This window comes from Brevundimonas sp. Root1279 (genome assembly GCF_001425945.1).
GTDB lineage: Bacteria > Pseudomonadota > Alphaproteobacteria > Caulobacterales > Caulobacteraceae > Brevundimonas.
This window is the reverse complement of sequence record NZ_LMEB01000009.1, coordinates 1-108,975: the sequence shown is the minus strand read 5'-3', so window position 1 is coordinate 108,975 and position 108,975 is coordinate 1. Positions and strand designations below refer to the sequence as shown.

117 protein-coding genes and 2 tRNA genes (1 of these 119 only partly in view) are annotated in these 108,975 nt (G+C 69.3%); 55 read left to right on the top strand and 64 right to left on the bottom strand.

Annotated elements, in window-relative coordinates:
* Positions 1–274 carry the beginning of a hypothetical protein gene (locus ASC65_RS13920; RefSeq protein ID WP_056454517.1) on the bottom strand. The gene continues 410 nt to the left of window position 1, outside the view, so 274 of the gene's 684 nt are visible here — the first part of the coding sequence; it begins with the start codon at positions 272–274; its stop codon lies off the left edge, out of view.
* Between the two features lie 38 nt (positions 275–312).
* Positions 313–783 carry a hypothetical protein gene (locus tag ASC65_RS13915; RefSeq protein WP_056454514.1) on the bottom strand — a complete coding sequence of 157 codons (471 nt, stop codon included), beginning with the start codon at positions 781–783 and terminating at the stop codon, positions 313–315.
* A gap of 117 nt (positions 784–900) precedes the next feature.
* Between ASC65_RS13915 and ASC65_RS13910 the strand changes: the two genes are divergently transcribed.
* Both ASC65_RS13910 and ASC65_RS13905 read left to right on the top strand, forming a co-directional pair.
* On the top strand, positions 901–1,170 hold the full coding sequence (locus tag ASC65_RS13910; RefSeq protein WP_056454511.1) for a hypothetical protein: 270 nt from the start codon (positions 901–903) through the stop codon (positions 1,168–1,170).
* Between the two features lie 68 nt (positions 1,171–1,238).
* On the top strand, positions 1,239–2,516 hold the full coding sequence (locus ASC65_RS13905; protein ID WP_056454508.1) for an amidohydrolase family protein: 1,278 nt from the start codon (positions 1,239–1,241) through the stop codon (positions 2,514–2,516).
* On the opposite strand, the gene ASC65_RS13900 is transcribed toward ASC65_RS13905, so the two are convergent.
* Positions 2,494–2,964, bottom strand: a complete 471-nt coding sequence (locus tag ASC65_RS13900) for a nuclear transport factor 2 family protein (protein WP_056454505.1) — start codon at positions 2,962–2,964, stop codon at positions 2,494–2,496. The genes ASC65_RS13905 and ASC65_RS13900 overlap by 23 nt on opposite strands.
* 49 nt (positions 2,965–3,013) lie before the next feature.
* Entirely contained in the window at positions 3,014–3,427 is a 414-nt protein-coding gene (locus tag ASC65_RS13895) for a hypothetical protein (protein WP_056454502.1), read from the bottom strand.
* Between the two features lie 95 nt (positions 3,428–3,522).
* On the opposite strand from ASC65_RS13895, the gene queA reads away from it, so the two are divergent.
* The 3 genes from queA (at position 3,523) to tgt (ending at position 6,422) form a co-directional block, all read left to right on the top strand.
* A complete protein-coding gene (gene queA / locus ASC65_RS13890) occupies positions 3,523–4,614 on the top strand; it encodes a tRNA preQ1(34) S-adenosylmethionine ribosyltransferase-isomerase QueA (RefSeq protein WP_056455240.1) in 1,092 nt (363 codons plus the stop codon).
* Entirely contained in the window at positions 4,611–5,078 is a 468-nt protein-coding gene (locus tag ASC65_RS13885) for a hypothetical protein (protein WP_056454499.1), read from the top strand. Before queA ends, ASC65_RS13885 begins: the two co-directional genes overlap by 4 nt.
* A gap of 231 nt (positions 5,079–5,309) precedes the next feature.
* Complete coding sequence (gene tgt, locus ASC65_RS13880) at positions 5,310–6,422, top strand: tRNA guanosine(34) transglycosylase Tgt (protein ID WP_056454496.1); 1,113 nt, start codon at positions 5,310–5,312, stop codon at positions 6,420–6,422.
* A 122-nt stretch (positions 6,423–6,544) separates the two neighbouring features.
* On the opposite strand, the gene ASC65_RS13875 is transcribed toward tgt, so the two are convergent.
* Complete coding sequence (locus ASC65_RS13875) at positions 6,545–7,090, bottom strand: hypothetical protein (protein ID WP_056454493.1); 546 nt, start codon at positions 7,088–7,090, stop codon at positions 6,545–6,547.
* Positions 7,091–7,203: 113 nt separating this feature from the next.
* On the opposite strand from ASC65_RS13875, the gene ASC65_RS17740 reads away from it, so the two are divergent.
* Complete coding sequence (locus tag ASC65_RS17740; RefSeq protein ID WP_268750066.1) at positions 7,204–7,326, top strand: hypothetical protein; 123 nt, start codon at positions 7,204–7,206, stop codon at positions 7,324–7,326.
* Between the two features lie 8 nt (positions 7,327–7,334).
* Here ASC65_RS17740 and ASC65_RS13870 read toward each other — a convergent pair whose 3' ends face one another.
* From ASC65_RS13870 to ASC65_RS13860, 3 genes are all read right to left on the bottom strand, one after another.
* Complete coding sequence (locus tag ASC65_RS13870) at positions 7,335–7,622, bottom strand: hypothetical protein (RefSeq protein ID WP_156459674.1); 288 nt, start codon at positions 7,620–7,622, stop codon at positions 7,335–7,337.
* A 131-nt stretch (positions 7,623–7,753) separates the two neighbouring features.
* Positions 7,754–7,830, bottom strand: a tRNA-Lys gene (locus ASC65_RS13865).
* An 82-nt stretch (positions 7,831–7,912) separates the two neighbouring features.
* The gene (locus ASC65_RS13860; RefSeq protein WP_056454487.1) at positions 7,913–9,649 is read right to left on the bottom strand and encodes an ATP-binding protein; all 1,737 of its coding nucleotides are present in this window, start codon (positions 9,647–9,649) and stop codon (positions 7,913–7,915) included.
* 137 nt (positions 9,650–9,786) lie between these two features.
* On the opposite strand from ASC65_RS13860, the gene ASC65_RS13855 reads away from it, so the two are divergent.
* The 3 genes from ASC65_RS13855 to ASC65_RS13845 all read left to right on the top strand — a co-directional run bounded on the left by ASC65_RS13855 (position 9,787) and on the right by ASC65_RS13845 (position 16,159).
* The gene (locus ASC65_RS13855) at positions 9,787–10,044 is read left to right on the top strand and encodes a hypothetical protein (RefSeq protein WP_056454484.1); all 258 of its coding nucleotides are present in this window, start codon (positions 9,787–9,789) and stop codon (positions 10,042–10,044) included.
* Between the two features lie 95 nt (positions 10,045–10,139).
* A complete protein-coding gene (locus ASC65_RS13850) occupies positions 10,140–11,930 on the top strand; it encodes an autotransporter assembly complex protein TamA (protein ID WP_056454481.1) in 1,791 nt (596 codons plus the stop codon).
* Positions 11,927–16,159, top strand: a complete 4,233-nt coding sequence (locus tag ASC65_RS13845; protein WP_056454478.1) for a translocation/assembly module TamB domain-containing protein — start codon at positions 11,927–11,929, stop codon at positions 16,157–16,159. The genes ASC65_RS13850 and ASC65_RS13845 overlap by 4 nt, the downstream gene beginning before the upstream one ends.
* A gap of 11 nt (positions 16,160–16,170) precedes the next feature.
* Here ASC65_RS13845 and ASC65_RS13840 read toward each other — a convergent pair whose 3' ends face one another.
* On the bottom strand, positions 16,171–16,698 hold the full coding sequence (locus ASC65_RS13840; protein ID WP_056454475.1) for a hypothetical protein: 528 nt from the start codon (positions 16,696–16,698) through the stop codon (positions 16,171–16,173).
* Between the two features lie 106 nt (positions 16,699–16,804).
* Here ASC65_RS13840 and ASC65_RS13835 point away from each other — a divergent pair, with 106 nt between their 5' ends.
* The 7 genes from ASC65_RS13835 to ASC65_RS13805 are packed head-to-tail and all read left to right on the top strand — an operon-like array spanning position 16,805 to position 24,532.
* Positions 16,805–18,058, top strand: coding sequence for a hydrolase (locus ASC65_RS13835; RefSeq protein ID WP_056454472.1), 1,254 nt, complete (start codon positions 16,805–16,807; stop codon positions 18,056–18,058).
* A gap of 3 nt (positions 18,059–18,061) precedes the next feature.
* Positions 18,062–19,069 carry an arginine N-succinyltransferase gene (locus tag ASC65_RS13830; RefSeq protein ID WP_056454469.1) on the top strand — a complete coding sequence of 336 codons (1,008 nt, stop codon included), beginning with the start codon at positions 18,062–18,064 and terminating at the stop codon, positions 19,067–19,069.
* Positions 19,070–19,086: 17 nt separating this feature from the next.
* Positions 19,087–20,508 carry a succinylglutamate-semialdehyde dehydrogenase gene (gene astD, locus ASC65_RS13825; protein ID WP_056454466.1) on the top strand — a complete coding sequence of 474 codons (1,422 nt, stop codon included), beginning with the start codon at positions 19,087–19,089 and terminating at the stop codon, positions 20,506–20,508.
* Complete coding sequence (locus tag ASC65_RS13820) at positions 20,505–21,323, top strand: hypothetical protein (protein WP_056454463.1); 819 nt, start codon at positions 20,505–20,507, stop codon at positions 21,321–21,323. The genes astD and ASC65_RS13820 overlap by 4 nt, the downstream gene beginning before the upstream one ends.
* Before the next feature lie 17 nt (positions 21,324–21,340).
* A complete protein-coding gene (astB, locus tag ASC65_RS13815) occupies positions 21,341–22,675 on the top strand; it encodes an N-succinylarginine dihydrolase (protein WP_056455238.1) in 1,335 nt (444 codons plus the stop codon).
* Position 22,676: 1 nt separating this feature from the next.
* Positions 22,677–23,204 (top strand): GNAT family N-acetyltransferase, encoded by a 528-nt coding sequence (locus ASC65_RS13810; RefSeq protein ID WP_056454461.1) that lies wholly within the window; start codon positions 22,677–22,679, stop codon positions 23,202–23,204.
* A gap of 50 nt (positions 23,205–23,254) precedes the next feature.
* Complete coding sequence (locus tag ASC65_RS13805) at positions 23,255–24,532, top strand: MFS transporter (RefSeq protein WP_056454458.1); 1,278 nt, start codon at positions 23,255–23,257, stop codon at positions 24,530–24,532.
* A gap of 44 nt (positions 24,533–24,576) precedes the next feature.
* Here ASC65_RS13805 and ASC65_RS13800 read toward each other — a convergent pair whose 3' ends face one another.
* Positions 24,577–25,458 carry a LytTR family DNA-binding domain-containing protein gene (locus ASC65_RS13800; RefSeq protein ID WP_156459673.1) on the bottom strand — a complete coding sequence of 294 codons (882 nt, stop codon included), beginning with the start codon at positions 25,456–25,458 and terminating at the stop codon, positions 24,577–24,579.
* A 74-nt stretch (positions 25,459–25,532) separates the two neighbouring features.
* On the opposite strand from ASC65_RS13800, the gene ASC65_RS13795 reads away from it, so the two are divergent.
* Entirely contained in the window at positions 25,533–26,846 is a 1,314-nt protein-coding gene (locus ASC65_RS13795) for an acyltransferase family protein (RefSeq protein ID WP_056454452.1), read from the top strand.
* A gap of 60 nt (positions 26,847–26,906) precedes the next feature.
* On the opposite strand, the gene phhA is transcribed toward ASC65_RS13795, so the two are convergent.
* Together phhA and hspQ are read right to left on the bottom strand one after the other, a co-directional pair.
* Positions 26,907–27,782 carry a phenylalanine 4-monooxygenase gene (gene phhA, locus ASC65_RS13790; protein WP_056454449.1) on the bottom strand — a complete coding sequence of 292 codons (876 nt, stop codon included), beginning with the start codon at positions 27,780–27,782 and terminating at the stop codon, positions 26,907–26,909.
* Between the two features lie 107 nt (positions 27,783–27,889).
* Positions 27,890–28,192, bottom strand: coding sequence for a heat shock protein HspQ (gene hspQ / locus ASC65_RS13785; RefSeq protein WP_235561504.1), 303 nt, complete (start codon positions 28,190–28,192; stop codon positions 27,890–27,892).
* A 157-nt stretch (positions 28,193–28,349) separates the two neighbouring features.
* On the opposite strand from hspQ, the gene ASC65_RS13780 reads away from it, so the two are divergent.
* A complete protein-coding gene (locus ASC65_RS13780; protein ID WP_056454443.1) occupies positions 28,350–29,465 on the top strand; it encodes a Ppx/GppA phosphatase family protein in 1,116 nt (371 codons plus the stop codon).
* Between the two features lie 16 nt (positions 29,466–29,481).
* On the opposite strand, the gene ASC65_RS13775 is transcribed toward ASC65_RS13780, so the two are convergent.
* From ASC65_RS13775 to gyrA, 6 genes are all read right to left on the bottom strand, one after another.
* Complete coding sequence (locus tag ASC65_RS13775; RefSeq protein WP_056454440.1) at positions 29,482–29,874, bottom strand: hypothetical protein; 393 nt, start codon at positions 29,872–29,874, stop codon at positions 29,482–29,484.
* Between the two features lie 66 nt (positions 29,875–29,940).
* Positions 29,941–30,843: a peptidylprolyl isomerase gene (locus ASC65_RS13770; RefSeq protein ID WP_235561503.1), complete on the bottom strand. Its 903-nt coding sequence runs from the start codon at positions 30,841–30,843 to the stop codon at positions 29,941–29,943.
* Positions 30,844–30,868: 25 nt separating this feature from the next.
* The gene (locus ASC65_RS13765; protein ID WP_235561502.1) at positions 30,869–31,729 is read right to left on the bottom strand and encodes a peptidylprolyl isomerase; all 861 of its coding nucleotides are present in this window, start codon (positions 31,727–31,729) and stop codon (positions 30,869–30,871) included.
* Positions 31,730–31,736: 7 nt separating this feature from the next.
* Entirely contained in the window at positions 31,737–32,219 is a 483-nt protein-coding gene (gene coaD, locus ASC65_RS13760) for a pantetheine-phosphate adenylyltransferase (RefSeq protein WP_056454437.1), read from the bottom strand.
* A 51-nt stretch (positions 32,220–32,270) separates the two neighbouring features.
* Positions 32,271–33,074: an aminotransferase class IV gene (locus ASC65_RS13755; RefSeq protein WP_056454434.1), complete on the bottom strand. Its 804-nt coding sequence runs from the start codon at positions 33,072–33,074 to the stop codon at positions 32,271–32,273.
* A 2-nt stretch (positions 33,075–33,076) separates the two neighbouring features.
* Entirely contained in the window at positions 33,077–35,851 is a 2,775-nt protein-coding gene (gene gyrA / locus ASC65_RS13750) for a DNA gyrase subunit A (RefSeq protein WP_056454433.1), read from the bottom strand.
* 124 nt (positions 35,852–35,975) lie between these two features.
* On the opposite strand from gyrA, the gene ASC65_RS13745 reads away from it, so the two are divergent.
* From ASC65_RS13745 to ASC65_RS13735, 3 genes are all read left to right on the top strand, one after another.
* The gene (locus tag ASC65_RS13745) at positions 35,976–36,545 is read left to right on the top strand and encodes a superoxide dismutase family protein (protein ID WP_056454430.1); all 570 of its coding nucleotides are present in this window, start codon (positions 35,976–35,978) and stop codon (positions 36,543–36,545) included.
* 46 nt (positions 36,546–36,591) lie between these two features.
* A complete protein-coding gene (locus ASC65_RS13740) occupies positions 36,592–37,638 on the top strand; it encodes a 2OG-Fe(II) oxygenase (RefSeq protein ID WP_056454428.1) in 1,047 nt (348 codons plus the stop codon).
* Positions 37,639–37,873: 235 nt separating this feature from the next.
* Positions 37,874–38,833, top strand: coding sequence for a tetratricopeptide repeat protein (locus tag ASC65_RS13735; RefSeq protein ID WP_056454426.1), 960 nt, complete (start codon positions 37,874–37,876; stop codon positions 38,831–38,833).
* 133 nt (positions 38,834–38,966) lie between these two features.
* Here the strand turns inward: ASC65_RS13735 and ASC65_RS13730 are convergent, their stop codons facing one another.
* Complete coding sequence (locus ASC65_RS13730; protein ID WP_056454423.1) at positions 38,967–40,817, bottom strand: ABC transporter transmembrane domain-containing protein; 1,851 nt, start codon at positions 40,815–40,817, stop codon at positions 38,967–38,969.
* A gap of 136 nt (positions 40,818–40,953) precedes the next feature.
* Here ASC65_RS13730 and rpmE point away from each other — a divergent pair, with 136 nt between their 5' ends.
* Both rpmE and ASC65_RS13720 read left to right on the top strand, forming a co-directional pair.
* Entirely contained in the window at positions 40,954–41,178 is a 225-nt protein-coding gene (rpmE, locus tag ASC65_RS13725; protein WP_056454419.1) for a 50S ribosomal protein L31, read from the top strand.
* A gap of 168 nt (positions 41,179–41,346) precedes the next feature.
* Entirely contained in the window at positions 41,347–42,906 is a 1,560-nt protein-coding gene (locus ASC65_RS13720) for a L,D-transpeptidase family protein (RefSeq protein WP_056454416.1), read from the top strand.
* A gap of 4 nt (positions 42,907–42,910) precedes the next feature.
* Here ASC65_RS13720 and ASC65_RS13715 read toward each other — a convergent pair whose 3' ends face one another.
* From ASC65_RS13715 to ASC65_RS13705, 3 genes are all read right to left on the bottom strand, one after another.
* A complete protein-coding gene (locus tag ASC65_RS13715; RefSeq protein ID WP_056454413.1) occupies positions 42,911–43,282 on the bottom strand; it encodes a hypothetical protein in 372 nt (123 codons plus the stop codon).
* Positions 43,279–43,794: a protease adaptor protein RcdA gene (gene rcdA / locus ASC65_RS13710; RefSeq protein ID WP_056454405.1), complete on the bottom strand. Its 516-nt coding sequence runs from the start codon at positions 43,792–43,794 to the stop codon at positions 43,279–43,281. The genes ASC65_RS13715 and rcdA overlap by 4 nt, the downstream gene beginning before the upstream one ends.
* A gap of 101 nt (positions 43,795–43,895) precedes the next feature.
* Positions 43,896–44,099 carry a DUF1192 domain-containing protein gene (locus ASC65_RS13705; RefSeq protein ID WP_056454402.1) on the bottom strand — a complete coding sequence of 68 codons (204 nt, stop codon included), beginning with the start codon at positions 44,097–44,099 and terminating at the stop codon, positions 43,896–43,898.
* A gap of 82 nt (positions 44,100–44,181) precedes the next feature.
* Between ASC65_RS13705 and ASC65_RS13700 the strand changes: the two genes are divergently transcribed.
* Positions 44,182–45,153: an NAD(P)H-quinone oxidoreductase gene (locus ASC65_RS13700; protein WP_056454400.1), complete on the top strand. Its 972-nt coding sequence runs from the start codon at positions 44,182–44,184 to the stop codon at positions 45,151–45,153.
* Here ASC65_RS13700 and ASC65_RS13695 read toward each other — a convergent pair whose 3' ends face one another.
* Together ASC65_RS13695 and ASC65_RS13690 are read right to left on the bottom strand one after the other, a co-directional pair.
* Entirely contained in the window at positions 45,154–45,507 is a 354-nt protein-coding gene (locus ASC65_RS13695) for a DUF1428 domain-containing protein (protein WP_056454397.1), read from the bottom strand.
* 65 nt (positions 45,508–45,572) lie between these two features.
* Positions 45,573–46,172 (bottom strand): beta/gamma crystallin-related protein, encoded by a 600-nt coding sequence (locus tag ASC65_RS13690; RefSeq protein ID WP_056454394.1) that lies wholly within the window; start codon positions 46,170–46,172, stop codon positions 45,573–45,575.
* Between the two features lie 210 nt (positions 46,173–46,382).
* On the opposite strand from ASC65_RS13690, the gene ASC65_RS13685 reads away from it, so the two are divergent.
* Positions 46,383–47,054: a DUF1013 domain-containing protein gene (locus tag ASC65_RS13685; protein WP_056454391.1), complete on the top strand. Its 672-nt coding sequence runs from the start codon at positions 46,383–46,385 to the stop codon at positions 47,052–47,054.
* Between the two features lie 59 nt (positions 47,055–47,113).
* Here the strand turns inward: ASC65_RS13685 and ASC65_RS13680 are convergent, their stop codons facing one another.
* Positions 47,114–47,287 carry a YdcH family protein gene (locus tag ASC65_RS13680; protein WP_056454388.1) on the bottom strand — a complete coding sequence of 58 codons (174 nt, stop codon included), beginning with the start codon at positions 47,285–47,287 and terminating at the stop codon, positions 47,114–47,116.
* A gap of 128 nt (positions 47,288–47,415) precedes the next feature.
* On the opposite strand from ASC65_RS13680, the gene ASC65_RS13675 reads away from it, so the two are divergent.
* From ASC65_RS13675 to ASC65_RS13660, 4 genes are read left to right on the top strand one after another with little or no spacing between them, the layout of a single operon-like run.
* On the top strand, positions 47,416–48,015 hold the full coding sequence (locus ASC65_RS13675; protein ID WP_156459700.1) for a UbiX family flavin prenyltransferase: 600 nt from the start codon (positions 47,416–47,418) through the stop codon (positions 48,013–48,015).
* Positions 48,012–48,479, top strand: coding sequence for a TIGR02444 family protein (locus ASC65_RS13670; RefSeq protein ID WP_056454382.1), 468 nt, complete (start codon positions 48,012–48,014; stop codon positions 48,477–48,479). The genes ASC65_RS13675 and ASC65_RS13670 overlap by 4 nt, the downstream gene beginning before the upstream one ends.
* Before the next feature lie 40 nt (positions 48,480–48,519).
* Positions 48,520–48,744, top strand: coding sequence for a YdcH family protein (locus ASC65_RS13665; protein ID WP_056454379.1), 225 nt, complete (start codon positions 48,520–48,522; stop codon positions 48,742–48,744).
* 49 nt (positions 48,745–48,793) lie between these two features.
* A complete protein-coding gene (locus ASC65_RS13660) occupies positions 48,794–49,756 on the top strand; it encodes an MBL fold metallo-hydrolase (protein ID WP_082526063.1) in 963 nt (320 codons plus the stop codon).
* Here ASC65_RS13660 and ASC65_RS13655 read toward each other — a convergent pair.
* Positions 49,753–50,316 carry a GGDEF domain-containing protein gene (locus ASC65_RS13655; RefSeq protein ID WP_056454377.1) on the bottom strand — a complete coding sequence of 188 codons (564 nt, stop codon included), beginning with the start codon at positions 50,314–50,316 and terminating at the stop codon, positions 49,753–49,755. The two genes, ASC65_RS13660 and ASC65_RS13655, sit on opposite strands and share 4 nt — an antisense overlap.
* A gap of 127 nt (positions 50,317–50,443) precedes the next feature.
* Here ASC65_RS13655 and purE point away from each other — a divergent pair, with 127 nt between their 5' ends.
* Positions 50,444–50,935 carry a 5-(carboxyamino)imidazole ribonucleotide mutase gene (purE, locus tag ASC65_RS13650; RefSeq protein ID WP_056454374.1) on the top strand — a complete coding sequence of 164 codons (492 nt, stop codon included), beginning with the start codon at positions 50,444–50,446 and terminating at the stop codon, positions 50,933–50,935.
* Complete coding sequence (locus tag ASC65_RS13645; protein WP_056454371.1) at positions 50,936–52,015, top strand: 5-(carboxyamino)imidazole ribonucleotide synthase; 1,080 nt, start codon at positions 50,936–50,938, stop codon at positions 52,013–52,015.
* 283 nt (positions 52,016–52,298) lie between these two features.
* Here ASC65_RS13645 and ASC65_RS13640 read toward each other — a convergent pair whose 3' ends face one another.
* A complete protein-coding gene (locus tag ASC65_RS13640; protein ID WP_056455230.1) occupies positions 52,299–52,970 on the bottom strand; it encodes a COQ9 family protein in 672 nt (223 codons plus the stop codon).
* Between the two features lie 188 nt (positions 52,971–53,158).
* Here ASC65_RS13640 and rpsU point away from each other — a divergent pair, with 188 nt between their 5' ends.
* The 3 genes from rpsU to ASC65_RS13625 all read left to right on the top strand — a co-directional run bounded on the left by rpsU (position 53,159) and on the right by ASC65_RS13625 (position 53,968).
* Positions 53,159–53,407: a 30S ribosomal protein S21 gene (rpsU, locus tag ASC65_RS13635; protein WP_156459699.1), complete on the top strand. Its 249-nt coding sequence runs from the start codon at positions 53,159–53,161 to the stop codon at positions 53,405–53,407.
* A gap of 139 nt (positions 53,408–53,546) precedes the next feature.
* Positions 53,547–53,753, top strand: a complete 207-nt coding sequence (locus ASC65_RS13630; RefSeq protein ID WP_056454366.1) for a hypothetical protein — start codon at positions 53,547–53,549, stop codon at positions 53,751–53,753.
* The gene (locus ASC65_RS13625; RefSeq protein WP_056454364.1) at positions 53,753–53,968 is read left to right on the top strand and encodes a hypothetical protein; all 216 of its coding nucleotides are present in this window, start codon (positions 53,753–53,755) and stop codon (positions 53,966–53,968) included. The genes ASC65_RS13630 and ASC65_RS13625 overlap by 1 nt, the downstream gene beginning before the upstream one ends.
* An 18-nt stretch (positions 53,969–53,986) precedes the next feature.
* Here the strand turns inward: ASC65_RS13625 and ASC65_RS13620 are convergent, their stop codons facing one another.
* Complete coding sequence (locus ASC65_RS13620; RefSeq protein WP_056454361.1) at positions 53,987–55,369, bottom strand: ABC transporter permease; 1,383 nt, start codon at positions 55,367–55,369, stop codon at positions 53,987–53,989.
* Positions 55,366–56,328: an ABC transporter ATP-binding protein gene (locus tag ASC65_RS13615; protein WP_056454356.1), complete on the bottom strand. Its 963-nt coding sequence runs from the start codon at positions 56,326–56,328 to the stop codon at positions 55,366–55,368. Before ASC65_RS13615 ends, ASC65_RS13620 begins: the two co-directional genes overlap by 4 nt.
* 138 nt (positions 56,329–56,466) lie before the next feature.
* Here ASC65_RS13615 and ASC65_RS13610 point away from each other — a divergent pair, with 138 nt between their 5' ends.
* The 8 genes from ASC65_RS13610 to ASC65_RS13575 all read left to right on the top strand — a co-directional run bounded on the left by ASC65_RS13610 (position 56,467) and on the right by ASC65_RS13575 (position 66,349).
* Complete coding sequence (locus tag ASC65_RS13610) at positions 56,467–57,882, top strand: ATP-binding protein (RefSeq protein WP_056454354.1); 1,416 nt, start codon at positions 56,467–56,469, stop codon at positions 57,880–57,882.
* Between the two features lie 137 nt (positions 57,883–58,019).
* A complete protein-coding gene (gene pstC / locus ASC65_RS13605; protein WP_056454352.1) occupies positions 58,020–59,435 on the top strand; it encodes a phosphate ABC transporter permease subunit PstC in 1,416 nt (471 codons plus the stop codon).
* Positions 59,428–60,732, top strand: coding sequence for a phosphate ABC transporter permease PstA (pstA, locus tag ASC65_RS13600; RefSeq protein ID WP_056454349.1), 1,305 nt, complete (start codon positions 59,428–59,430; stop codon positions 60,730–60,732). Before pstC ends, pstA begins: the two co-directional genes overlap by 8 nt.
* A gap of 4 nt (positions 60,733–60,736) precedes the next feature.
* Positions 60,737–61,606 carry a phosphate ABC transporter ATP-binding protein PstB gene (pstB, locus tag ASC65_RS13595; RefSeq protein ID WP_056454346.1) on the top strand — a complete coding sequence of 290 codons (870 nt, stop codon included), beginning with the start codon at positions 60,737–60,739 and terminating at the stop codon, positions 61,604–61,606.
* An 8-nt stretch (positions 61,607–61,614) separates the two neighbouring features.
* On the top strand, positions 61,615–62,379 hold the full coding sequence (phoU, locus tag ASC65_RS13590; RefSeq protein ID WP_082526062.1) for a phosphate signaling complex protein PhoU: 765 nt from the start codon (positions 61,615–61,617) through the stop codon (positions 62,377–62,379).
* Positions 62,380–62,396: 17 nt separating this feature from the next.
* Positions 62,397–63,086, top strand: coding sequence for a phosphate regulon transcriptional regulator PhoB (gene phoB / locus ASC65_RS13585; RefSeq protein WP_056454343.1), 690 nt, complete (start codon positions 62,397–62,399; stop codon positions 63,084–63,086).
* 1,005 nt (positions 63,087–64,091) lie between these two features.
* Positions 64,092–65,933 (top strand): gamma-glutamyltransferase family protein, encoded by a 1,842-nt coding sequence (locus ASC65_RS13580; RefSeq protein ID WP_056454340.1) that lies wholly within the window; start codon positions 64,092–64,094, stop codon positions 65,931–65,933.
* On the top strand, positions 65,933–66,349 hold the full coding sequence (locus ASC65_RS13575) for a hypothetical protein (protein ID WP_056454336.1): 417 nt from the start codon (positions 65,933–65,935) through the stop codon (positions 66,347–66,349). Before ASC65_RS13580 ends, ASC65_RS13575 begins: the two co-directional genes overlap by 1 nt.
* Here the strand turns inward: ASC65_RS13575 and ASC65_RS13570 are convergent.
* A complete protein-coding gene (locus ASC65_RS13570) occupies positions 66,346–67,323 on the bottom strand; it encodes a hypothetical protein (RefSeq protein WP_056454334.1) in 978 nt (325 codons plus the stop codon). The two genes, ASC65_RS13575 and ASC65_RS13570, sit on opposite strands and share 4 nt — an antisense overlap.
* Before the next feature lie 54 nt (positions 67,324–67,377).
* Positions 67,378–68,310, bottom strand: coding sequence for an Hsp33 family molecular chaperone (locus ASC65_RS13565; protein WP_056454331.1), 933 nt, complete (start codon positions 68,308–68,310; stop codon positions 67,378–67,380).
* Between the two features lie 191 nt (positions 68,311–68,501).
* Between ASC65_RS13565 and ASC65_RS13560 the strand changes: the two genes are divergently transcribed.
* From ASC65_RS13560 to ASC65_RS13540, 5 genes are all read left to right on the top strand, one after another.
* Positions 68,502–69,908: an SDR family oxidoreductase gene (locus ASC65_RS13560; RefSeq protein WP_056454328.1), complete on the top strand. Its 1,407-nt coding sequence runs from the start codon at positions 68,502–68,504 to the stop codon at positions 69,906–69,908.
* 52 nt (positions 69,909–69,960) lie between these two features.
* Positions 69,961–71,853: a phosphoglycerate dehydrogenase gene (serA, locus tag ASC65_RS13555; RefSeq protein WP_056454325.1), complete on the top strand. Its 1,893-nt coding sequence runs from the start codon at positions 69,961–69,963 to the stop codon at positions 71,851–71,853.
* A gap of 88 nt (positions 71,854–71,941) precedes the next feature.
* Positions 71,942–73,759 carry an autotransporter domain-containing esterase gene (locus tag ASC65_RS13550; RefSeq protein WP_056454322.1) on the top strand — a complete coding sequence of 606 codons (1,818 nt, stop codon included), beginning with the start codon at positions 71,942–71,944 and terminating at the stop codon, positions 73,757–73,759.
* Between the two features lie 359 nt (positions 73,760–74,118).
* Entirely contained in the window at positions 74,119–74,661 is a 543-nt protein-coding gene (locus ASC65_RS13545; protein WP_235561501.1) for a M23 family metallopeptidase, read from the top strand.
* 66 nt (positions 74,662–74,727) lie between these two features.
* Positions 74,728–76,437, top strand: coding sequence for an ATP-binding protein (locus tag ASC65_RS13540; protein ID WP_235561500.1), 1,710 nt, complete (start codon positions 74,728–74,730; stop codon positions 76,435–76,437).
* A 5-nt stretch (positions 76,438–76,442) separates the two neighbouring features.
* Here the strand turns inward: ASC65_RS13540 and ASC65_RS13535 are convergent, their stop codons facing one another.
* On the bottom strand, positions 76,443–76,652 hold the full coding sequence (locus ASC65_RS13535) for a hypothetical protein (protein ID WP_056454316.1): 210 nt from the start codon (positions 76,650–76,652) through the stop codon (positions 76,443–76,445).
* A 14-nt stretch (positions 76,653–76,666) separates the two neighbouring features.
* Positions 76,667–77,944: an isocitrate lyase gene (aceA, locus tag ASC65_RS13530; RefSeq protein WP_056455228.1), complete on the bottom strand. Its 1,278-nt coding sequence runs from the start codon at positions 77,942–77,944 to the stop codon at positions 76,667–76,669.
* 155 nt (positions 77,945–78,099) lie between these two features.
* Here aceA and ASC65_RS13525 point away from each other — a divergent pair, with 155 nt between their 5' ends.
* Complete coding sequence (locus tag ASC65_RS13525; RefSeq protein WP_056454313.1) at positions 78,100–79,530, top strand: helix-turn-helix domain-containing protein; 1,431 nt, start codon at positions 78,100–78,102, stop codon at positions 79,528–79,530.
* On the opposite strand, the gene ASC65_RS13520 is transcribed toward ASC65_RS13525, so the two are convergent.
* The 3 genes from ASC65_RS13520 to ASC65_RS13510 form a co-directional block, all read right to left on the bottom strand.
* Positions 79,514–80,320 carry a DUF6065 family protein gene (locus ASC65_RS13520; protein WP_235561499.1) on the bottom strand — a complete coding sequence of 269 codons (807 nt, stop codon included), beginning with the start codon at positions 80,318–80,320 and terminating at the stop codon, positions 79,514–79,516. The genes ASC65_RS13525 and ASC65_RS13520 overlap by 17 nt on opposite strands.
* Before the next feature lie 203 nt (positions 80,321–80,523).
* Positions 80,524–80,799 carry a DUF4242 domain-containing protein gene (locus tag ASC65_RS13515; protein WP_056455224.1) on the bottom strand — a complete coding sequence of 92 codons (276 nt, stop codon included), beginning with the start codon at positions 80,797–80,799 and terminating at the stop codon, positions 80,524–80,526.
* Between the two features lie 67 nt (positions 80,800–80,866).
* On the bottom strand, positions 80,867–81,850 hold the full coding sequence (locus ASC65_RS13510) for a helix-turn-helix transcriptional regulator (RefSeq protein WP_056454310.1): 984 nt from the start codon (positions 81,848–81,850) through the stop codon (positions 80,867–80,869).
* Between the two features lie 155 nt (positions 81,851–82,005).
* Here ASC65_RS13510 and ASC65_RS13505 point away from each other — a divergent pair, with 155 nt between their 5' ends.
* From ASC65_RS13505 to ASC65_RS13495, 3 genes are all read left to right on the top strand, one after another.
* On the top strand, positions 82,006–82,587 hold the full coding sequence (locus ASC65_RS13505; protein WP_156459672.1) for an HdeD family acid-resistance protein: 582 nt from the start codon (positions 82,006–82,008) through the stop codon (positions 82,585–82,587).
* Positions 82,588–82,663: 76 nt separating this feature from the next.
* On the top strand, positions 82,664–82,894 hold the full coding sequence (locus ASC65_RS13500) for a hypothetical protein (protein WP_056454307.1): 231 nt from the start codon (positions 82,664–82,666) through the stop codon (positions 82,892–82,894).
* A gap of 66 nt (positions 82,895–82,960) precedes the next feature.
* On the top strand, positions 82,961–84,448 hold the full coding sequence (locus ASC65_RS13495) for a sulfotransferase family protein (protein ID WP_056454304.1): 1,488 nt from the start codon (positions 82,961–82,963) through the stop codon (positions 84,446–84,448).
* Here ASC65_RS13495 and ASC65_RS13490 read toward each other — a convergent pair.
* Genes ASC65_RS13490 through ASC65_RS13480 form a run of 3 tightly spaced genes read right to left on the bottom strand, consistent with a single transcriptional unit; the run spans position 84,445 to position 87,627 of the window.
* Positions 84,445–84,846, bottom strand: a complete 402-nt coding sequence (locus ASC65_RS13490) for a DUF1801 domain-containing protein (protein ID WP_056454301.1) — start codon at positions 84,844–84,846, stop codon at positions 84,445–84,447. The two genes, ASC65_RS13495 and ASC65_RS13490, sit on opposite strands and share 4 nt — an antisense overlap.
* A 25-nt stretch (positions 84,847–84,871) precedes the next feature.
* Positions 84,872–85,663 (bottom strand): hypothetical protein, encoded by a 792-nt coding sequence (locus tag ASC65_RS13485; RefSeq protein WP_056454298.1) that lies wholly within the window; start codon positions 85,661–85,663, stop codon positions 84,872–84,874.
* 23 nt (positions 85,664–85,686) lie between these two features.
* Positions 85,687–87,627: a winged helix-turn-helix domain-containing protein gene (locus ASC65_RS13480; protein WP_056454295.1), complete on the bottom strand. Its 1,941-nt coding sequence runs from the start codon at positions 87,625–87,627 to the stop codon at positions 85,687–85,689.
* Between the two features lie 237 nt (positions 87,628–87,864).
* Here ASC65_RS13480 and ASC65_RS13475 point away from each other — a divergent pair, with 237 nt between their 5' ends.
* A complete protein-coding gene (locus tag ASC65_RS13475) occupies positions 87,865–88,257 on the top strand; it encodes a UrcA family protein (RefSeq protein ID WP_056454292.1) in 393 nt (130 codons plus the stop codon).
* A 35-nt stretch (positions 88,258–88,292) separates the two neighbouring features.
* Here the strand turns inward: ASC65_RS13475 and ASC65_RS13470 are convergent, their stop codons facing one another.
* The 12 genes from ASC65_RS13470 to ASC65_RS13415 form a co-directional block, all read right to left on the bottom strand.
* Positions 88,293–88,577, bottom strand: coding sequence for a hypothetical protein (locus ASC65_RS13470; protein ID WP_156459671.1), 285 nt, complete (start codon positions 88,575–88,577; stop codon positions 88,293–88,295).
* A 38-nt stretch (positions 88,578–88,615) separates the two neighbouring features.
* Positions 88,616–90,031 carry an NAD(P)(+) transhydrogenase (Re/Si-specific) subunit beta gene (locus ASC65_RS13465; protein ID WP_056454284.1) on the bottom strand — a complete coding sequence of 472 codons (1,416 nt, stop codon included), beginning with the start codon at positions 90,029–90,031 and terminating at the stop codon, positions 88,616–88,618.
* 25 nt (positions 90,032–90,056) lie between these two features.
* The gene (locus ASC65_RS13460; RefSeq protein WP_056454279.1) at positions 90,057–90,446 is read right to left on the bottom strand and encodes a hypothetical protein; all 390 of its coding nucleotides are present in this window, start codon (positions 90,444–90,446) and stop codon (positions 90,057–90,059) included.
* A gap of 2 nt (positions 90,447–90,448) precedes the next feature.
* Positions 90,449–90,736: a hypothetical protein gene (locus tag ASC65_RS13455; RefSeq protein ID WP_056454276.1), complete on the bottom strand. Its 288-nt coding sequence runs from the start codon at positions 90,734–90,736 to the stop codon at positions 90,449–90,451.
* Complete coding sequence (locus tag ASC65_RS13450; RefSeq protein WP_056454273.1) at positions 90,733–91,038, bottom strand: hypothetical protein; 306 nt, start codon at positions 91,036–91,038, stop codon at positions 90,733–90,735. Before ASC65_RS13450 ends, ASC65_RS13455 begins: the two co-directional genes overlap by 4 nt.
* Positions 91,035–91,337 carry a hypothetical protein gene (locus ASC65_RS13445; RefSeq protein ID WP_056454263.1) on the bottom strand — a complete coding sequence of 101 codons (303 nt, stop codon included), beginning with the start codon at positions 91,335–91,337 and terminating at the stop codon, positions 91,035–91,037. The genes ASC65_RS13450 and ASC65_RS13445 overlap by 4 nt, the downstream gene beginning before the upstream one ends.
* Entirely contained in the window at positions 91,334–91,642 is a 309-nt protein-coding gene (locus tag ASC65_RS13440) for an NAD(P) transhydrogenase subunit alpha (protein ID WP_056454261.1), read from the bottom strand. The genes ASC65_RS13445 and ASC65_RS13440 overlap by 4 nt, the downstream gene beginning before the upstream one ends.
* Positions 91,643–91,651: 9 nt before the next feature.
* Complete coding sequence (locus ASC65_RS13435) at positions 91,652–92,005, bottom strand: hypothetical protein (protein ID WP_056454259.1); 354 nt, start codon at positions 92,003–92,005, stop codon at positions 91,652–91,654.
* Entirely contained in the window at positions 92,005–93,138 is a 1,134-nt protein-coding gene (locus ASC65_RS13430) for a Re/Si-specific NAD(P)(+) transhydrogenase subunit alpha (RefSeq protein WP_056454255.1), read from the bottom strand. Before ASC65_RS13430 ends, ASC65_RS13435 begins: the two co-directional genes overlap by 1 nt.
* A 98-nt stretch (positions 93,139–93,236) precedes the next feature.
* Positions 93,237–93,485: an aa3-type cytochrome c oxidase subunit IV gene (locus ASC65_RS13425; protein ID WP_056454252.1), complete on the bottom strand. Its 249-nt coding sequence runs from the start codon at positions 93,483–93,485 to the stop codon at positions 93,237–93,239.
* A 70-nt stretch (positions 93,486–93,555) separates the two neighbouring features.
* Positions 93,556–94,905 carry a serine hydrolase domain-containing protein gene (locus ASC65_RS17625; RefSeq protein WP_056454250.1) on the bottom strand — a complete coding sequence of 450 codons (1,350 nt, stop codon included), beginning with the start codon at positions 94,903–94,905 and terminating at the stop codon, positions 93,556–93,558.
* Positions 94,906–94,960: 55 nt separating this feature from the next.
* Positions 94,961–96,763, bottom strand: coding sequence for a M3 family oligoendopeptidase (locus tag ASC65_RS13415; RefSeq protein WP_056454247.1), 1,803 nt, complete (start codon positions 96,761–96,763; stop codon positions 94,961–94,963).
* Between the two features lie 96 nt (positions 96,764–96,859).
* Between ASC65_RS13415 and ASC65_RS13410 the strand changes: the two genes are divergently transcribed.
* Entirely contained in the window at positions 96,860–97,336 is a 477-nt protein-coding gene (locus tag ASC65_RS13410; protein ID WP_056454244.1) for a DUF1203 domain-containing protein, read from the top strand.
* Here the strand turns inward: ASC65_RS13410 and ASC65_RS13405 are convergent.
* The 12 genes from ASC65_RS13405 to ASC65_RS13355 all read right to left on the bottom strand — a co-directional run bounded on the left by ASC65_RS13405 (position 97,333) and on the right by ASC65_RS13355 (position 106,324).
* Positions 97,333–97,767, bottom strand: a complete 435-nt coding sequence (locus tag ASC65_RS13405; protein ID WP_056454241.1) for an NUDIX hydrolase — start codon at positions 97,765–97,767, stop codon at positions 97,333–97,335. The two genes, ASC65_RS13410 and ASC65_RS13405, sit on opposite strands and share 4 nt — an antisense overlap.
* Positions 97,767–98,768, bottom strand: a complete 1,002-nt coding sequence (locus ASC65_RS13400) for an inorganic phosphate transporter (protein WP_056454239.1) — start codon at positions 98,766–98,768, stop codon at positions 97,767–97,769. Before ASC65_RS13400 ends, ASC65_RS13405 begins: the two co-directional genes overlap by 1 nt.
* An 11-nt stretch (positions 98,769–98,779) precedes the next feature.
* Positions 98,780–99,424, bottom strand: coding sequence for a DUF47 domain-containing protein (locus tag ASC65_RS13395; RefSeq protein WP_056454234.1), 645 nt, complete (start codon positions 99,422–99,424; stop codon positions 98,780–98,782).
* Positions 99,425–99,527: 103 nt separating this feature from the next.
* Entirely contained in the window at positions 99,528–100,028 is a 501-nt protein-coding gene (locus ASC65_RS13390) for a DUF2059 domain-containing protein (protein ID WP_056454231.1), read from the bottom strand.
* Positions 100,029–100,139: 111 nt separating this feature from the next.
* Positions 100,140–100,829 (bottom strand): 50S ribosomal protein L1, encoded by a 690-nt coding sequence (gene rplA, locus ASC65_RS13385; RefSeq protein WP_056454228.1) that lies wholly within the window; start codon positions 100,827–100,829, stop codon positions 100,140–100,142.
* Between the two features lie 3 nt (positions 100,830–100,832).
* Positions 100,833–101,264: a 50S ribosomal protein L11 gene (rplK, locus tag ASC65_RS13380; RefSeq protein ID WP_056454225.1), complete on the bottom strand. Its 432-nt coding sequence runs from the start codon at positions 101,262–101,264 to the stop codon at positions 100,833–100,835.
* Between the two features lie 260 nt (positions 101,265–101,524).
* Positions 101,525–102,100 carry a transcription termination/antitermination protein NusG gene (gene nusG, locus ASC65_RS13375; RefSeq protein ID WP_056454222.1) on the bottom strand — a complete coding sequence of 192 codons (576 nt, stop codon included), beginning with the start codon at positions 102,098–102,100 and terminating at the stop codon, positions 101,525–101,527.
* A gap of 13 nt (positions 102,101–102,113) precedes the next feature.
* Positions 102,114–102,398, bottom strand: a complete 285-nt coding sequence (gene secE, locus ASC65_RS13370; protein WP_056454220.1) for a preprotein translocase subunit SecE — start codon at positions 102,396–102,398, stop codon at positions 102,114–102,116.
* Between the two features lie 70 nt (positions 102,399–102,468).
* Positions 102,469–102,544: transfer RNA gene (locus ASC65_RS13365), tRNA-Trp, on the bottom strand.
* Positions 102,545–102,645: 101 nt separating this feature from the next.
* Positions 102,646–103,980: a hemolysin family protein gene (locus ASC65_RS13360; protein WP_200939847.1), complete on the bottom strand. Its 1,335-nt coding sequence runs from the start codon at positions 103,978–103,980 to the stop codon at positions 102,646–102,648.
* A gap of 94 nt (positions 103,981–104,074) precedes the next feature.
* Positions 104,075–104,203 (bottom strand): hypothetical protein, encoded by a 129-nt coding sequence (locus ASC65_RS17735; RefSeq protein WP_268750065.1) that lies wholly within the window; start codon positions 104,201–104,203, stop codon positions 104,075–104,077.
* A gap of 90 nt (positions 104,204–104,293) precedes the next feature.
* Complete coding sequence (locus tag ASC65_RS13355; protein ID WP_156459670.1) at positions 104,294–106,324, bottom strand: DUF3857 domain-containing transglutaminase family protein; 2,031 nt, start codon at positions 106,322–106,324, stop codon at positions 104,294–104,296.
* Positions 106,325–106,498: 174 nt separating this feature from the next.
* Between ASC65_RS13355 and ASC65_RS13350 the strand changes: the two genes are divergently transcribed.
* A complete protein-coding gene (locus tag ASC65_RS13350) occupies positions 106,499–107,797 on the top strand; it encodes a flavin monoamine oxidase family protein (RefSeq protein WP_200939846.1) in 1,299 nt (432 codons plus the stop codon).
* A gap of 56 nt (positions 107,798–107,853) precedes the next feature.
* Entirely contained in the window at positions 107,854–108,420 is a 567-nt protein-coding gene (locus ASC65_RS13345) for a YdcF family protein (protein WP_056454214.1), read from the top strand.
* 417 nt (positions 108,421–108,837) lie between these two features.
* Here ASC65_RS13345 and ASC65_RS17220 read toward each other — a convergent pair.
* Positions 108,838–108,975, bottom strand: a 138-nt coding sequence (locus ASC65_RS17220) for a hypothetical protein (protein ID WP_156459669.1), incomplete at its 5' end; no start/stop codon positions are given.

Sequence of the window (108,975 nt, the reverse complement as noted above, 5' to 3'; positions counted from 1 at the left end):
TCTTCAGGGCCTGGACGTCGTCGACCCGCCGGTAGGCCCACAGCCGCCAACGCGTGATCTGGCTCGACCAGGCCACCCAACTGCAAAGGAGGGCGAGCACGAACGCCAGGATCAAGGCGCCCAGCACGATCCAACCATCGTCCGCCTGGGTCTCCATCAGAGCACCGATCGCGCCGAAGCCGGCCAGCGGCAGGCCGAAACCCAGCAGCGCCGTGCCGTTGACCCACACCATCCCGACAAGGATGGCCCGTTCTATGCTGATCTTCCCGCCCATCGGCCAAGCCTAACGACGTACCCGGCGGAACCCAAGACTTAACGGCGCCGCTTCACCGTCCCCGCCACCACCGCCGCACCGCTCGCGACCACCAGCGCATCCTCGATCAGCCCGCTCCTGGTCTGGCCGATCTCCCGCATCGCCCGCTTGCGGCCCGCCAGGGTGAGGTAGGCCAGCGGCACAGCGACCGTCACCGCCAGCAGGCCCCCGAAGCGCTCCCGCCCCTTCGGCGCCAGAGCGGCGCCCGCGATGCCGGCGCTCATGACCCGGGCGAGCAGGCCCAGCGGGACGGTCCGGTCCGGGGCCGACTTCATCTTGTCGCCGAACAACTCGCCGACGCCCATCACGAGGGCCCCGGCCGTGAACAGCGGATGGGTCAGCAGGCGCAGCCGGCCGGGCGTCTTGCGGTGGGCAAGGTGGGCGGTCGCCAGAGCCGCCATGGGGGTCATCGAACGGGCGCTGGCGACGGCGCCGATGAGGGCGGACGCAAGGAGATCGGGTACACGCATCGCTTCCCAACACCTGCCCGGCGAACGGGTTCATCGCTTCCCGGCGGGCCCGACGCGACGCCGGTGCAACCTCGCCCCCCGACATCGGTTGTCAGGGCTCCCGCCCGGAGCCGCCGCATGACCGATCAACCCACCTTCACCATCGACCAGGCCATTGCGGCGCAACGCAGCCTCCGCGAGGCCCTCGGGCTCGGCGAGGAGCGGTTCGAAGTCTCCGAATTCGTCGAGATGGTCAGCGACGAGATCGAGCAGATGCGCGACGCCGGCAAGACCGACGCGGACATCGTCGCCATCGTCGCCGAGGCCACCGGCCACCGCATGGACGTCGCCGACATCGAGCGCCACTACGTCGCGCCGGAAGACCGCCACGGCGGCGACGAGGACTAGCCGCCTTCCCGCTTGCGCCTCGCCCGGCTTGGCCGCACCCTCGCCGCCCCGTCGCCCCGCGAGGCCCCATGCGCACGATCGTCGCCTGCCTGAGCCTGTTGCTCGCCACGCCGGCCCTGGCCCAGACCCCTACGCTCATCCGCCCGGCCGCCGTGTTCGACGGCGTCGACGGCCGGCTGCACCCAGGCTGGTCGGTGCTGGTCGAGGGCGAGCGCATCGTCGCCGTCGGGCCGTCGGTGGTCGCGCCTGCCGACGCGCGCATCGTCGACCTGCCCGGCGCCACCCTGCTGCCCGGCTTCATCGAGGGCCACTCCCACCTGTTCCTGCACCCCTACAACGAAGCCAAGTGGGACGATCAGGTGCTGCACGAGCCGCTCGCCCTGCGCACCGCCCGGGCCGTGGTGGCGGCGGAGGACACCCTCAACGCCGGCTTCACGACGACCCGTGACCTCGGTACCGAGGGGGCGGGCTACGCCGACGTCGGCCTGCGCCAGGCCATCGACGAGGGCATCGTTCCCGGCCCCCGCATCCTCGCCGCCACCCGCGCCATCGTGGCCACCGGCGCCTACGGCCCCAAGGGCTTCGAGCCGGGCGCCGACACGCCGCTGGGCGCCGAAGAGGCCGACGGCGACGACCTGATCCGCGTGGTGCGCAGCCAGATCGGCGGGGGCGCCGACGTCATCAAGCTCTACGCCGACAGCCCCTGGCGGCCCGGCGAGCCCAGCCGTCCGACCTTCTCCGAGGCCGAGATGCGCCTCGCCGTCGAGACCGCCCACGCCGCCGGCCGCCCGGTGGCCATCCACGCCGCCACCGCCGAGGGCATGCGCCGCGCCGCCTCGGCCGGGGCCGACACCATCGAGCACGGCGACGGCGGCACGCCCGAGATCTACCGGCTGATGGCCGGGCGCGGCGTGGTCCTGTGCCCCACCCTCGCCGCCACCTGGTCCAACGCCCGCTACGCCGGCTGGGACGGGTCCGCCGCCAGCGCCCCGCCCCGCGTCCGCGCCCACCGCGAGGCCTTCGCCGCCGCACGCGCCGCTGGAGTGAAGATGTGCATGGGCGGCGACGTCGGGGTCTACGCCCACGGCACCAACGCCCTCGAGATGGAGCTGATGGTCGACTACGGCATGCCGGCGGCCGACGTCCTCATGGCCGCCACCTCCGGCAACGCCGAGGCCTTGGACCTACCCGACCGCGGCCGCGTCCAGCCGGGCCTGCTGGCCGACCTCGTCGCCGTCCAGGGCGACCCGACCGCCGACATCCACGCCACACGCAATGTGGTCTGGGTCATGAAGGGCGGCGAGGTGGTGAAGGATCCCGAGCCTAGAACCGCGAGTGCGGATTGACGGAATCTTCCGGCGGACCGGCCACCACGTCCCAGTGCTCGACGATGCGGCAGTTCTCGACGCGGAAGATGTCGGCCAGGGCGTAGGCGGGCGCGCCGGGCGCGGGCGTCATGCGGGCGTGGATGAAGACCAGGTCATCCGAGGCCGCCGAGCGCAGCACCTCCCAGCGCGCCGTCGGAACATCGCGGATGATGCCCCCCAGGAACTCGACCACGGCCGCGCGCGTGCCGCCGGGAATGTCCGGCTTGTGCTCGACGAAGGCGGGCGAAGTGTAGCGCTCGAAGGCGACCTCGGGCTGCCGCTCGACGAGGCCGAGCGTGTAGAAGTCCAGCACCAGCTGACGATTGGCGGCGGGTGAGCTGTCGCAGTCCGCGGCTTGTCCTGCGAAGGCGGGTCCGGTGGCGACCACAGCGAGGCAGGCGATCAGGGAAAGGGCGAGCTTGCGCATGGGTTCACAATCCATCGGTTTGCGAACCCTGTCCATGGCCGGAGCCGGATCAGCCCTCGGCTTCGGCCTGCGCTTCCGCCCGGGCGCCGGGGATCGCGATGCAGCGCTGGCGCGTGCCGCCGCCGGCTGCGGCTTCGACCCGCGGGGCGATCGAGCTCACCGTCGTTCCATCCGCCCCGTAGGTGGCCAGGAACTGGCAGCCGGTCTGCAGGTCGGTGAGCACATAAACGCCCGGCTGGTCCGTCGGGGCCTTGCTCAGATTGGCCGTCACCACCCCGCGCAGGGCGCCCACGGGGTCGTCGACCGCCTGCTGGATCTGGTCTGTCCGGGCGTTGATCTCGTCCGCCGTGGCGCGGGCCTGGGCGGCGGTGTCCTCGATCTCCTGCAGGGCCGAGGTGTCGACCTCGCAGGCGGCGACGGACAGGGCGAGGGCGGAGACGGCGATGAGGCTGAGCAGTTTCATACGCCTTGTATGCCTGATCGGCCGAGGCGGGTCAGGCTGACACAAGGTCGCCCCGCCTTGACCCCGCCCCTCCCCCGTGGCCTTTGCGCGGCCTGATGAAGACCGCCGACTTCGACTTCGACCTTCCGGAAGAGCGCATCGCCCTGCGTCCCGCGGAGCCGCGCGATTCCGCGCGCCTGCTGGTCGTCCACAACGGGGAGCTCGAGGATCGGATCATCCGCGACCTGCCCGGCTTCCTGCGCCCCGGCGACGCCCTTGTGTTCAACGACACCCGGGTGATCCCCGCCCGCCTGTCCGGCGTGCGCCAGCGCCCCGGCCCCGAAGGCGAGACCCTGACCGTCGAGGTCGAGGCCACCCTGCATCACCGCGACGGGCCCGAAGTCTGGTCGGCCTTCATGAAGCCCGGCAAGCGCATCAAGGAGGGCGACCGCATCCGCTTCGGCCAATTGGTCGACGGCGCCTGCGAGCTCGGCCGCCTCGACGCCACCGTCATGAGCAAGGGCGAGGACGGGCTGGTCGCGCTGAAGTTCGACCTGACCGGGCTGGCGCTGGACGACGCCATCCGCGACGTCGGGGTCATGCCCCTGCCGCCCTATATCGCCGCCAAGCGGGCTGAGGACGACCGCGACCGCTCCGACTATCAGACCATGTTCGCCCAGTGGGACGGCTCGGTCGCCGCCCCCACGGCGGGCCTGCACTTCACCCCAGCCCTGCTCGAGGCCATCCGCGCCAGGGGCGTCTCGACCCACGCCGTGACCCTGCACGTCGGGGCCGGCACCTTCCTGCCGGTCAAGGCCGACGACACCGCCGACCACAAGATGCACTCCGAATGGGGCGAGGTCCCCGCCGAGACGGCCCGGGCGCTGAACGCCGTGCGCGCCGCCGGCGGCCGCATCGTCTGCGTCGGCACCACCTCCCTGCGCCTGCTCGAGAGCGCCGCCGACGAGGAGCGGGTCATCCACCCCTTCCACGGCGACACGGCCATCTTCATCACCCCCGGCTACCGCTTCCGCGCCGCCGACGTTCTGATGACCAATTTCCACCTGCCCAAGTCGACCCTGTTCATGCTGGTCTCGGCCTTCGCCGGGCTGGAGACGATGAAGGCCGCCTACGCCCACGCCATCGCCGACGGCTACCGGTTCTATTCCTACGGCGACGGCAGCCTGCTGTTCCGGAGCGCCCCGTGACCGAGGCCGAGGACGTCCTGGACGCGACCTTCGACATCCTCGCCTCTGCGGCGACGGAGCTGCAGGATCCCTGGTGGGTGTTCGGCGGCGCGGCCATGGTCCTGGCCGGGCTGGAGGAGTTGCACACCCCCGACGTCGACGTCATGGCCAGCCCGCGCGACGCGCGCCGCCTGATCGCGGCCCTGGGCGGTCAGCCGGTCGAGGACCCCAGCGAGGGCATGTTCCGCTCGCAGGTGTTCGGCCAGATCCTGACCACCCCCATCCCCATCGACGTCATGGCCGAGATGGAGGTGCGTTCGGGCGCCGAATGGTCGCCGGTGAGCTTCCAGACCCGCGTCCCCGTCGCCACCGAGGCGGGCGTCATCCACATTCCGTCCGTCGCCGAGCAGATCGAGATCTGCCGCCAGTTCGGCCGCCCCAAGGATCTGCAGCGCGCCGAACGCCTGGAGACGCTGCTACGCTGACGCGCATCACCTCCCGCTACCAAGCTGAAATCTCTCGGGTTCGCAGAAAGTCAGCGTCCTTGATATGGCGCCGCCCGGGCCCACCTTATGATGCCCCGACGCCCCGCCCCCGGACCGGGTTTCAGACGATTCAGACGATTCAGACTCTGATTTTGTGACATCGGCCGCCGCCGCCATTGGCCGGTTTCAGACTATTCAGACTATTCAGACCCCGTTTTTCCCGAGCCGCCCTTGCCCTTCCCCTTCGACATCTCCGCCACCGACGGCCGCGCGCGCACCGGCGTCCTGAAGACGACTCGCGGTGAAATCCGCACCCCCGCCTTCATGCCGGTGGGCACCGCCGCGACGGTGAAGGCCCTGACCGTCGACCAGGTGAAGCAGACCGGCGCCGACATCCTCCTGGGCAACACCTACCACCTGATGCTGCGCCCTGGGCCCGAGCGGATGGAGCGGCTGGGCGGCCTGCATAAGTTCATGCGCTGGGACAAGCCGATCCTGACCGACTCGGGCGGCTTCCAGGTCATGTCCCTGTCGGGCATCTCCAAGCTGACCGAGGAGGCGGTGACCTTCTCCAGCCACGTCGACGGCTCCAAGCACGTCCTGACGCCGGAACGCTCGATCGAGATCCAGGCCGACCGCCTGGGCTCGGACATCGTCATGCAGCTGGACGAATGCGTCGCCTGGCCCGCGGAGGAGCCCCGCGCCCGCTCGGGCATGGAGTTGTCGGCGCGCTGGGCGAAGCGCTCCAAGGACGCCTTCGGCACGCGCGACACCCAGGCCCTGTTCGGCATCCAGCAGGGCTCGACCTTCCAGAATCTGCGCCAGGAGTCGTCCGAGCGCCTGCAGGAAATCGGCTTCGACGGCCACGCCATCGGCGGCCTGGCCGTCGGCGAGGGCCACCAGGCCATGTGCGAGGTGCTCGACTACGCCCCCGAGATGCTGCCCGCCGACCGCCCGCGCTACCTGATGGGCGTCGGCAAGCCGGTCGACCTGGTCGAGGCGGTGTATCGCGGCGTCGACATGTTCGACTGCGTCCTGCCCACCCGCGCCGGCCGCCACGGCCAGGCCTGGACCTGGGACGGCCCGATCAACCTCAAGAACGCCCGCTTCGCCGAGGATCAGGACCCGCTGGACCTCGAAGTCCCCTGCCCGGCTTCCCAAGACTATTCAAAGGCCTACCTGCACCACCTGATCCGAACCGACGAGATCCTCGGCAAGATCCTGCTCAGCTGGCACAACATCGCCTTCTTCCAGGCCCTGACCGCCGCGATGCGCTCAGCCATCGCCGAGGGCCGCTTCGAACAGTTCCGGAAGGACTTCCACGGGCGGCACGTCTCGAAGTGAGGGTCGAGGGTCGAGGGTTGAGGTGATTGAGCGGCTCATCGAGCGGCGATCCTGCCAAGCGGCTCGCGCCAAGCTTGGACGACATAGCCCCTCGACCCTCGACCCTCGACCCTCCCCCCTTTTTACCCTCTCCGCGGCTCAAACCAGCGCGGCGCCGCCGGCGGGGCGCAGTTGCGGCTCATGCCCACGCCCTTGAGGAACGACCGGCGCATGCGGCCGGCCTGAATGGCCGACTGGACGTGGCGGCTGTGCTGATCGGCGCCCGACAGGCGGCGGACCCAGCTGCGGCCGGGGATGAAGTCGGTGGTGGTGTCGCGGATCGCCGTAAGCGCCGCCTTGGCCGCCGCGTCGGCCGCCCGCTCGCTGAGATAGGAGCCGTCCGGCGCCGGCGGCTCGTCCAGGTCTGGGCCCAGGGCCTCGTCCAGCCGGGTCAGCTCGGCCCCGATGGTCGAGCAGTGGTTCAGGTTGCGCAGGTCATAGGGGTTGCTCTCGGCCTGCAGCAGCACGGTCGGGATCATCTCCCGGCGCAGGTTCAGATCCTCCAGCGGCGCCGTCGCCGCCCCCTCGAACCCCGCCCCGAACTGTCGCACCCCGTCCACGGCGCTGGCCCCCGCGTTGCAGGCGGACAGCAGGAGGCAGGCGGAGACGGTCAGGAGGGATGCGCGCATGCCCTCCCTTAACCACGGTCAAGCCAGTTACGAAACGCTCGTCCACAAGCTTGGCCGCAGCATCATGACAATTGGGGTCGCGGGTGTGTCCCGGGCGCCCGATACCGGCCGCCATGATCCAGCAGTTCAAGACCTGGCTCCTGCAGCGCCGGTGCGACCACCAGTTCAAGTACAGCCGCTCGAAGCCAGGCACGCTCGTCTGCAAGAAGTGCCGCTTCCGACGCGGCAAGCCCTAGGGTCCAGGCTAGCTGGCCGAGCCGTCCCGGAGCCGGTGCAGATTGCCCTCGCGGGTCTTGCGGCCCTGCCCGTACAGCTTCTCGCCGCCGTCGAGCCGGTTCAGGTGGTTTGACCCCTGCTGCACATCGTCCGCGCCCAGAGCGTCGCCCTCATCATCAATGTAGTCGGCGCCGTCGGCGTAGCTGGGGGATTCGGAAGGCGCTGACGCCGTTTGCCCGCGCTCTCGCTCAGGCGCGCCCGGGCCGTTGACCTTCTTGGCCGTGGCCTTGGACGTGTCGGTGTTCTGCTGCGGCATCGCGGCCTCCATCGGTGTCCCTCGACAACCGGACGGCGCGGGCGTGGTTCCGCCAGGAGGCGGTGGGTACGTCCCCTAGGGGCCGCCCCTAGCGTCGAGCGCTGGTCCGCAAATCTGGAAGAAGGCGGTGGTGGTACGTCCTCTCGGGCTCGAACCGAGGACCCTCTGATTAAAAGTCAGATGCTCTAACCAACTGAGCTAAGGACGCACACCGCATCGGCGCCGGAGCGCCGCGAGGGCCGCCTTCTCTTGCAAAGCGGGGCCGCGGTCAAGCGTCACCTGATCAAAGTTCACGCGACGGCCGTCTCGACGTCCACTTTTCGCTCGGCGGCGCAGGCCTCAGCGAGGGTCTTGGCCAGCATGATCGGGTCGATCGGCTTGGTCAGGAAGGCATGCACGCCGGCCGATTCCCACGCCGCGCGATGAGTATCCAGGGCATTGGCGGTCAGGGCGATCACGGGCGTCGCAGCGTTCAACGACACGGCGCGGATCCGTCGCGTCGCCTCCAGCCCGTCCATCACCGGCATCTGCATGTCCATCAGGATGGCGTCAAAGCGCTCCAGTTCCGCGGCCTCCAGCGCCTCGGCGCCGTTCTCGACCAAGGTCAGCCGGCAGCCGTGGGGCTCCAGCAGGAGAGTGAGGATACGTCGGTTCACCTCGTGATCGTCCGCCGCCAGTATAGAGCGCCCGGCCAGCACGCCCTCAGCCTCGGCCGGACGTTCCGGCTCGGCGAGAGCGCCCTCCGCCTCCGACATCGGCAGGACCAGGGTGAAGGTCGAACCCTGCCCCACCGTGCTGGCGGCGGTCAGGCTTCCGCCCATGATCTCGGCGAGCTTGCGGCTGATCGACAGGCCCAGGCCCGTGCCGCCGTGGCGGCGGGTGGTGCCGACGTCGGCCTGTTCGAAGCTGTTGAACACCTGCGCCAGCCGCTCGGCGGGAATGCCGCAGCCGGTGTCGGAGACCGCCAGGGTCAGACGCGCCCCGTCCCAGCCCACCGCCACGATGATCTCGCCGGCGTTGGTGAACTTCACGGCGTTGGAGAGCAGGTTGAACAGGATCTGCTGGAAGCGGAGCGGATCGGTGCGGACGGCGTGTGGGACCTCGTCCGCGATTCGCACGGTCAGCCGGACGCCGTTGGCCTCGGCCCGTGGCTCCCAGAGACGCCGCAGTGCGGCGAGGCGCTCGCGCACCACCATCTCGGCGCTCTCAAGCTCCATCTTGCCGGCCTCGATCTTGGAGAAGTCGAGCACATCGTTGAGCAGGCCCATCAGCACGTCGCCCGCGTCGATCAGCATCGACACATGTTCGCGCTGGCGGTCGTCCAGCCGGGTCCGGCGCAACAGGTTGGCGGCCGAGATGACGGCGTTCATCGGCGTGCGAATCTCGTGGCTGATCACCGCCAGGAAGTCCGACTTGGCGGCGCTGGCCACCTCGGCCTTCTGTCGCGCGGCCTGTTCGGCGTCGCGGGCGGACTTCAAGGCGCCCGTCGTCATCGAACTCTGGCGCACGGCCACGACCAGGTGGCTCATGTACAGGATGCAGCCGATGGCGATCAGCATCTCGTGCCACTGCCCTCCGGCGATGGCGCCGAAGGTCGGCAAGCCGAGGAAATAGGTGGCGTGGGTTGCGACGGCCGAGATCAGCACCGGCCGGGCGTGGTGCATGTGCAGGCTGACGTGCAGCAGACCGCCGGCGCACTGGACCATGGCGAAGATCCGACCGATCTCGCCGCCGGCGAACCACATATAGGCGGTGATTCCTGCGTAGACGGCGACGCCCAGCACCGTCGTGGCGCAGGTCAGGGCGACATAGGCCCGATCCGGCTCCCACTGCGGGTTGTACCGAAACCGCCGGAAAATCCACCAGTCGAGCGCCTGGGTGGCCGCCACCGCGACGAACCACGCCACCGGCCAGATTCCGGGCGCGATGAAACAGGCGGTCCCGCCGATAAAAGCGGCCAGGGCGATCCGCGTGGGCAATTCCCGGAAGCGGACGTGGGCCACTGTCGCATAGGCCGATGCCGTCATTGCAACTCTCCTTTCTCCACCATCGCGCGAATTGGAAAAGGATTGGTTGCCGCCGTGATGACCGGAGCCGTAATCGTCGCTATGGAACGCTGGAAACGGCCGCGCGTTGGAAGGCCGATCCGGGGAAGACACCACAGATGAAACGCCTTTTCGCCCTTATCGCCCTGACGAGCGCCGTGGCCCTGGCCGGCTGCGAGGACCCGCGTCCGGCTGAACCGGAGGTGGCGGACATGCCGATCGAAGAGCCGGTCGCGCCGAGCATCGATCAGGCCGAGCAGCCCGTCGTCGCGCCGAGCGCCACCGACGCGCCGCCGCCGTCCAACGACACCCTCCCCGCCGAGAAGCGCACTTCGGAAGAATCGGTCAAACCGGAGAGCGAGACCCTGTTCTACTGATCGGGCCGCGAGGCCCGCGCCCCACATGGGCCGCCGCCGGCGGCCGCCGCCCCGTTTGACTTGAAGGGCGTCCGCCCGCTGACGAAGGTTCGAGTTTGACGCCGAGGCCCGTCCTGTTCCTCTTCAGCGTGGCGGGTGTCGTCCTCGTCGCCACGACGGCTACGGCTGACCCCCGAGCGCAAATTCGGGGCGACCTGCCTGCCGACCTGCGCGCTCAGCTGGAACAGGCCATCGGCGAGGTCGACGCGCCGCCGTCCAATCGTTTTGAAGCCCGCGGCCGCGCCCGCGGCGCGATGCAGGCTGCGGAGGCCCTGCTCCGCTCCGAAGGCTACTACCAGCCGATCCTGGAAGACGTCGTCGAGGGCGAGGAGAACCCGGTCGCGATCGTCCAGGTGACGCCGGGCCCGCGGTTCCTGCTGACCCCCGCCCACGTCCACTGGGTCGCCCCGGAGCCGAATCCGACGATCGCGGCCGAGGTCATCGGCGACATGCGCCTGACCCCGGGAGAGCCTGGCCGCGCCGTGGACGTCATCGCCGCCGAAGGCACCCTGGTCGCCGGCCTGGTCCGCCGGGGCCACGCCGACGCCCGCGCCGAGCCGCGCCGGGTCGTCGTGGACCACGCCGCCCACACCGTCGATCCGACCTTCAACATCGCCGCCGGCCCGCTGGTGAAGCTGGACGGCATCCGTCTGGAGACGCGTGGTCCGACCAACCCCGACTGGGTCGCCGGACTGGCCCCGTGGGACGAAGGGGACGTCTACGACCCCGAGTATGTCGCCGAACTGGAACGGCGCATGCTCGACACCGGCGTTTACGAAGGCGTCGGGGTGGCCCTCGCCCCGGCGGACCAGACCAACGCCGACGGCAACCGGCCCATCATCGTCACCCTCGCAGACCGGCCGCGCCGCATCCTCGAGGCGGGCGCCACCTTCTCGACCACCGACGGCTCCGGGGTCGACTTGCGCTGGACCTGGCACAACCGCTTCGGGCGGGCCGACACCCTGGTCTGGGAAGCCAAGCTGACCGACATCGACAGCCGTCTGGGGGCCGACCTCAAGCTGCCGCACTGGCGCCGCCCCGGTCAGACGCTGAACCTGTCGGCCGCCCTCGTGCACGAAGACACCGACGCCTATCGCCGGACCGCCGCCGCCCTGGCCGCCGATCTGCAACAGCGCATCGGCAAAACCTCCTGGTGGAGCTACGGCGTCGGGCTGGACGCGGGCCAGTACGACGAGACCCGCTTTGACCCGAGCACCGGCGCAGCCGTCACCGCCACGCGCGATCTGGTCATTCTGACCGGGCGCGGCTCGACCTTCATCGATCGGTCGAACGACCCGCTCGATCCGACCACGGGCTGGCGCCTGAGCGGATCGGTCCAGCCCACGGCCGTGACCGGCGATGACAACGTCCTGTTCCTCCGCGCCGAGGGCCAGGTCACCGCCTATCTCCCGCTGCAGCAAGGGGCCAAGACCGTGCTGGCCGGCCGGGCCCGCCTGGGCTCCATTCTGGGCGGCGAAGAACTGACCGTACCGGCCGACCGGCTGTTCTACTCCGGCGGCGGCGGTTCGGTGCGCGGCTACGAATACCAGGGCATCAACCCCCGCCTGCCCGACAACACGCCGCGCGGCGGCCTGAGCCTGTTCGAGGCCTCGGTCGAGGTGCGGCGCGATCTGTTCCGGAACTTCCAGGGCGCCCTGTTCGTCGACGCCGGGGCCGTCGGCTTCAACGAGACGCCGAACTTCAGCAACGTCCGCTACGGGGCCGGTTTCGGCGTCCGTTACAAACTGCCCTTCGGCCCGATCCGCGCCGACATCGCCTTCCCGCTCGACAAGCGCGAAGGTGACGACGACTTCCAGATCTACGTCAGCATCGGACAGGCGTTTTGACCGACACGCCGCCCCCCGTCGAAGCGCCGGAGCCCCCGGAAACGCCTGCGGTCAAGGCGAAGAAGAAGCGCACGCGCCTGCAGGCCCTCGCCTTCTTCGGCGGCATGGCCCTGGCGATCCTTGCCATCCTGCTGACCGTCACTGTGGTCGGCGGTCGGATGTATCTGCTGTCCGACTCCGGCCGGTCGCTGATCACCAGCTTCGTCGCCGGCAAGAAGATCGGCCGTTACGGTCGGATCAACGTCTATGGCGTGAAGGGCGACCTGTTCGACGACTTCACCATCGAGCGGGTCACAGTCACCGATGCGGAAGGCGTCTGGATGGACGCTCGCAATGTGCGCGTCGACTGGAACTGGTGGCCCCTGATCGGCCGGCGCTTCCACGCCTCGGATGTCGAGGCCGAGGTTATCCGCCTGATCCGCCGCCCGCTGATCGAGCCCTCGACTGAGCCGCCCGGCCCGCAGCCGCTGTCCATCGACATCGACCGCTTCGCGGCCAACGTCGAGCTGATGGAGGGTTTCAGCAAGGAGCACGGCCGCTGGAAGCTGGCCGGGAACGCCAGCATCCCCCGCCGCGGCGACAAGCAGGTCACCATCAACGCCGACAGCAACAGCCGTCCCGGCGACTACCTGCGCCTGACCGGCACGCTCGGCGACGACATCGCCGACCTGCGCCTGAACCTGCGCGCCAACGAATCTCAGGGCGGCCCGATCGCCGGTTCGCTCGGCTATTCGCCCGACAAGCCGTTCATGGCCTCGGCCGTGGTCAACGGCCAGGTGGTCGACGCCATCGTCCGCACCGGCGACTTCACCCCCCTGCGGGTCAAGGGCACGGTCAGCCGCGAGCAGACCCGCATCGGCGGCTACGTCGACTTCTCCGGATCCGATCTGTTGGAGCCCTTCGCCGAGCGTATCGGCCGCACCGCACGCTTCGGCCTGGCTACGGTCCCCGACAGCAACAAAGACGGCCTGCAAGGCGTCGGCTGGCGGCTATTCTCCGAGAACCTCAACTCGGGCGCCAACGGCCTGATCCGGGTCAGCGACCGCAGCGTGCCGCACGGCATCCGCGTCGATCTCCGCACCCCGTCCCTCACCCGCCTGGTCGGTCGCCCGATGGGCAAGGCCGCCGCCTATGCCGGGGTCTTCAAGGGCGACGCCCAGAACTGGACCCTGCGCGGCTCCATCGACGTCCTCGGCGCGGAGGCGATGAGCTACAACGCCCAGCGCCTGCGCGGTCCGGTCAACATTGACGCCAAGGCCGGGCGCTACGGCGTCGACGGCGATTTCCGCGTCGCCGGCGGCTCCACGGCAGGCATGATCGGCGGCCTGCTCGGGCCCCAGCCGCGCGTGCAGTTCGAGGCCGCTCGCCTGGTCGACGGCTCGGTCTTGCTGGAGAAGGTCGACCTGACCGGCCAGGGCTTGAAGGTGACCGGCTCGGGCGGGCGCAACCTGCTGGGCGGCCTCGGCTTCCGGGGCCGGGCCGAGATCACCGACGCCTCCAAAGTGCGCAAGGGCGCCCGCGGAGCCTTCGGCGGCCCGGTCGCCGCCTCGATGGCGCGCGCGGGCGCCCCCTGGCGGTTCACCTTCGACGGTCGCGGCCGCAACCTCGCTCTGGGCATAGGCGAGCTTGACCGCCTGCTCGGCCGCGCCCCGCGCCTGCAGTTCACCGGCTCCTTCGCCGACAACCGCATCGGCATCGAGGAAGGCCGCCTGACAGGCGATCACGGCAACGTCGCCGCTCGCGGGGCCATCGACCTGGGCGGCCAGATGCGCCTGGCCATGAACTGGAACGCCCGGGGTCCCTTCGGCGTCGGACCGGTCGAGATCGACGGGGCCATGACCGGAAACGGAACCGTCGGCGGCAGTCTCGCCCGCCCGACCGCCGACCTGCACGCCGCCTTCGGCAAGGTCGCCGCCGGCCAGCTGGTGCTCACCGACGCCCGCATGGACCTCAGCTTCCGGCGCGGCGCCGACTCCTCAGACGGCCGCATCGCCGTCGTCGCCGGCTCCAATTTCGGCCCGGCCAGGGCCAGCGGCGCCTTCTTCCTCGGCGGAGACCGCATTCGCCTGACCGACGTCGACCTCGACGCCGGCGGCATCACCGCCCAAGGCGCCATCGCCCTGTCCAACCGCATCCCCTCCAGCGCCGACCTGACCTTCACGGCCCGCCCGGGCGCCTTCCTGGCCTCCGGCGAGGCCCAGGGCCGGATCCGCCTGACCGAAGGCGGCGGCGATGAGTCCGCCATCCTCGACGTTTCCGGCAAGAACGTCCGCTTCGCCGGCTCGACCTGGGTGATCAAGACCCTCGACCTCAACGGCCGAGGGACGCTTGACCGCCTGCCGTTCACGCTTAAGGCCGACGTCGGCGGCGCCACGCCGGTCAGCTTCGACGGCTCCGGCGTCTTCTCTCGCCAGGAGAACGCCCAGACGGTCGTGCTCGAGGGCTCGGGCAAGCTCCGCGACATCGCCTTCCAGACCCGCAACCCGGCGGTGATCGCCCTGGCCGGCGACGGCCGCGTGGTGCGTGTCGACCTGGGCGTCGGCGGCGGCGTCCTGACCGGCGAGCTGCGCCAGGATTCCCGCGCCGCCATCATCGAGGCCAACCTGACCAGCGTCGACCTAGGCTCCCTCGCGCCTGACCTGCGCGGCCGCGCCACCGGCCGCCTGTCCCTCCGCGGCGCCGGGGAGGATCTCTCCGGCTCGGCCAACATCCAGCTCGAGGACGTGCGGAGCGTCGACGCGCCCCAGGGCCTCGAGATCGACGGCATCATCAACGCCCAACTGGTCGGCGACAGCCTGCGCATCCAGGCCAATGTCGAGGACGAGGGCGCCGTCCGCGGGGTCGCCGACGTGATCCTTCCCGTCGAGGCGTCGGCCGCCCCGCTGCGCCTGGCGATCGACCGCACCAAGCCGATGTCCGGCGACATCGACATCAACGGCCAGATCCAGCCCATCTGGGACCTGTTCCTCGGCGGCGAGCGCTCGCTGGCCGGTCACGTCGTCCTGCAAGCGGATCTCGCCGGCTCCATCGCCGCGCCGCGCATCAACGGCCGCCTCGACATCCGCGACGGGGCCTTCCGCGACAACGCCACCGGCCTCAGGCTGCAGGACATCACCCTGACCAGCCGCTTCGACGACACCACCGCCCTGATCGAGACCTTCACCGCCAACGACGGCGGCGGCGGCACGGTGACCGGCGACGGCCGCATCGGCCTGCGCGAAGGCTCCGGCTCCAGCGTCGAGCTGGCCCTAACCCGCTTCCAGATCATCGACAACGACATCGCCCGCGCCCGCGCCTCGGGTCCGCTGACCGTGGTCCGGGCGGCCGACGGCAAGATCACCCTGCAGGGCCGTATCGACATCGACGAGGCCCGGATCGAAGCCAATCCGCCCGGCTCCACCGGCATCGTCCGCATGGACGTGGTCGAGATCAATCGACCCGGCGGGGACATCCCCGAAGAAGAGCAGAACCGACCCCGCGGCCTGCAGATCGGCGTCGACATCGCCATCCGCTCGCCCGGCGGCGACATCCGCGTCATCGGCCGCGGCCTCAATGTCGAGATGGGCGTCAACGCCCGGGTCACCGGCACGATCAACCGGCCGGTCCTGACGGGCACGGCCCGCGTCATCCGCGGCGACTACGAGTTCGCCGGCCGTCGCTTCGTTTTCGACGAACAGGGCACCGTCACCCTTTCGACCAATCCGGAGCAGATCCGGCTGAACCTGTCGGCGACGCGCGAGGACCCGGCCTTGACCGCCACCATCCGCGTCACCGGCACCGCCGCGCGGCCCGAGATCATCCTGTCGTCCGTGCCCGAACTGCCGCAGGACGAGATCCTGTCCCAGGTCCTGTTCGGCCGCTCGGCCTCGCAGCTGTCGCCCTTCGAGGCGGCCCAGCTGGCGGCCGGCGTCGCCTCCCTCGCGGGCGGCGGCGGCTTCGACGTCATCGGAAATCTGCGGGAGCTGGCCGGACTCGACCGGCTGTCGTTCAGCGGCGAGGCCTCGAGCCTGACCGTCGCGGGCGGCCGTTACATCACCGACAACGTCTATCTGGAGATCATCGGCGGCGGCGAAGAAGGCGGCGCGGTGAACGTCGAGTGGCGCGTCCGCCGCAACGTGACCGTCAGCTCCCGGGTCGGCGGCACGGGCGACACCACCCTGTCCATCCGCTGGCGCCGTCAGTCGCGGCAGCCGGGCGTCGATCGCGAGGACCGACGCCCGAACCGGTAGTCCTGCTCGGATCAGTAGGCTTGAGCGGCGCGGAATTTCGACAGGGCGCTGGCCCCGCGGACGCCGCTGACGTGCAAGATCAACTGAATGACCAGCACGACGTAGTTCAGGGCCTGCATCCAAGGTGCATTCATCGGGGTCTCAGGCACCTCCATCTGCCCGGCCATGACCTGGCCCAGGAGCCCGCTGCCCAGGCCGTAGACGACAAAGACGATGAACAGGATGGGGATGACGATGTTGGGCTTGAACCACTGGACCAGGCCCAGGATCAGTTGAGCCACGATCATCACGACGGCCATTCCGATGATCATGCTCGTCATGGCGCCGGCCATGCCGGCCACAGCCGGATCGCCGCCGGCCTGCTGGGCCATCGCGTCGCTGACTGCGGCCATGCCGCCGTTCATCAGCACGGCGACTCCGACCAGACCCAGGACGACGCCCAGGAAGATCGCGATTGCGCTGGCCCGCGCCGCGTTGACGGCTTCCGCCTCCGTGGCGATCGGCGCCATGGGGTTGAAAGCCTTGATCCAGTTGCTCATTGCCGGTCCCTCCTATGTGGCGACGCAACCGTAACCTGCGCCGTGAGTCCGCGCCATGGCCGCCTCGCCTTCACCTTTCCGAGCGACCCGGCTAGGGTCGCGCCGCATGCGGATTCTCCCTCCCGACCAGGCCGTCCTCGACCACGTCGCGGCGCGCGAGGCGGCCATCATCGGCCGCGCGGTGGAGTGGGCGAACCTCAATTCCGGCAGCCGCAACGCCGCCGGGCTTGAGGCCGTGCTGGCCCGGCTGGTGGCTGAGGCCAAGACCCTGCCGGGCGTCGCTGTCGAACGCATCCCGACCCAGGGCTCGACCGCCGTCGGCGACGACGGTTCGGTCCGCGCCGAGGCCCATGCGGACGCCCTGAAGATCTCGGCCCGTCCCGACGCCCCGCTGCAGGTCGTGCTGACCGGCCACTACGACACCGTCTTCCCGGCCGAGAGCGGCTTCCAGACCGTGACCACCCGCGCTGACGGCGCCCTGAACGGCCCCGGCATCGCCGACATGAAGGGCGGCATCTCCGTCCTTCTGGCGGCGCTGGATGCCTTCGAGACCCACCCGGATCGCGAGCGCGTCGGCTGGACGGTCCTGCTGTCCCCCGACGAGGAGATCGGCTCGCCCGCCTCCGCCCCCCTGCTCGCCGAGTTGGGCGCGCGCGGCCACGTCGGCATGACCTATGAGCCCGCCCTGGCCGATGGGACCCTCGCCGGCGAGCGCAAGGGCAGCGGCAATTTCCACCTGATCGTCACCGGCAAGGCTGCCCATGCCGGGCGCGCCTTCCACGAAGGGGCCAACGCCGTCGCCGGCGCCGCCATCATCGCCGCCCGCCTGCATGGCCTGAACGGCCAGCGCGAGGGCGTCACCGTCAATGTCGCAAAGATCTCCGGCGGCGGGCCGCTGAACGTCGTGGCCGACAACGCCGTGGTCCGCTTCAACGTCCGCGTCCCCGACGCCCAGGCCTCAACCTGGATCTCGGACGAGATCGGCCGCATCGCCGCCGAACCGCCCTTCCCCGGCCTGACCCTGGACCTGCACGGCGGCATGACCCGCGCGCCCAAGCCGATGGACGCCAGCCAGACCGCCCTATTCGAGGCCGTCCGCGAGACCGGCGCCCTGCTCGGTCAGGCCATCGCCTGGAAGCCGTCGGGCGGGGTCTGCGAGGGCAACAACCTGCACGCGGCCGGCCTGCCCAACATCGACACCCTCGGCGTCCTGGGCGGCGACATCCATTCGGACCAGGAGTTCGCCTGGCCCGCCAGCTTCGTCGAGCGCGCCCAGCTCAGCGCCCTGATCCTGTGCAAGATCGCCTCGGGCGAGATCGACGCCCTCAAGCTTAAGTCCCTGCGTCTGGAGACGATGTAACCCATGCTCGTCGTCCGCCCCGCCGCCCCCGTCGACCTCGACCACTTGCTGGAGCTCGCCATCCTCAGCGGCCCGGGATTCACCAGCCTGCCCGAAGACCCGGACCAGCTGGCCGAGCGCCTCGACCTCAGCCGCGACAGTTTCGCGGGCGCCGTCGAGCCGCAGGAGCGCTGGTACACCTTGATGCTGGAGGAGTCGGAGACCGGCGACGTCGACGGCGTCGGCTCGGTCAAGGCGGCGGTCGGCCTGCACCGGCCTTTCTTCTCGTTCCGGGTGGTCAACAACGCCCAGTCGTCGCCCTCGCTCGGCATCAAGCTCGAGCAGAAGACGCTGGTTCTGGTCAACGAATGCACCGGCTGGACCGAAGTCGGCTCCCTGTTCCTCAAGGCCGACCGGCGCAAGGGCGGCGCGGGCCGCCTGCTCAGCCAGTCGCGCTACATGCTGATCGGCGCCGAGCCCGAGCTGTTCGCCGACAACGTCCTGGCCGAGCTGCGCGGCGTGTTCACGCCCGACGGCGCCTGTCCGTTCTGGGATCACGTGGCGAGCAAATTCTTCCCGATGGAGTTCGACGAGGCCGATCGACTGACCGGCTCGACGGACAAGCAGTTCATCCTCGACCTCTCGCCCCGCCATCCGATCTACATCGAGCTGCTGCCCGAGCCCGCCCGCGCGGTGATCGGCAAGGTGCACCCGCAGGGCGTGCCGGCCATGGCCCTGCTGGAGAGCGAGGGCTTCCGCCCGAACGGCCTGGTCGACATCTTCGACGCCGGTCCGACCGTCGCCTGCGGCCGCGACAACATCCGCACCGTGCGCGACGCCCGCCGCCTGACCGTGGCCATCGCCGACGAGGTCGAGGCCGAACTGCCGGCCCTGATCTCCACCGACAGCGTCGGCTCCTTCCGCGCCGTCCGCCAACGCACCCATATCGAGGGCGATGTGGCGACCGTGACGCAAGAGACGGCCGATGCGCTCAAGATCCGCGCCGGCGAGACCGTGCGCGTAAAGACCTGAACCCCCATCTGGCTGCCATGACCCGCTTCACCTCCACCGACCCCGCCACCGGCGAAACCGTCTGGGACGGCGACGCCGCCTCGCCCGCCCAGGTCCAGGCCGCCGTCGACAAGGCCCGCGCCGCCTTCCCCGGCTGGGCCGACCGCCCCCGGCAGGACCGCGTCGATGCGGTGAAGCGCTATCAGGCCATCCTCAAGGACCGCGCGCCGCAGATCGCCGAGGCCATCAGCCGCGAGACCGGCAAGGCGCTGTGGGAGACCCAGACCGAACTCGCCTCCATGCAGGGCAAGGTCGACATCTCGATCCGCGCCTATGACGAGCGCACCGGCGAGCGTACGGCCCAGATGGCCTTCGGCTCGGCGACCCTGCGCCACCGCCCGCACGGTGTGGCTGCGGTGCTCGGCCCGTTCAACTTCCCCGGCCACCTGCCCAACGGCCACATCGTCCCGGCCCTGCTGGCCGGCGACACGGTTGTGTTCAAGCCCTCGGAAGAGACGCCCCTGGCCGGCGAGCTGATGGCCGAGGCCTTCGAGGCCGCCGATCTGCCGGCGGGCGTGGTCAATGTCGTCCAGGGCGGACGCGACACGGGCGCGGCCCTGCTCGACGCCGGCATCGACGCCCTGATGTTCACCGGCTCGGGGGCCGCCGGCGCCCACTTCCGGCGCAAATTCGCGGATGACCCGCATGTGATCCTGGCGCTGGAGCTGGGCGGCAACAATCCGCTGGTGGTGTGGGACGCCGCCGACGCCGAGGCCGTGGCCGGCATCGTGGTCCAGTCCGCCTTCATCACCACGGGCCAGCGCTGCTCCTGCGCCCGCCGCCTGATCCTGCCGGAGGGCCCGCAGGGCGACGCCATCGTCGAGGCCGTAGCCGCCCTCAGCGATCGCCTGGTCTTCGCCCCGTGGAACTCCAGCCCTGAGCCCTACGCCGGACCTCTGATCTCCCAGAAGGCGGCCGAGGCCGCGCTGAAGGCTCTGCAGGAGCGCATCGACCTGGGCGCCAGAGTGATCCGCGCCTCCGGCCCGGTCGACAACCTGCCCGGCGCCTTCGTCAAGCCGGCCATCGTCGACGTCACCGGCATCGCCGTGCCCGACGAGGAGATGTTCGCCCCCTTCCTGTCGGTGACCCGCGTCGGCTCCTTCGACGCCGCCGTCGCCGAGGCCAACGCCACCCGCTACGGCCTCTCCGCCGGCCTGGTCAGCGACGATCCCGCCAACTGGCAGCGCTTCATCCGCCGCATCCGCGCCGGCGTCGTCAACTTCAACCGCCCCACCACCGGCGCCGCCGGCGACATGCCCTTCGGCGGCCTCGGCTCCAGCGGCAACCACCGCCCCAGCGCCTACTACGCCGCCGACTACTGCGCCTATCCCGTGGCCAGCTTCGAGGCCGAGGCGGTGAGGAACATCGAGGGTGAGATCAAGGGGTTGCGGCAAGGATGAAGCTGTTCAGCTGGTTCTCGCGCCAGAAGCCGCCGTTTTCGGAGGTGAAGCCGCCAGAGACAGCGAACGTAGTCGTGCCTCAAACCTTCAGCGTCGACACCCCCACTCGCGAGGCGCTCGGCAGGATCACTCGACGTGATCATTGTGGCTGTCTTGAGCGCCGCACCAAGGTCGGCAAGTCCGGCATGCCCGACCTTCACGTCGAAGAGCAGGACATGTCGTTAGTCGGCTGGAACAAGACGGTCGCGCTCATAGATTCAGCGGCCGCAGAGGGCAATGACGTCCTCACGCCGTCGGAGCATATCCCGTGGGAGGAATGGATGACGTCCATCACTCTCCCGAAGGAGATCGGCACGCTCAAGCGGGTCAAAATCCTTCGTCTTTACGGAAGCCACCTTCGCCGGCTTCCCCCGGAAATCGGCCAGATGTCAGCGCTGAAGGAACTCGACGTCTACACCTCATACGGCCTGCACTGGCTCCCCTACGAAGTCCTGCGCTGCAGCAATCTTAGGTCCTCCCGAATGAGCACCCGAGCGCTCTATGGAAATCGCCGCACCGGCCTGCCGTTTCCTCGCCTGCGAGAGGTGAGCGCCAGCCTCGCGCCGGCGACCTGTAGCGTTTGTAACCAGCCGTTCGGAGAACGGGCACCCAGGCCCTACTGGACGACGCAGCGCGTGGGGACAGATTTCGTCCCTCTTCTAGCCCACACCTGCTCCGACGACTGCACGGCATCCATTCCGGATGCGCCCCCCGGGTATTTTCCGCGTCCCCACAAAGGAGGCGGCGGCGTAGGAATGCCGGTCTCCCTTCGATGACGGACGCAGAACTCACCATGACCCCCGCTCTCGAAGCCAACGCCGACGGCTTGATCGGCCCGACCCACTCCTATGCGGGCCTGTCGCCCGGCAACCTCGCCTCCAGTCTCAACGCCGGCGAGGCGTCGAACCCACGCGCCGCCGTGCTGCAGGGGCTCGACAAAATGAAGCGGCTCGCCGACCTCGGCCTGCCCCAGTTCGTCCTGCCCCCGCACGAGCGGCCCTACATCCCCTTCCTGCGCGCGCTCGGCTTCTCCGGGACCGACGCGCAGGTGCTTGAGCGGGCCTGGAAGGATGCCCCGACGTTCGCCGCCGCCGCCTGTTCGGCCTCGCCGATGTGGGCCGCCAACGCCGCGACCGTGACGCCGAGCGCCGACAGCGCCGACGGCCGGGTCCACTTCACCCCCGCCAACCTGGTCACCAACCTGCACCGCTCGCTGGAGCACCAGCAGACGAAGCGGGCGCTCGACGCCCTCTTCCCCGATCGCGAGCGCTTCGCCGTCCACCACGCCCTGCCCTCGGTCGCCCACCTCGCCGATGAGGGCGCCGCCAACCACGTCCGCCTGTGCGCCGAGCATGGGGCGCCCGGCGTCAACCTGCTGGTCTGGGGCCGCGAGGCCTATGAGCCCTGGACCGGCGCCTTCCCGGCCCGCCAGACCCGCGAGGCCTCCGAGGCGATCGTCCGCCGCCACGGCGCTTCGGACGCCGTCCTTACCCGCCAGTCGAAGGCGGCCATCGGGGGCGGCACCTTCCACAACGACGTGGTCTGCGTCGGCGCGTTGGAGACCCTGTTCTTCCACGAGCTGGCCTTCGAGGACACGGCCGGGACCAAGGCCGCCATCCGCGCTGCGGCCCAAGGCTTCGAGCCGATCTTCGTCGAGGTCTCCGCCGCCGACCTGCCGCTGTCCGACGCCATCTCCAGCTATCTGTTCAACTCCATGCTGGTGCAGATCCCGGGCGAGGCGCGCCTGACCCTGATCTGTCCGACCGAGACCCGCGACAACGCCCGCAGCCATGCCGTGGCCGAGGCCCTCGCGGCCTCCAACGGCCCCATCGGCCGGGTCGAGTACGTCGACGTGCGCCAGTCGATGCGCAACGGCGGCGGCCCCGCCTGCCTGCGCCTGCGCGTGGTGCTGAACGAGGCCGAGCTGGCCGCCACCAATCCCAACATGCGCCTGAACGAGGAGCTGCACGGCGCCCTCAGCGTCTGGGCCAGCCTGTGGTACCGCGACCGCCTGTCGCCCGCCGACCTCGCCGACCCGGCCCTGCTCGACGAGAGCCGCGGGGCGCTGGACGAGCTGACCTCCATCCTCGGGCTGGGGTCAGGCTTCTATCCCTTCCAGCGGGGCTGAGGTGGCCTTCACCCACCGCATCGCCACCGAGGCCGACATCCCGGCGCTGGTGGGGCTGATGGACCGCTCCATCTCCGGCCCGCTCGCCGCCTTCCTGAGCCCAGAGCAGATCGCGGCCAGCCGCAGGCTGATGGGGCTCGACAGCCAGATCATCGCTGACCGCACCTATTTCATCGTCGAGCAGGACGGCGTCCTCGCCGGCTGCGGCGGCTGGAGTTCGAGGATCACCACCTACGGCGGCGACCACACCCCGGGCCGCATCCCCGCCCCCCTCACCCCGGGCGTCGACGCCGCCCGGGTGCGCGCCATGTACACGGCGCCCGAGTTCGTCCGGCAGGGCGTCGGCAAGCTGATCCTGGGCCTGTGCGAAGACGCCGCCCGCGCCGCAGGCTACGACCGCGTCGAACTGGTCGCGACGATGGGGGGCGAGCCGCTCTACCTGGCCGCCGGCTATGTCGAGATCGAGCGCTTCGAGGACGACCGCGGCGGCGCCCCCGTGCCTCTGGTGCGGATGGGCAAACCGCTCTAGCCCTGAAGGCGGGACACGGATCGGGGGACGGCGTGAAGGCAGACAGCGGAATGAGCCCGGCGCGCCGCCTGCGCAACATCATCGGCGGCTCGGCCGGCAATCTGGTCGAGTGGTTCGACTGGTACGCCTACGCCGCCTTCACCCTCTATTTCGCGCCGGTCTTCTTCCCCAAGGGCGACGACACCGCCCAGCTGCTCAGCGCCGCCGCCATCTTCGCCGTCGGCTTCCTGATGCGCCCCGTCGGGGCCTGGATCATGGGCGTCTATTCCGACCGCAAGGGACGCAAGGCCGGCCTGACCCTGTCGGTGACCCTGATGTGCACCGGCAGTCTGATCATCGCCGTGACGCCGGGGTTCGCCGCCATCGGCGTGGCCGCCCCCGCCCTGCTGCTGTTCGCCCGCATGTTGCAGGGTCTCAGCGTCGGCGGCGAGTACGGCTCCTCGGCCACCTACCTGTCCGAGATGGCCACCAAGGACCACCGCGGCTTCTGGTCCAGCTTCCAGTACGTGACGTTGATCTCGGGCCAGTTGCTGGCCCTGCTGCTGCTCATCGTGCTGCAGCACACCCTCAGCGAGGCGGACCTGCACAGCTGGGGCTGGCGCATTCCCTTCTTCGTCGGGGCGGCCCTGGCGGTGGTGGTGTTCTGGCTGCGTCGCCGCCTGGACGAGACCAAAGCCTTCGTCGCCGCCGACGCCAGCGAAGCGCCGAAATCCAGCGCCCTGCTTCTGATCCTCAAGCACCCGAAGGAGGCGCTGCTGGTGCTCGGCCTGACTGCCGGGGGCACGCTGGCCTTCTACACCTACACGACCTACCTCCAGAAATTCCTCGTCAATACCACCGGCTTCTCCAAGGACACGGCGACCCAGATCAGCGCCGGCGCCCTGTTCCTCTTCATGTGCCTGCAGCCCGCCGTGGGCGCCCTGTCGGATCGCATCGGGCGCAAGCCGGTGATGATCGCCTTCGGGGTGCTGGGGGTGCTGTTCACCGTGCCGATCATGTCGACCCTGGCCACGGCCCAGTCGCCGTGGATCGCCTTCGCCCTGGCGCTGGCCGCCCTGGTCATCGTCAGCGGTTACACCTCGATCAACGCCGTGGTGAAGGCCGAGCTCTTCCCCGCCCACGTCCGCGCCCTCGGGGTCGCCCTGCCCTACGCCATCGCCAACGCAGCCTTCGGCGGCACGGCGGAATACGTCGCCCTCTGGCTCAAGGACGCCGGCATCGAGAGCGTCTTCTTCTGGTACGTCACCGGCATGATCGGCGTGTCGCTGCTGGTCTATCTGTTCATGCGCGACACCAAGCATAAGAGCCTGATCACGCACAGCGACTGATCGCCCCCTTGTGCGCCGCCTTCGCTCGGCCGGGATGACAACGCCTACTTCTTCAACCGCTCCAGCGCCTGCGGATAGCGGCGCGACACCGGCGCCTCGACCGCGCCGAGTTCGACCGTCCAGTCGCCCGACCCGTCCGGCCTCAGCCCCGTCACCGCCCCCGCATTGACCAGCCACGACCGGTGCGCCCGCACGAAGCCGAACCGCTCCAGCTCGACCTCGATCGCCGCCAGGGTGGCGCGCATCAGCGGCCGGCGGCCGTCGGCCAGCCAGAACTCGACGTAGTTGCCCGCCGAGGAGACGGCGAGGATGTCCGACAGGGATGTGCGGATGATCCGGGCGCCGTCGCGGATGTCGAAGCTGACCGGCCGCACCGGCTCGTCGCGGCGCCGACGCAGAGACCCCAACAGCCAGAAGGTCCCGACGTAGACGCAGTAGCTGATTAGGTCCTTGCGCAGCTCATAGATGAAGCGATTGCCGAACATGTAGGCGTCCGCGTCCATGGCCGCATAGGTCAGCTTCCGGATCAGCACGAAGCCGGCGACGTGGAGGGCCGAAAAGAGCAGCAGCGCCGTCAGATGGACCGCCGCGAAGCGCAGTTTGGGCCGCCAGCCCTCGCCGGCCGCCTCGTCCGGGGGCGCGGCGGCCGTGGCCAGCCAGGGGATCACCGTCGCCACCAGGATGGCCAGGGCGCTGCTGATCTCCCAGGTCCACGGCTCCCAGCGTTGGACGTGGGGCAGGTCGGCCAGGTCCGACAGCGAATTGACCACCGTCACCACCGCCGTCGCCGGCACGATCCACAGAAGCCCTGTCCTCAGGTCGCGCGGGTCGGCCCGTTTCAGCGCCGCCCACAGACCGCCGCCCGTCCCCGGAGCCGCGCCGCTCGTCCCGTGGCGCGCACGGCCGTCCCCGCCAGGGCGCCACACGGCCCGCGCCGGTTGCCCGGCCGGGAGCCCCTGCGCTTCCTCGGCGGCCTCAACGCCGTTTCTGGAGCCTTCCCGTGTCGACAGACGCCGCCTCCCCCGCTTCCTTCGTCGCCCCGCCGGCTCGTCGCGTCGATCTCGACTGGATCCGCGTCGCCGCCTTCGGCCTGCTCATCCTCTACCACGTCGGCATGTTCTACGTGCCCTGGGACTGGCACGTGAAGAGCAGCCATCAGGTCGAATGGCTAGAGCCGATCATGCAGCTGACCAATCCCTGGCGGCTGACCCTGCTGTTCCTCGTGTCGGGCGCGGCCACCCGCTTCATGGCCGACCGAATCTCGGCCGGCCGCCTGGCCGGCTCGCGCACCATGCGGCTCCTGCCGCCCCTGCTCTTCGGCATGTTCGTGATCGTGCCGCCGCAATGCTATTTCGAGGTCTATGAGGCCCTGGTAGGCCTGGGCGTCGCTGACCCGGCCCACAGCCCTTGGCTGGCGGACTTCTGGAGCAAATATGCGACCGCCTCAGGCGGCTGGTGCGACGCCGACGGCTGCCTGACCACCCCGACCTGGAACCACCTTTGGTTTGTGGCCTACCTATGGGTCTACAGTCTCCTGCTCGCCCTGCTGCTGGCGGTGACCGGCGGGCGCCTGCGCGCCGTGGGGTGCTGGCTGGAGCGCGGCCTCAAAGGCTGGGGCCTGCTGGTCTGGCCGATCGTCTTTCTGGCCGTGATCCGCTGGGCCTTGGCCGCCCGCTTCGAGATCACCCACGACCTGGTCGAGGACTGGTACAACCACGCCCTCTCCTTCAGCGCCTTTCTGTTCGGCTTCCTGACCGCCCGGTCCGAGGCCGTGCGCCAAGGATTCATTCGCCTGCGCCGACCGGCCCTCGTGTTGGCGCTCGTGTCTTGGGCCGTGTGGGCGAGCTACGCCTGGCTCTACCGCGCCGACGACGCCGTTCCGCCCGAGGCCCTGCGCGCCGTCATGCGGAGCGTCTACGCCGTCGACCAGTGGGCCTTCATCGCCGCCATCCTCGGCTACGGCGCACGGTACCTGACCCGCGACAGCCGCGTGCTGCGCTACCTGACGATCGGGGTCTTCCCCTTCTACATCATCCACCAGACGATCATCGTCGTCGCCGGCCACCACCTGGCCAAGCTGGGCCTGCCGCTATGGGCGGAAGCCGGACTGATCATCGTGATCACGGCGGCGGGCTGCTGGCTCACCTATGAACTCGCCCGCCGGAGCGGCTGGTTTGGGCTGCTGCTTGGCGTGCGGCCGAAGTCACGCCCCACCTCTCAACCGTCACCCTCGGGCTCGACCCGAGGGCCAGAGGTCGGGCGGCCCTCCGTTGACGACGGCGCGACGGTTAAGCCCGTGCGCGTGCTCGACTGACGCTGCGACAGACGGTCCGGCCCTCGGGTCAAGCCCGAGGGTGACGGCCAGCAGTGTGCATCAAGCCGCGAACCGGCCGCCCCGGGCCGCATAGGCCTGGGTGCCGCGGGTGAAGACGCGGTCGCTCGGCAGCACCGTCTCGATGGCGATCGCCTCGGCGCCCTCCAGCCGCTGATAGATCGGCCCGAAGTCCTGCAGGGTGTCGCGCTTCAGCTGCTCGATAGAGTCGATGACGAAATAGACCTGCTGGAAGTCGTCGATCCGGTAGAGGGTCTTCATCACCCGCTCGAGGTCGAAGCCCAGCCGGTTTGGCGACGGGTCCTCGATGGCGAAGACGCTCTCGGTCGCCGAGGAGACGATGCCGGCGCCGTAGATGCGCAGCCCGTCCGTGTCCTGCATCAGGCCGAACTCGACCGTGTACCAGTACAGCCGCGCCAGGTTCTGCAGCATGCCCAGCGACGCCGCCCGCTGCCCGCCCTTGCCATAGGCCTCCATGTAGGCGGCGAAGTCGGGGTCGGTCAGCATCGGCACGTGGCCGAAGACATCGTGGAAGATGTCCGGCTCCTGCAGGTAGTCCAGTTGGTCCGGCTTGCGGATGAACTGGCCGGAGGGGAAGCGGCGGTTGGCCAGGTGGTCGAAGAACACCTCGTCCGGCACCAGGCCGGGTACGCAGACGACGGTCCAGCCGGTCAAGGCCTGAAGTTTGGGGTTCATGACCGAAAAATCGGGAATGCCGCCGGTGTTCAGGTCGAGAGCGTCGAGCCCCTTGAAAAAGACGTCGGCGGCGCGGCCCGGCAGGATCTTCATCTGGCGGGCGTAGAGGGTGTCCCAGGTCTGGTGCTCGACCTCGGTGTAGCGATCCCAGTCCTGCGGAATGGTCCAGTCGGCGGCTGCGCCTTCCGGCGGCGCCTCGAAGACGTGCTCGAAGTCGGACATGAACGCGATCTCCTGAACTGCGGGCTCTGGCGGCCCTTTGGGCCCAATCTAGGCCGCGGAGCGAGGGCGCGCCAGCGTCCGCACGCGCCGGGATCGAGTCGGGGGACCTAGTGGATCGCCTGCGCCTTGGGGGCGTGCCGGCCGTTCGCGTCGACGGTGAACCACTTGTGCTCCGAGGCGGGGGTCAGGGCCGACAGCTCCGGATCGTGCTCCAGGCAGTCCTCCGACGCATAGGCGATGAACCCGCCCTCATCGCCGATCGCCAGCACCTGGTAGAAGGGCTGATCCGGCGAGATCGAGCCCGTGTCGCCGGCTGCGCCGGCGAACACCGGGTCGACGTCGATCACCACCCCGCGGAAGGCCGCATCGCGGTGACGGACGATCTCGCCCAAGCCGTATTTTGCAACCATCTCACGCATCATGAGGCCATTATGCGCCCTCCAAGGTGATCGGCGCCTGAACGGCCCCGTTCATTTTCGCGTCAGCATCCTTGGCGATCGCCCGGAACCGGGGCTAGGTTGATCGGGACGGGCGCCGCTTTGGACCGCCCACCTCGAAAGTTCGGCCATGCCGGAGACCGACGACGCCCCCCATGGCGCGCCGCGGTCCCAGCGATCCAGGTCCGAAGGCCAGCGCGCCCGCAGCGGCGCCTCCGACGGACCCGGCGCGTCAGGTCGCGAGCCGCCGCTCTATGGCGCGCTCGACCTGGGGACCAACAACTGTCGCCTGCTGATCGCGCGCCCGGCGCGCGACGGCTTCCGGGTGGTGGATTCCTTCAGCCGCATCGTCCGCCTCGGCGAGGGCCTGTCGCGCACCGGCCGCCTCGATGACGCGGCCATGGATCGCGCCTACGACGCGCTGATGATGTGCGGCGAGCGGGTGGCCCGGAAGGGCGTCGACTCCAGCCGCCTGATGGCCGTCGCCACCCAGGCCTGCCGCCAGGCCGATAACGGCGCCGGCTTCATCGAACGGGTCCGCCAGGGCACCGGCCTCAAGCTGCGGATCATCGACCCGATCGAAGAGGCGCGGCTGGCCGTCGAGGGTTGTCTCAACCTGTTCGACGACAAGGCCGAGGCCGTGCTGGTCGTCGACGTCGGCGGCGGCTCGACCGAGCTCAGCTGGCTCAGCAAGGGGGATGCAGGCTTCGCCCTCGCCGGCTGGATGTCGATCCCGATCGGCGTCGTCACCCTGGCCGAGCGCCACCCCGAGCCGCACGGCGCCCTGAACGGCGCCCTGACCGGCTGGTACGAGGAGATGGTCGCCGACATGGCCGCCGCGCTGGAGGCCGCACCGGTCGATCCGGCGCTGCGCGAGGTCTTCACCGGCGGCCGCGCGCATCTGGTCGGCACCTCCGGCGCCATCACCAGCCTGGCCGGCATCCACCTCGGACTGCGCCGCTATCAGCGTAACCTGGTCGACGGCCTGTGGATGACCCGCGGCGATTGCGAACGGGCGGCCGACCGGCTCAAGGCCATGGGGCCCGCCGGGCGCGCCGCCGAATCCTGCATCGGCCCGGACCGCGCCGACCTGGTGCTGGCCGGCGCCGCCATCATGGAAGCCGTCCAGCGCGCCTGGCCCTCGGACCGCGTCCGCGTCGCCGACCGCGGCCTGCGTGAAGGCCTGCTGCTCCAGCGCATGCGCCAGGACCGGAGACCGCCGCGCAGGCGCAGACGACGGCGGTGAGGCCCCGGCGGTGCCGTCAGAGAAGGTGCTCAGGGACTTTCACGCCATGATCACCGCAGTTGACCGTTACCGACTGGGCGTAGGCCTCAACAACGGCTTCACTCATGAATCCAGCCGGTGCTGTGATGATTGTATCTGCGCCCACGCCATACATGTAGAGCACGACCGGGCCTCTGCCTTCACGCAAGGCCCCGCAGATGACGCGGCCGTTCGCCGACTGCTGCTGCCAGAGGCTTGTGGCCGTCGCCAAGCCGGTGCGCTCCCGGGCCTTGGCCAGCGCCCCTTCCTCAGGACTGAGGTTTTGCGCGGGCTGCGGCGGGACGACGGCTTCCGCCTCATTCCGAGCGGGCTCACAGCCCGCTAGGGCGAGCGCGACCGCCGCGACCGGGAAAAGTTCTCTGCTTTTCATGCCGTGTTCCTTCGGACGCCGCCCACGCCACAGCATCCTACAACCGGGCGGTCGCGGGACTGGGCCCTAGTTCGTCACCTGCGTCGGCAAGGTGATGTCGCAGACCGAGAAGTCCGCCCCGCGAGCCGTGCGGGTCTCCTGGACCAGGGTCCGGAAGCGCTCCGAGTCCGTGGCCAGAACCTGCACCGTCGGCCGCTCGGGCTCGGGGATGTCGGCCGCCACGCGCACCCGCTGCATCCGGTCCGGCGTCGCTTGGGCCATCATGCCGTTCTCGCCGTCGCCGACCTGCAGCGAGCGGACCACGTCCAGTCCGCCGACGGTGACGCCGAAGATGGTGTAGCGCTTGTCCAGCGCCGGATAGGACTGGCGCATCAGGAAGAACTGGCTGTTGGCGGTGTCATTGCCCTCGTCGCGGGCCATGCCGGCCACGCCCGGGCAGTAGAGCCCCCAGCCGTGCACCTTGCCGTCGCCGGTCAGGGCGAAGGCCGCGTCGGGCTGAGTCTGCACCGGCAGGGCGTTGAAGAAGCCGACCCGCGCGCCGCTCGGCTCGGCCGCCGGCGCGAAGGCCATCTGGGCGTCGCGGCGGAAGGTGAACTCGGCCTTCAGGTCAGGATACGGGCTCTGCCCTTCGCCATTGCCCAGCGGGTCGCCGGTCTGGGCCATGAACCAGTCGATCACCCGGTGCCACGGCACATTGTCGTAGAAGCCGCGGCGGGCCAGCAGCTTGATGCGCTCGACGTGAAGCGGCGCGATCTCGGGCGTCAGCTCGACCAGGACCCGGCCCTTGTTGGTCTCGATGACCAGCAGGTTCTCGGCCGGCACGGTGCGCCAGTCGGTGGCGGTGATGGTCGTGCCCGGAGTCGGCGCCGGCGGCGGCGGCGGCGTGCCGCCCGCATCCTGGGCCGAGACGGCCGAGGCGGCCAACAGAACAGCAGCGGCGGCGGCCGCCGCGGTGATCATCGAGTTCATCAGTCCCCTCCCCTCAATACCGGCGTCAGCCGCCCACGACCTCGACGGTCGGCTGCAGGTCGCAGATGTCGAAAGCCGCGCCGCGCTCGGTCTTCACCCGCGCGATCTCCGCCTGATAGGCTGCGCTGCCGGGGTTCAGCACCCGCACAGACGGCCGCTCGCCGGCCGGCATGCCTGCGGCGGTGCGCGCCCGGGTCATGATGTCCGGATCGGTCACCCGGCCGTTGGCCGCATCCGGTCCCTGCTTCAGCGAATAGACCACGTTCAGTCCCGCCAGCACCCGCCCGAACGGGGTGTAGACGCCGTTCAGCTCTTCACGGTCGGCCGTCATCAGGAAGAACTGGCTGTTGGCGCTGTCGGGCGTGTTGGCCCGGGCCATGCCCGCGACGCCGGGACAGAACAGCGCCTCTGCGCCGGTCTTGAAGTCGGCGGTGATCATCATCTGGGCGTCCGGCTGGGTGATCACCGGCATGGAGCCGATGATGCCCAGCTGGCCGTCGGCGATCGACGCCAGGCTGACGAAGCCCGAGTCGCGGCCGCGGCGGAACTGGAACTCGGCCGGGACGTCCGGCAGCTCGCTGCCGCCGGCGCCGGTGCCCTCCGGGTCGCCGGTCTGGGCCATGAAATCCTTCATCACCCGGTGGAATTTGTGACCGTCATAGAAGCCCTGGTCCGCCAGGGTGCGGATGCGGTTCACGGACTGCGGCGCGATGCGCGGGTCCATCTCGACCAGGATGCGGCCCTTGTTGGTGTCGATGACCAGCAGGTTCTCAGGCGCGACCGTGCGCCAGTCGGCGGCGGTCGGCGCGGGCGCCGTCTGAGCCAGGGCCGGAACCGACGGAGCGATCAGAGCCAGCGAAAGCGCGGCGGCGGTGACGATCTTCAAGCTGTGACTATCCCTTGACCTTGGCCCGGACCGCCTGGGCGACGGCCGGACTGACGAAACTCTCGATCGCGCCGTCCAGGCGGGCGATCTCCTTGACCAGGCGCGAGGCGATGGCCTGGTGGCGCGGATCGGCCATCAGGAAGACCGTCTCGATGTCGGCATTGAGGCGCTGGTTCATCGCCGTCATCTGGAACTCGTATTCGAAGTCCGCGACGGCGCGCAGGCCGCGCACGATGATCTGCGCGCCCAGTTCCTCGGCGAAATGCATCAGCAGGGTGTCGAACGGCCGAACCTCGACCCGGTCGCCCAGGTGCGCCAGTTCGGCGCGAACCATCTCGACCCGCTCGTCCGTCGTGAACAACGGCCCCTTGTCGTCGTTGCGCGCGACGCCGATGACCAGCCGGTCGACCAGCTTCACGGCCCGGCCGATGATGTCCATGTGCCCGTTGGTGACGGGGTCGAAAGTGCCCGGATACAGGCCGATACGCATGGGCGATCCCTCCCGCCTTTGGTCCCGTCTAGCAGGCGTCGAAGCCGCGGCCTAGATCGGCTGCAGCGGCGCGGCGTCCCAGGCGGCGCGCAGCCTCTGGATGATCTCGTCCGAGGGCGTCATCGCCCGCGCGCCGATCGCCGCCACCGCACCGGCGGGCGTCGCGCTGTTGCAGAAAAAGGCCCCGTCGAAACTATCCAGGTCGTCGATCCGCACCGGCTCGACCACGCCTTCCAGCCCCACGTCGGCCAGTCCGCGCTGCAGCACCGCCTGCGCCGTGCCCGCCAGCATGGGCGCGCACGGCCAGACCACCGTCTCGCCGCGCAGGAAGCCGATGTTCCAGACGCTGCCCTCCGACACGAGGCCGTCGGGGCCCACGAACAGGGCGTCATCGAAGCCCGCGCTCTGCGCCGCCCGCCGCGCCCGGATCAGGCCGAAGGTTGCGGCATGCTTGATGTGAGGCTCCTCGCGGCCATAGGTCCGCACCTCCAGCCGCAGGGCTTCGCCCAATGGCGGCGGGGGCGGAAACACCGCCGTCGTCACCTCGGGCCGGCCGGTCCAGGCCGGATTGCGCGGTCCGATCTCCGGCGAGAACAGCCCGACCCGCAGCCAGCAATCGGACTGACCGGCGACGGCTCCGCGCATGAACTCACGCAGTCGCGCCTCGCCCACGGCCTCGCCGAACAGCTCGACGGCCGAGGCCTCCAGCCGCTCGATATGCAGGTCCAGGCCTCGGACGCCGCCGCCCTGCACCCGCATCGAGGTGTAGGCCCCGTAGTTGATCAGGGCGAGACAGGTCAGCTCATCCGCGGTGGCGGGGGCGCCGTTGACGAGGATCCCGTCCCCGAGCGCCATGCTCAGTCTTCGCCGCCCTCGACCGCCTCGTCGCCGACTTCGCCGAGGTCCGCATCTTCGCCGCCGCCGCTGTCCGGCAGGCGTTCGACCGAGACGACCTTTTCGCCGCCCGCGGTGCGGAAGATGGTGACGCCCTGGCTGGATCGGCCGACGACGCGGACCTGGCCCACCGGCGTGCGGATCATCTGCCCGCCCGAGGTGACCATCAGCAGCTCGTCCGAGTCCTCGACCGGGAAGGCCGCGGCCAGGCGCGTGCCCGCGCGACCGCCGAGGCCGTGCGCGGTCAGGCCCTGACCGCCGCGACCCGTGCGGCGATACTCATAGGCCGAGGAGCGCTTGCCGAAGCCGGTCTCGGTGACCGTCAGGATGAACTGCTCGGCGGCGCCCAGTTCGGCGATGCGCTCGACGCTGAGGACGGCGTCCCCGGTCGCTTCATCGTCGGCCTCGACGGGCGTCGTATCCTCTTCACCCTCGCCGCTGGCGGCTCGGCGCATGGCGTTCGCGTGCTTGACGTAGGCGGCGCGCTCGTCCGGCGTGGCGTCAACGCGGCCCAGCACGGCCATCGAGATGACCTCGTCGCCTTCCTGCAGGCGCACGCCGCGCACGCCGGTCGAATCCCGGCCCTTGAAGACGCGGACGTCGTCGGCCTTGAAGCGGATGGCGCGGCCCAGAGCCGTCGTCAGCATGACGTCGTCCTCGGCGGTGCACAGGGCCACGCCGACCATGTGGTCGTCGCCCTCCAGCTTCATGGCGATCTTGCCGGCGCGGTTCACCGTCGCGAAGTCCGATAGTTTGTTGCGTCGCACGTCGCCCGAGCTGGTGGCGAACATGATGTCGTAATTGCCCCAGTCCGCCTCGTTCTCCGGCAGCGGCAGCACGTTCATGATGCTGTCGCCCGGCTCGATGGGCAGCAGGTTGACGAAGGCCTTGCCGCGCGACTGCGGGCTGCCCAGCGGCAGGCGCCAGGTCTTCAGCTTGTAGGCCTTCCCGTTGGTGGCGAAGAACAACACCGGCGTGTGGGTCGAGGCCGAGAACACGCCGACGACGGCGTCGTCCTCCTTCATCGCCACGCCCGACCGGCCCTTGCCGCCGCGATGCTGGGTCCGATAGGCGTTCAGCGCCACGCGCTTGACGTAGCCGCCGTGGGTGACGGTGACGACCATGTCCTCGCGCGGGATCAGGTCTTCGTCCTCCATCTCCCCGTCGCCCTCGCCGATGAGGGTGCGGCGCGGAACGGCGAACTCGTCCTTCACCTTGATCAGGTCGTCGCGGATCACGCCCAGGATGTTGGCGCGGTCCGACAGCAGGGTCAGATGACCCTGGATGATGCCGGCCAGCTCGCGGGCCTCGCCGAAGATGTCGTCGCGGCCCAGGCCGGTCAGGCGGCTGAGCGTCAGGGCCAGGATGGCGCGGGCCTGTTCGTCGGTCAGCTTCAGCTTGTCGCCGTCGACCAGGGCCGAGCGCGGGTCGGCGATCAGCTCGATCAGGGCCATCATGTCGCCGACCGGCCAGGCCTTGGCCTGCAGGCGCTCGCGCGCCTCGGTCGGATCGGCCGAAGAACGGATGATGTGGATGACTTCGTCGATGTTGGCGACGGCGACGGCCAGGCCGACCAGCACGTGGCCGCGGTCGCGGGCCTTGGCCAGCTCGAACTTGATGCGGCGGACGACGACTTCTTCCCGGAACTCCAGGAAGGCCTCGAGCAGCTGGCGCAGGCCCATCTGCTCGGGACGGCCGTGGTTCAGGGCCAGCATGTTGACGCCGAACGACGACTGCATCGCCGTGAAACGCCACAGCTGGTTCAACACCACGTCGCCCGAAGCGTCCCGCTTCAGCTCGACGACCATGCGCATGCCGTCGCGGTCCGATTCGTCGCGGACGTCGGCGATGCCTTCGATCTTCTTCTCGCGCACCAGTTCGACGATGCGCTCGATCAGGGTCTGCTTGTTGACCTGATAGGGCAGCTCGGTGACGACGATCGCCTCGCGGTCCTTGCGGATGGTCTCGATCGAGGCCTTCCCGCGCACGATGACCGAGCCGCGGCCGTCGCGCAGGGCGTTACGGGGGGCCGTCCGGCCCATGATCTCGCCGCCGGTCGGGAAGTCGGGCCCCGGGACGATGTCCAGCAGGGCGTCGTCGCCGATGTTCGGATCGTCCAGCAGAGCCACCGCCGCCTCGACGACTTCGCCGAGGTTGTGGGGCGGGATGTTGGTGGCCATGCCGACGGCGATGCCGCCGGCGCCGTTGACCAGCAGGTTCGGGATCCGCGCCGGCAGGACGACGGGCTCCAGCTCTTTCTCGTCGTAGTTCGGCTGGAAATCGACCGTGTCCTTGTCGATATCAGTCAGCAGCGCCACGGCCGCCGGGGCCATCCGGGCCTCGGTGTATCGCATCGAGGCGGGCATATCGCCGTCGACCGAGCCGAAATTGCCCTGGCCGTCGACCAGCATCAGACCCATCGAGAACGGCTGCGCCATGCGCACCAGGGCCATGTAGACCGAGGCGTCGCCGTGCGGGTGGAAGCGGCCGAGCACGTCGCCGACGACGCGGGCGCACTTCGAGTACGGCCGTTCCGGCGACATCTTCAGGTCGTGCATCGAATAGAGAATCCGGCGGTGCACCGGTTTCAGGCCGTCGCGCGCGTCAGGCAGCGCGCGGCTCACGATCACGCTCATGGCGTAGTCGAGATACGAGCGGCGCAGCTCGTCTTCGATGGTGATGGTGGAGATGTCGCCGCCGCCGGGAGGCGCGACGTTTTCGTAGCTGTCGTCGGTCAAGGAAATCAGGCTTTAGTTGGCCGGAATCGGAACGTGATCCGCTATCCGATTGTCTAGCATCCGGGGGCAGCGGAGGCAAAGCGAAGCCACGCCCTCCCGACCTTTCAGACCGGGAGTTCTGACCATGCGCCACCGCCTGCTTCTCGCGTGCCTGATCGCCCCGCTCGCCGCCGCATCGGCGACCGCCGCACAGACGCCGACGACGGCGGTGAACAGCCCATCGGCAGCGCCGCGCCCGGTCGCCACCGCTGAGCTGCATGACGCGGCGGGGACGGATTTCGGCACAGTGACCGCCTGGCGCGGCCCGCTGGGCCTGTTGCTCCGGATCGAGGGGAAGAACTGGCCCGAGGGATGGCACAGCGTCCACCTGCACGCGGTCGGCAAGTGCGAGGGGCCCGGCTTCACGAGCGCTGGCGGCCACCTGAACCATACCGAAGCGCGCCCGCACGGACTGCTCAACCAAAACGGGGGCCCGGACCTCGGCGACCTGCAGAACGTCTGGGCCGCCGGCGACGGCACGGTAAAGGCTGAAGTCTACCTGTCCGGCGCCGGCCTTGTTCCTCCGGGCGTCGACCAGCTGGGCGGCGACGGCCTCACCTTCATGGTCCACGCCAACGCCGACGACCACGTCAGTCAACCGATCGGCGGCGCCGGAGCGCGCATCGCCTGCGGCGTCTTCGAACGGGCCGACTGACCCGCTGCACTTGAATTGAAGCCGCCGTCTCGCGCATCGTGGCGAGATGGCGCTTTTGTTCGGCGATCCCGCCCCGACTTTCCAAACCGCCGGGGTCAGCAACCCCCGGTATGTGTTCGACACGGCCGCGGGCCGGTACCTCGTGCTCGCCTTCGTGCCCGCGGGCCCGCGCGTCGAGGCTGCGGTCAAGATCCTCGAACGGCAGCGTAAGGCCTTCGACGACAAGCACGCCTGCGCCTTCATCGTCATCGTCGGCAAGGACGCTGAGCGCGCGACGCGCCAAGACGCCCTGCCCGGCCTACGCTACCTCTTCGACGAGGACGGCTCGGTCGCCACCCTGTACGGCCTCGAGGCCGAAGAGCGCTGGTTCCTGCTCGACCCCGCCCTGCATGTCATGGGCGGTTTCAGCGCCGACGAGGCCCCGGTCATGGTCGACCGCCTGCCGTCCATGCCGCCGCCCCGCGCCCACGGCGGGTTCGAGGCCATGGCCCCGGTCCTGGTCACCCCGCGCATCTTCGAACCGGCCTTCTGCGAACGGCTGATCGCCCTCTACCGTGAGATCGGCGGCGAGCCCTCCGGCTTCATGCGGGAGATCGACGGCGTCACCAAGCTGATGATGAACGACCAGCACAAGCGCCGCTCGGACGTCATCGTCGAGGACGAATCCCTGCAGCAGCAGGTCGTCGCCCGCCTGACCCGCCGCCTCGTTCCGCAAATCGAGAAGGCCTTCAACTTCAAACCCACGCGCATCGAGCGCTATCTGGTGGCCCGCTACGACGCCGAGACCGGCGGCTTCTTCCGTCCGCACCGCGACAACACCACCAAGGGCACGGCGCATCGCCGCTTCGCCGTCTCGATCAACCTGAACTCCGACTACGTCGGCGGCGACCTGCGCTTCCCCGAGTTCGGCGACCGCACCTACCGCCCGCCCCCCGGCGGCGCCTGCATCTTCTCCTGCTCGGTGCTGCACGAGGCCACGCCCGTCACCCGCGGCGAACGCTTCGCCTTCCTGCCGTTCCTTTATGACGAGGACGCCGCGAAGATCCGCGACGAGAACCTCCAGTTCATCGACCCGGCGGTGCTGGCGCGCTGACGTGCAGGGAAACCCCTCGGGGACGCGGAAACCGGAAACGGTGGCCGACCGCTACGGGTGGGAGCGGACCCTGGTTTCGCTCGCCAAGCCGGACATTCGGTCTCACGGGACTATCGTACGTGCCGGTGGCGAAGTCGGATTGGATTTAGAGCTTAGCCTTGCGTCGCGCGAACTCGGATGAAAGTCTGCGTGCATGCGATGCCGCGAAGTCCCCGTCCGCCTGAAAACGCCTATAATGGCCGCCGCGTTTGCGTGTGGCCTCCTAAGTTTCGTCGCGCCTTCGTCCGCGTGCGTGAATACCTTCGAAACGCAGATCGCGGGATGCGTTGCCTCAGGCAACCAGGCTTGCGTCGTTGAAGAAATTGCAAAGCTAGAGGCGGCCTACCGGAAGGAGCCGAACCTTCAGCACACGAATGACTTGGCGGTGGGCCGCTTGCTGACAGGCCGCCATTCGGAAGCGATCTCGTTGCTCAACGAAGCCGAGAAGCGCTTCCCTGGCCAAGCGATGGTCGCGGCCAACCTCGGGACAGCTTACGAGCTCTCAGGCAACGACGCAGAAGCTCTACGGTGGATTCGGGAAGGCGTGCGGCGTGATCCTCAGGAGCACGAAGGCACCGAGTGGCTGCACGTAGAGATTCTAGAGGCGAAGATTGCGCTGAGTCGCGACCCAGAGTGGCTAAAGAAAAACACGGTCCTGGGGCTGAACTTTGGAGACGCGGAGGTTCCGGTGATGCCGGCAATGCTGCCGCAGAACGAAAAAGGGGAAGCTAGAACTCCAGCGGAGATTGGCCGCGCCATCTCGTATCAGATGTACGAGAGGACAAAATTCGTACCGCCGCCCAACGCAGTGATCGCCGATCTGTATGCTGCTCGAGGCGACCTTTCATATGCAATGGGCCGGCCGACGCGCTACGCTGACAGCATTGGCTATCCGGCAGACAACTATGACGAAGCGCTAAAGTACGGCGCTGCGCGCCAGGCTTTAGTGCTGCAGCGCAAACAGACGTTCGAGAAAACCGAGGCGGCGTCCTGGTATGATCTAGCAAGAGCGCCCAAGGTTGCTGATGTCGCCGCGCGAAGTCAGCCCGTCCCGCGCTGGAACGCAGCGATCTTGCCGTGGATCCTCGTTTTGCTTTCCGCGCTGGCTGCGGCCGCCTTCTATGTCTGGCGGCTTCGCAGTCCGAAGAAAGCCTGACGCTAGCCATAGTCTCCGGCGGACTAACGTAGCGCCGGTTTACAAGCGCACTGGAAATCTTCGCGCCTGCCAATGGATCTCCGCTTTTTCGAGTGCACTTTTTCGGCCCCGGCCTGACGAGCCCCGGCCAGCCTCAGTCCGCCCGGAACTGCAGCTCCGCGAGCCGGGCGTAGAGGCCGCCCTGGGCGATCAGGGCCGTGTGCGTCCCCTCCTCGACCACGCGCCCGTCCTCCATCACCACGATGCGGTCGGCGCGCAGCACCGTCGCCAGGCGGTGGGCGATGACCAGGGTGGTGCGGGCCTCCATGGCCTGGTCCAGCGCCGCCTGAACCAGCCGCTCGTTCTCGGCGTCCAGCGCCGAGGTCGCCTCGTCCAGCAGCAGGATCGGCGCCTCGCGCACCAGGGCCCGGGCTATGGCCAGCCGCTGGCGCTGTCCGCCGGACAGGCTCTTGCCGCGCTCGCCGAGCGGCGTGTCGAACTTCTCGGGCAGGGCTTCGATGAACCCAAGGGCCTGCGCCTCCACGGCGGCGCCCATGACGTCCTCTTCGGTGGCCTCCTCGCGGCCGAAGCGGATGTTCTCCAGGGCCGAGCCCGAGAACAGCGGCGCCTCTTGGGACACCCAGGCGAACCGGTTGCGCACGTCCACCGGATCGGCGTCGCGCACGTCGATCCCGTCGACCGAGACGACTCCGGACTGCGGATCGTAGAAGCGCAGCAGCAGGCGGAACACCGTCGACTTGCCCGCCCCCGATGGGCCGACCAGGGCCACAGTCTCGCCGGGCCTCACGGTCAGGGAGAAGCCCTTCAGCGCCGGCAGGTCCGGCCGTCCTGGGTAGCTGAACTGGACCGCCGACATCGACACCTCGCCGATCGGCGGCTGCGGCAGGGCTTTGGGCGTCGCGGGGGCGGCGATGGCGGCCGTGCTGCGCATCAGCTCATCGATCCGCTCCATGGCCCCGGCGGCCTTCTGCACGTCGCCCCAGCTCTCGCCGAGCGCGCCCACGGCGCCGGCGCAGAACACCGACAGAAGGACGAACTGGATCAGCGCCCCCGGACTCATCCGCCCGGCGATCACGTCCTGGGCGCCCAGCCACAGCACCAGGGTCACGCCCCCGAACATCACCACGATGATCATGGCCGTCATCAGCGCCCGCGCCTTCATGCGGGTCAGCGACACCCCGAAGGCGTCCTCCACCGCCGCGCCGAAGCGCTCGATGGCGCTGCGCTCGCGACCGAAGGCCTGCACCGTCTCGATGGCGTCAACGCTCTCGCCGGCGAAGCCGACGGCGCTGGCGAACCGGTCCTGCGAGGCCACGGTCAGCTTGCGCACCCGCCGCCCGAACAGGAACAGCGGCCCCAGCAGCAGCGGCACCACCAGCATGACCAGGCCGGTCAGCTTGGGGCTGACGAAGAACAGCATGACCGTTCCGCCGATCAGGGTCAGCAGGTTGCGCAACGCATAGCTGACCGAGGTGGTCAGCAGGGTCTCGACCAGGGCGATGTCGGTGGTCAGGCGCGACAGCACCTCGCCGGTGCGCATCCTGGCGTAGAAGGCCGGGTCCAGCGTCAGGATCCGCTCGAACAGCCCCTTGCGCAGGTCGGCGATGACCCGCTCGCCGGTCTTGGTCACGAAATAGTAGCGGACCGCCGTCGCGATCCCGAGGAACAGGGCCACGCCGCCCAGCAGCAGGAACCACAGGTTCAGCCGCGCCCCGCCATCCTCGAAGCCATGGTCGATCGCCCCGCGCGCCGCCGCCGTCAGGCTCAGCGACGCCACCGTAGACAGGATCAGCCAGACCCCGGCCAGCGTCGCATGGCCCTTGTGCCGCCAGGCGTAGGGAAGCAGCCGGCCCAGCGGCCGCACGTCGCGGCTGCGCTTGCGGCGGCCGCCCGCCTCGGACATCTGTTCGGACAGCTGGGCCCCGGCTCCCGGCCGTCCCCGCAGGTCGGCGGCGTCTTGCAGAGGTGCTGTCGTATCGGTCATGGCGCGCGCCTCTTGCCCCGGAACGGGCCCCGGTGTAAACGCCGCGGCTCATTCCCGCCGGAGTCCTTCGGCGGGTTTCTCATTTTACGCGCAAAGACGGTCGGCATCGTCATCGCGCAGAGACCGGACGACGACCATGAAGGCGGATACGCACCCCGACTACCACTTCATCACCGTGGTGATGACGGATGGCAGCAGCTACCAGACCCGTTCGACCTACGGGAAAGAAGGCGCCACGCTGAACCTGGACATCGATCCGTCGACCCACCCGGCCTGGACCGGCGGCAACCAGACGATGCTGGACCGCGGCGGCCGCGTCTCGCGCTTCAACAACAAGTTCGGCGGCTTCATCAAGAAGTAAGCCCTTACGGTCTGGCTTTCGGGCCACACCGTTCGCCAAGACTTTACAGAAGGCGCCGGTCACCCGACCGGCGCCTTTTTGTTTCCCAGGAACGCCGATAATATCCTTGCGTTGACAGATCGGGCGTGGACGCAGGGTTCTGCGTTCCATCGGGCAAGGCGAGTTGAGATGAATCGACGGCAACTGGGTCTGGGCGCGGCGGTCACCGCCATCGCGTCGGCGAGCAGCGTCGCCGCTTTGGCGCAGACTCGCGATCCCGCCGCCGTGGCGTTCTACGACAGTTTCAACGACCAGTTGGCCGCCCTGCCTGAGGCGGTGCAGGCCGATGTCCGCGCCTTCTACGAGCTGAACGGCTGGCGTCCGGTGTGGAACCCGGAACGCCTGCGGGCCCTCCAGCAGGCCGCCGCCCGGGCCGAGCGCCACGGTCTGTCCCAGGCCGACTTCTTCGACTTCCCCGCCCTCGCCGCCGACCGTTCGGCCGCCGAGATGCGCACCACGGTCGCGGCGCTGGACTACGCCCGCACCCTAGCCCAGGGCCGGGTGAAGCCCGAGTCGGTCGAAGACCTCTGGGAGATGCAGAAGAACGTCGTCGACCTGCCCGCGGGCCTCAACGACGCCCTCGCCAACAACCGGCTGGTCGACTGGATCGAATCGCTCGCCCCGACCGACATCGGCTATTCCAACCTGTCGGCGGGCTATGTCCGCTATCGCCGCATGATCCGCGACGGCAAGTCCTGGCCGGCGTTCCGCGTCGGCGCGGCGATCGAGCCGGGCGCCAGCGATCCGCGGATTCCCGTCTTGATCCAGCGCCTGGTGGCCGAGGGCGACCTGGCCGCCGCCGACGGCGCGCGCCTCGCCGCCGCGGGCGATGTCTACGGCCCTGAACTGGTTGAAGCCATGAAGGGCTTCCAGGCCCGCCACGGCCTGGGCGCCGACGGCCGCATCGGCACGGGGACCCAGCGCTCGCTGTCCGCGTCAACCGAGGACCGCGCCCGCCAGATCGCCCTCAACCTCGAGCGCCGCCGCTGGCTTAAGCGCGATGTGAATCCCGAGCGGATCGAGGTCAACACCGCCGCCGCCATCATGGTCTACTGGAAGGACGGCCGTCCGGTGCACTCGAACCGCGTCGTCTGCGGCGCCGCCTCGACCCAGACGCCCAGCCTCGAGAAGCCGTTCGCCTCGGTGGTGGCCAATCCGCCCTGGTACGTGCCGGCCTCGATCGCCCGCAACGAGATCCTGCCCAAGGGCCCGGGCTATCTGGCCAGCCAGAACATGTACATCTCGAACGGCACGGTCATTCAGCGCGCCGGTCCGACCGCCGCCCTGGGCTATGTGAAGTTCGAGCTTCGCGACAGCTACGCCATCTTCCTGCACGACACGCCGTCCAAGGCCGCCTTCAACCTGGCCATGCGCCAGCGCAGCCACGGCTGCGTGCGGGTCCAGGGCGCCGTCGACTTCGCCCGCCTGCTGCTGTCGCCCGATCCGATGCTGCTGGCCGATTTCGACACCGCCCAGGACACGCGCGAGACCAAGCGCATCCAGACGGGCCGCGAGATCGCCGTGCGCCTGCTGTACTGGACCGCCTTCGTCGACGGCCAGGGCCGCGTCGCCTTCCGCGAGGACGTCTACAGCCGCGATGAAAAGCTGGCCGAGGCCCTCGGCATCGCGGTCAGCCTGCCCAAGCCGGTCGACGACGGACGCAACGTCGCCAACGACGTCGGGCCGTAGCGCTTCAGGGAACCCGCGCTGCGTCGATGCGCACGGAGCCGCAGTTCGACGCGACGACATCGACCCGGTGTGGCCAGCCGGTGGTCACATAGCCGCCGGTCGTCCGATGAATCGCCTCCACATCGCGGCAGACCGCCACGACGCCGCCGTCGGCAGTGAACCGTGCGGTGCGAATGACCCGCTGCTTGGCGGCCAGGCTACCCGACCAGGCGAAGTCTCCGGCGTGCGTGCTCTCGATCGACAGGTCTACCGGAGCATCGCCGCGGTTCTCGATAATGACCAGAGAACGCCCGCTCATGACCACGCCGGCCCCGAGAGCGATCAGGATCAGGGCGGCGACGCCCAAGGCGATCAACAACCGGCGGACGCCCTTCATCCCCCGAAGGCCGCCGCCAGACGGTCGAGCTGGCTCTGCACCGGGTTGACCGCCTCTTCCTCGGGCGCGTCCAGATACATGCGGCGATCGAGGTGCAGGACCCGGTCGTACAGCTTCTCGGCGCGGACCACGTATTCGATCAGAGCGATCGGCAGTTCCGGATGGGTCGGCTCGGTCTCGACCTTGCGATCGGCCAGCCGATAGCGCGCGTCGCAGGCGGAGACGGCGGTCATATCCCCTTCCCGCACGGCCCGCTGCACCAGCAGCCACGAAGCGATCTGCATCAGCCGCGTGGTCAGCTTCATGCTCTCGCCGGCGTAGGCCAGGGCCGTGGCGCGCGAGAGCAGCTTGGATTCCCGCCGTCCGTCGCCGTCCAGATAGGCGGCGGTGTCCTCGACCAGCTCCATCCCCTCACGGAAGGTGCGGTCGAACAGCTCCGAGCGCGCGAAGTCGTCGACGACAGCCGCGCGGCTGCGTCCGGCGGGCGTGGGAATGAGATCGTCGCTGGGCATCAACTGGGTCAGACTCACAGGCTTGGCGTATCCGTATCACGTCCGACACGGTTTCGCTCCACGCATGAAGCGAGTGCAACGGCCATGCCAACCGGCTGAAATCAGGGACGGAAGTTGAACAAGGCGTCGGCGGCGTTGCGCTGAGAGGACTTGCCGTCGATGGCCGCCTGGGATCGCTCGATCTCGGCCTGCAACCCCTCGATCCGCTCCTTCAGGCCCTCGACCGAATAGCCGTCGAGATCCTCGCGCTGCAGGTCGATCAGCGGCGCTCCGCGCGCCGGACGGGGCTCCAGATCCTCGAACATCACCGCCTCCTTCGTGGTCAATCTTTCCACGGCAGCTTATCAGAACGCCCGGATACGGACGATTGCAAAGACGAGGACGACGATGCGGGCCATCGAAATCGAAGGCGGATCAGGCCCGGCGGAGGCGCTGACGCTGGTCGAACGCCCCGATCCGACAGCCGGCCCGGGACAGATTCGCATCCGCGCCAGGGCCTCAGGTGTGAACCGACCCGACCTGTTGCAGCGCCTGGGACGCTATCCCGCGCCGCCCGGCGCATCCGACATCCTCGGTCTGGAGGTCGCCGGTGAGGTGGACCAGGTCGGCGACGGCGTGACGCGCTGGCGGCCGGGCGACCGGGTCTGCGCCCTCCTGGGCGGCGGCGGCTATGCCGACCTGGCCGTGGTCGACGCCCGACACGCCCTGCCTGTCCCGGGGGGTCTCGATTTCGTACAGGCCGCCGCCCTGCCCGAGACGGTCTGCACCGTCTTCGCCAATGTGTTCGAAGCCGGGACGCTCAAGGCCGGCGAGACCCTGTTGATCCACGGCGCCACGAGCGGCATCGGCGTCACCGCCATCCAGATGGCCAAGGCGGCGGGCGCCAGGGTCATCGCCACCTCACGCGGCGCTGAAAAGACTCAGGCCGCCCGCGCCCTGGGCGCAGACCTCAGCCTGGACGCGCGCTCGGACGACCTGGAGAGCGCCATCCGTGACTTCGGGGGCGTGGATGTAGTGCTGGACATGGTCGGGGCGGACTACGCCGCCCTGAACCAGGCCGTGCTGAAGCCCCTTGGCCGCTGGGTGGTCATCGCCACCCTGTCGGGCGCCCTGGCCCAGGTCGACCTGGCGCGCCTCATGATGAAACGGATCGTCTTGACCGGGTCGACCCTGCGCGCGCGGCCGGCTGACGAAAAGGCCCGGCTGATCGCCGCCGTCGAGGCGACCGCCTGGCCGTGGGTGGCGTCTGGCGCGGTTCGCCCGCCGGTCGAGGCGACCTTCCCGCTGGCGGAGGCCGCGGCCGCCCATCTCCGGCTCGAGGCGGGCGATCACGTCGGCAAGATCGTGCTGACCGGCTGATTACATCTCCAGCAAGGTGCTGAACCCGCCGTAGATCATCCGTTTGCCGTCGAACGGCGCTTCGTCCATACCGCTCTTGATCCGCGGATCGGCCATGACCTGTTCGTTGACCTGGTCGCGATGCTCGCGTGAGTCATAGGTGATCCATGAGAAGACGACGGTCTCGTCGTCCTTGGCCTGAACGGCGCGCGGGAAGGACGTCAGTTCGCCATACGGCACGTCGTCAGCGACCGTCTCGACGTAAGACCGAGCGCCGTATTCCTTCCAGACCTCGCCAGCCTTGCGGGAAAACTCGCGATACTCATCGACCCTGCCCTTCGGCACGGCGACCACGAAACCATCGACATAGGCCATCGGTAACTCCTCGATCCCAGCGGGACGGGGAAGCCGCCGACGGCCTTGTCGGTTCCTGGGTGCGGCTAGCGGCCGCCCCGCACCGGGCGCAGGGAGGAGATCCGGTCGTTCATTCCGAGCGAGCGCAGGTTCGACACATCGCTGCGGAAGATCCGGCACTGTCCGCGGAAATAGGCGTCGGTGCAGAACTCCCAGTCGCCTCGAAGCTCAAACGAGCTGATCGCATCGTTCAGGCCGGAGTTCGCCAGATTCGGAATCTCGTTGTTGAAGCGCATGCTGGTCCCGCGGAAATTGGCGTCGCGATAGACCGTCACGGAGTTGCGTCCCCAACTGCCTCCGCCGCCGTTCCAGCCACCATTGCCGTTGCCGCCACCGCCCGGCCGGTCTTCCCACTGACCCCGGACCGGTCCGCAGACGAGCAGACCGTCGTTATTGCGGATTTCGTAGTCCGAGCAGCGGTTGAGTTCGATCGAGGTCCCGCGAATCTCGCCCCGTCGATCGCGGCAGTCTGCGTACAGCCGGCCGCGGTTGACGAAGGCGCCGCTGCACGAGTCCCGGTAGTCCCCGCGCGGGGCCACTCGCTCCTGCCCGCCCGGCGCGTACGGGGCCGCCTGTTGCCCGCCGCCGGAGAGTGCGGCCGCAACGACCAGAGCTTGGATCAACATGGAGGCCTCCTTCGGTTGGGCGTCAACGCGCGCCTGTGAAGACAGTGTTCAACCCGCGCCATGAACCGTGGCTGTACGACGTTGACGGCTTTCGTTTTCTTTTGGCGCGAATGGGCCTATATCGGAGACCTGCGCGCCCGGCCGAAAGGTCGGGCGCCGTCGTATCCGGAACCCGCCTGAAGCGGGCTGAAAGAAGAAGCGAAGACGCCCATGACCGAAATCCTGATGCCCAAGGCCACCGCGGTCTGGCTGGTCGACAACACCTCCCTGACGTTTGAGCAGATCGCCGATTTCTGCGGCCTGCATCCCCTGGAAGTGCGTGGCATCGCCGACGGCGACGTGGCGCGCGACATCCGCGGCGCCGACCCGCTGGTCAACGGTCAGCTGACCCGCGAGGAACTGGACAAGGCCCAGGCCGACGACAGCTACCGCATGCAGGCCGTGGTCAGCCGCCACGCCGAACTGCTGAAGAGCCACAAGCCGGCTCCGAAATACACCCCGGTGTCGCGCCGCCAGGATCGCCCGGACGCCATCGCCTGGTTCGTGCGCAACCACCCCGAGGTGACGGACGCCCAGATCGCCAAACTGCTGGGCACCACCAAGTCGACGATCGAGAGCGTGCGCAACCGCACCCACTGGAACTCGGCCAACATCAAGCCGGTCGACCCGGTGACCCTGGGCCTCGTCGGCCAACTGGCCCTCGACGAACTGGTCAAGAAGGCCGCCGACAAGAAGGCCAAGGACGACGCCAAGAAGGGCGGCGCCACCCTCCAGGCCGTCGACGCCCCGGTCGAAGAGGCGGAGCCCGAGTTCGTCCCCGAAGCCCGCGAGCGTCGCGGGGCTGAGCCGACTGCAGAGTCGGTCTTCGGCAAGAAGGACTAAGATACAAAACGGCCCCGGAGATCGCTCTCCGGGGCCGTTCTCCTTTTCGGGAGACGGGGCTAGTTCGCCCTCGCCTCCAGACTGGTGATTTCTTCCTTGAGCCGGAGCTTTTGCTGCTTGAGCTCCCTCACTCGAAGCGAGTCCGCGGAAGGGCGGGTCATCTCGCGCTGGATGGTTTCATCCAGGCTCCGGTGACGGTTTCCCAGTTCGCGAATACGAGCTTCGATGGTCATGGCTTGCGCCTCCATGTCTAAGGGACCACTACAGTCAGCGCCCGGCTTGACCGGCTGTGGAATCACTTTCCGGTGAGACCATCAATCGTCCGAACCCGAACAAGCTGGAGCCCCTTTTGGCCGAGGATGTGAACGGAACCGCACCATCCGCGAAGCAGCGTTTGGTGGTCGGAATTTCCGGAGCTTCGGGCGTGACTTACGGCGTCCGCACCCTCGACGCCCTGCGTGATCTGGGGGTCGAGAGCCACCTCGTGGTGACCCGTGCGGCCCTGCTCACTTTGTCGCAGGAGACCGATCTGTCGGCGGACGATCTCATGGGTCGCGCGGACGTCGTTCACCGCCTCAACGATGTCGGCGCCAGCATCGCATCCGGCTCGTTCCGCACCCTCGGCATGATCGTCGCGCCCTGCTCGGTGCGCAGCATGAGCGAGATCGCCACCGGCGTGACGTCGACCCTGCTGACGCGCGCCGCCGACGTCGTTCTCAAGGAGCGTCGCCCACTGGTGCTGATGGTCCGGGAGACGCCCTTTCACCTCGGCCATCTGCGCACCATGACCGCCCTGGCCGAGATGGGCGCCGTGATCGCCCCGCCCCTGCCCGCCTTCTATGCCCGCCCCGCCTCGATCGAGGAGATGGTCGACCAGTCCGTCGGCCGGGCGCTGGACCTGTTCGGCCTCGACTGGACCCCGGTTAAGCGCTGGGAAGGCCTGCGCGGCGCCGCCGAATGAGCGCGCTGTGGGATTGGGCCGTGAAGGCCTACGCCGCGCCCGGAGTCAGCGAGGCCTGCCTCGACCTGCAGGACCACGCCGGCCAGAACGTGCCCCTTCTGCTCTGGGCCGCCTGGACGGCGCAGACCGGGCGCAAGCCGGACGAGGATGCGCTGGAGGGGGCCTGCGACGCCGCCCGGGCCTGGCAGGAGGCCGCCATCGAGCCGCTGCGCGCCCTGCGCCGCTCGCTGAAGGCTCGCAACCCGGACCTCGACAACGACGCCCGCGAGGCCGTTCGCACCCAGGTGAAGGCCGTCGAACTGGAGGCGGAGCGCCGTCTGCTGGAGGCGCTGGAGACCCTTTCCCCGGAGCCCGCCGGCGCGCCGCGCCCGCCCCTCGAAGCCCTCGTCGCCGTCGCCCGCGTCTGGTCATCGGTGACGCCGCGCCCGGGCCTCGTGCTGCTCGCCGACCGGCTTCCGGCCTGAGCCGCCGCGAGCTATAACCGGTCGTCCGGGGCCCGACGCAATGAACGACGACGATCCGTATCTGACCGAGGAAGAGCTGGCGCTCCATGCGCGGCTCAATGAGCTTCGTCAGGAGCACGCCGACCTCGACGCCTCGATCGAGGCCCTGCAGCTGCTGCCGGTTCCCGACCAGCTGATGATCGCCCGCCTGAAGCGGAAGAAGCTGACCCTGCGCGACGAGATCGTGAAGATCGAGGCGATCGTCCTGCCGGACATCATCGCCTAGGCGCCACCCACGTGTTAGCTCGGAACGCCGGTTGGCGAACGGAGCGCGCATGCGGTTTCTGATAGTCGTCCTGACCTTCATGGCCCTGTCGGCCTCCGCCGCGCACGCCCAGTCCTCCGAGCGACCGGAGCCGGTCATGATTGTCACCCTGCTGGGGACCGGTGCGCCGCCGCCCCTGGCTGACCGCTTCGGACCGGCGACCCTGGTGCAGGCGGGCGGCCAGACCCTGTTGTTCGACGCGGGCCGCGGGGCCGAGATCCGCCTCTGGCAGGCCGGGGTCTCGGGCGTCGCCCTGACCGCCACCTTCCTCACCCACCTTCATTCCGACCACCTCGTCGGCCTGCCGGACGTCTGGCTGACCGGCTGGGTGAGAGGCCCGCACGGCGGCCGCCGGACGCCCTTCCGCCTCGTGGGGCCGCCCGGCACGGTCGCCTTCGCCGCCAACCTGGAGCGCACCTTCGAGGCGGATCTCGGCTTCCGCCTGGCCCAGGGCCTGCCGGCAGAAGGGGCGCGGATCGCCGCCGAGGAGTTCGCCGCCGATGGCGTGGTCCATAACGTCGACGGCCTGAGGGTCACGGCCTTCCGGGTGGACCACGGCCCGTGGGTCCCCGACGCCTACGGCTATCGCATCGACTATCGAGGGCGCTCGGTGCTGATCTCGGGGGACACCCGGGCGAGCGAGAATTTGGCGCGACACGCCGCGGGCGTGGATGTGCTGGTGCATGAGGTGGCCTTCGCCCGCCCTGAAGCCGAAGCGGCGTCGGCGGTGATCCTGGACAACCACACCCGCCCGGCCGAGGCGGCGCGGATCTTCGCCGCCGCCCGTCCCGGCATGGCCGTCTACAGCCATATCGTGCAGCCCGCTCTCGGCGGCTTCGCCCCGGCGGACCTCGCCGACCTGAGCCGCCAGACGCGCACGCTCTACGACGGCCCGCTGACGGTGGGCGAGGATCGGATGGCGTTCGAGATCGCCGCGGACGGCGCCGTGACGGTGAGGCCGCCTGAGCCCTAGCGCGCCTTCTTGCGCACCCACATGGCCGCATCGGCCTCGGCCAGCCAGACCTCGGGGTCGGTGTGCCCCGCTAGGGCGCGTACGCCGAACGAGCCGCCCAGGCCGGCGCTCAGGCCTTCCCATTCGAACGGCGCCTTCTCCAGTGCCTCGGCCAGTCGGCGGGCCTTCTCGCGGCCTTCCTCGAGACCGGCGTTGAGCATCAGCAGGCCGAACTCGTCGCCGCCCAGCCGACCGACCGCATCCGACTCACGCAGATTGGCCCGCATCATCTGGGCGACATGCACCAGGGCGGCGTCGCCGGCCGCGTGGCCGAGCCGGTCGTTGACGCTCTTGAAGCCGTCGAGGTCGAGATAGAGCAGAACCGCCGGCACATCGTGGCGAAGGCAAAAGGCCATGGCGCTCTTCATCGAGGCGATGAAGCCACGTCGGTTCAGAGCCGGCGTCAGCACGTCGTGATCGGCCGCCGCCTCGGCCGCCTCGGCCCGCTGGCGCAGGGCTTCGACCTCGGCGCGCAGGCGCTCGATTTCGGCGTAAGGGTCGATAGCGGCCGCGGCGTTCAAGACTGAAAAGGCTCCCCCGGGCCGCGACTCAACCGCTGCCCGCCTGGACGGAGCCTAACGCCCTCGGTTGCGGGCGCAACGCGAGTCCTGTATCGCGCCGCTTTCCGCGAACAGGGGCCGGAACATCATGGCGACCGAGACTCCGCCGGTGGCGATCATCATGGGCAGCCGCTCGGACTGGCCGACGATGAAGCATGCAGCCGACTCGCTCGACCGGCTCGGCGTGGCCTGGGAGGCCAAGGTCGTCTCCGCCCACCGCACGCCCCAGCGCCTGTTCGACTTCGCGACCGGGGCCAAGGCCGCCGGCTACAAGGTCATCATCGCCGGGGCCGGCGGAGCCGCCCACCTGCCGGGCATGGCCGCCTCGATGACGGAACTGCCGGTGCTCGGCGTGCCGGTCGAGTCCAAGGCCCTGAAAGGCATGGATAGCCTGCTCTCCATCGTTCAGATGCCCGGCGGCGTGCCGGTGGCGACCCTGGCGATCGGCGAGCCCGGGGCCAAGAACGCCGGCATCCTCGCGGCCCAGATCCTGGCCCTGTCGGACGTGGTGCTGGCCGGGCGGCTGACCGCCTTCCGCGAAGCTCAGACGGAAGCGGTTCACGAAACGGTCGAGGACTGAGTGACCACCCTGCCCCTGCCCCCCGGTTCGACCATCGGCATCCTGGGCGGAGGCCAGCTCGGTCGCATGCTCAGTCAGGCCGCCTCGCGCCTCGGCTTCAACGTCGTCATCCTCGACCCAGAGGAGAACAGCCCCGCCGGCCGCGTCTCCCAGGGCCAGATCATCGCCGCCTATGACGACCTGACCGCGCTCGGCGTGCTCGGCCAGACCTGCCAGGCGGTGACCTTCGAGTTCGAGAACGTCCCGGCCAGCTCGGTCGAGCGGCTGGTCCGCGGCGGCGCCGTCGTCGCCCCCGGCCCGCGCGCCCTGGCCGTGGCCCAGGACCGGGTCGAGGAGAAGACCTTCCTGAACGGCGTCGGCGCCACGACCGTCGACTTCGCCCAGGTCGACAACCTCGACGACCTTCTGGCCGGGCTGGAGCGCCTCGGGACGCCCGCCCTGCTCAAGACCCGCCGCGAGGGCTACGACGGCAAGGGCCAGGTCTGGATCCGCTCGGCCGAGATGGCCGCCGACGCCTGGTCCTCGATCGGCGAACGGCCGGCCATCCTCGAGGCCCGCGCCGACTTCACCCGCGAGCTGTCGGTCATCGCCGCCCGCGGCCGCGACGGCGAGATCGCCGTCTATCCGCTGGGCGAGAACGTCCATGCCGGCGGCGTGCTCAAGACCACCACCGCCCCCGCCCAAGTCGACCTGAAGACCAGCGACCGCGCCGCCGCCATCGCCCGCGCCATCCTCGACGGCCTCGACTACGTCGGCGTCCTGGGGGTCGAGCTGTTCGATCTCGGAGACGGCGTCCTGCTGGTCAACGAGATCGCCCCGCGCGTCCACAACACCGGCCACTGGACCCAGGACGGCTGCGTCTGCGACCAGTTCGAGCAGCACATCCGCGCCGTCGCCGGCTGGCCGCTGGGCCCGACCACCGCCCACTTCCAGGTCGAGATGACCAATCTGCTGGGCGACGAGGTCGACCAGTGGCGTCACCTCGCCTCGGCCCCCGACGCCCGCCTGCACCTCTACGGCAAGGCCGAGGCCCGCCCGGGGCGGAAGATGGCCCACGTGAACCGGGTGAAGAGCCTCTAGCGCCGCTTCAAAGTGTTCGGTTGGTAGCACCATCGTGAGAAATTGACGGCTGCCGTCCGAACACTCTCGTCCCCCTCGCGCCATCGCTGATTGTCAAAGACCGCCGCCCACGCATGACTTCGGTCAAGCTAGCGCGTCCCGGCGTCAATCGCGGACGCACACGCAATTCACGGCTCGATGAGCGCGATGGTCGAGGGCGGCATGCGATGGTGCGCCACGATTGCGGCTGAGATTTCCCGTTCACAGGCTCAGCGGCCCGAGTAGACGGCGTCGGCGAACTCGATCAGCTCTTCGCCCCGTAGCGCATCCGACTGAGTGCGTCGGCCACCTTGCGCAGCGGGGCGTCGAAATCCTTGCCGGCCTTCCACTTCTCGAAGGCCATGACGTTCTCGATGCGGCGGGCGACGAAGGCCTCGGCGGCCTCGCGGCCGTCGAACCACCGCATCGTCAGGGCCGGCGCCAGGATGCCCGACAGGATCGCCCGCTTGGAATAGTGATTCCAGTCCGTCGCCGTGTCCCCGGCCCAATGCCAGAGATGGTCGGCGGTCTCCCAGACCAGCTTCAGGCCCAGGTCGGCGTTGGTCGGAAGGGCCAGGAAGGCGGCGCAGCGCTTGGTCGCCTCCAGATCCTCGGCGCCCGCCTCCATCCGGGCCGAAACGGCGCGGGCGATTCGTTCGCGAATCTTCAGCGAGGCAGGCTCCACCTCGGCCAGGGCCGCCATGGCCCGATCGTCGTGCCGGCGCGACAGCAAGGCGGCCAGATCCCGCGCCCCATTGGGCAGCAGAAGCTCCTCGTCGCCTAGAGACAGGCCATTGTCGGCGCAGGCGGCGCGCACCATCCGGCTGTTCCAGCCCATGGCCGACGCATGGCGCAGGGCGGCGTCCAGAACCGCCTGCTCCATCTGGTCGGCCCAATCGGAGGGCTCTCCGTTGGAAAGGTGTGGCGTATCCGTCATGAACCTGAGCATAGGCCCGTCCGGCCTGGCTTTCGAGCCTTCACAAGTGTCCGCGACGATCTGGACACGGCGTGACCGCTCGTGTATCAGCCCGCCTTCACTCGCGGCCCCAAGCCGTCGGGTACGATTTTTATTTGTCTGCCCGTCTCCCTCACAGGACGCGGCGGGCGGCCAAAGGAGAGTTTCACCTGGTTCAGATTTTCGTCCGCGACAACAACGTCGATCAGGCCCTGAAAGCCCTGAAGAAGAAGATGCAGCGCGAAGGCAGCTTCCGTGAAATGAAGCGCCACGTGCATTACGAAAAGCCGTCGGAAAAGCGCGCTCGCCAAAAGGCTGAAGCCGTTCGTCGCGCCCGCAAGCTGGCCCGCAAGCGCGCCCAGCGCGAAGGCCTGCTGCCGGCTCCGAAGCCCCGCGTGCCGGGCGCTGGTCGCGGCTAACACCGCTACAGGCTGAAGAATCCAGGGCCGCTTCGGGGAACCGAAGCGGCCCTTTTTCATTGCCGAGATAAGTCGGCAACCCGACGAAACGACTTTCGGAAATGACCGTTTTCCCCTTACGTCAACAGGGAATACGGCCATGCAAAGCAATCGGCCCACGACTCTGGAACGGGCCTTTGCACTTGCGGGTACCGGCCAGTTCGCCACCAAGGGCGAAATCGCCAAGGCGATGACCCGGGAAGGCTACAGCATCGATGAACTGCGCCAACTGCATGGCAACAGCCTGTCTCGCCAGTTGAAGGCGCTGTGCCGCGAAAGCCGCGAGCACGTCCTGGAAGCGGCCTGATGCCAACCTACCAGATCAAGCTGCGTGACGAGTCCGGCCAGATTACCCGCATCGTGGAGCTTGACCGCGCCGATGACAGTGCGGCGATCGCCGAGCTGGCCCTTCACGACTGGGCTCCGGACGGCGGCGGGCTTGAGCTGTGGAGCGGCGACCGCTGCATCATGGTCGGCTATTGCTCCAGCCACGCCGCCGAACCCCCGGCCGCCGTCCGCTGAGAGGACAACGGCGGGCGACTAGCGCCCGCCGCCCATCGCCGCCGCAAAGGCCTTCCAGCTCAGTTTGACGTCTGACAGGGCGCCTGCGCGGAAGGCCCGGCCGGCCAGCCAGACCATGAGCAGGGCGAAGGCGAACATGCCGACCATCGACCCGACCAGCTCATACATGGGCGGGTCCGACGGAAGCCGCGCCATCATCAGGAAGGGCGTGAAGAAAGGCACCCAGGACAGGGCCTTGATCACCGGCGCGTCCGGGCTCTCGATGGCCATCGTCATGGTCATGATCGGGATCACCAGGACCATCATGATCGGCCCCATCAGGGTCTGGGCGTCGCGCGGCGTCTCGCAGAAGGCCCCGATGGCGGCGAACAGCACCGCGTACATCAGATAGCCGCCGACCATGAAGGCCACGAACCACCACAGCATCCCGCCGTGCAGGAGGATGCCGCCGATGTCCGCCACATAGGTCGGCTGGAAGAAGGCCAGGGAGCCGAGCCCCAGGCCGCCCCACGCCAGCATGACCGTCAGCGTCAGCAGGGCGACGCCGAGAACCTTGCCCGTCAGGATTTCCGTTGCTGAGGCCGAGGACAGGAGCACTTCGAGGATCTTGTTCGACTTCTCCTCCATGACGCTGTTCAGCAGGATCGACGCCCCGGTGATCACCAGGGACCAGAGGATGAACCCGCCCGCCAAGCCCATGATCATCGGCAACCGGTCGCGGAACGAAACTTCGCCGTCGCGCGCCTTGGGCGAAAAGGACTTCACCTCGGGCCTGAAGGCCTCGGTGCGGTCGACCACGGCGGGGTCGATGCCCGCGGCCGTGAAGACGGTCTTCTGATTGCTGCTCTTCAGGGCGGCGCGGACGAAATCGCTGACCTTGTCGTCGGTGGCCCGGGCGGTCCAGACACGCGCCGTCGGCTCGCCGGCGGCGTTGCGGTCCAGAAGAACCACGGCGTCCAGAGCGCCGTCGCCCTCTTCGACCAGATGGGCGCGGGCCGCCTCGTCTCGCGCCTCGCCCGGCGCCGCCGCCGCGATGGCGGGCGGGACCGCCACGATCTTCATGCTCGGCTTCGACATGGCCGAGATCGCCCCCTGAGCCACGGCGGGATCGGTCATGCCCGGAGACACCTTGGCAGCCTCTTCGGCGGCTTTGCGGGCGCCTTCGTCGGCCCTCGTCGCCTCATCAGCCAGCGCCTGCCGGACGGCCAGGGCGAGGCCGGCCGCCTGCGGACCTTCCTCGACCACCGCGACCGAGCGGACAGGTTCGGACGACTGGATCAGCAACGGCACCGCGCCGCCGATGACGGCGAAGATCGGGAAGGCCAGCAGCGACAGCCAGAAGCCGACGGTCTTGGCGTAGGCCGCGAACTCGCGGCGGGCGATCAGCAGAATGCGGCTCATCGGACAACCTCCACGCCAGGGGCTTTGACGGACTGGTCCTGGTCCGGGCTGTCCCCGGTCAGGCCGATGAAGGCGTCGTGCAGGGTCGGCTCGCGCAGTTCGAAACGACGCACGTCGAGGCCGTTCAGGAAGGCCGCCTTAAGCGCCTCCTGCCCCCGCCCGCCCTGCGCCAGGGCGGCGCGCAGGATGCGTGCGCCGCCGCTCTGCGAGACCACCTCGACGCCGCTGACGCCCGGCAGCGCGCGCGCCTGCTCGACGGCGATGTCGCCCTCCAGCTCCAGGAAGCGCGGCGCGGTCGCGCGCGCCTCGGCCACAGTGCCCTCGAAGGCCTTCTGACCCCGCGCCAGCAGCACGACCTTGTCGCACAGGCGCTCGGCGTGCTGCATCACGTGGGTCGAGAACAGCACCGTCGCCCCGTTGGCCGCCAAGCCGCGGATCATCTCCTCCAGCCCTTGCTGGTTGACCGGGTCGAGGCCCGAGAACGGCTCATCCAGGATCACGAACTCGGGGCGGTGCACCACCGAGGCGATCAACTGGACCTTCTGGGCCATCCCCTTGGACAGCTCCTTCATCTTCTTGCGCTTGGACGCGCCCAGGCCCTGGGCGTCCAGCAACTCCCGCGCACGCTTGCGCCCCTCGCCGGTCGGCAGGCCCTTCAGCGCGCCGAAGAAGGCGATGGCGTCGACCGGAGTCATCTTCTTGTAGAGGCCGCGCTCCTCGGGGAGGAAGCCGATCCGGTCGCGCACCTTGCGCCCGTCGTCGGCCCCCAGGATGTCGATCCGGCCCGAGGTGACAGGCTGCAGACCCAGGATCATGCGCAGGGTCGAGGTCTTGCCCGCGCCGTTCGGTCCCAGGAAGCCGCAGATCTGACCCCGTCCGACCTGGAAGCTGAGATCGCGCACGGCCTGGAAGTCGCCGTAGCGCTTGCTCACGCCCTCGAGCGTCAATGCCGCCGTCATATGCCCTCCGTGCTCAGCGCCTTGCGTCATTGGTAGGTGTGTAAAGGACGTTTGACAACAGGCGACACACCCGGTCGTCGTGCCCCTGTCGTGAATTCCGTGTCATGTTCGCGGGATAAGAGTCGGCAGAAGGCCTGAATGCCCTACGAGACGTCCCCATCGCCGGTCGCCCCCCAGGCCGGGTCCCGCCTTTGGACGGCGGGCGCCAGCGCCGGGATCGCGGTCATCGTGCTGGTGGCGCTTGCGGTCGGCGAGCCCTCCCTCGCCCCCTATCTCCTCGGCGGCGCCGTGCTGGTCGCCCTCTCCACCTGGGCGCTCAACCGCCGTCCGCCCGGCGGGCGCGCTGCGGCCGCCACCCCCGTGGACGCCCGGGCCAGCGAAGTCGCCGCCGCCGATCTCAGCCTGCTGGACGCCCTGTTCGAGGCGCTCGGAGATCCTGTGCTGGTGGTCTCCGGCGGCGAGGCGGACGACATCGCCGGCCGGCGCGTGATCCTCGCCAACGCCGCCGCCCGCGAACTGCTGCGCATCCCACGCGAAGGGGCGCTGCTGGTGTCGGCCCTGCGCGATCCGACGGTGCTGGAATCGGTCGACGAGGCCCTGTTCGGCGGGGTCGCCAAGACCACCGACTACGCCGGCGTCGGCGCCAACACCCGCCACTGGCGCGCCCTGACCCGCCCCCTGCCCGCCGCCGACGGCCGCACCCTGGCCCTGGTGGTGCTGCGCGACGAGACCGACGTACGCCGCATGGAGCTGATGCGCGTCGACTTCCTCGCCAACGCCAGCCACGAACTGCGCACGCCCCTGGCCTCGCTGTCCGGCTTCATCGAGACGCTCAAGGGGCACGCCCGCGACGATCCCAAGGCGCGCGACCGCTTCCTCGACATCATGGCCGCCCAGGCCGACCGCATGAGCCGGCTGGTGGCCGACCTGCTGTCGCTGAGCCGGATCGAGCTCAACGAGCACATCCCGCCGTCCGGCCGGGTCGACCTGGCCCGCGCCGCCGCCGACGTGGTCGACGCCGTCAGCATCCTCTCGGCCGAGCGCAAGGTGGGCGTGGCCCTGCGAGGGGGCGAGCTCGGGGCCCCGGTCAGCGGCGACCGCGACGAGATCCTGCAGGTCATCCAGAACCTCGTCGACAACGCCATCAAATACTCGCCCTCGGGCGAGGTCGTAGAGGTCTGCATCCAGCCGGAGGTCTCCCTCGACCAGGCCTCCGCCCCCTGGTCCGGCGGCAACCGCGGCGAAGGCGCCACCCGCCTGCCCCTGCTCACCCCCGACCGCGAGCCGGGCCAGCGCTACGCCGCCGTCACCGTGCGAGATCACGGGCCGGGCATGGCCCGCGAGCATTTGCCGCGCCTCACGGAACGCTTCTACCGGGTCGAGGGCCAGAAGAGCGGCGATCGCTCGGGCACCGGCCTGGGCCTGGCCATCGTCAAACACATCATCAACCGCCACCGTGGCGGGCTGACAGTGGAAAGCGCGCTGGGCCAAGGCGCGACCTTCACCGCCTACTTCCCGGTCGCCGAGCCGAAAAAGTCCGCCCCGGCCGAGTGACGCTCCCGTGACGTAGGGACGGGGTGCGTAACAGAACTGTCACGCGGCCGTCTTATTCCGCTGACCATTCGTGGGCAGGTTCCGGCCGGACGAACCGGGCGGACCGGCGCGTTTCGATTCTCCTGTCCCGGACCGTGATGACCTGGCTTTTGTTGCCGATCCTGATCGCCGCCGCGGTCGCCGCCTACGTCGGCGGGCGCGCGCTTGCGCGTCGCCGGGCTGAGGGTCGCCGGACCCATTCGCGTCCCGGCCAGCACGGCGCCTACGCCCTGATCTGGACCGTCGCCCCAGCCCTGCTGGTGCTGGCGGCCGCCACCGTCTTCTCTCCCGGCGTCGAGCGCCAGCTGACCCTCGCCGGCGCCCCGGAGGCCGTAGCCCAGCTGGAGCCGCTGCGCCGCGAGGCCTTCTTCGCCGACGCCCGCGCCGTCGGCGCCGGCCATCCGACGGCCCAGGTCTGGCCCGCTCCCTACGCTGAACTGCTGCCCGCCGAAGGTCATCGCGTCGCCGGTCTCGGCCTGATGCTCGACCTGGCCGCGCTCGCCGGCGCGGTGCTGGCCGGCTGTATCGGCGCCCTTTGGGTGTTCAGCCGGATCCGTCCCGACCTGCGCGCCCGCAACCGCGTCGAAAGCTGGATCATCGGCGGCCTGTTCGCCTGCTCCGCCGTGGCCATCCTGACCACCATCGGCATCGTCGCCTCGATCGTCTTCGACGCGATGCGCTTCTTCTCCTATGTGCCGGTGACCGAGTTCCTGTTCGGCCTGCACTGGAGCCCGCAGGCGCAGGGCGCCTCGTCGGGGGCCTTCGGGGCGGTGCCGCTGTTCGTCGGCACCTTCCTGATCATGGCCATCGCCATGGCCGTAGCCGCTCCGATCGGCCTGTTCTCGGCCATCTACCTGTCGGAGTACGCGGGCCCCGGCTTCCGCGCGACGGTCAAGCCGGTGCTTGAGATCCTCGCCGGCGTCCCGACCGTGGTCTACGGCTTCTTCGCCGCCCTGACCGTCGGCCCGGCCTTCCGCAGCTTCTTCAACACCATCGGCTCCTGGCTGGTCGGCGGCCCGCTCGACGGCGTCGGCCAGTACCTGATGCTGGTCCAGAACCAGATGGCCCTGGTCGCCGGGGCGGTGATGGGGATCATGCTGATCCCGTTCGTCAGCTCCCTGTCGGACGACATCATCAACGCCGTGCCGCAGAGCCTGCGCGACGGCTCCTACGCCATGGGCGCGACCAAGTCCGAGACGGTCAAGCGCGTGCTGCTGCCCGCCGCCCTTCCCGGCGTCGCCGGCGCCATGCTGCTGGCCATGTCCCGGGCGATCGGCGAGACCATGATCGTGGTCATGGCCGCCGGCGGCGCCGCCAACCTGACCCTCGACCCGCTTCAGCCGGTGACCACCGTCACCTACCAGATCGTCAATCTGCTGACCGGCGACCTGGCCTTCAACACGCCGCAGACCCTGTCCGCCTTCGGCCTCGGCCTGACCCTCTTCCTGGTCACCCTGATGCTGAACATCGTCGCCCAGCGCATCGTCCAGACCTACCGGCAGCAGTATGACTGACGCGGCCACCCACACCGCGCCGATGACGGCCGAGGAAGCCGCCCGGGTCGACCGCCTCCGCGCCGGCCTCAAGCGCCGCTACGCCCGCGAGAAGCGCTTCAAGCTGTATGGTCTGATGGCCATCGCCTTCGCCGTCGGCTTCCTGCTGCTCCTGCTCGGCCGCATCGTCGAGCAGGGCCACACCGCCTTCTACGCCCACACCGTCACCGTGCCGGTCTACATGGACCCGGCCCGCGTCGACCGCGGCTATCCGCAGGGCACCAATTTCGAGCTTCTGGTCGCCGAGCAGCAACTGGTCCGCATGGGCGTGGCCGATCCCGACGGCAGCAAGGCCGACGCCATGCGGAGCCTGTTCTCGTCCGAGCTGAAGTTCGCCGCCGCCGCGCGCATCCAGCGCCAGCCGGGCCTGATCGGCCAGACCGTGCCGATCGCCGCCCCGCTTTCGGACGAGGCCGACCTCTACTTCAAGGGCAAGATCGAGCGCTCCACCCCCGCCGATCAGCGTCGCCTGTCGGACGAGCAGATGGACTGGCTGGAGCGGATGCGGGACGACGGCCACGTCGCCGCCCACTTCAACTCGGCCCTGCTGGCCCGCGGCGACTCGACCCAGCCCGAGCTGGCAGGCGTGCTGGGGGCCGTGGTCGGCTCGGCCCTGATGCTGCTGGTCACCGCCCTGATCGCCATCCCGCTCGGCGTCGGCGCGGCCCTGTACCTCGAAGAGTTCGCGCCCAAGGGCAAGCTGACCGACCTGATCGAGGTCAACATCAACAACCTCGCCGCCGTGCCGTCGATCATCTACGGCCTGCTCGGCCTGGCGCTGTTCATCAACTGGATGCACCTGCCCCGCGCCAGCCCGCTGGTCGGCGGCCTGGTCCTGGCCCTGATGGCCCTGCCGACGATCATCATCGCCACCCGCTCCTCCCTGAAGGCGGTGCCGCCGTCGATCCGCGAGGCGGCCCTGGCCATGGGCGCGTCCAAGACCCAGACGGTGTTCCAGCACACCCTGCCCCTGGCCATGCCGGGCGTCATGACCGGCGCCATCATCTCCATGGCCCACGCCCTGGGCGAGACCGCCCCGCTGCTGCTGATCGGCATGGTCAGCTTCGTGCCCGGCATCCCGACCGCCCTGGGCGAGCCGACGGGCGCCCTGCCCTCGCTGATCTACATCTGGGAAAACGCCTCGGAGCGCGCCTTCCACGAGCGCACCGCCGCGGCCATCCTGGTCCTTCTCACCTTCATGATCGTCATGAACGCCGCCGCTATCCTGCTGCGCCGGCGCTTCGAACGCCGGTGGTAAACTGATGAAGTTCAACCTTTTTCGCGCACCGGACGGCACGCAGGGCGGCGCCGCTGTGACCGAGGATCCGATCACCGCGCCCCCGACGGTCACCGCGGCCGGCGGCGGCCCCGTCGGCCCGACCAAGATCGCCGCCCGCGACGTCTCCGTCTTCTACGGCGACAAGCAGGCGCTCTATGACGTGTCGCTCGACATTCCGGACAAGACCGTCACGGCCCTGATCGGCCCTTCGGGCTGCGGCAAGTCGACCTTCCTGCGGACCATGAACCGCATGAACGACACCATCTCCCACGCCCGCGTCGTGGGCCGTATCGAGATGGACGGGGAGGACATCAACGCCCGCTCCGTCGACCCGGTGCTGCTGCGCGCCCGCGTCGGCATGGTCTTCCAGAAGCCGAACCCCTTCCCCAAGTCGATCTACGAGAACGTCGCCTACGGCCCGCGCATTCATGGTCTGGCCACCTCCAAGGGGGAACTGGACAGCATCGTCGAGGCCTCGCTGAAGCGCGCCGGCCTGTGGGAAGAGGTCGCCGACCGCCTGCACTCGCCCGGCACCGGGCTGTCGGGCGGCCAGCAGCAGCGCCTCGTCATCGCCCGCGCCATCGCCGTCGAGCCGGAAGTCATCCTGATGGACGAGCCCTGCTCGGCCCTGGACCCGATCGCCACCGCCAAGATCGAAGAGCTGATCGACGAGCTGCGCGAGCGCTACTGCATCGTCATCGTCACCCACTCGATGGCCCAGGCCGCCCGGGTCAGCCAGCGCACCGCCTTCTTCCACCTCGGCCGTCTGGTCGAGACCGGCGCCACGGAAGAGATCTTCACCAACCCGCGCGAGCGGCGCACGCTCGACTACATCACCGGCCGCTTCGGCTAGGGCTCGCCATGAACCAGCACACCGTCAAGGCCTACGGGGACGAGCTTAACCAGCTGACGGCCGAGGTCGCGCGCATGGGCGGCCTGGCCGAGGCGCAGGTGGCCGACGCCGTCGACTCCGTCGCCCGCCGCGACGTCGCCCTGGCCCGCGCCGTGGTCGACCGCGACGCCCGCCTGGACGGCATGCACCGCGAGATCGAGAAGAAGGCCATCCGCCTGATCGCCCTGCGCCAGCCGGTCGCCTCCGACCTGCGCCGCACTCTGTCGGCGATGAAGCTGGCGGTGGACCTGGAGCGCACCGGCGACCTGGCCAAGAACATCGCCAAGCGCGGCCTGATCCTCGCCGAGGGCGAGCCGATGCAGCTGCTGACCCGCTCGATCGAGCGCATGGGCAAGCTGGTCTCGATGCGCCTTCGCGACGTCCTCGACGCCTACGCCGCCGCCGAGGTCGATCGCGCCATCGCCGTCTGGAACACCGACGACGAGGTCGACGAGCACTACAACAGCCTGTTCCGCGAGCTGCTCACCTACATGATGGGCGACCCGCGCACGATCACCTCGTGCACCCACCTGCTGTTCATGGCCAAGAACCTCGAGCGCATCGGCGACCACGCCACCAACATCGCCGAGACGATCCACTACGAGATCACCGGCCTCGAGTTCACCGGCGAGCGTCCCCGCTGGACCCCCGACGAGGGTCCGAATGCCGTGCCCGCCGCCCATCCGGCCGCCGATCCCGCCCCCGCTCCCGCCCAAGACCAGTCGCCCGCCTGAATCCGGAGATATTCGACGTGCAGCCCTACGTTCTGGTGATGGAAGACGAGGACGCGCTCGCCACGCTCCTCCAGTACAACCTCGAAAAAGAGGGCTACAAGGTCGTGGTCGCCGCCGACGGCGAGGAAGGCATGCTCCAGATCGACGAGCGCCTGCCTGACCTGGTCCTGCTCGACTGGATGCTGCCCAAGCTCAGCGGCATCGAAGTCTGCCGCCGCATCCGGGGCAAGGCCGAGACCCGCAACCTGCCGATCATCATGCTGACAGCCCGCGGCGAGGAAACCGACCGCGTGCGCGGCCTCGACACCGGCGCCGACGACTACATGACCAAGCCCTTCTCGATGACCGAGCTGATCGCGCGCATCCGCGCCGTTCTGCGTCGCATCCGCCCGGGCCTGGCCGACGACCGCATCAACCACGGCGACATCGTCATCGACCGCGTCGCCCACCGCGTCCGCCGCGCCGGCAATGAGATCCACCTGGGTCCGACTGAGTTCCGCCTTCTGGATCACCTGATGCAGCACCCCGGCCGCGTGTTCAGCCGCGAACAGCTGCTCGACGCCGTCTGGGGCTCGGACGTCTATGTCGAGGCCCGCACCGTCGACGTCCACGTCGGCCGCCTGCGCAAGGCGCTCAACGTCGACGGCACCGTCAACCCGATCCGCACCGTCCGCTCGGCGGGGTATTCGCTGGACCTGGGGGGCTGACCGATCCCCTTCTCCCCTTGCGGGAGAAGGGGGCCGAGCGAAGCGAGGTCGGATGAGGGGTCGCACTGCAGCCGCCCTGTCCCCCTCATCCGACCTTGCTCCGATGAAGAAATGATCGGTCGCGAAGCGACCCCTAAAAGGGCTCGCCGATCCAGCCGCTCACCGCTCAGGATCAAGCCCCGCCCCCGTCGTGTCCTTCGTGCATCCTTCGTGCCCTTTGTGACGAACCAGCCGGCCGTGCCGCTCCACCACGGCCCGGAACTCGTCGCCTCACTCGGGAAGAAGGCGACTATTCCGTCCGCCCAACCCGCTGATTTCCCACGCCTTCCAAAAATCTCAGCGTCATAAGCGCGCCTGCCTTCGGCCCCGGCCTATCCTCAGGGCGTTCCGTCGTTGGGGAGGGCGCCAGGCGCCAGGGCCTTCGCGTGCGGCGGGATGCGATCGAGCGGGTTCATGCCGGCGGGGTACGTTAAACCGTCGGGCCCGGGGTCTGGAGCCCCGCCCGTCTCAGGCTTCTTGGTCGTGCGGGGATTAATCGGCATACGGCGCGCAAGCGCGCCGTTCGAGAAGGAAGCCCTCAGCGACACGCCTCCGAGTAACCGATCGCGCGGAGCACGGGCGGAAACGCCGAAAAAACATATCAGGGCCCCGTAACGCGAAAGCAGGGGCTCCTCGGTTCCGGGCCGATCCGCCCGTGCTCCGCGACCTCCCCTTCCGTCGCAACCGCGCCGGTCGACGATGACGCATGTCTGCATGGCATGGCATGGCGTGGCGCCGGCGCGATGACAGTCGCTTTTGATTGCGTCATCCTCCGGCAAGCCGCCTTAGCGGCGCCGACCGGGGGACGAGGCGGCGCCGGAGCGCCAGCGAAGGCGAAATCGTCCCGCCGCCGCGCTCCCTGAAGGCGCTGTCCCTCATTCACAGAGCCCGGTCCGGACGGACAGGCTTCACAGTCCCGTTAGACCCGCTACGGTCCCCCTCCTGATCAAAGACGGAATCCAGCCCATGCGTCGCCGCACCTTCCTGTCGACCCTGCCTGCGGGCGCGCTTCTGGCCGGCGCCGGGGCGGTCAACGCCCAGGCGGCGACGCAACAGCCGGCGGCTGGCGCGGCGCCCCCCGCTCCCGCCCGCGCGCCCGATCCCTTCGCCGGCGTCGGCATCGGCGACCGCATCACCGGGCCCAAATTTGTCGGCCGCTCGACGGTCTGGGGCGCCAGCGGCGCCGCCGCGACGGCCCATCCGCGCGCGACCCTGATCGGCATCGACACCCTGCGTCGCGGCGGCTCGGCCATCGACGCCGCCATCGCCATCAACGCTGCGCTAGGCTTCCTGGAGCCCGTCGCCAACGGCATCGGCGGCGACGCCTTCTGCATGCTGTGGGATCCGAAGCAAAAGAAGGTCGTGGGCTTCAACGGCTCGGGCCCCAGCCCCAAGGGCCTGTCGCTTGAGACCGCCCGCTCGAAGGCCCGCGACAACGGCTACCTGCCTTCCTATGGCGCGGTCACCGTCAACGTTCCGGGCACGGTCGACGCCTGGTGGAGCGCCCACCAGCGCTACGGCAAGCTGCCTTGGAAGGACGTCCTGCTGCCGGTCGCCGAGCTGTGCGAGGAAGGCGTGCCGATGCCGCAGGTCATCGCCTACTACCTCGAGCGCAACATGGCCGGTTTCGATCGCTCGGCCGCGATCATCGAGGAGAACGACAACCGCAAGAAGGTCTACGCCCCGGGCGGCCGGACGCCGAAGGTGGGCGAGATGTTCGCCAATCCCGACCTCGGCCGCACCCTGCGCCTGATCGCCGAGCACGGCCGCGACGCCTTCTACGACGGCCCGATCGCCGACCAGATCGAGCGCTACTTCAAGCGCATCGGCGGCTGGATGACCCGCGCCGACCTGGCCGCCCACGAGACCGAGTGGGTCGAGCCGATCCGCACCGACTATCGGGGCGTCGACGTCTACGGCCTGGGACCGAACACCCAGGGCCTGTCGACCAACCAGATCCTCAACATCTGCGAGAATTTCGACCTCAAGGGCATGGGCTTCCAGTCCGCCGCCTCGATCCACCATCAGGCCGAGGCCAAGCGCCTGGCCTTCGAGGACCGCGCCAAATGGTTCGCCGACGAGCGCTTCAGCCAGACCCCCGTCGAATGGCTGAACTCCAAGGCCTATGCGGCCGAGCGCGCCAAGCTGATCCGGCCCGACCGGGTCATGGACCGCGCCTTCCCCGGCGACGCCCCGACCCACGGCGACACCACCTATTTCAGCGTGGCTGACAAGGACGGGATGATGGTCAGCTGGATCCAGTCCAACTACCGCGGCATGGGTTCCGGTCTCGTCCCCGATGACGGCGAGGGCCGGACGCTGGGCTTCATGTTCCAGGACCGCGGCGAGTTGTTCGCCCTGACCGACGGCCACCCCAACGTCTACGCCCCCGGCAAGCGCCCCTTCCACACCATCATCCCGGGCTTCGCGTGCAAGGACGGCCAGCCGTGGATGGCCTTCGGCGTCATGGGCGGCGGCATGCAGCCCCAGGGCCAGGCCCAGATCATCATCAACATGGTCGACTACGGCCTCGATCCGCAGGAGGCCGGCGACAGCCCGCGCTGGCAGCACGAGGGCTCGTCCGAGCCGACCGGCCAGGCGGCCGAGGGCGTCGGCCTGCTGTTCCTCGAGAGCGGCGTGCCGGCGGCGTCCAAGGCCCAGCTGGAGGCCATGGGCTGGGTCCTGCGCGGCCCCAACGGCGGCTTCGGCGGCTATCAGAACGTGGTCATGCAGCAGAACGCCCGCGGCCCCTGGACCTACGGCGCGGCCACCGAAATGCGCAAAGACGGCATCGCCCTGGCCTACTGATGAGCGACACCACGATCGACCTGACTGGCCGCTGGACCGGCGTGTATTTCTACCCGCACGACCACGCCGACAACGCCAACGACAATCTGCCGGCGACGCCCTTCACGGCTGAGCTGTCGGACGTCGACGGCCATGTCACCGGCTCGACCGTCGAGCCGGACATGTTGGGGCCCAAGGGCGCGCCGCCCATTCCCGCGTCGCTCAAGGGCAACCATCACGGCGGGCAGCTTGTCTTCACCAAATTCCCGCGCGGCGGCGGTCAGACGCACACCATCGACTACGAGGGCGCCATCTCCGAAGACGGCTCCTCCATCGAAGGACGATGGGTCATTCACGGCGCCTGGTCAGGGACCTTCCGCATGAGCCGCCGCGACGTGGCCGCGACGCTCAAGACCGAGCAAACGACGACGGCCTAGCGAGCCAGGGCGCGATCGACCAAGACGTCGGCGGTCACCCCGTCCGCGCCGAAGGCCAGCCGCGGCCAGTCGGGGCTTAGACGCTCCAACGCCAGCATGATCCCCAGACCCTCGTCCTGGCTCCAGTGGGCGCCCCCGCCGCGAATGAAGGCCGTGGCGTCGTCGGGCGCCATCCGCCCGCCCTGCGGGTGGATCAGCCAGGTCCAGGCGGCCCAGTTGCCCGTGCCCTCCAGGGTCAGGAAGACATCGTCGGCCTCGGCGTATAGGGCCTCCTCGCCCGTGAACCAGCGGTCCCGCCGGGTCCGCATCGCCCCGGCCGCCTCGGCCAGCACGAGCCGCGCCCCGTCGGCGTCCCGGGCTCGCGCGGCCCGATAGTAGAGATCCCGCTCCGCCGCATAGGCCGCCGCGTAGCCGGCCCGCGCGCCGAACCGGTTCTGCACCACGTCGTCATCCGAGTTCTCCGGAAGACCACGCGCCAGCAGCCCGTCGATCCGCTCGCCCAGGCCCTCGGCCTGCTGCGAATGGGCGAACTCGTGCATGAAGACGACCATGGCCATCAGGTTCGGATCGCGCGGCTCGCTGCGGTCCGCCCGCCAGACCGACGGCAGCGCCATGATGAAGAACATCCGCCCGTCCGACAGCGGCGAGGCGAAGGCCAGCCGCTCGGCGGGGACGCTGTTTCCGTCGGGCAGCGGGACCCGCCCCCGATGCGGCACGCCCCGCGTCCGGTAGCGCCGCTGGCCTACGGCGAAGTCGCCGCGCCGGTCCGGCGTCAGGGTGTAGGCGCAGCCCTGGTCGAACAGGGTGATCACCGGCGTCACCGGCCGCGCCATCTGCAGCCGCTCGCGGTCCAGCCGGTCCCACGACGCCAGCGCCTGGGCCGTCCACGCCCGCGGCTCACCCTGGAACCGGCACGGCGGCGGCTCCACGGGCGTAGCGGACAGGGCGAAAGCGGACAGCAGGGCGGCGAGCATGGCCGCATTCAATGTCCGGCGCCGCTTCCGGTTTCAAATGAACTCGCGGTCAGGCTACTCCGCCTGCACGTCCTCGGGCTCAAGGGCGTAGACCGTGGCGCAGTACTCGCAGGTGACATGGATCTTGCCGTCCGGCTCGACCATGTCCGCGCGATCCTCGGGGCTGAACGAGGACAGCACCGCCCCGATACGGTCCTTCGAACAGCGGCACTGGGCCTTCAGCGCCCGCGGGTCCTCCAGCCGCACGCCGTCCTCATGGAACAGGCGGAACAGCAGGGTCTCCGGCGTGATGGTCGGGTCCAGCAGCTCGTCGTCGGCCAGGGTCTGGAACAGGGCGCGGCTGCGCTCCCACGCCTCCTCGGTGCTGCCGCGCGCGTCATCGGCGGCGATCACCTGGATCATCGCACCGCCCGCGCGCCAGCTGGCGCCCGCGCCGCTGTCCAGCGAACCGACCGCGAGGCGCACCTTGGTCGGGATCTGTTCGGACTGCTCGAAATAGTGCTCGGCGGCCAGGGACAGGCTCTCGCCCTCGATCGGGGTGATGCCCTGGGTGCGTTCGAAGTCGGGACCGCGGTCCAGGGTCATGACGAACACCCCCTGCCCCAGCAGCGTCTTGGCGCCGGGCCGTGAGAAGCCCTGCGACGCCGCCGCGACCTCGGCCTCGTCGAAGCGGCAGTAGCCGCGCAGGTGACCCTGGGTGTCATAGTCGGCCACGACATAGCGGACCGGGCCGTCGCCCTGGGCCTGGACGATCAGGCGGCCCTCGAACTTCAGGCTGGAGCCGATCAGGGCCGCCAGGGCGCAGGCCTCGCCGAGCAGGGCGGCCACGGGCTCCGGATAGGCGTGGGCCGACAGGATGGCGTCGATGCTCTCGCCCAGGCGGACCAGGCGGCCGCGGACCGGCCAGCCCTCGATCTGGAAGGCGGCGGCGAGGTTGTCGCCCAGGGGGGCGGAAGGCGTGGCGGCGGCGGGCGCGTGATCGGTCACGGCGGGTCCTCGAGAGGGCGGAATTCGGAAGGCCGCCTACATAGGCGCCCTGCGCGAACTTGATAAGACCCGTCGCCCGCCGAGCCCGCCCGGCCGACCCTCAGGTGGCGGCTCCGGGTTTTCCGAGCCTTGCCCGGGCCTGGAATGACAGGGATATAGGATGCCCCGCATAACCTCCGACCGGCGGCCTCATGACCAAAGCGACCCTCAAGCCCCTGAACCAGCAGGCGATCGTCATCACCGGCGCGACCTCGGGGGTCGGTCTGGCGGTGGCGCGCCGTGCGGCCCGGGCCGGGGCGTGCGTCTTCCTCATCGCCCGCGGCGAGAGCGACCTGAAGGCCCTGACCGAGGAGCTCCAGGCCACCGGCGCCCGCGCCGCCTGGGCCGTGGCCGACGTCGGCGACTACGACGCCCTGTCCGAGGCGGCCGACAAATGCCGGCGCCTGTTCGGGGGCTTCGACACCTGGGTGAACAACGCCGGGGTGTCGATCTTCGGGGCCATCCGCGAGACCCGGCTGGAGGATCAGCGCAAGCTGTTCGACACCAACTACTGGGGCGTCGTGAACGGCTCGCTGGTGGCGGCGGACCGTCTGCGCGAACGCCCGGGCGGCGGGGCCATCATCAACGTCGGCTCCATCCTGTCCGACGCGCCGATGCCAGTGCAGGGCGTCTATTCAGCGTCGAAGCACGCGGTGAAGGGCTTCACCAACGCCCTGCGCATGGAGCTTCTGCGCGAGGGCGCGCCGATCACCGTCAGCCTGATCAAGCCGGCCGCGATCGACACCCCCTACAGCAAGCACGCCCGCAATCTCACGGGCCAGGCGATGCACAACCCGCAGCCGGTCTATGCGACCCACGTCGTGGCCGACACCATTCTCTACTGCGCCTCGCATCCGATCCGGGAAATCACCGTCGGCGGCGGCGGACGACTGATCGCCAGCTTCTACGCAGCCGTTCCAGGCGTGGCGGAACCTCTTCTCGCCCGGTTCGCTCCTAGCCTCATGCGGGACCGTCGTTCCGCCTGGCAGCCGGACGAGGACGGGCTCTACGATCCGACCGAGGACGGCCTCGACGAAGAGGTCTACTACCCCATGGTTCGACAGTTCTCGGCGCTTGCCGAAGTCCGCAAACACCCGGGCATCACCGCCGGAGTCATCGCGATCCTGGCCGGCGTCGGGCTCGCCACCCTCCTGCTGAACCAACGCACCGGGCCGACCCGGTTCGAGACGATCCGCCATCGCGTCAGCCCGCGCCGCTGGATCGACTCCTCGGGCCTGCGCGAGCGTTTCGACGATCTGGCCGAAAACGTGCGGCATGGGCTCGAGGGCGTTAGCGAACGCGCCTCCGACTTTGGCGACGAGGCCCGGCACCGCTCCGAGCGCTTCTTCCACGACGCGCGGCACAATTCGCGCAAGGCGCTGAAGAAACAGGGTAAGTGGGCCAAGCGCCACGCCCATGAGGCCGGCGACTACGCCCGGGAGCACGCCCGCGAAGGCGGAACCATCCTGGCGCTCGCCACCCTGGCGGCCGTCATCGGCGCCGCCGCACTCGATGCCCAACGGCCGGACAGCAAGCTGCGCAGCCTCGGCAAGTTCTAGAACCCGCCGCCTCCCCATTGCTGCAAGTGCGAAGGTCGGCCAAGCTCGACCCATGACCGCGCGCCCGACCTTCGTCTTCGACTTCGATTCGACCCTCGTCCGGATTGAAACCCTCGAGGCTCTCGCCGACCTGGCGCTCGAGGGGGCGACCGACGCCGCGACAATCCGGGCCGAGATCGGCAAGCTGACGGACCAGGCGATGGCGGGCGAGGTCCCGTTCGGCGAAGCCCTGCGTCGCCGACTGGCCCTGCTGCCGCTGACCCATGATCACGTGCGGGCGCTGACGGACCGCATCCTGGACGAAGGCACGCCGTCGGTGCGCAAGAACCTGGCCTTCTTCCGCGCCAACGCCGCCCACATCGTCATCATGTCCGGCGGCTTCCGCGAGATCATAGCCCCGATCGCCGAGCGGCTCGGCGTGGCGCCCGAGCGGGTGCTGGCCAACGATCTGCTCTATGACGCCGAAGGCCGGGTGACGGGCGTCGACGACGCCAATCCCCTGTCCCACGCGGGCGGCAAGGCGAGCGCGCTGAAGGCCCTCGCCCTGCCCGGACCCGTCGTCATGATCGGCGACGGCTGGACCGACGCGGAGGTCAAACAGGCGGGCGCGGCCGATCGCTTCTACGCCTTCACCGAAATCGCCCGCCGCCCGACCGTCGTCGCTGCGGCCGACGGCGAAGCCGCCTCAATGGATGAACTGCTTCACGCCGAGGGCCTGACCGGGCGCTGGTCCTATCCTCGCAGTCGCATGCGGATCCTGCTGCTCGAGAACGTCCACCCCGCCGCCGTCGAGCGGCTGGAGGACGCCGGCTACACCGTCGAAACGGTGAAGGGCGCGCTGGACGAAGACGATCTGATCGCCCGCATCAAGGGCGTGCATGTCCTCGGCGTGCGCTCCAAGACCCAGGTCAGCGCGCGGGTGCTGGACGCGGCCGACAAGCTGATGGCCGTGGCCGCCTTCTGCATAGGCACCAACCAGATCGATCTCGCCGCCGCTTCGGATCGCGGCGTGGCGGTCTTCAACGCCCCCTACTCCAACACCCGCTCGGTGGTGGAGCTGGGCGTCGGCGTCATGATCGCCCTGATGCGCGACGTCACCGACAAGTCGGCGGCCATGCACAAGGGCGTCTGGAACAAGTCGGCCACCGGTTCGCGTGAACTGCGCGGCAAGACCCTGGGCATCGTCGGCTACGGCGCCATCGGTTCGCAGCTCTCCGTCCTGGCCGAGAACCTGGGCATGCGGGTCATCTTCCACGACCTGACCGAGCGGCTGGCGCTGGGCAACGCCCGCCGCATGCACTCGCTCGACGCCCTGCTGGCCGAGAGCGACGTGGTCAGCCTGCACGTCGACGGCCGGACCGAGAACGCCGCCCTGATCGGCGCCGCCCAGCTGTCGCGGATGAAGCCTGGCGCCCTGCTGCTCAATCTGTCGCGCGGCCATATCGTCGATGTCGGCGCCCTGGCCCAGGCGCTCGGGTCCGGACGGATCGGCGGCGCCGCCGTCGATGTCTTCCCGGAAGAACCGGCCACCAACGCCGATCCGTTCGACAGCCCCCTGCGCGGCCTGCCCAACGTCATTCTGACGCCCCACATCGGCGGCTCGACCGAGGAAGCCCAGGAAGCCATCGGCGAATTCGCCGCCGAACGCCTGCTCGCCTACCTCAACCGCGGCGACACCACCTTCTGCGTCAACCTGCCGAACGTGCAGCTGGCCGAGGTCTCCGGCGCGCACCGGATCCTGCACATCCACCGCAACCAGCCGGGCGTCCTGGCCGAGCTGAACCGCGCCCTCGCCGCCGCCGGCCTGAACATCCTGGGCCAGCATCTTAAGACCGACGAACGGACCGGCTACGTCATCACCGACGTCGATCGGGACTACGATCCGGCCTCCCTGCGCGCCCTGAGGGGTGTTGCCGGAACGCTGCGCTTTAGAATGCTGCACTGAAAGCTTCCCCGACGGCGCCTTGCGCGCACGGAAAACGGGCGCAGAGTGTCCCGCAACGGTCGCAAATGACGACCGAGGGAGGATCACAATGTCTCGTTTCCTGCGCAACGCGGCCGCCGCCGCGCTCGCCGTCGTCGCTGTCAGCGCCGTGGCTTCCGCCGCCAGCGCCCAGAGCTATGGCCGCCTGGTGGTGTTCGGCGACAGCCTGAGCGACAACGGCAACCTATACGCCCTGACCGGCAACCCGACCTCGCCGCCCTACTACCAGGGCCGATTCTCAAACGGACCGGTCTTCACCGAACTGCTCGGCTTCAACGCCGGCCGCTATACCGCCGGCGCGCCGGTGACCGGCAGCGTCAACTACGCGTTTGGCGGGGCCCGCACTGACATGTCGGCCATGCCGCCCGGAATGCGCCTGCAGCTGCAGGCCTACACCGGCGCGGGCGGCGTCTTTGGCCCGAACGATCTGGTCAGCGTCCTCGGCGGCGCGAACAACCTCTTCCAGGCCATTCCGGCCGCGGGCGCCTCGGCCAACCCCACCGGCGCGATCGCGCCGGTCGCCCAGGGCGCCGCCGCCGACATCAACTTCATCGTCAACAGCGTTGCGACCGCCGGCGCCGGCACCGTGCTGGTGACCAACCTGCCGCGGCTCGGGATCACGCCTCAGTTCAACCAGGGACCGGGCCTGCCGGCTTCGCCGCTGGCGGACTATGCCGGCACGACCTTCAACTCAGCGCTGCTGAACGGCCTGATGGTGACCGCGGCCAACCAGCCGAACACCAACATCATCCTGATGGATCTCTACAAGATCAGCGATCCGCTCGCCGCCAACCCGGGCCGCTTCGGCCTGACCAACGCCCGCGACGCCTGCTTCAACGGCGTCACGGTTTGCGCCACGCCGGACACCTACCTGTACTGGGACGGCGTTCACCCGACCGCAGCCGGCCACCGCCTGATCGCGATGCTGGCGAACGACTACCTGTACTACGGCGACCTGGGCGCCCAATCGACGGTGCAGGGCGAGACCGCCTTCCGCCAGCGTGAGGACCTGCTCGATCTGGCCGCCGAGGGCCTGAGCGGCCGCACGGCTTGGGAGCCGGGCTCCAGCATCGGCTTCACCGTGCTGGCCGACAGCGTCTCCACGGACGCACGCGGCTTCGTGGCGGCGGCCGATGCGACCGGCTGGGGTGGTCGCGTCTCGATCGACCATGCGCCGACGGGCAACATGCGCTTCGGAATGGCGGGGACCTTCCGCACCGCCGAGGTCGAGGCCGGGCCGATGGACTTCGACCTCGAAAGCTACGCCTTCGACCTCTACGCCGCCTGGCGCCAGGACGACATGTTCCTGAACGCGGCCGTCGGCGGCTCAATCGACCAGTACGACGAGATCACGCGCGTGACCTCCCTGGCCCCGATCGTTCATAGCGGCACGACCGACGGCGGCAGCCTGGGGGCCCGGATCCAGGGCGGCATGTGGTTCGATGCGGGCGGTATCGCCCTGTCGCCCCGCGCGGCCATCTCCTGGGTGTCCAGCGACGTCAACGGCTACACCGAGCAAGGCGTCGCCGCCCAGTACGCCTACCAGGACCGCAAGGTCTCGGCGGTCGCCGGCGAGATCACCCTGCGCGCCGAGGGCTCCGGAGAGGCCGGCAGCTTCTGGATCGAGGGCGGCTATCGCGACGCAATCAGCGACAGCAGCGACCCGGTCCGGGTCGGAATCACCGCCAACCCCGCCCAAATTCTCGAGCGTGAGATCGAGGATCCGTTCGGCGGATCGTTGATTGCGGCGGTCGGCGTTGAGTGGGAAATGGGCCCCGGCGCGCTCGCATTCGGCTATCACGGCCGCTTCGGCGAGCACGCAGACAGCCATCTGGGCGCACTGACCTACACCATCTCCTTCGAGTAACAGCCGGACTTTCCGGGGTAAGCGGGGGCGCGGGGCCGAAAGGCTCCGCGCCCTTCTCACATGCGCTGAAATTTCTGTGATCCGTCCGTCAGTTATGGTTCCCAGCCTGCGACGTCCTGCCACCCCCTAGGGCGCTTTTCCGCCCCAAAGTCGCCCGGTGTCATCCCTAGACAGCAGGTCTTCCCGGTCGCCGGCCGTGATGCGTCGCTTGTTGTGCGGCTCGTCGGCGCCACCCATCGCTCAGAGAGCCCGAAAAGACGGAGACGACGCCGCACATGCGACGCCTGTACCCGAACGCACGGTCGTTCCTCACCCATTCCGGCCAAGCGGCCCTCCTCGGCGTTGTCGCCGTTTTCGCTATGGCCTTCGCTCCCCTCGAACCCACGCCCTACAACACCACCGCCGAACCCTACGCCGTGCCTGAAGCCCCGCCGGTCACCGCCGTGGCCCGTCCGGCCGGTCCGCTGACCCGCCTGATGGCCTTCGTCGAGCCGGTGAAGGGTCGCGCGATCAACTCGGCCTACGGCCTGCGCCGCCTGGCCACCGAAGCTCACGCCCGCCGCCACAAGGGCGTCGACATCGCCGCCCCGACCGGCACGAGCGTCTTCGCCTCGGCCGAGGGCGAGGTTCTGCGCACGGGCTATGACGCCGGCGGGTACGGCCGCTTCATCGAAGTGCGTCACCCGAACGGCATGAGCACCCTTTACGCTCACCTGAGCCGCGTCGACGTCCACACCGGCGAGGCGGTCACCGCCGACGAGCGCATCGGTCTGGTCGGCACCACCGGCCGTTCGACCGGCCCGCACCTGCACTTCGAAGTCCGCCGCGGCGGCGAGCAGGTCAATCCGGCCGCCATCCTCGGTCAGGAGTTCCAGGTCGAGATTCCGGCGACCAACGTCTGATTTCCGACTTAACGCCCACGGTTTCTTCACCCCTTTCGCGGATCGTTGTCCGCGGAAGGGGACCGCTTGGGCCAAATCGTCGACAACCTTGCGATACTGATGGACTGGCGCGGGACGCTGGGCCTCGCCGTTGGAGCCCTCGCGGGCGCCGCCGGCGGCTATGCCCTGCGCGCCAAGCCGCGGCGTAAGCAGGCCTCGGGCGGCGGCCGCCTGGACGACCTGGCGCTCGACCAGATCCGCGAGGCGATCGACGCCATGCCGGACGGCCTGGCCTTCTATGACGCCGAAGACCGCCTCGTGCTTTGGAACAGCCGCTATGACGAGGTGAACCCCGAGCTGTCGTCCAACCTCCAGGCCGGAATGACCTTCCGCGAGATCATCCAGATCGGCCTCGACCAAGGTCTCTATGCCGAGGCCGCCGGCCGCGAGGAGGAATGGATCGCCGAGCGCATGGAGGCGCGCCGGGCCCTCTCAAACATGATGGAGCAGCGCATCGCCGGCGACCGCTGGCTGCGCGTCGCCGACCGCCGCACCGCCGCGGGCGGCATCGTCACCGTCTGCACCGACATCACCGACCTCAAGAATCACGCCCGCGCCCTGGGCGAGGCGCGCGACGCGGCCCAGCAGGCCAATGCCGCCAAGAGCCAGTTCCTGGCCAATATGAGCCACGAGATCCGCACGCCGCTGAACGGCGTCATCGGCGTGGCCCAGGCCCTGGCTAATACCGACCTGTCGCCCCAGCAGGTCGAGATGCTCGAACTGATCCGCTCGTCGGGCCGCACCCTGCAGGTGCTGCTCAGCGACATTCTCGACCTGGCCCGCGTCGAATCCGGCCGCCTGGAGCTGTCGATCGAGCCCTTCGACCTCGGCCGCGCCGTCCGCGAGTCGGCCCAGCTCTATGAGGCCAGCGCCCGCGAGAAGGGCCTGCAGTTCTTCGTCGAGATCTCGCCCGAGGCCGACCGCTGGATCGCCGGCGACGTCGTCCGCCTCAAGCAGATCCTGACCAACCTTGTCTCCAACGCGGTCAAGTTCACGGCCGAGGGCTTCGTCAGCCTGACCGTGGACGCCGGCCCCGACGACGCCGGCGGCGCGACCCTGCGCTTCTCAGTCGAGGACACGGGGATCGGCTTCAGCTCGCAGACCCGCGACCGCTTGTTCAGTCGCTTCGAACAGGCCGACGGAGCAATTACGCGCAAATTCGGCGGCTCCGGCCTCGGCCTGGCCATCTCGCGCCAGCTGGCCGAGATGATGGGCGGCCACCTGGACTGCGAAAGCGAGCCCGGTGGCGGCTCGGCCTTCATCCTGACCGTGCCCTTCCGCGCCGCCCAGGCGCCGGTCGCGGCAGGCCCGGCCGCCAGCGATACAGCCGTCGAGCACGCCACGGTCCGCGTCCTGATGGCCGACGACCATCCGGTGAACCGCCGCGTCGTCGAGATGATCCTGGCCCAGGTCGACGTGGCCCTGACCTCGGTCGAGGACGGCGCCCAGGCCGTGCAGGCCGCGCGCGAAGGCGACTACGACCTGATCCTGATGGACATGCAGATGCCGGTCATGGACGGCCTCACCGCCACCCGCGAGATCCGCCTGCACGAGGCGGCCCTGGGCCTGACCCGGACGCCGATCGTCATGCTCAGCGCCAACGCCCTGCCGGAGCATATCGCCTCGGCCGAGGCCGCCGGCGCAGACCGCCACCTGGCCAAGCCGTTCGACGCGGCCGAGCTGCTGGACCTGGTTATCAACCTGCCCCGCACCCTGGCCGCGTCCATCGCCGCCTGAGGCGACTATTCGTAGCCGTGCGCGGCCTCGTTGATGACCTGTAGCGGCATGGCGGAGAAGTCGACGCTCAGCGGCCGGACCGACTTGGCCTGAAGCGTCTTGATGACATGCTCGAGCCTGCGCCGGACCTCGCGCTCGGCCTCGGTCGTGGTGTCGAGGTTCAGCGGTGCAAGGCAGAAGTCGATGATCGCCTGCGGTCGGGTCATGGGTTCCATGGTCTGTCTCCTGTTCAAGCGGCCTGGAATTGGGCGGTTTCGGTGGAGTCCTTGAGCGCCGTCGTCGACGACTGGCCGTTCGAGATGACCGTGGCCACCTGGTCGAAATAGCCCGTGCCCACCTCGCGCTGATGCCGCGTGGCGGTGTAGCCGCGGGCCTCGTTGGCGAACTCGCGCTGCTGCAGCTCGGAATAGGCGGCCATCCCGCGGTCGCGGTAGCCGTCGGCCAGCTCGAACATGCCGTTGTTCAGGCTGTGGAAGCCGGCGAGGGTCACGAACTGGAATTTGTAGCCCATGGCCCCCAGCTCGCGCTGGAACTTCGCGATGGTGGCGTCGTCCAGCCGGGCCTTCCAGTTGAAGGACGGCGAGCAGTTGTAGGCCATCAGCTTGCCCGGGTGCTCGCGCTGGATCGCCTCGGCGAAGTGGCGGGCGTCGTCCAGATCCGGATGCGACGTCTCCCACCACAGCACGTCGGCGTATTGCGCATAGGCCAGGCCGCGGGCGATGCAGTGGTCCAGCCCGGTCCCTTCCTTGAGGCGGTAGAAACCTTCCGGCGTGCGCTCAGCGCGATTGATGAAGGGGTGGTCGCGCTCGTCGATGTCCGAGGTGATCAGCTGGGCGCTCTCGGCGTCGGTGCGCGCCACCGTCAGGGTCGGCGTGCCCATGACGTCAGCGGCCAGGCGGGCGGCGATCAGATTGCGCTCATGCGCCTGGGTCGGGATCAGCACCTTGCCGCCCAGGTGGCCGCACTTCTTCTCGGAGGCTAGCTGGTCCTCGAAGTGGACGCCCGCGGCGCCCGCCTCGATGAAGGCCTTCATGATCTCGAAGCTGTTCAGCGGGCCGCCGAAACCGGCCTCGGCGTCAGCAACGATCGGAACGAACCAGTCCCGCTTGTTCCCGCCCTCGGCGTGTTCGATCTGGTCGGCGCGTTGCAGGGTGCGGTTGATGCGGCGACACAGCTCCGGCGCGGCGTTGGCCGGGTAGAGCGACTGGTCCGGGTACATGGCGCCGGCGGTGTTGGCGTCGGCCGCCACCTGCCAGCCCGACAGATAGATGGCCTTCAGCCCGGCGCGGACCATCTGCATGGCCTGGTTGCCGGTGACGGCGCCCAAGGCGTTCACATAGGGCTCGTCATGCAAAAGTTGCCACAGGCGGTTGGCCCCGCGCTCGGCCAGGGTGTGGGTGATCGGCACGGAGCCGCGCAGCCGCAGGACGTCCTCGGGCGTATAGGGCCGTTCGACGCCGTCGAAACGGCCGGCCGGCGAAGGAACGAGATCGGCGAAGCTGGTCATGAGCGGTCTCTGCTGGCCGCCGACGGGAGCGCGGCGGGTCGAGATGGAGCAGACCACGCCCAAGTCACGATTTATACGCCATAGCCCTCATCGTTCGCGTCATTGAGTCACAAGATGACATGTCTTGTTAAGTCATATTATGACATCGTACAGAGATGGAGATCGCCGCCGATCGCAAGCTGTTCCTGGGCGGCCGCCTGAAGCGGCTGCGGCGGGACCTGGCCCTGACGCAGACGGCCATGGCCGCGGATCTTGGCGTTTCTCCGAGTTATCTCAACCACATCGAACGCAACCAGCGGCCCGTTTCCGCCCAGTTGCTGCTCCGCCTGGCCGAGACCTACGACGTCGACCTGCGCACCCTGGGCCAGACGTCCGGCCCCGCGACCGAGGCCGAGCTGGCCGAGGCTTTCGCCGATCCCCTGTTCCAGGGCCTCGCTGTGCCGCGTCACGAGATCGTCCAGCTGGCCGAGGACCAGCCGGCCGCCGCTGACGCCCTGCTGCGCCTCTACCGCGCCTTCACCGACCGCCGCGCCCGCGACCGGGCCGAGGCCGATGGCGCGGGCGGCCCCGGGGAGGGCCCCGCCGACTGGGTCCGCGACTACGTCCAGGGCCGGCGCAACCACTTCCCCGAGCTGGACCTGCTCGGCGAGGCCCTCGCCGCCGCGCTCGGAGAGGGCAGCCCGGGCGAACCCTTCGAGACCCGCGCCGCCGCCCGCCTGCAGGCCCTGCACGGCCTGACCGTGCGCACCCTTCCGGCCGAGGTCATGGTCGAGTGGACGCGCCGTTTCGACCCGCACCGCAAGCGCCTGCTGCTGTCGGACGCCCTGGCCCCTTCCTCCCGCGCCTTCGCCGTCGCCTATCAACTGGTCGTTTCCGAGCATGAGGCCGAGATCAACGGCCTGGTCGCCGCCGCCGCGCCGCCCGACGAGCCCACGCGACGGCTCCTGAAGGTCTCTTTGGCCAACACTCTCGCCGCCGCCGTCCTGATGCCCTACAGCGCCTTCCAGGCCGCCGCCGAGGCCTCGGGCTACGACCTGGCCCGGCTGCAGGCCCGCTTCGGCGTCAGCTACGAACAGGCCGCCCACCGCCTGACCACCCTGTCGCGCCCGACCGCCCGCGGCGTGCCCTTCTTCCTGATGCGGGTCGACCAGGCCGGCAACATCTCGAAGCGCTTCGCCTCGGGCGCCTTCCCCTTCTCGCGCTTCGGCGGGGCCTGTCCGCGCTGGCGGCTGCACGCGGCCTTCCGGACGCCGGGCCGGGTCGTCACCCAGATCGTCGAGACGCCCGACGGCGGTCGCTGGTTCACCCTGGCGCGCACCGTCGACCGCCAGGGTCAGGACGCTTTCGGCGAGGGCCAGGACCTCGCCATCGGCCTCGGGTGCGAGCTGAAGCACGCCCACCGCCTGATCTACGCCCGTGGCCTCGATCTGGCCGCGCCGGAGGTGACGCCCATCGGCCCCGCCTGCCGCCTGTGCCATCGCCACCCCTGCGCCGAGCGGGCCGCACCGCCGGTGGACCGGCCGCTGGCCGTCGACGACTGGGCCAAGTCGGTCAGCCCCTACCCGTTCGCTACGTCTCAGGCCTGAACGGCTTGAGGCGCAGCTTGCTGCGGTGGCCGTTCGGGGCCTTTTCACCGTCAGGGGTCATGCCGCGGAAATAGGTCTTCTGCCAGCCCTGCTGCGCGGCCTCCGGGTCGGCCTTGGCCAGCCCTTGGTTGAAGCTGTTGCGGCTGGCCGACCACGCCTTGTGCTCACGCGCCAGGTCCGGGTCGCTGTCCAGGTGCCGCGCCACCGGGTCGATCGCTTCCAGCGAGCCGCGGCGGATCGGGAAGATGTGGCAGAAGGGCTCGTCGACCTCGAACCGCACGCGGTAATCCGGGCGGGTGAAGAGCCAGTTCATGGTGAAGGTGTAGGGCGACCAGTCCGCCTCGACCACGCCGGTCAGGGGCGCGATGCCGTCCTTGGGCCGATTAAGCGGGCCGGTCACGAACAGGTCGTAGCCCGGGTCAGCCCGGAACAGGCACGGCAGGTGGAAGGTCAGCGCCCCCTCTCCGAAGTGGCTGACCGCCGGGGAGACCTGCCCTTCGTCCGCCTTCACCTCGACCCCCGCCGTATGCGACTTGCCGTCCCAGATTGCGCTGAAGCCCGCTGTGCACAGGATCTCCCAGCCATGAGCGTTGGCGATGTTCAGCGGCAGGCAGCGATAGGCGAAGCGGTTTGGGCTGGCGTCCATCCACGCCCGCTCCAGCGGCGCCGGCCGAATGCGCAGTTCGTGTCCATCGAGGACGAAGGCGGTGAGCCCGCCTGAGCCGACTGGCTCACCGGACGACGCGGACTCCAAGGCGTCCGCCGAGGCTTCGATATCGCTCGTACCCAAGATCTGTCCCCCACTCACCGAGAGGTAGGCGCTCAACGTCGGGTCAACTGGGCGTCGAACTCCGCCCCGACTTGAGCACATCCTGACTCTTCCCAACGATCAACGCGCGATCTTGGAAAACGATGTCATACTCGTTCGAGAAATGACGTCGCCCGTCAACCGGCGGTATTCTCGATCCGGGGCCGAAATCACCCGTGGTCGCGTCAGCCTTCCGCTGTAGTCGGATCAATGGTCGCGCGGATCGGCACCACGCTGTCCGCCGGAAGCCCCGCCATCTCGGCGTGCTGACGGATCAGATCCTCGCTCGGGGCGCGGTAGAGGCAGTAGATCTTGTGTTCGGTCACGAAGCTCTGCACCCACTGGATGTCGGTCCCGAGCTGGCGGAGCACGTCGCAGGATCCCTGGGATGCGGCTTTGAGGTCGTCGGGTCCGAGGTTCCCCACCCCCGGCATCTCTCGCTCAATCACGAACTGCGGCATGGTCATCCCTCCTGTCGTGGAGCCGATGTCGTGCGCCCGCCAGGCAGGCGTGTCCAGCGTCACCGATCTAGGTTCGTTCTAGCCCGCGCATGGACGCTTCAAGCTCCCCGCGCATCACCGCCCTCAGGCGTGCGGGCGAGACGATCTGAACCTGCTCGCCCCAGGTGAACAGGTGCCAGGCCAGCTCGCGCATGCCCGAGGCGCGGAAGCGCACCACGACGCCGCCGTCCGCCTGGTCTTCGACGGTCTGGGTCGGGTGCCAGCGCCAGGCCCGCGCCTCGGCCGCGCCCTCGGGCGAGATGCGGAGGACCACGTCTTCGATCTCGTCCTGATAGATGCCGAAGGACTGGCTCGCGAAGGCCTGCAGGTCGAAGTCGGCGGGCGGCGACGCCACGCCGTCTTCAGCCCGCACCGCGCTCATCCGGTCGAGGCGGAAGGTCTGGATGCGGCCGCTCTCGCGGTCGGCGGCGACCAGATAGTTCGCCCGTCCGAACATGACCCCGCACGGGGCTGCGCTGCGCCGCCGCGCCTCGGCCCCGGGCCGGCTGTAGATGAAGCCCAGCGGCTGACCGGCCAGAACGGCCTGGCGGATCTCCGCCAGCACCGCCTCGTCGGCCGACGGTCGCGGCCCCGCCTGAACGGCGATGGTCTCGGCCCGCACCAGCGCCTCCAGATCGGGCGCCAGGCGGTTCAGCGTCGTCGACCGCATCGCCGACTTCAGCTTGCGCTCCAGCCCCTCCAGCCCAGCCGCACGAGCCGGCTCGCCCGTGGCGCGCAACCCTTGCGCCGCCTTGGTCAGCTCGACCAGCTCCTCCGTCGTCGGGGCCTGCTCGAACGCTGACAGGCCGCCGCGGATGCGCCAGCGCTTGTGCGGCGGGTCGGACACCTCCTCGGCCTGCGGGAACAGCATCAGCACGGCGTCGCGCATGCGCTCGGCGGTCCGCCGGCCGACCTCCATGTCGCGGGACATGTCGTCCAGAGTCAGTCCTTCGGCGCTGGCGGCCATGCGCCGCGCCAGATCAATCACCATCGCCGCCTTGTCGTGCCTCATCTACGGACGATGGCATGCGACCGCTTCTGGCGCAATTCTGTACAGCTCAGGCCGTACCGCTCCCCACCCTAGGGTCAGACCGGATGGGGGCGATGGCCGAAGCCTGCCAGCGTCCCAACGGCCGCATCCCGCGGCGCAGGACGGGAGTCGTCGTCATGTCCAACAGTTCCGGCGCGGGCGCCGCCCCTTTTCCCTTCGTCCATAGCTTCCTGACCCAGGCCTGGTGGGCGCTGCTGCTGCGCGGCCTGTTGTCGATCGGCTTCGGCGTCCTGGTCTTCACCCTGCCCAAGCACACCCTGCTCGGCCTGGTCCTCTTCTACGGCGCATATGCGATCGTCGACGGCCTGTTCTCAATCGGCGGGGCTTTCCGCAGCGGCGCATCCGGGCGCATCTGGCTGATCCTCAGCGGCCTGATCAGCATCATCGCCGGCCTCGCCGCCATGGCCTGGCCAGGGCTGACCGCCGTGGTCTTCGTCTGGATCATCGCCTTCTGGTCCGTGGTGCGCGGCTTCGCCGAGATCTTCATGGCCGTCAGGCTGCGCAAGGAAATCTCCAACGAGTGGGTGCTCATCCTCGCCGGCCTGGTCTCGGTCCTGTTCGGCATCGCCCTGTTCTCGAGCCCGGTCTTCGGCGTGGTCGTGATCATGTGGATGATCGGAGCCTGGGCCGTCCTGTTCGGCGTCCTGTTTGTCATTCTCGCCTTCAAGGTCCGGTCCGCGCGGAAACGCATCAGCTGAACGATACGACCGTTTCTGACGTATCCATGGCGAAAGGTAGGGGCATCGAGATTGACCCCCTTCCGGAGTTCACGTCATGGCCCGCCGCTTCGCTCCCCGTTACGCCGTCGCCGCTTCGCGTTACCTGATCGTCCCGTGCGAGGCTGACGGCTGCGGCGATCTGGCGGTCATCTGGGACCGCCTGGAAGAGCAGGTCATCGACGTGATCGACGCCAGCCTGTCGGCGCGATACGCCGACGAAGACGCCCTGTGGGACGAGGCCCGCCCGGCCTTCGACCCTGCCGAAGACTTCCGCCTCGCCGCCTGATCCGCCGCCTCCGCTTGCGGTCCCGCCTGCGGACCGCTAGCCCTCCTGAAGTAGCGGGAGGACGGCATGAATACGGCGACGCAGACTGCGGACGGGACGCGACTGGTGAACAGCGCCCTCGCCGCCTTCCAGGCCCGCGAACGCGACGACGCGGCCTATCTGCTGGCCAAGGCCATCCAGGCGGATCCGCCGCTCGGCCAGCGCTGGGCCTCGATCTCCCGCCTGGCCGCCACCATCGGCGAGATCACCCTGGCCCTGACGGCCGCGCGCAAGAACATCCTCGCCGCCCCGACCATCGAGTCCCGCCTCGCCTACGCCCAGCTGCTGATCCAGTCGGGCCGTACCGAGGACGCCCTGCGCGAAGGCGCCGCCCTGGTCCGCGAACGCCCCAATGATCCGTCGGCGCTGCACTTCCTGGCCACCTGCCAGGTCCAGCTCGGCGACCACGACGCGGCCATGACCAACCTGCGGCGCGCCATCGCCCTGCCGAACGTGGCGCTCGGGGCCGAGAACGCCTGGCACGTCATCGCCGACATGAAGAAGTTCACGGCCGACGATCCCGACATCGCCGCCATGGAGGCCCTGCTCGGTCGCATCGGCACGTCGGAGGCCAACCGCCAGAGCCGCATCGTGCTGCTGTACGCGCTCGGCAAGGCGCTGGATGACGCCGGCGACACCACCCGCGCCTTCGCCTGCTTCGACGAGGCCGCCAGGCTGCAGAAGACCGACAGCACCTTCAACGCCGACCTGGCCGACGCCTTCGTCGATGCGATCGTGACCGGCTACGACAAGGCCTTCATGGACAGCCTGCCGAAGAGCACGGTCGACAGCGATCGGCCGATCTTCGTCCTCGGCCTGCCGCGCTCGGGCACCACCCTGGTCGAGCAGATCCTGGTCAGCCATTCGCAGGTCGTCGACGGCGCCGAGGCCAACCTGTTCCGTCCGGCCTCGATGGCGATCAAGGGCTACACCCCCGATGAGGTGCGCCAGTCGTTCAATCGCCCCGACGCCGCCGCCCTGCCGAACCGCATCGCCAAGGCCTATCTGCACCTGCTCGACGAACGTTTCGGCAAGTCCGGGCGCGTCGTCGACAAGACGCTCAACCAGACGCGCTATCTCGGCCTGATCCACCAGATCCTGCCCAATGCGAAGCTGATCTGGCTGCGGCGCGCGCCGGCCGGCATCGCCTGGTCCTGCTACCGCACCCGCTTCGCCAAGGGAGTCGACTGGACCCGCTCGCTGACCGACATCGCCCGCTACTTCAAGGGCGAGGACCGGCTGCACGCCCACTGGTCCAAGGTGCTGGGCGACAACCTGCTGACCGTCCCCTACGAAGCCCTGGTCGACGATCCCGAGACCTGGATGCGCAAGATCATCGCCCACGCCGGCCTGGAGTGGGAGGACGGCGTGCGTGACTTCCACAAGACCGAACGGGCCGTGACCACCGCCAGCTTCGCCCAGGTGCGCAAGCCGATGTACGCCTCGTCCAAGGAGGCGTGGAAGCGCTACGAGACCCAGCTCAAGCCCTTCTTCGACGCCTACGGCAAACCCTAGGCCGGGTATTTCGCCCGGGTCCGCGCCACCGACCGTTCGGCCAGTTCGCGCAGGACGGTCGGATCGACGTCGGCCAGCGAGTTGAAGTAGAGGCAGGCCACGCTGGTCTTGTGCTTGCCCAACCGCGCCAGCAGCTCGGACTGGTCCGCCAGGTCGAAATACATGACCATCTGCGCCTTGCGCGGCGAGAAGCCGACGATCGGCCAGTCCCCGGTCTTCAGCCGGCAGCTGCCGTAGCCGACGATCGACGGCCCCCACATCACCGGCTCGAGCCCCGTCACCTCGGTCAGCATGGCCTGCACCACCTCGGCGTCGGCGCGGCGGCGCGGGTTCTCCACCGCCGCGATGAAGTCCGCGACCGGGACGTCGGTCGGCCTGGTCTTGGGTTCGCTGGCCATGGGCGCTCCTTTGGCCGTCAGGCTATCATGGTTCCGACCACGTGAAGCCCATGGCGCGGAGTCGCTCGTCGGTCAGACCCAAGAGGCGGCTAGCGAGGGCGAAGTCCTCGGGCGAGAGGTCTCTCACCAGTTGGTCCACGCAGGCCGGCCGGGTGAGCGGCTCCCCGTCCGACCCCAGCGGCTCGATCCGCTCCGCCTGGGCGCCCCAGACCGCGTCCAACGCCGCCAGCCGCCGCAGCCACTCAAGCCGCGGCTGGTGATCCTCCGGCCGGGTGCGGTCCAGTTCGATGGACTCGCCGTCCGCAAAGACCAGCCGGTAGTCGACCGAGGCCCAGCGCCGGGTCCGGGGATTCTCCCCGATCCGATGGCGGTTTGAGTTGATGCGCCGGTAGCAGGACGTCTCGACCCGCTGCACATCGGCCGGCAGATAGATGCGCGGCTCGCCCCCGTCGCGGATCTCGATCCGATCCGACCAGACCGCCACGCCCTGATCATGCGCCAGGGCGAAGCTCGCGACGCCGAGGAAGACGCCCACCGCCGCCGTCGGCAGGATGATCGGGACCACGCGTTGGGTACGGGCGCCGTAGATTGCGGACGCAACCAAGCTAATCAGAACCAGCGGCACGCCGATGAGGGTGACGGGCGGCGACCCCAGCCCCCACTCGAACACCGCACCGGCCATCCACGCGGGCGTAAATAGCGCGTGCAGGCCCCGGGGCAGCATGAAAGCGACGACAGCTGACAGCACGAAGGCCATCGAGAAGGCCGTGAAGGCCGCCTTCGGCCGGCTCTCGATTTTTCCAGGTTCAGGGTTCATCGCGGGCGTAAATCATCTCCGCCTTAACGCGCCGTCATTGCGCACCCGTGCGGTACGCCGATCGGCTTCGTGGGCGGCACCCCGTTGCGGTTCATCTGCGCCGCCAACAGCGGATAGCGGCTGCTGTCGAAGGTGGGACTGATCAGATACTGCATCAGGGTCGGCAGGCCCTCCGGCCGGTCCAGGGGTCGCAGCAGGTCGGCGGCCGCCGCCGCGTCGCCGGCCAGCTGGGCGGCCAGCCAGCGGTTGTTCAGGTCCCCCTCCCGGTCGATCCGCGCCCGAATGTCGGCGGCGTCCGCGATCCGCCCCTCCGCGCAGGCCTGACGCATGGTGGCCAGATCGCGGGTCTCGCGCGGCAGTTGGGATGCCTCGATCTTGGGGAGCAGGGCCGCCGCCTCGCCGGTCCGCCCGGCCCAGATCATCGCCCGATGCGCCTGGTACTGGGTGATGGCATGATCGGGACGCAGGGCCAGTTGCTCCCGGGCGCGCTGCACGGCGTTGTCGAGGTCCAGCGACATCACCGAGACGGTGATCGCGCGCGACCTCGGATTGCCCTCCTGAACCGACAGGGTGTGGATCCGCTCGGCCGCGCGCCGCATCCAGGCCCGCTCGCCCGCATAGGCGGCCAGATCGCCCATGTCCTCCCAGGCGTCGATGTCGCGCGGCCGCGCCGCCAGATACTGGGCCATCAGCCGGTGCGCGGTGCGGAACTGCAGGTCCATCGAGGCGCGCCCGGCCCGGTATTTCAGACTGTCGGTCTCGTTCGAGCTGGTGGCGATCGCTGCGTCGACCCGCTCGATGTAACGCGCCAGCCGCTCGGCGTCGGGCACATTGGCGCGCGTCGCGGAGTCGATGCGGGTGGCGTTGCCGAACCATGTCTGGGCCGCCTTCCAGTGGGCGGCGGCGAACTGGGGGTCCAGCTCGCGCGCCCGCTCATAGGCCTCGGCGGCCTCCTCGGCGTAGGTCTGGTCGCCGTCCTGGAACTGCCTCTGGTCGGCCGCCAGGCCCCGCAGATAGGCCTCGTGGGCCTCCACCGATCGGGTCCCCGCCGCCACCATCACCCGCAGCCGCGCAGGGTCCGTCACCGTCTTCAGCGACGAGGCGATCTGGAAGGCGATGTCCTCCTGGATCGAGATCACGTCGCGCACGTCGCTGTCATAGCTGTGCGACCACAGCTCGACCCCGTCGGCGGCCCGCACCAGCCGCACCGTCACCCGCACCTGGTCGCCCGCGCGTCGCACCGAGCCCTCGAGAAACTGGGCCGCGCCCAGCCGCTTGGCCACCTCCTGCCCGTTCAGCCCCTCCCGGACCATGTTCGCCGCCGAGGTTCGCGACACCAGCCGCAGGTCTGGCGCCCGGGCCAGGGTCGACTGCACCTCTTCGGCCAGACCGTCGGCGAACCAGCGCTGGCCGCCCTCCGGCGACAGGTCCTCAAAGGGCAACACCACCAGCGACTTGGGCTGGACCACCGACACGGTGGCGACGGGCTCGGGATCGTTCTGCAAGCGGTCGACCGCGACCCAGACGACGCCTGCGACCAACAGGGCCACGCCGGCGCCGATCCCCGTCCAGGCCCGCCAACCCGGGCGCAGACGCCCAGCCTTTGCAACCACCGGGGGCGGCGGCGGCCCTGCTTCCGGCTCATCGGCCTGCCGCACCGGCAGCAGGAAGCGATAGCCCCGCCCGTGGGCCGTCTCGATGAAATGCGGCTGGCGCGCCTTGTCGCCAATGGCCTGGCGCAGCTCCTTAACGGCCGTGGTCAGCACCGCCTCGGACAGGGTCAGTCCGGGCCAGACGCGGGCGAACAGCTCGTCCTTGGTCAGCAGGGTCTGCGGCCGCTCCATCAGCACCCGCAGGAGGTTGAACGCCCGCCCGCCGAGCCGGGCCGGGGTCCCGTCCACCGACAGCCGCTCGTCCTTGAGGTCGAGGCAGAGGCTTTCGGCGATCAGGTAACGCTCGCTCATGGCGTCGCTTCAATCCCGCGCTGTCGGGCCCCGACCGCCCCTTTTCCGGTCCCCCTCAGAACTCCCTCAGAATACGCCGCTCCGCCAAACCGCGCCACCGCGGGCTCCAGACCCGAATGCGGGGGCGGAAAATGATCAGGAACTCTCCAGCCCATCCTCAGGACCCAGAGGCCAGTCCGATGGGAAAAAAGCGTCGACCCGGCGCTCCCAGCCGCGTCCTGCCAATGGAACAGTTCGATGATCCCGACGCCCTTCCCGAACGAGCCCGCACACCCCGTCCATCGCGGCTCGATCCCGCTGCGCGCCGCCTTCTGCGGCCTCCTCGCCGCCCTCGCCGGCGGCGCCCTGGCCGTGCCGCAACTGGCCAAGGCCGACGAAGTGTTGCGGGTGATCGTGCCGTACCGCGACCTGGACCTGGCCTCGCCGCAGGGCGTCGCCGCACTCGATCACCGGGTCAGGGCGGCGGCCCGGACCGTCTGCCGCCGCGCGGACTTCACCTTGAACGCGGTCTCAAACCCCCACCGCTGCATGCGGGCGGCCATTCGCGACGCCCAGCCTCAGATCGACGAGGCGGTCTCACGTCAGGCGGTGCTGACGGTGTCCGTGCCGTCGCGCGCCGGGGCGCGGTGAGCCGTGCGGGGGCGGCGGGAGACCCGTCGCCCCAGCTAGCGCCAAACATGCATCCCATGATGCCGCATGGCTTCCCGGCACTGATCCGCCGCTGATCCAACAAGGCCGAACAGGCGATCGTTGGCGTCCGCTGAGAGGGTGCGGCCGTCAGCGGCCAGGAGAACCTGATCCCTCAGCGAACCCATGGAGCCAGTGGTCTCGGCGAGGACGGTGTTCAGCGCTCCCAGTTCGCCCGCGGCAAGATCGGCGTCCAGTTTGTCGATGCGGGCGAGGACTCCGGGATCGCCGTGGGCCCCCAGGAGCTGGAGGATCGAACTCAAGGTTTCCCTCAGAACCAGGACCTGTCGGCTCGGCTCCATCACAGCGCCTTGACGATCCCCTCGACCATCTTCTTGGCGTCGGCGAACAGCATCATGGTGTTGTCGCGGAAGAACAGCTCGTTCTCGACGCCCGCATAGCCCGAGCCCATGCCGCGCTTGATGAACAAGACGGTCCCGGCCTTCTCCACGTCCAGAACCGGCATGCCATAGATCGGGCTCTGCGGGTCGGTTTTGGCGGCCGGGTTGGTGACGTCGTTGGCGCCGATGACGAAGGCCACGTCGCAGCTCGAAAACTCGCTGTTGATGTCCTCCAGCTCGAACACCTCGTCATAGGGGACGTTGGCCTCGGCGAGCAGGACGTTCATGTGACCGGGCATGCGGCCGGCGACGGGGTGGATCGCGTATTTCACCTCGACCCCCTCCTCCTTCAGCGTATCGGCCATCTCGCGCAGCGCATGCTGGGCCTGGGCCACGGCCATACCGTAGCCCGGCACGATGATGACCTTCGAGGCGTTCTTCATGATGAAGGCGGCGTCCTCGGCCGAGCCCTGTTTGACCGGCCGGGTCTCGACCGCGCCGCCGGCGGGGCCCGCGGTCTCGCCGCCGAAACCACCAAGGATTACAGAGATGAAGCTGCGATTCATGCCCTTACACATGATGTAGCTCAGGATCGCGCCGGAGCTGCCCACCAGCGCCCCGGTGATGATCAGGGCGATGTTCTCCAGGGTGAAGCCCAGCGCCGCCGCGGCCCAGCCCGAGTAGGAGTTGAGCATCGACACCACCACCGGCATGTCGGCCCCGCCGATGGGGATGATCAGGGTCGCGCCGAGGATCAGGGCGATGGCGAACACGCCCCAGAAGGCCCAGGTGGCCGTGCCGCCCGAGCCGATCATCACCCCGATCAGCAGGACCAGGCCCAGGGCCAGGGCGATGTTGATCAGATGGCGCGCCGGCAGCAGGATCGGCGCCCCGCTCATGTTGCCGTTCAGCTTGGCGAAGGCGATGACCGAGCCGGTGAAGGTCACCGCCCCGATGGCCACGCCCAGGCTCAACTCGATGATGGACAGGGTCTTGATGCCGCCCGCGGCGGTGGCGATGCCGAAGCTGTCGGGCGCGTAGACCGCGCCGACGGCGACAAGGCAGGCGGCCATGCCGACCAGGCTGTGGAAGGCGGCCACCAGCTGGGGCATCTGGGTCATCTGCACCCGGCCCGCGATGAGGGCCCCGGCCCCGCCGCCGACTACCACGCCGCCGAGGATCAGCCCGGCGGTCATCAGATCCAGCGCCCCCGACGTCCACAGGGTCAGCAGGGTCACCCCCACCGCCAGCCCCATGCCGATCATGCCGAAGGTGTTGCCCTGCCGGCTCGTCTCCGGGCTCGACAGGCCGCGCAGCGACAGGATGAACAGGACGCCGCAGACCAGATAGGCCAGGGCCGCGATCGATGCGTTCATTCTGATCCCCCGAACAGCTCGTTCATTACAGGAAGCCCACCGCCGCCGGCGTGGCCGGATCTCGGGTGGCGTCGGCGCGGGTCTCTCCGCCGCGCGAAAGGGCGATGGCGACCGCCCCGCGGCCGCCCGTCTTCCAGACCCGGCAGTCGCCGACGTTCAACGGCAACCGACCGGCGTCCTCGCCGCGTCCGCTGCGTTCCAGGCGGTTGATCCAGGCCTCACGATCGTACGAGTTGCGCTCGTAGGTCACCGGCGGGAAACGGCACTGCAGCCGCCAGGAAGCGCCGTCGGGGGCCGAGACATGCCAGTGCATGCCGCCCTCGATGTTCTTGCCGACGTAGGTCTGGGCGCCGGCGGCCGGGGCCGTCAGCAGGCTTGCGATCAACAAGGCTACGGCCACGGGACGCGCGCGCATCGTCATTTCCCGTTCGGCGGACAGGCCGTCCGCGCCAGTCGCCACAGAGCGGCGGCGATGAACAGCGGCCCGACGAAGACCATGGCCCAGTCCCACGGGTTCATCGGTCGGTCCTGCGCCACGATGCGCAGCAGCACGGATGAGAACAACAGCACCACGCCGCAGTCGAGGAAGCGCAGCTTGCGGATGGCGTTCTTCTCGCCCAGCCAGCTCCACAGCACGAGCCCCGACCCGAGCGCCGTCGCCGCCCAGGACGCGCCGACCGCGAGCGTGTGGGCGTCGAGGCTCATCCGCGGCGCGCTCCGACGGGCGCCAGACGCCCTTGCCGTATGGCTCTGAAGGCCAGCGCCAGGAGACCGGCGGCGAAGATCGCGTTGAGGACGGAGCGAAGCCAGTCGCCGTCCCGCCAGTAGTCCAGACCAAGCCAACCCAAGGCGATTGCGCCGGCGGGATAGATCACAACCGCCAGGACGCGCTCAACGACCGTCCGCGCCCTGGGCGGAATCCACCGGCTCGCCAGGACGACCGCGATCAACAGCGCGATCGCGATCGGCAATCCGACGGTCAGCAGGATGTCGGAGGGCTGGTTCACCGCGCCCGCTTCCTCGGCGCCAGGCGGCCCTCACGCACGGCGCGGACGCCGTTGAGCGTGAAGATCAGACCCACGCCCAGCATGCCCACGGCGAAGGCCCAGTGCTCCTTCAGGGCGTACTCGTAGGACTTCCAGAACCAGAAGACGGTGATGACCGGATAGACGATCGCCGCCATGATCCGCTCGACCCGCTGGCGCTTCTCCGGCTCGAGCCCGCGCCCGAACATCAGGAAGCCGAACACCAGCAGCAGGACGACGGGAAAGGCGAACAGGAAATAGAGGTCGGAGGCGGGAATCACTTGGGTCGTTCCTTCTTGCGGTACATGGCCAGCATACGCCGGGTGACCATGAAGCCGCCGAAGATATTGACGCTGGCCAGGGTCACGGCGGCGACGCCGGCCCCCTTGGCGATCCAGCCCCCGTCAGCCGAAAGGGCCGCGGCGGCGATCAGACCGCCGACGACGATCACTGACGAAATGGCGTTGGTCACGGCCATCAGCGGCGTGTGCAACGCCGGCGTCACCGACCAGACGACGTAGTAGCCGACGAAGATCGCCAGCACGAAGATGGCCAGGCGGAAAACGGTGGGATCGACGTGTTCCATATCAGGTCCTCACATCCCGTCGCGCGAGATCAGGCGGGCGTTACAGACGATGTCGCCTATGTGCCAGGTCGTCCCTGGCTCGTTGCAGTCTTCAACCACCATGGTGATGGCGCTGCCGGGAGCAGGGTCCGGCATCCGTTCGTCGGACCAGTGGACCTGGATCCACCGTCCATGGACCAGGTGAGACTCCGGCCAAATGACCGGGGCGAAACAGAAGGGTTGCTCGGTTACAACAAAGGCTTGGCGGACCTGTCGGTCGTGATGGCGGGTCTCGACGTACCGAAACTCGCCCGCGATCGCGTCGCCGTCCTTGAGGCAGGGCTGCGGCATCGCCGGCGACAGGCTGGCCAGAACGATCGCCATCATCGCTTCACACCCTCGTGCACCACGGCGCCGCCGTGGGTGACCACCGCCGCCTTGAGGATCTCGTCCTCCAGGTCGATGGCCAAAGCGCCGTCCTTGACCATCAGGCCGAGGAAGGCGACCAGGTTGCGGGCGTAGAGGTTCGAGGCGTCCGCGGCGATGCGCCCCGGCATGTTGGTCCAGCCGACGATCTTGACCCCGTTGGCGGTGGTCACCACCTCGCCGGCCTTCACGCCCTCGACATTGCCGCCGTTGTCGACGGCCAGGTCGATGATCACCGAGCCCGGCTTCATCGACGCCACATGCGCCGCCGTGACCAGACGCGGCGCGGGCCGCCCCGGGATCAGGGCGGTGGTGATGACGATGTCCTGTTTGACGATGTGCGAGGCGGTCAGCTCGGCCTGCTTGGCCTGGTATTCCTCGGACATCGGCTTGGCGTAGCCGGCGGCCGTCTCGGCGGCCTTGAACTCCTCGTCCTCGACGGCGACGAATTTGGCGCCGAGGCTTTCGACCTGCTCCTTGGAGGCCGGGCGCACGTCGGTGGCGGTGACCACCGCCCCCAGCCGCCGCGCCGTGGCCACGGCCTGCAGCCCCGCCACGCCCGCGCCCATGACGAAGACCTTGGCGGCGGCGACGGTGCCCGCCGCCGTCATCATCATCGGGAATCCCTTGCCGAAGGCGTAGGCCGCCTCGATCACCGCCCGATAGCCCGCCAGGTTGGCCTGCGACGACAGAGCGTCCATGACCTGCGCCCGCGTGATCCGCGGCACGAACTCCATGGCGAAGGCGGAAGCCCCCGCGCCCGCCAGCGCCTTCACCGTCTCGGGTTCGCGGTAGGCGTCCAGCAGAGCCACGACCACCGCGCCCGGCTTCAGCGCACTGGCCTCCTGCGCCGTCGGACCGCGCACCTTGAGCAGCACGTCGGCGCCGGTCAGGGCGGCCTTGGTGTCCTTGGCGATGGTCGCGCCGGCCTCGGCGAACTCGGCGTCGGGGATGGCGCAGCCCGCCCCGGTCCCGGCCTCGACGACCACCGTCGCGCCCAGCGCAAGCAGCTTCTTCACCGTTTCCGGTGTCACGGCGCAGCGCGTTTCGCCCTCACGGCGTTCGCGGGTCACGGCGATGGCGACAGCCAAGCGAATCCCTCCGTCTTCTCTCGACGGACCGACGTTAGGCTGTTCCGGGAGGGCGCGTCAAAGCGGAGCTGAAGCCCGCTTGAGGGGACGCGAAGCCCTTAGTGGGACTTCTTCTGACCCAGGTACCAGAAGCCCGCGACCAGCATCACGGCGGCGGCGATCACGCCGGCGATCAGGCTGCCGTCCGGCTGGAACCACAGGACCAGGAACAGCAGCACCGCGGCGATGATCAGCGAACCGTATTTGGCCAAGTTGATGAACAGGTCGAAGGTCGACTGCTGCTCGCTGATCTCCATCGAACCGCGGACGTAGTCATCGTGAGCGTCAACGTGGTGCGGGTCGGCCATGGTCGGGCATCCGGGAATCTGGAATTCGGTTGGCGTCTTATAGCGAGGCCTGCCGCCCGCTCAAGTCGGTTCAGTCGAGGGCGGCCAGAACGTCGCGGGTGAAGGCGATGTGGTCGAAGCGCTTGCCGGTCGGATCCTCGCCGCGGCGCACGATGACGATCTTCCGGCTCGGCACGATGATCACATACTGGCCGCGGTTGCCGTTGGCCGAGATGGCGTCGGCGGGAATGCCCTCGCTCTTGTCGAACAGCCAGAAGGTCGCGCCATAGCCCTGCTCCCCGGTCGGCTGCGGGCCCGACGGCCGCGAGACATAGTCGCGCCAGCCCTCCGGCAGGATGCGCTCGCCGTCGACCACCCCGTCATCCACGTACAGCTGGCCGAACCGGGCCAGGTCCCGCGCCGTCGACCAGACCTGGCTTGAGAGCATGTAGTGCCCGCGCCAGTCCGTCTCGGCGACCGTGTCGTTCATGCCCAGCCGTGCGAACAGGCCCGCGGGCGAATGGTCCGAAAAAGCCGGCTCGATCGCCAACACCGCCAGCAGGATGTCGTTGTTGGCGTAGCGGAAGCGGCTTCCAGGCTGGGCGATCAGCGGCCAGGTCGTCACCTGCTCATCGACGCCGACGCCGCCGAAATACAGGGCGTCGGTGCGGTTGCCCGCCGTGTCGCTGGTCAGCCCCGAGGCCATGCGCATCAGCTGGTCCAGAGTGATCGCCGCGCGGGGATCGCCCTGGACGCCCCAGTCGGCGATGGCGGCGGGCGCGTTCACATCGACCTGGCCGCGCTGCACCGCGGCTCCGATCACCGTGCCGGCCAGGCTCTTGGCCACCGACCAGGTGCGCTGCGGCGTGTCGGGGCCGAAGCCGGCGCCGTATTTCTCGGCGACCACCTTGCCGTCCTGCAGCACCAGCACGGCGGTGGTGTTCGAGCCCTCCCCGAAGCGCCCTCCCAGAGCCCCTTCCACCGCCTCGCTGAGCAGGGCGGCGTTTCCGCGCGGTTCGGCGACCGCCAGGAGCCGCTCGGTGGGGCGCTCCGGAGGCGTGATCGCCGGCGTCTCGCCCGACCAGCCCACCGGCATGATCCGGCACCCCGCGCCCGGATGATAGAGAGCCACCCGCGGCGGCATGGCCTCGTCCCACGCCACGCTGGTTCGGTCTTCCGTCATCTCGGCCGGCATCTCGCGCACCAGGGCGTCGAGCTCGGGATAGACGCCGACGAGCTCATTGGCCTCGACGCTCTCCAGCGTCCGCGACCCGCCCGCGGCGTCGGCGCTCTTCAGCGCGCTGCACACCGTCAGGGCCTTATAGCCCGCCGCCATGGCCCGCACGGCCGGCGTCGGCGCAGCAGGCGCAGGCGGCTGGGTCTGGGCGTGAACGGCCGTGGTCGAAAGGGCGGCGGCGGCCGCGAGGATCAGGATGCGCATGCCGCGACGCTTGCCCGCCGCCGCGCCCGGGTCAATGGCCCAGGCTGGACAGGCCTCAGGCCAGCGCCTCGAACTGGTCGATCAGCCCCTCAAGCCGCTTGGTCCCGATGGTCCAGAAGGCCGGGTCGCGCGGGTTCAGCCCGAACGGCGCCAACGCCTCGACGTAGCCCTTGGACCCGCCGCCCGCGAGCAGGTCGCGGTACAGCGGCGTAAAGCCCGCCGGATCCTTGGCCCGCGTCTCCATCAGCGCCGCCACCAGCAGATCGCCGAAGGCGTAGGCGTAGACGTAGAAGGGCGAGTGCACGAAGTGGCTGACGTAGCTCCACCAGTGCTCATACCCCTCGTTCAGGGTCACGGCCGGACCCAACGAGCCGCCCATCTCCTCCAGCCAAAGCTCGCCGATCCGCTCGACCGGCACTTCGCCCGCGGCGCGTTCGTCGTGGAAGCGGGTTTCGAAGCGGTGGAAGGCGATCTGGCGCACGACGGTGTTCAGGCCGTCCTCGATCCGTCCGGCCAGCAGGCCGCGCTGCTCGGCCTTGGGCGCGGTCTTCAGCAGCCGGTCGAAGGTCAGGCCCTCGGCGAAGATCGAGGCCGTCTCGGCCAGGGTCAGCGGCGTGTCGGCCAGCAGACTGCCCTGCCCCGCGGCCAGCGTCTGGTGCACCCCGTGGCCCAGCTCGTGCGCCAGGGTCAGAACGTCGCGACGCTCGCCCATCCAGTTGAGGAAGACATAGGGGTGGCGGTCGGCGGTGACCGGGTGGGCGTAGGCGCCCGACTGCTTGCCGGGGCGCGCCTTGCCGTCGATCCACGGCTTGTCGAAGAAGCCCTCGGCTCGCGCCGCGAAGTCGCCGCCCAGGTCGGAGAAGCTCTCCAGCACCATGGCCTTGCCCTGGCCCCAGTCGAAGGCGCGCGGGGCGGTGGTCTCGATCGGGGCGTTGCGGTCCCACTGGTCCAGCTTGGCCTTGCCCATGGCGCGGGCCTTCAGGGCGTAATAGCGGTGCGACAGCCTCGGATAGGCGGCCGCCACAGCCTCGGCCATGGCGTCCACGGCGTCGCCGTCGACTTCATTGGCCAGGTGGCGGCTGTCGGCCGGGCGCTTGAAGCCCCGCCATTTGTCCTCCAGCGCCTTGTCCGCGGCCACGGTGTTGATCACCAGGGCCATGGTCTGGCTGCGCGCGCCCAGGGCGTCGTTCAGCCCCTCGGCCGCCGCCTTGCGCCGCGCCTCCTTGGGATCCGACAGGCGGTTCAGGGCCTCGGCCAGGGTCAGTTCGTCCTTGCCGGCCTTCACCTTCATCGCCGCCAGCGTCTCGTCGAACAGCCGCGGCCACTGGGCGGTGATCGGCCCGCGCTCGGCCAAGAAGGTCTCCAGCTCCTGCGACAGCTCGTGCGGCTTCATCGCGCGCACCCGGCGCAGCCAGGGGCTCCAGCGCGCCGCCGCAGGATGCGCCTTCAGGGCGGCCTCGACCGCGGCCTCGTCCAGCTGGTTGATCTCCAGCGTCACCCACACCGTCGGCGTGGCGATGGCCGTGATCTTCTCGCGCACCGTGCCCTCGAAGCCCTGGGCGCCGGCGTCGTTGCGGTTCGTCGAGGCGGCGAGGAAGGCATAGGCGCCCAGCCCGCCGAGCAGGTCCGAGGCCTGCTCGTACAGCGCGATGGCCCGATCCAGCCGCTCCCCCAGCTCCGCCGGCCGGTCCCTGGCCTCGACCAACCGCCCTTCGAGGGCGTTCAGTTCGCTCACCAGCGCCCGGGCCTGCTCCAGGTCCGTCTCTATGCGAGCGTCCTCGCGAGAGGCGTAGAGGTCGGACAGATCCCACAGCGGGGCGTCCAACGGATCGGCGGGTGTCTTGAAGGGCGCGTTCATGGCTTCCGTTGTGGGGATGCGCGGGCGTCGGCGCAACAGCCGAAACCCGCCGGACGCCATCGACTGTTCGGACTAATCCCGCCGCAGGAGACGCCCATGACCTTCCAGATCCACGGCCTGCAGCTGCCGCAGTTCCAGCCCCTGTTCAGCCTCGACGACATCGCCCTGAACGCCATCGGGGCCCTCCGCATGGTCGCCGACGCGCCGAACAGCGCACCCTGTCGGGTCAGCCTTGCAGACGCGACGCCCGGCGAACGTCTGCTCCTGCTCAACCATCGCCACCTCGACGTCCCGTCCAGTCCCTACAGAGGCGACGGACCGATCTTTGTGCGCGAGGCGGCGGAGGAACGCGTACCCGCGCCCGGCGAGATTCCGGACATGCTGGGACGACGACTGCTGTCCGCCCGGGTTTACGACGCCGCGTGGATGATGTTGGACGCAGATGTCGTCGAGGGTCGCGATCTGGCCGAACGGCTGGCGGCGTGGTTCGACGATCCGGGCGTTACGGCCATCCACCTGCACACCGCCCGGCGCGGCTGCTTCATGGCCTTGGCGTCGCCCGCCCGAGCCTAGCTGTCGAAGGCGGCGATCAGGGCCGCCAGGTCCGGCTCGCCGACGCTGGCCGCCGCCGCCGCGACCGGCATCCAGCGGCGCTCGCGCTCGGTCTGCTCCTTCCACTCGGCATGCTCGACCGTCACCTCAAGCGGATAGAGGGCGACCACGCACCAGCGGGCGGCGCGACGCTTCAGGATCTTCAGATAGCGGAACACGCCGAGCGGTTCGTGGCCGACCTCGCCCTCGACCCCGGCCTCCTCGAGCGCCTCCTGGGCCGCCGCCTCGGGATCCGTCTTGCCCGGCATCCGTCCGCCCTTGGGCGTCACCCAGCGCCGCGTCTCGCGCGACGTGACCAGCAGCACTTCCAAGCCGTCCGGGCCGCGTCGCCAAGGCAGCGCCGCCACCTGGCGACGTTCGGCCTCCTCGGTGCGGACCACGTCATTGGCCATCAGGTCAGGAACAATCCGCCGAGCCAGAAGAAGAGCGCCCCGATGGCCGCGGCCGCGGGCATGGTGATGAACCAGGCGGTGACGATGCTGCGCGCCACGCCCCAGCGCACGGCCGAGGCCCGCCGCGCCGCGCCGACGCCGACGATGGCCCCGGTGATGGTGTGGGTGGTCGAGACCGGAATGCCCAGGCCCGTGGCCAGGAACAGGGTGATGGCCCCGCCGGTCTCGGCGCAGAAGCCCTGCTGCGGGCTCAGCCGCGTGATCCGGGACCCCATGGTGTGGACGATGCGCCAGCCGCCGAACAGCGTGCCCAGGGCGATCGCCGCCTGACAGGTGATGACCACCCAGAACGGCACATGAAACTCGGTCCCGGGGGGCGCGCGCGACAGCAGCAGCACGGCGATGATGCCCATGGTCTTCTGGGCGTCATTGCCGCCGTGACCAAGCGAATAGGCCGAGGCGGAGACGAACTGCGCCTTGCGGAAGAATTTGTCGGCGAACGCCGGGTTGGCCTTGGCGAACAGCCAGGACACGATGAACACCAGCAGCAGCGCCAAGGCGAAGCCCACGGCCGGCGACAGGAAGATGGCGGCCACGGTCTTGCTGACCCCGGCGAAGACGATCGCCCCGGTGCCCGCCTTGGCCACGCCCGCGCCCAGCAGGCCGCCGACCAGGGCGTGCGAGCTTGAAGAGGGGATGCCCGCCAGCCAGGTGATCACGTTCCAGCTGATGGCCCCCATCAGGGCGCCGAAGATCACCTGATCCGAGATCACGCTCGGATCGATGATCCCCTTGCCGATGGTGTTGGCCACGTGCAGGCCGAAGAACAGGAAGGCGATGAAGTTGAAGAAGGCCGCCCAGCCGACCGCATAGATCGGCGGCAGCACGCGCGTCGCCACGATGGTGGCGATCGAGTTGGCGGCGTCATGCAGGCCGTTCAGGAAATCGAACAGCAGGGCGACGGCGATCAGGAAGATCAGGATCAGCAGGGCGCCGTCCATAGGGGCGCTCCTTACAGGTGCTCGACCAGCACGCCGTTGATGCGGTTGGCCACGTCCTCGAACCGGTCCACCACCTTCTCAAGGTGGTCATAGACCTCGGCGCCGGTGATGAAGGCCATGGCGTTTCCGGCCTTGTGCTCCTCGTACAGCGCCTTCATGCCGTGGTCGTAGAGGGTGTCGCTGTCGCTCTCGAGGCGGGCGATCTTCTCGGTCAGTTCGTTGAGCCGGCCGTGGTGCTTGCGCATGTCCGGCAGCAGCGACACCGCCTCGACGGTCAGCAGGGCCGCTTCGACCGCGACGTCGCCGAGCTGGCGCATGTGGGGGGCGAAGTCGCGCATCTCGTACAGCATGATGACCTTGGCGGTCTTCTGCATCTGGTCGATCGAGTCATCCAGCGAGTTGGTCAGGCCGCGGATGTCCGAACGGTCGAACGGGGTGATGAAGCTGCGGCGCACCGCGAACAGCACCTCGCGGGCGACTGCGTCGGCCTCGTGCTCATGGTCGACGATGCGCTGGCACCAGCGCGGGACCTCGTCGCCGCCGTCCAGCACGTTGCGCAGGGCCTCGGCGCCCTTGATCAGGGTCGCGGCGTGGGCGTCGAACAGCCGGAAGAAATTGTCTTCCTTGGGCAGCAGGGCCTGAAACCAGCTCAGCATGGAAAACACCTCCCGGGAATCGCCTACGCGACCGTGCGCGCTCACTCCCCTGTCCGCGCCAGTGCGTCAACCCGTCAGTGCAAGGCCGGTTGCCGAGAGGCGCTCAACGGCCCGGCTTGACCATCTGGCCGCCGCTCGCCCCGCAGTCGAACCGCTCGCAGTATTTCTTCCCGAGGCTGGTCATCGCGTCCATGAGGTGCGGCATCATCTCCCGCTCCGCGTCGACGCTCAGATCCATGGTCTTGCGCACGATCGAGCGGCCAAGCGGCGATTCATAGAAGGCGATCGCCGCTTCGAGCTCCTCACGGGTGAAGTCCTGGGCCACATCGTCACGCAGGTCGGCGATCGTCGCGTCCAGAACGCCGGAGTAGGCGGTGACCATATGGTTCGTCAGCCAGGTCCGCTGCTCGGACGTCAGGTCCGTATCGCGATAGCTCTCCTCGAAATAGCTCGAGAGAAACTTGTCGAGGTCCTCGCCCATGGTGATCCGCAGGTAGCGATCCGCCAACTCCATCTGGCTCGCCCGATCGGCGTCGGCTGTCTGGGCGAGCGCCGGCGTGGCGAAGGCCAGAACGACGGCGGCGGCGATAACGGATACACGCATGGAACAGTCCCCTCTCCGGGGCGCATCCTCCGCCCTGCCCTACCGCCGCGCAAACGAAAACGGCGGCGGAGATCGCTCTCCGCCGCCGCATCAGTCTGGTTTTCAGGCCGATCAGGCGTTCAGCGAAGCCGGATCGATCTTGAAGCCCGGGCCCATCGTCGAGGACAGGCTGATCTTCTTGACGTAGGTGCCCTTGGCGCCCGACGGCTTGGCCTTGACCAGGGCGTCGACGATCGCCTTGACGTTGGCTTCAAGAGCGGACTGGTCGAACGAGGCCTTGCCGATGCCGGCGTGGACGATGCCCGCCTTCTCGACGCGGAACTCGACGGCGCCGCCCTTGGCGTCCTTGACGGCTTGCGCGACGTTCGGGGTCACGGTGCCGACCTTCGGGTTCGGCATCAGGCCGCGCGGGCCCAGCACCTTACCGAGGCGGCCGACGAGGGCCATCATGTCCGGCGACGCGATGACGCGGTCGAAGTCCATGAAGCCGCCGTTGATCTTCTCGTACAGATCTTCAGCGCCGACGTGCTCGGCGCCGGCCGCGCGGGCTTCATCAGCCTTGGCGTCCTTGGCGAAGACGGCGACGCGGACGTCACGGCCGGTGCCCGAGGGCAGGTTCACCACGCCACGGACCTGTTGGTCGGCGTGACGCGGGTCGACGCCCAGGTTGACGGCGATTTCGATCGACTCGTCGAACTTGGCCTTGGCGTTGTCCTTGACGGCCTTGATGGCGTCTTCGAAGCCCAGGAGGGCGTTGACGTCACCGGTGCGGGCTTTGTAGGCCTTGGTCTGCTTGGCCATGGGTTAGCCCTCCACCACTTGCAGGCCCATAGCGCGGGCCGAGCCTTCGATGATCTTCGCCGCGGCGTCGAGATCGTTGGCGTTGAGATCCTTCATCTTCTTCTCGGCGATCTCGCGCAGTTGCGACTGCTTGATCTTGCCGGCCGTTTCGCGGCCCGTGAGCTTGGCGCCCGACTTCAGGCCGGTGGCCTGCTTCAGGTACCAGGTCGCCGGCGGCGTCTTGGTGACGAAGGTGAACGACTTGTCCTGGTAGACGGTGATCACGGTCGGAAGCGGGGTGCCCTTGGCTTCCTTCTCGGTGCGCGCGTTGAACTCCTTGCAGAAGCCCATGATGTTGACGCCGCGCTGGCCGAGGGCCGGGCCGATCGGCGGCGACGGGGTCGCGGAGCCGGCGGGCACCTGCAGTTTGATGTAGCCGAGAATCTTCTTGGCCATTGGTCTCTCCTATGATGACCCGAAGCTAATCGGGCCGGTGAGCCGTGGTCGGGCATGGCTGCCTCCCACGGATTTGCGCAATTGCTCGCGCCGCCCTGTTCAAGGCGAGGCGCGCGTGTACCAGAGCGCCCCCTGAAAAGCAAACGGCGGCCCCGGAAGAGCCGCCGTCGCAGTGATGTCTCGCATGTCGCGCCTGTCGCCGATGTCTCGCCGGCGATGTCGCGCTTGTATCGTGCGAAATGTAACGCTCGAAAATCGCCTCAGGCGGCGACCTTCTCCACCTGATTGTACTCGAGGTCCACCGGGGTCGGGCGGCCGAAGATGGACACGGCCACGCGCAGGCGGGCGTTGTCCTCGTCGACGCTCTCGACCTGGCCGTCGAAGCTGGCGAACGGACCGTCGATGACCTTGACGGTCTCGCCGATGTCGAAGCGGATCGTGGGCTTCGGACGCTCGACGCCCTCTTCCACGGCGCCGATGATGTTCTGGACTTCACGCTCCGAGACCGGCAGCGGCTTGGTGCCGCCGGCGGCGCCGAGGAAGCCCGTCACCTTTGGGGTGTTCTTGACCAGGTGATAGGCGTCGTCGGTCATCTCCATCTTCACCAGCACGTAGCCCGGGAAGAATTTGCGTTCCGAGTTGACCTTGCGGCCGCGACGGATCTCGACGACCTCTTCGGTCGGCACGAGGATTTCGCTGAAGTGGTCTTCCAGACCCTGCTGACGCGCCTGGTCACGCAGGTGCTCAGCCACCTTCTTCTCGAAGTTCGAGTAGGCGTGGACGATGTACCACTTGTGGCGCGGATTGGCGGCGGGCTTGGCGGTTGCGTCGGTCATTGGCGTCTTTTTCTTACTGGCCGATGGCCAGGATGAGGCGCGAGAGGAAGGCCAGGCCGGTGTCCACGACGAAGAAGAACACCGAGGCGATCACGACCATGATGAAGACCATCACCGAGGTGATCCAGGTCTCCTTGCGGCTCGGCCACACGATCTTGCGGGCTTCAGCACGGACCTGACCGACGAACTGCGGAATCGAGACCCGCGGCTTCTTCGGAGCGTCGGCGACCACCGCAGCTCCCGCGATCGCGGGCTGTGCGGTCTGGGGGCGGCGCCCTGGGGTCTTGGCCTTGGCCATCACTGATCCGTCAAAGAATTGATCCTACCGCCCCCAGATGGGAAGTCCCACCCGGTGGCGGTAGGGGAAATGGCAGGAGTTGGGGGACTCGAACCCACGACCCCCGGTTTTGGAGACCGGTGCTCTACCAGCTGAGCTAAACTCCTAGACAAATCTCAGCGCGCTGTCGGGCAGCCCCATCAACGCGCTTGATCGCCAGACCGGGGCGTATGCCCCACGCCGCCCCCCATTTCAAGGGCGGATGGCATCAATCCTCGTAGTGAGCCGCCACGGCGTTGGCTTCGTCCTCGGCCTTGATGACCTGACGGAACAAAAGCTTGTCGATCCGGCGGTCGTCCATGTCGATCACCTCGACCTCGAATCGGCCCAGCTGAAGGATTTCGCCCTCATCCGGCACGCGCGAGAGCTGGTGCAGCACCAGGCCCGCCACGGTGTGGAAACCGTCGGCCTCGCCGAAATCCTCGCCCAGGGTGTCGGCCAGCTCGTCCAGGTCGGTCTGGCCGTCGACCATCCAGCTGCCGTCCTCGCGCTTGCGGATCAGGGCCACGCCCTCGTCATGTCCCTCGTCGAAATCGCCGGCGATCATCTCGAGCAGGTCGGTGGCGGTCACCACGCCCTCGAAGGCGCCGAATTCGTCGACCAGGAAGGCCATGTGGACCTTCGACGCCTTCAGGATCTCCAGCGCCTTCAACACCGAGGTCGACTGCGGGATGAAGGCGGGGGTCTGGATGTGGGCCTCGACGTTGAGCTCCCCGGTGTCCAGCAGGCTGTCCAGCAGGTCCTTCTTGTGGACCACGCCCAAGGGGTTATCGACGTCGTTCTCGCGGGCGACGACGATGCGCGAATAGGGGCAGGTGCGGATTTCGTCGCGGAGCTGCTTCTCGGGGTCGTTCAGGGCGATCCAGAACACCTCGTGGCGCGGCGTCATGGCCACGCGGATGGGCCGGTCGCCGAGCCGCATGATCTCCTCGATCATGGTCTGCTCTTCCGGCTCGATCAGCCCGGCCGAGGTGCCCTCCGCGAGGATGGTCTCCACCTCCTCCTGCGTGACGTCCGAACCGTCCCGGTCCTTGACGCCCATGAGCTTGAGGATTCCCGAGGTCGAGGCGGTCAGCAGCACGACGAACGGCTTCAGCACCACGGCGAGGGTCGAGATCGGGGCCGCCATCTTGGCCGCGATCTGCTCGGGGAAGATCAGCGCCAGGCGCTTGGGCACCAGCTCGCCGATGATCACCGACACATAGGTGATGAAGACGACGACGATGGCGGTGGAGACAACGTCCGACCACGGCGCGATGGCGGGGATGGAGGTCGCCAGGATGCGGTTCAGTTCGCCGCCGATGGCCGCTTGGCCGTAGGCGCCGGCCAGAATGCCGATGAGGGTGATTCCCACCTGCACGGCCGAGAGAAAATGGGTCGGCTCCTCGGCCAGCTTCAGGGCCGCCCGGGCGCCGCGGTCTCCCCGCTCCGCCCGGCTCTGCAGCTTGGATTTCCGCGACGAGACAACCGCCAATTCGGTCATGGCGAACAGGCCGTTCATGACCACGAGGAGCAGAACGACGACGATGGCGATGGCTAACATCTAGGAGGAGCGGAACCGGCGCGGCGCGACAGTCGGCGTCCGCGGGCGCGATGATAGGGAGATTTCCGACCCTTCGCCACGGATTCCTTGAGCGTCAGCGCGTCCGGCCGATTTCCACCGAGCCATAGGCTCCGCTCGAACCGTTATCCCGGTCGGCCGAGGCGCAGGCCGACATCCCGATGAGGGTGCCGATGAACAGGCCGATGTGAAGCGCGCGTCGCATGTATGGTTACCGAAATCCTAACGTCCGAGAACCGAACGTAGGGACCCGGAACCGGTTGCACGCAACCGGATGCCCCTCGGGGTTGCGCGATTAACCGAACCCCGACGCCAGACGGGCGAACGCCGACAGGGCGAGCACGCCCACGACCAGCCAGCCGAGCCAGGAGATGCCTCCGCCGCGCCCCTTCCCGGCTCCCGCCGGCGGGGTGAGTCGCCCCTTCTCGACGCCGACGACGAAGCTGACGCCGTTGAAGTGCCGCGCCTCCCGCACGGCGGCGAAATGGTCGCGGGCGCTCTCGACCTCGACCACCCGCTTCAGCACCGTCAGGTCCAGCACATGAGCCATCTGCCGGTTGGTCCGCCACTCCAGGGAGCTGACCAGTTCGGTCGCCGGGCCGGCCATGCGGACGTTCCAGGGCCGCACATCCACCGGCGTAGGCAGGTTGAAGACCCGCTCGGTCACCACCCGCCGCGGCGCGCCCAGGTCGATCGGCTCGACCCGCCGCACCGTCTCCAGATCGCGCAAATTCGGCCCCACCACGTCATCGCGCGACACGAATCGCAGCCGGCTGTCGTCCCAGGGCTGGAACGGCCGGTCGATGTCGTACAGCTCCACCAGTTCGACCCAGCCTTCCGCCCCGCCGTCGCGAACCTCCAGCGGCGCCGCCTCGACCGCCTGGCCGTACTCCGCCTCCAGGGACTCCCTCAGACGGCGCGCCACATTCCTCGGACCGTCGTTAGCCAGCCAGCGACGGATGTCGTCGGCGCGCCAGTCGCGATAGACGGTGCGCATCTCCAGCCTGGCCGGCCGATCCGCCAGCCGGTCGAAGGTCCAGGTTTCGCGGGTCTCGCAGACGGTCGGGATCTCCGTGTCGCGCATCCGCTCCAACTGCGCGCCCTGGACCAGCGGCAGGCCCCACACGTGCCGGGGCCGCGACAGGTGCTCCAGATCGCCGCCCTGGGCGGTCAGGGTCGGATCGAGCCACCAGTTCTGGCCGTCAATGGTCGCCCGCACGATGCAGTGATCGAAGGCCGTGGCGTTGGCCGGCTCATGCTCCAGCCCGGGTCCGATCCGGGTGTTCACCAGGGCAGGAACCGCCTCGATTCCCATCCGCCGCAACACCGCCACCAGCAGGCGCGAGGCGTCCTTGCAGTCGCCGTACCGCGTTTCCCAGATGGCCTCGACGGGCCGCGGGCGGAAACCGCCGTCCCCGACCCCCACCGAATGGTAGCGCAGCGACTCCTGCACCAGCCGCAGCCCCGCCACGGTGCGGGCCGCCGGCTCCGGCCTGGAGTCCATCAACGCGAGCGCTGCCGCCTCCAGCGTCTCGGGCAGCCGCTCGGGCGGCGCATAGAAGTCGCGAAACAGGTCGGCGACGGCGCCCCAGGTAGTGACATCGGTCACATGCACCGAGCCGAAGCCGACGTGCCAGGGCGGCGCATCGGAATCATGCCGCCAGGGCGGGACGTCCAGCGCCCGCCAGCGCAGCATGCGCACCCCGTCGACTGTCTCGTCGCTCGGCCTGGGGACCTTGCCGAAGGCCTGGATGGTCACCGCACGCGTCGGCGGCAGGCGCAGCTCGACCCGGGTCTCGACGACAGGCGAACTCCATTGCAGCCGAGGCGTGAAACTCAGCGAGTCCTTCAGCACCGGATTGGAGCCGACGATCGAGAAGCAGGTGTCGACCACGTCGCCGACCCGCACGTCCGGCACGATCATATGGGCCGTCAGCCGGCCGTCGTAGACGGCGCGCTCCAGGTTCAGTTCGCGCCGGAACAGTTCAAAAGCCTGGGGACTGGACGCCTCGCGCACGCCCCCGTCCCGCCACACCCGCACCCCGTGGATGACCAGGCGCTCGTAGGAGGGGTTGAAGGCGACCTCGAAGCTGGCGGCCGACTGCAGCCCATCCCCCGCGGTCACCTGCTGGACCAGCCGGCTCGTCCAGACCCGCTCCGCCCCGGTCGCGTCCACCCGTGTGTCGGACAGCCAAAAGCAGCACCCGCGCTCGCTCAGCAGCGCCGGGTCGCGGTCGCCGATGCCCGGCGTCCCCATGTCGAAGCCCGCCGGCGCCGGCCCGAACTCCGGGCCGCGCACGACGGTGCGCTCATCTCCATACGCCACTGCAAAGCCCCCGACGGCTGATACGGCGACGCTAGCCGAACAACGTCCGTGCGTCACGACGTTCGCCTCTCACGTGCGTCCCAGACGCGTCCGTTCGGCGCCCTCGGCCGTCCGGCTGACTTGACGCCCGGCCCCGCTTCCGCATCCTGACGTTATCCGAAGTGGGAGGGGCCGATGAGACTCACCCGACGCGCCGTACTGGCGGGCCTTGGCGGCATCGGCCTGATGGGGGCGCGCGGCCTTCCCTCCGGCGACCCGGATGTGGTCGTGATCGGCGCGGGCTCGGCCGGCCTCGCCGCCGCCCACGCCCTCCAGGCCCGGGGCCTTTCCGTCATCATCCTGGAGGCCATGGACCGAATCGGCGGCCGCGCCTTCACCGACACCACCACGTTCGGCGCCCCGTTCGACGTCGGCTGCGCCTGGCTGCACAAGGCCGACCACAACCCCTACACCGCCTACGCCCAGGCCAACGGCTTCGAGCTCCAGGCCCATGAGTACGACCTCGAGAAGGTGTGGCTGGGCCGGCAACAGATCGACGCCGCCCAGGTCAACGACGCCGAACATGCGATGACCGAGGCCATCTCCGAGGCCGAACAGGATATCCCCGCCTCCCTCGTCGCCGATGTCTCCACTCCCATTGGCGAGGCCGCGGGCGACTACCTCGGCGCGCTCGACATGGCGGTCGACCTCGATGAACTGTCGACCTTCGACTACGCCAACGCCGACGATCTGGCGCCCAACTTCCTGTGCCGTCAGGGCTTCGGGTCCATCGTCGCCCACCGGGGGCGCGGCCTGCCGGTACGGCTGTCCACACCGGTCCGCACGGTGCGATGGGACGGTCCCGGCGCCGTGGTCGAGACCGACGCCGGCGCCTTGCGCACCCGCGCCGTCATCGTCACCGCCTCGACCGGCGTCCTGGCCTCCGGGGGACTGAGGTTCACCCCCGAACTGCCCATCGCCACCCGGGACGCCATCGCCGACATCCCCATGGGCATGCTGGCCAAGATCCCGCTTCTGATGGACGGCCGCCGCTTCGGACTGGAGCCGTTCACCGACGTCATGCTGGCCCGGCGCGGCCGCCGCGACCTGTATTTCTTGTCCTACCCCTTCGCCACCGACCTCATGGTCGGCTTCGTCGGCGGCGACCTCGGCTGGGAGCTGTCCGCCGCCGGCGAGGCCGCCGCCGTCGACTTCGCCAAACAGGGCCTGGTCGAGATGTTCGGCTCCGACGCCGCCGGCCACGTCCTCAAGGGCGGCCTGACCCCCTGGGCCTCCCATCCATGGACCCGCGGGGCGTACGCAGCCGCCAGCCCCGGCCGCTTCGCCGCCCGGGAGGCCCTCGGCCAGCCCGTCGGCGACCGGCTCTTCTTCGCCGGCGAAGCCCTGGCGGGCGGCCTGATCCAGACCTGCGGCGGGGCCTGGCTGTCCGGCGAACGCGCCGCCCTCCAGGCCGCGACGGCCCTGGCCGCCTGATCCCCTCCCCATCGGCCCCAAGCCGTGGCAGGCTCGGCCGTCAGGGGGAATGAAGCATGAGACAACCGGTCCGCTGGGCCCTGCGCGCCGTCGCCGCGGGCGCGCTGGCCTTCCTGGTCTGCGCCGGGCTGATCGTCGCCGACGGCCTGACCGACGAGACGCCGCCCAGCGATGTCGCCGTGGTCCTCGGCTCCAAGGTCAATCCAGACGGAACGCCCTCCCCTCGTCTCGTCGCCCGGCTCGGCCGCGCGCTCGAGCTGCACCGCGCCGGCACGGTCCAGGCCATCCTCGTCAGCGGCGGCACGGGCAAGGAAGGGGTGCCCGAAGGCACGGCGATGAAGGCCTGGCTGGTCGCCCAGGGCGTCCGGGGCGAGGCCGTGCTCGTCGATGACCTGGGCGTCGACACCGCCGCCACGGCCCGCAACGCCGCCGCGATTATGCGAGCGCGCGACTACGACAGCGCCATCGTGGTCAGCCAATATTTCCACATCGCCCGCACCAAGCTGGCGTTCCGCAAGCAGGGCCTGACCGTTTGCGGCGCCCACCCCGGCTATTTCGAACTCCGCGACCTCTACTCCATCGCCCGCGAGGTCCCGGGCTATGCTCGCTATCTGGTGAGCTGAAGTCCGAGGCCGGCGGTGCGGCCGGCCGGGCTGGTTCGTCACGAAGGACGCGAAGGAAGAGACACGAAGGACACGAAGGCGGCCCAGCCCTCCGAGCCGACGGCTGGGTCCAGTATGGATCGAAGGCGCTTCGCGCGATGCCTGCGCGGTCCCGGTCGCGCAGCGACCCATCAAGCCGACACAGCCGCACCGACGCTTGACCCGACTGGCGCCGGCCCCGTCGCGCCCTTGTCTCTTCCTTCGTGTCCTTCGTGACGAACCAGCGTTCTGTCCGCCCCGCCGCCGTCCGCCGCCCGGCGCAAAGAAAAACCCCCGCCGGATCGCTCCGGCGGGGGCTGTTCAGTTCAGTCGTCACGCTCGCCGCGAGACCGCGCTCAAGAAGCGAGGCTCCGCGAGCCGAGCGTAGCGCATCACCTATTAGGCGATGATCTTGGAGACCACGCCGGCGCCGACGGTGCGGCCGCCTTCGCGGATGGCGAAGCGGAGCTTCTCTTCCATCGCGATCGGGGTGATCAGCAGCGGAGCTTCTCTTCCATCGCGATCGGGGTGATCAGC

Bases quoted from the DNA above. Each gene is read 5' to 3' on its own strand.
- pstC (WP_056454352.1), top strand. From the start codon at position 58,020: ATGACCTGGCTTTTGTTGCCGATCCTGATCGCCGCCGCGGTCGCCGCC.
- secE (WP_056454220.1), bottom strand. From the start codon at position 102,398: ATGGCCAAGGCCAAGACCCCAGGGCGCCGCCCCCAGACCGCACAGCCC.
- ASC65_RS13720 (WP_056454416.1), top strand. From the start codon at position 41,347: ATGAATCGACGGCAACTGGGTCTGGGCGCGGCGGTCACCGCCATCGCG.
- ASC65_RS13390 (WP_056454231.1), bottom strand. From the start codon at position 100,028: ATGCGTGTATCCGTTATCGCCGCCGCCGTCGTTCTGGCCTTCGCCACG.
- ASC65_RS13495 (WP_056454304.1), top strand. From the start codon at position 82,961: ATGAATACGGCGACGCAGACTGCGGACGGGACGCGACTGGTGAACAGC.
- astB (WP_056455238.1), top strand. From the start codon at position 21,341: ATGACCCCCGCTCTCGAAGCCAACGCCGACGGCTTGATCGGCCCGACC.
- ASC65_RS17735 (WP_268750065.1), bottom strand. From the start codon at position 104,203: ATGCGACGCGCGCTTCACATCGGCCTGTTCATCGGCACCCTCATCGGG.
- ASC65_RS13580 (WP_056454340.1), top strand. From the start codon at position 64,092: ATGCGTCGCCGCACCTTCCTGTCGACCCTGCCTGCGGGCGCGCTTCTG.
- ASC65_RS13515 (WP_056455224.1), bottom strand. From the start codon at position 80,799: ATGCCGCAGTTCGTGATTGAGCGAGAGATGCCGGGGGTGGGGAACCTC.
- ASC65_RS17625 (WP_056454250.1), bottom strand. From the start codon at position 94,905: ATGCGCATCCTGATCCTCGCGGCCGCCGCCGCCCTTTCGACCACGGCC.
- ASC65_RS13900 (WP_056454505.1), bottom strand. From the start codon at position 2,964: ATGCGCAAGCTCGCCCTTTCCCTGATCGCCTGCCTCGCTGTGGTCGCC.
- ASC65_RS13895 (WP_056454502.1), bottom strand. From the start codon at position 3,427: ATGAAACTGCTCAGCCTCATCGCCGTCTCCGCCCTCGCCCTGTCCGTC.
- ASC65_RS13425 (WP_056454252.1), bottom strand. From the start codon at position 93,485: ATGGCCGACCCGCACCACGTTGACGCTCACGATGACTACGTCCGCGGT.
- ASC65_RS13500 (WP_056454307.1), top strand. From the start codon at position 82,664: ATGGCCCGCCGCTTCGCTCCCCGTTACGCCGTCGCCGCTTCGCGTTAC.
- ASC65_RS13860 (WP_056454487.1), bottom strand. From the start codon at position 9,649: ATGACGGCATCGGCCTATGCGACAGTGGCCCACGTCCGCTTCCGGGAA.
- ASC65_RS13620 (WP_056454361.1), bottom strand. From the start codon at position 55,369: ATGAGCCGCATTCTGCTGATCGCCCGCCGCGAGTTCGCGGCCTACGCC.
- ASC65_RS13490 (WP_056454301.1), bottom strand. From the start codon at position 84,846: ATGGCCAGCGAACCCAAGACCAGGCCGACCGACGTCCCGGTCGCGGAC.
- ASC65_RS13870 (WP_156459674.1), bottom strand. From the start codon at position 7,622: ATGCCGCAGCAGAACACCGACACGTCCAAGGCCACGGCCAAGAAGGTC.
- purE (WP_056454374.1), top strand. From the start codon at position 50,444: ATGGCGACCGAGACTCCGCCGGTGGCGATCATCATGGGCAGCCGCTCG.
- hspQ (WP_235561504.1), bottom strand. From the start codon at position 28,192: ATGGTTGCAAAATACGGCTTGGGCGAGATCGTCCGTCACCGCGATGCG.
- ASC65_RS13465 (WP_056454284.1), bottom strand. From the start codon at position 90,031: ATGAACGCATCGATCGCGGCCCTGGCCTATCTGGTCTGCGGCGTCCTG.
- ASC65_RS13625 (WP_056454364.1), top strand. From the start codon at position 53,753: ATGCCAACCTACCAGATCAAGCTGCGTGACGAGTCCGGCCAGATTACC.
- ASC65_RS13735 (WP_056454426.1), top strand. From the start codon at position 37,874: ATGGCCGCCGCGTTTGCGTGTGGCCTCCTAAGTTTCGTCGCGCCTTCG.
- ASC65_RS13840 (WP_056454475.1), bottom strand. From the start codon at position 16,698: ATGAGCAACTGGATCAAGGCTTTCAACCCCATGGCGCCGATCGCCACG.
- ASC65_RS13630 (WP_056454366.1), top strand. From the start codon at position 53,547: ATGCAAAGCAATCGGCCCACGACTCTGGAACGGGCCTTTGCACTTGCG.
- ASC65_RS13615 (WP_056454356.1), bottom strand. From the start codon at position 56,328: ATGACGGCGGCATTGACGCTCGAGGGCGTGAGCAAGCGCTACGGCGAC.
- ASC65_RS13545 (WP_235561501.1), top strand. From the start codon at position 74,119: ATGGCCTTCGCTCCCCTCGAACCCACGCCCTACAACACCACCGCCGAA.
- ASC65_RS13670 (WP_056454382.1), top strand. From the start codon at position 48,012: ATGAGCGCGCTGTGGGATTGGGCCGTGAAGGCCTACGCCGCGCCCGGA.
- ASC65_RS13510 (WP_056454310.1), bottom strand. From the start codon at position 81,850: ATGAGGCACGACAAGGCGGCGATGGTGATTGATCTGGCGCGGCGCATG.
- phoU (WP_082526062.1), top strand. From the start codon at position 61,615: ATGAACCAGCACACCGTCAAGGCCTACGGGGACGAGCTTAACCAGCTG.
- ASC65_RS13485 (WP_056454298.1), bottom strand. From the start codon at position 85,663: ATGAACCCTGAACCTGGAAAAATCGAGAGCCGGCCGAAGGCGGCCTTC.
- ASC65_RS13695 (WP_056454397.1), bottom strand. From the start codon at position 45,507: ATGGCCTATGTCGATGGTTTCGTGGTCGCCGTGCCGAAGGGCAGGGTC.
- ASC65_RS13455 (WP_056454276.1), bottom strand. From the start codon at position 90,736: ATGAGCCTCGACGCCCACACGCTCGCGGTCGGCGCGTCCTGGGCGGCG.
- ASC65_RS13440 (WP_056454261.1), bottom strand. From the start codon at position 91,642: ATGGAACACGTCGATCCCACCGTTTTCCGCCTGGCCATCTTCGTGCTG.
- rpmE (WP_056454419.1), top strand. From the start codon at position 40,954: ATGAAGGCGGATACGCACCCCGACTACCACTTCATCACCGTGGTGATG.
- ASC65_RS13700 (WP_056454400.1), top strand. From the start codon at position 44,182: ATGCGGGCCATCGAAATCGAAGGCGGATCAGGCCCGGCGGAGGCGCTG.
- ASC65_RS13770 (WP_235561503.1), bottom strand. From the start codon at position 30,843: ATGAACTCGATGATCACCGCGGCGGCCGCCGCCGCTGCTGTTCTGTTG.
- coaD (WP_056454437.1), bottom strand. From the start codon at position 32,219: ATGCGTATCGGCCTGTATCCGGGCACTTTCGACCCCGTCACCAACGGG.
- ASC65_RS13730 (WP_056454423.1), bottom strand. From the start codon at position 40,817: ATGACCGATACGACAGCACCTCTGCAAGACGCCGCCGACCTGCGGGGA.
- ASC65_RS13475 (WP_056454292.1), top strand. From the start codon at position 87,865: ATGATCCCGACGCCCTTCCCGAACGAGCCCGCACACCCCGTCCATCGC.
- ASC65_RS13480 (WP_056454295.1), bottom strand. From the start codon at position 87,627: ATGAGCGAGCGTTACCTGATCGCCGAAAGCCTCTGCCTCGACCTCAAG.
- ASC65_RS13400 (WP_056454239.1), bottom strand. From the start codon at position 98,768: ATGGACGGCGCCCTGCTGATCCTGATCTTCCTGATCGCCGTCGCCCTG.
- ASC65_RS13535 (WP_056454316.1), bottom strand. From the start codon at position 76,652: ATGGAACCCATGACCCGACCGCAGGCGATCATCGACTTCTGCCTTGCA.
- ASC65_RS13915 (WP_056454514.1), bottom strand. From the start codon at position 783: ATGCGTGTACCCGATCTCCTTGCGTCCGCCCTCATCGGCGCCGTCGCC.
- ASC65_RS13570 (WP_056454334.1), bottom strand. From the start codon at position 67,323: ATGCTCGCCGCCCTGCTGTCCGCTTTCGCCCTGTCCGCTACGCCCGTG.
- ASC65_RS13435 (WP_056454259.1), bottom strand. From the start codon at position 92,005: ATGGCGATCGTTCTGGCCAGCCTGTCGCCGGCGATGCCGCAGCCCTGC.
- nusG (WP_056454222.1), bottom strand. From the start codon at position 102,100: ATGACCGACGCAACCGCCAAGCCCGCCGCCAATCCGCGCCACAAGTGG.
- ASC65_RS13665 (WP_056454379.1), top strand. From the start codon at position 48,520: ATGAACGACGACGATCCGTATCTGACCGAGGAAGAGCTGGCGCTCCAT.
- rplA (WP_056454228.1), bottom strand. From the start codon at position 100,829: ATGGCCAAGCAGACCAAGGCCTACAAAGCCCGCACCGGTGACGTCAAC.
- ASC65_RS13715 (WP_056454413.1), bottom strand. From the start codon at position 43,282: ATGAAGGGCGTCCGCCGGTTGTTGATCGCCTTGGGCGTCGCCGCCCTG.
- ASC65_RS13780 (WP_056454443.1), top strand. From the start codon at position 28,350: ATGCCGGAGACCGACGACGCCCCCCATGGCGCGCCGCGGTCCCAGCGA.
- ASC65_RS13395 (WP_056454234.1), bottom strand. From the start codon at position 99,424: ATGCTGAGCTGGTTTCAGGCCCTGCTGCCCAAGGAAGACAATTTCTTC.
- ASC65_RS13680 (WP_056454388.1), bottom strand. From the start codon at position 47,287: ATGACCATCGAAGCTCGTATTCGCGAACTGGGAAACCGTCACCGGAGC.
- ASC65_RS13835 (WP_056454472.1), top strand. From the start codon at position 16,805: ATGCGGATTCTCCCTCCCGACCAGGCCGTCCTCGACCACGTCGCGGCG.
- ASC65_RS13805 (WP_056454458.1), top strand. From the start codon at position 23,255: ATGAGCCCGGCGCGCCGCCTGCGCAACATCATCGGCGGCTCGGCCGGC.
- ASC65_RS13910 (WP_056454511.1), top strand. From the start codon at position 901: ATGACCGATCAACCCACCTTCACCATCGACCAGGCCATTGCGGCGCAA.
- ASC65_RS13685 (WP_056454391.1), top strand. From the start codon at position 46,383: ATGACCGAAATCCTGATGCCCAAGGCCACCGCGGTCTGGCTGGTCGAC.
- ASC65_RS13820 (WP_056454463.1), top strand. From the start codon at position 20,505: ATGAAGCTGTTCAGCTGGTTCTCGCGCCAGAAGCCGCCGTTTTCGGAG.
- ASC65_RS13875 (WP_056454493.1), bottom strand. From the start codon at position 7,090: ATGCGCGCATCCCTCCTGACCGTCTCCGCCTGCCTCCTGCTGTCCGCC.
- ASC65_RS13690 (WP_056454394.1), bottom strand. From the start codon at position 46,172: ATGTTGATCCAAGCTCTGGTCGTTGCGGCCGCACTCTCCGGCGGCGGG.
- ASC65_RS13350 (WP_200939846.1), top strand. From the start codon at position 106,499: ATGAGACTCACCCGACGCGCCGTACTGGCGGGCCTTGGCGGCATCGGC.
- ASC65_RS17740 (WP_268750066.1), top strand. From the start codon at position 7,204: ATGATCCAGCAGTTCAAGACCTGGCTCCTGCAGCGCCGGTGCGACCAC.
- ASC65_RS13575 (WP_056454336.1), top strand. From the start codon at position 65,933: ATGAGCGACACCACGATCGACCTGACTGGCCGCTGGACCGGCGTGTAT.
- ASC65_RS13505 (WP_156459672.1), top strand. From the start codon at position 82,006: ATGTCCAACAGTTCCGGCGCGGGCGCCGCCCCTTTTCCCTTCGTCCAT.
- rplK (WP_056454225.1), bottom strand. From the start codon at position 101,264: ATGGCCAAGAAGATTCTCGGCTACATCAAACTGCAGGTGCCCGCCGGC.
- ASC65_RS13855 (WP_056454484.1), top strand. From the start codon at position 9,787: ATGAAACGCCTTTTCGCCCTTATCGCCCTGACGAGCGCCGTGGCCCTG.
- ASC65_RS13405 (WP_056454241.1), bottom strand. From the start codon at position 97,767: ATGGCCAATGACGTGGTCCGCACCGAGGAGGCCGAACGTCGCCAGGTG.
- ASC65_RS13360 (WP_200939847.1), bottom strand. From the start codon at position 103,980: ATGTTAGCCATCGCCATCGTCGTCGTTCTGCTCCTCGTGGTCATGAAC.
- rcdA (WP_056454405.1), bottom strand. From the start codon at position 43,794: ATGCCCAGCGACGATCTCATTCCCACGCCCGCCGGACGCAGCCGCGCG.
- ASC65_RS13640 (WP_056455230.1), bottom strand. From the start codon at position 52,970: ATGACGGATACGCCACACCTTTCCAACGGAGAGCCCTCCGATTGGGCC.
- queA (WP_056455240.1), top strand. From the start codon at position 3,523: ATGAAGACCGCCGACTTCGACTTCGACCTTCCGGAAGAGCGCATCGCC.
- pstB (WP_056454346.1), top strand. From the start codon at position 60,737: ATGAAGTTCAACCTTTTTCGCGCACCGGACGGCACGCAGGGCGGCGCC.
- ASC65_RS13775 (WP_056454440.1), bottom strand. From the start codon at position 29,874: ATGAAAAGCAGAGAACTTTTCCCGGTCGCGGCGGTCGCGCTCGCCCTA.
- ASC65_RS13345 (WP_056454214.1), top strand. From the start codon at position 107,854: ATGAGACAACCGGTCCGCTGGGCCCTGCGCGCCGTCGCCGCGGGCGCG.
- serA (WP_056454325.1), top strand. From the start codon at position 69,961: ATGACCGCGCGCCCGACCTTCGTCTTCGACTTCGATTCGACCCTCGTC.
- ASC65_RS13830 (WP_056454469.1), top strand. From the start codon at position 18,062: ATGCTCGTCGTCCGCCCCGCCGCCCCCGTCGACCTCGACCACTTGCTG.
- ASC65_RS13745 (WP_056454430.1), top strand. From the start codon at position 35,976: ATGCGCCACCGCCTGCTTCTCGCGTGCCTGATCGCCCCGCTCGCCGCC.
- astD (WP_056454466.1), top strand. From the start codon at position 19,087: ATGACCCGCTTCACCTCCACCGACCCCGCCACCGGCGAAACCGTCTGG.
- ASC65_RS13560 (WP_056454328.1), top strand. From the start codon at position 68,502: ATGACCAAAGCGACCCTCAAGCCCCTGAACCAGCAGGCGATCGTCATC.
- ASC65_RS13755 (WP_056454434.1), bottom strand. From the start codon at position 33,074: ATGGCGCTCGGGGACGGGATCCTCGTCAACGGCGCCCCCGCCACCGCG.
- ASC65_RS13410 (WP_056454244.1), top strand. From the start codon at position 96,860: ATGACCTTCCAGATCCACGGCCTGCAGCTGCCGCAGTTCCAGCCCCTG.
- aceA (WP_056455228.1), bottom strand. From the start codon at position 77,944: ATGACCAGCTTCGCCGATCTCGTTCCTTCGCCGGCCGGCCGTTTCGAC.
- ASC65_RS13415 (WP_056454247.1), bottom strand. From the start codon at position 96,763: ATGAACGCGCCCTTCAAGACACCCGCCGATCCGTTGGACGCCCCGCTG.
- ASC65_RS13705 (WP_056454402.1), bottom strand. From the start codon at position 44,099: ATGTTCGAGGATCTGGAGCCCCGTCCGGCGCGCGGAGCGCCGCTGATC.
- ASC65_RS13740 (WP_056454428.1), top strand. From the start codon at position 36,592: ATGGCGCTTTTGTTCGGCGATCCCGCCCCGACTTTCCAAACCGCCGGG.
- ASC65_RS13905 (WP_056454508.1), top strand. From the start codon at position 1,239: ATGCGCACGATCGTCGCCTGCCTGAGCCTGTTGCTCGCCACGCCGGCC.
- phhA (WP_056454449.1), bottom strand. From the start codon at position 27,782: ATGTCCGACTTCGAGCACGTCTTCGAGGCGCCGCCGGAAGGCGCAGCC.
- ASC65_RS13525 (WP_056454313.1), top strand. From the start codon at position 78,100: ATGGAGATCGCCGCCGATCGCAAGCTGTTCCTGGGCGGCCGCCTGAAG.
- ASC65_RS13610 (WP_056454354.1), top strand. From the start codon at position 56,467: ATGCCCTACGAGACGTCCCCATCGCCGGTCGCCCCCCAGGCCGGGTCC.
- ASC65_RS13460 (WP_056454279.1), bottom strand. From the start codon at position 90,446: ATGCGCGCGCGTCCCGTGGCCGTAGCCTTGTTGATCGCAAGCCTGCTG.
- ASC65_RS13550 (WP_056454322.1), top strand. From the start codon at position 71,942: ATGTCTCGTTTCCTGCGCAACGCGGCCGCCGCCGCGCTCGCCGTCGTC.
- ASC65_RS13660 (WP_082526063.1), top strand. From the start codon at position 48,794: ATGCGGTTTCTGATAGTCGTCCTGACCTTCATGGCCCTGTCGGCCTCC.
- pstA (WP_056454349.1), top strand. From the start codon at position 59,428: ATGACTGACGCGGCCACCCACACCGCGCCGATGACGGCCGAGGAAGCC.